Here is a 115,343-nt window from a genome sequence, read left to right on the forward strand (position 1 = left end):
CCAGTTCACTTTCCGTTGGCTTGATGGATTTATTGCTCATATATAACTACCAAAAACTGTTCAATGATTAATTTACGAATATTTTCGTAGACGAATGTACGATAGTTTTCGTAGTAAGCAAATTTATTTTCCGGAATGGGGAGGAGTGGTGGAATTCCCGGGACGAGTGGCTTCCTGTGTCAATTGGTCCCGGAGCTGGCGGGTGGTGAATTTGCTGCCATCGTGGCTCCAGCCGGGAGGGCTGAACAGGTAGCGGAGTTTCTGGCTAAAGGTGGGCGCCCTGCGCACATCGTGCCAGAGGGCGGCCCACTCATGGGTGGCGATGCGCAGCGGGTTGTAGGTATGGATGTTTTGGGTAATGCCATAAGTGGGACGGTACAGCTCTGGCTGAAAGGTGCCAAACACCCGGTCCCAGATAATGAGCACACCGCCATGGTTTTTGTCCAGGTAGTCCACATCGGAGCCGTGGTGCACCCGGTGATGGGAGGGCGTGTTAAACACGTATTCCAATGGCCTGGGCAGCTTGTGAATGGTTTCTGTATGGATCCAGAACTGGTACAGCAGGCTGATGGATTGCATGGTCATTACCAGCAGGGGATGAAAGCCAAGGAGTGGCATCCAGCACCAGAACAGGAAAGCGCCGGAGATGTTGCCCGTCCAAGTTTGGCGAAGGGCGGTGGCCAGGTTGTATTTGCGTGAAGAATGATGCACCACGTGCGATGCCCAGAAATAACGCACTTCGTGGCTGCAGCGGTGAAACCAATAATAACTGAGATCGTCTGCAAAGAAACACACCACCCACACCCACCATTGCGTACTGTCCAGTGTAAAAAGGCGGAAGCGGTACACGAAACTATAAACGGCGAAGATGATGGCTTTGGTGAAAAGGCCGATGATCACATTGCCCAGGCCCATAGAAATGCTGCTTACGGCATCGGGGGTTTCATAAAAATCCTTCTTCTGCACCGCGGTGAAGATCACTTCGGCGGTAATCAGCACCATGAAGCCCGGAATGGCGTAGTGGATCAGGTTGGCCGGCATGTGTAGCGTGGAATTTTTGCCGAATATAACAAAAAAAGAACAGGCATACGCGCGGGGACATTGACCGTCAAGTCCTGTTGCTGTATGCCTGTTCCGGTGCAGTAGCTCCCAGAGTGAGCGCCTGCATGGCGGCTGGTCATATACGTACCTGCCTGCCCTGGTTATATGTATGAAGAGACAGCGGGCATCAGTCCCATCGCCACTTTGGCGGGGGCTGTTGCGGCCGGAGATAAGCCGGACAGTTAGCCCTTTCTGTTTTCAAAAATACCTCCCGGGAGTGTAATGCCATTACAGTCCGGTATTGAATTATTTCTGGATGATAATTGATTTGTAACGCACGCTCGTGGTGCTGAACCAGCCCAGGATCTTATTGCTGCTGGAAGGCACAGTGTTGAGCGCATTGCTTTTCACATTTTCCAGTACCGTGGCAAAAAGGCCTCCGTTGTTGATCTGGTTATAAGCCTGGTTCATGAAATTATAGGTAGGATAACTAAGGGATGAAAATTGTACGATCACTGTATCGCCCAGCTGGTAAGGCTTGTCATCGCGGGTGATGCTTTCACTCAAGGGCATGATGAGCTGGAAGCCATCCGCCACGCCTTCATCAAAAGCACCGTCCACCGCAAAGGCGTCCGTATTGCGGGTTTGGAGGTTGTTGCGGTAAGCGCGCAGCCAGTAGTAATCCGTGGCGCCCTTGATATCGGTGATGAACACCCTTGCAAAGTAGCCTTCCTTGCCTGCGATATTGTCATCTTTCGACTTGTACTTGTACGTGATGGAATCTATCTCGGGAATGCGTTTGATGGTGTCGTATGCTTCGTAAATATCGCCTTTGTACTCGATGTGGAGTTTGTACACGTGACCCAGGATGCCGATGGACTTGCCGGTACCGGGATCGTAGCTATAGTAGCCATCCGCACCAAACCTGAATGGATAGCTGTTATTGCTGGTGAGGTCAAACAACGTCATGGTGGCGTCGCTGAGCACGGGGGCTGCATTGTTGTCCTGGTAAGGCACGGAGCTGGTGAAGCGGATCTTCTGCACACCCGGCTGGTCGGTGATCACGGCATCCAGCACGGGGTAGTTCTTTTTGTTGGGCACATTCAGGTTGATGGTGTCTGTGCAGGCTGTGAAAAACAGGCCCAGTGCCACTAATATGAGTAATGAATATTTCTGCATGTTGATTAGAATTTAAAGTTGTACGTAACACCGGGGATCACACTGCCAATGATGGACAGGCGTACCGCTTCGCGATGTGCAGGATTGTCGGGGTCCTGCTGGAAGAAGATGGAGTAGGCATTGCGGCGCATGTACACGTTGTACAGGGAGAATACCCATTCACCCTGCCAGCGTTTGCGCTGATGGCCTTTCAGGGTGTAGCTCAGGTCCAGGCGGTGATAGGCCGGCAGGCGGTAGTTGCTGCGCTCATCCGTGGTATTGTAGGGGATATCCCACTGCTGGTATTCCAGGCGGGCATCTGCATACGTAGCGGGTGTGCCGGATGCATAGGTGAAGTTTGCCGAGAGGGAGTGGCGCTTATCAAATTCATGGGTGGCCACTATGCTCAGGTTATGGGTACGGTCGTAACGGTTCAGGATCCAGTTGCCACCGCTGATGCCGGCGGTCTGGCGCTCAGAGCGCGACAGGGTGTAGCTGATCCAGCCGGTGTTCTTACCCACTTCTTTCTTCGCATACAGTTCCAGGCCATAGGCGCGGCTGTGGGAGGGTAGCAGATCTCCCTCTACCAGGGCGTTCAGGTACAGTTTGGAGTTGTCAATATAATCCAGCTGGTTCTCCATTTTCTTGTAGAACACTTCCGCAGAGGCTTCAAACACATCGTTCTTTGCATTGTAGAAGTAGCCCATGGATACCTGGTCTGCCACCTGCGGCTTAATGTTGTTGGAGCTGGGTGTCCAGATATCCACCGGGGTAGGGGAAGCGGTATTGGAGATTTGGTGCATGAACTGCGTGGTACGCGTGTAAGAGGCTTTCAGGGCCTGGTCATCGTTCAGGTTGTACCGCACGTTGATGCGGGGCTCCAGGTAGTGATAGTTGGTGATCACTTCATTGGCCTTGTAGTCTGTGGTATGATCCAGCGGTTTGCGGATGCCCGGTGTAGTATCGCGGAAATAATATGCGGTGCCGGCGCCCAGGTACGCAAAGTCGGAGAAGCGGAGGCCGTATTGTACCCCAAATTTCTTCCCAATCTTGTATTCATGATCTATATACACGGCTGCTTCCACGGCGTGCTTGTCCGGCAGGATGGTGGCCATCTGGTCTTGCCCGCTGGAACCTATGCCTGTACCGGGTTTGAAGGTATAGTAAATCGCATTGGCGCCAAAGTGGATGGTGTTGCTGCTATTGAGATAGTAGGTGAATGCCGGTTTAAAACCATAGTTCTTGATATTGGATTTCCAGCTATAACCTTCGCTTTGTTCGTTAGGGTCCTTGCTGGTGCTGTTATTAAAGCTGATGTTGTAATCATAGTTGCTGTAATAAGCGGTGGCATTCAGGAAGATGCGGTCTGTAAACACATGGTTCCAGCGCACACTGGCGGTGGAGTTGCCCCAGTTCAGGTTTGCCTGTTTCTGGAAGCCAAATACGTCGCGCCCCAGGTAGCCGCTTACAAACAGGGTATTGTTCTTATTGAGTTTAAAATTGAGCTTGCCGGTAATGTCGTAGAAGTTCAGTTTCGTGTCTTTCATATCGCCTTTGAGGAAAGGTTTCATGAGCACGTCCACATAAGAGCGGCGGGCTGCCAGGATGAAAGAGGATTCATCTTTTTTGATGGGGCCTTCCACGCTTACACGGCTGAAGATGTCGCCGATACCGCCATTCACCTGCATTTTCTGGTTGTTGCCATCTTTCATGCGGATGTCCAGTACGGAGGAAGTACGGCCGCCAAATTCGGCAGGGAAGCCACCTTTCATGAGGTTGAGGCTTTTTACCGCATCAGGGTTGAACACAGAGAAGAAGCCCAGCATGTGGGAGGAGTTGTATACCGGGGCCTCATCCAGCAGGATCAGGTTTTCATCGGTGGCACCACCGCGCACATTGAAACCGGAGGACCCTTCCCCCACGGTGGTTACGCCCGGGAGCGACTGGATAGCGCGCAGCACATCCACTTCACCCATGAAGGTGGGCATCTTTTTCATCTGGGCCATGCTCAGTTTTTGCAGGCCGGTGCTCATGGTGTTTACCGGCTTGTCATTTTGCTTGCCGGTGATGGTCACCTCGTTCAACTGGCTGCTGGACTGTTCCAGCTTTACATCCAGTGATTGGTTGCCTTTAAGGACTACAGTGGTCTTGTAAGTGGTGTAACCTACATAAGTGAACTGCAGTTCGTGCGTGCCGGTGGGTAGGGTAAGGCTGTAGAAGCCGTACTCATTGGTCACCGTGCCGAGGCCGGAACCCGGTACGCCAATGGAAATGCCGATGAGGCTTTCGCCGTTCTGTTTGTCTTTTACATAGCCCCGGAGGGTGTAGCGTTGCTGTGCCATAGCGGTTTGCGCCAGCAATACTGTGAGCAGCAGCACAAACGCGTTGCGGATTGTTTTCATAGCCGGTGGTCGTTTAGGTAAAACCAGTTTTTAGAATGTCGTGCTAATCAGACACGCCATCAATGGTCTACCCTCATGAGGGTGTTAAAAAAGTTTTAAGTAGTGAGTGACGGGTATCCGGCCGCATAGCCGGTAAAGCGGGGGCTGATATTTTGCCCCGCTACATTAAGAATGTGCAAAAAAAGTGGTTTTAAGGGTAGGGTGGGCGGTTTTTCGACCAATCTTTTTGAAAATTATAGGAACGGGCTTCACTGGATAACAAAAAAACGCAGGCCCCGGGAAAGGACTGCGTTTACGGTATGATCGGGCCTCAATTGTCCTGGTGCCTAGTAAGCCAGCGTAAAGCGGCGTTTAATGTGCTGTGGGTTTTCCAGTTCATCTACAATGGCCACTGCAAAGTCCTTGGTGGAAATGCGGCTGTCGCCTTTTTCATCTGCCACTACCTGGTCTGTGCCCAGGCGGAACTTGCCGGTACGGGGGCCGGGCTCTATGATCATGGCGGGGCTGAGCACGGTCCAGTCCAGGTCATCCTGGGCCTTGATGGTATAGAAAGCCTCGCGGGTAGCGGTGGCACCGGCTTTCCAGACCTCGGGAAATTCCGGGGTGTCCAGCAGTTGCAGGCCCGGCTCTATTTCCAGGCTGCCGGCGCCGCTCACGGCAATGAAGCGCTTAATGCCGGCATCGCGGGTGCCATTGAGAATGCTGCGGATGGCGCGGCCGTAGGTATCTATGATGTCTGATGCATCATGGCCGGCATTGTAGGCGCTGATCACCGCATCGTTGCCTTCCAGGGCGGCGGCCAGGGCATCTTCATCCAGTACGTCTGCCTTGATCACGGTAAGATCAGGAGATTGGATGGTGATCTTGGAAACATCGCGTACGATAGCGGTTACGTGGTGGCCGCGATCCAGGGCTTCTGCGAGGATCTCTTTGCCAATGAACCCAGAGGCGCCAATGAGAGCTACTTTCATGATCTTGTGTTTAAAGTGTATCTATATGAATGATATGCTGTGCTTGCACAAATCGGAAGCCAAGTTTCGGTTGGATTTGTTAATAGTATTGTTGTAAAAAATATTACAGTTTCAGGTAAAAAAGATAGAGGATGTTTTATGCGTTGCTGCGGGGGCTTCTTTGCCTTGCAGCTGCTTGTGGCGCCCTTTGATGGTGATTGTGCCGGGTTTATGCCTGGTGTAACAGGGACAGCATTCTCTGGGGCGGAGGTATTGAATTTATCCCTTGTGTTGTAATGGCTGGGCGGCTTCCTTGCCTTTGCAGCCGCCAAACTGGGTACAGAACTCCTGCAGGCTGATGTCCTGCAGGCAATGGTGCACGGCATTGTCTATGCGGCAGAAGAGGTGATCCAGCGAAATGTTGATGCGCTTGCCTACGGGGCAATCTTCACTGGGCTGGTTGGGGGAGTAGCTGAAAATATGATTCTCTTTGATGGCCGCAAAAACATCGGAGAGCAGGATCTGGTCTACCGGGCGGGTAAGGCGGGAGCCGCCGTTCTTGCCTTCCTTGCTTTCTACCAGGCCGGCCATGCGCAGGGCACCCAGTTCTTTGCGCACCAGGGCGGGGTTTGCATTGAGGGAGCCGGCGAGGTACTCGGAAGAGGTCCATTCCTCTTCGCTGGTAGCGAGGAGGGAGAGGATGTGCACTGATATGGCGAATTTGCTTTTTACCATTCTGTAATAACGAGAATTACAGTACAAAGTTAAGCCGGGAATTGCAGACGGCAAAACTTTTGGGCCTTTTTTGTAAGGGTGGGGCCTCCCTCTTTTAAGGGCTGCGTCCCGGTTCCGGGACCGGTAGTCGCTGGTACGGAAGTCCGCTGAAGAATTTGAACAGCAAACCGGCATCGCACTGTCAATAGGCATACATTGAATGCACCCCGGGTATACGCTGTAAAAGGAAGCGGGCTGCATTCATTGTGCAGGATGCAGCCCGCTTTGTTTTGAATGGCCTTAAGAAGGTAGTATGGATGGATATTACCGGGTCAGCGTTTAGCAAATGCGATGGCATGCGTTTGGGGGGCGGGTTTCATTGCGCTTACCTGTTCCGTATTTACCGGTTTTTTCATGGTCACCACGGTGGTATTACTTGGGAATAGCACTGCCAGCGTGGGCGCAATTACCAGTGACACGATGGACATCAGTTTGATGAGGATGTTCATAGACGGGCCGGAGGTATCTTTGAAGGGATCGCCTACGGTATCACCGGTCACAGAGGCTTTGTGGGGCTCTGATTTTTTGTAATAGGTTTCACCATTGATCACCACTCCTTTTTCAAAGGACTTCTTGGCATTGTCCCAGGCGCCGCCGGCGTTGTTCTGGAAGAGGCCCATCAGCACACCACTCACCGTGGCGCCGGCCAGGAAACCGCCCAGTACTTCCGGGCCAAAGAGGAAACCGATAAGCAGGGGAGAGATCAGCGCAATGGCGCCGGGCAGCAACATTTCACGGATAGAAGCATTGGTGGAAATGGCCACGCATTTTTCATATTCGGGCTTGCCGGTGCCTTCCAGGATGCCGGGGATCTCGCGGAACTGGCGTCTTACTTCTTCCACCATGGCCATGGCTGCGCGCCCTACCGCCGCAATGGCCAGGGAAGAGAAGATGAAGGGGATCATACCACCTACAAAGAGACCGGCCAGTACATCTGCCTGGTAAATATCAATACCGTGGATATGGGATACCCCTACAAAAGCGGCAAACAGTGCCAGGGAGGTGAGCGCAGCAGAGGCAATGGCAAAGCCCTTGCCGGTAGCAGCGGTGGTGTTGCCCACGGCATCGAGGATGTCTGTTTTTTCACGCACATCTGCGGGCAGTTCGCTCATTTCTGCGATGCCGCCTGCGTTATCTGCAATGGGGCCAAATGCGTCAATGGCCAGCTGCATGGCGGTGGTGGCCATCATGCCGGCTGCGGCAATGGCCACCCCGTACAGGCCTGCAAAATGGTGGGAACCGTAAATACCGGCAGCCAGCACCAGCACGGGCAGCATGGTAGATTCCATGCCCACGGAAAGGCCGCCAATGATGTTGGTAGCATGGCCGGTGGCGGACTGGCGGATGATAGACAGCACGGGGCGTTTACCCATAGCCGTATAATATTCTGTGATGATGCTGATAAGGGTACCTACTACCAGGCCCACTACGATGGCGCCAAACACGCCGTCACGGGTAAAGGATTGCCCGCGCAGTACCAGCTGGCCGGTGGGCATGATCCACATGGTAAGGAAGTAGGTGGCAATGGCGGTGAGCACGATGGAGCCCCAGTTGCCCATGTTCAGGGCTTTCTGTACCACGTTGGTATTGAGACCGGCGGCATCGCTCACCCGCACAAAGAAGGTGGCAATGATAGAGAAGATGATGCCAATGCCTGCAATGAGCATGGGCAGCAGGATGGGGGAGAGACCGCCAAAATTGTCGGCAGCAGTGGTTTCTGAGCCCAGTACCATGGTGGCCAGCACGGTGGCTACGTAAGAACCGAAAAGGTCTGCACCCATACCGGCTACGTCACCCACATTGTCACCTACGTTATCCGCAATGGTGGCGGGGTTGCGGGGATCATCCTCGGGAATGCCGGCTTCCACTTTACCTACCAGGTCAGCGCCTACGTCTGCCGCCTTGGTGTAGATGCCACCGCCCACGCGGGCAAAGAGGGCAATGCTTTCCGCACCCAGGGAAAAGCCGGTGAGCACCTCGATGGTCTTGGTCATTTCAAATGTATTGGCGCTGGCGCCGAAATAAGCTTTAAGCACGATAAATAAACCACCCAGGCCCAGTACGGCCAGGCCGGCTACGCCCATGCCCATCACAGAACCGCCGGTAAAGGATACCTGCAGGGCCTTGGCCAGGCTGGTACGCGCTGCCTGCGCGGTGCGCACATTGGCCTTGGTAGCGATCTTCATACCAATGAAGCCTGCGCTGGCGGAAAACACGGCGCCCATAATAAAGGCTACGGCAATGGTCCAATCTGAATTAGGATGGGAAGCGCCCATAAAACCGAGCAGGAGGGCGGCGATGATCACGAAGTAGATCAGTATTCTGTACTCTGCTTTGAGAAAGGCCATGGCTCCATCGGCAATGTGTTTGGCGATTTCTGTCATGCGCTCATTTCCTGCATCCTGGCGGGACACCCATGCACTACGCAGGGCGGTAAATAACAAGGCTATGATTCCAAAAAACGGGACTAGATAAACGATGTTCATACTGATACTATGGTTTTTATAATCGTGGAAATAGGTGACTTCAATCAAATGCCGGTATCGTTCATCTGTCTGTCGCAGGCTATGCTGGCGGAGGCTAAAATATCGTCGGAGTTTTCACGGGCGTTACCGGCAAAACATTCAACAATATAACAATTTAACATTTAACAGGGAAGATTTTTGGAGCGGGCGCGGGGGCTTATTTTGCCCCCGCAATTTCCAGGTAGGCGGGGCCTATGAAGCGCACAATACCGCTGGCAGTAAGGGCTTCCTGGCTCATAGCGGCGGCGCCCAGGTCGCCGGCCAGGCCGTGCAGCCAGACGCCCAGGATCATGGTATGTTCCGGTGAGTACCCCTGGGCCAGTATCCCGGCCAGCAGGCCGGTAAGCACATCCCCGCTGCCGCCGGTGGCCATGCCGGCATTGCCGGTATTATTGAAATACACCTGCCCTTCCGGTGTGGCGATGGCGGTGTAGCGGCCTTTGAGCAGGATGTACAGGCTGTATTGCTGCGCTGCGGCGGACAGTTTTTCCAGCCGCTCCACATCATTGCCCGAAGGGCCAAACATGCGCTCAAATTCCTTGGGATGGGGCGTAAGCAGGGAGTGTTTGGGCACCTGTTCCAGCAGGTACCGTTCCGCACCTAAGATGTTGAGGGCGTCTGCATCTATCACCATGGGGTCGTGGTAGCGCTGCAGCAGCTTTTCAAAGGCTTTGGCAGTGTCGCCACTGGTGCCCAAGCCGGGGCCAATGGCTACGGTCTTGTATTTGCCCTGGCCGTCCGCGGTTACGGCTTCGTGGAATTGTACGCTTTGTTGCCCGCCGTCATCCACCAGGCACATGGCAGGTGGTACGGTGCTTTGTATAATGTTATAGCCGCATTCCGGCACATATACGGTGAGCAGTCCTACTCCTGCGTGCAGGCAGGCCTGTGCACTGAGCACGGCGGCGCCTATTTTTCCATAACTGCCGGCTATGAGCAACGCGTGCCCGTATGTGCCTTTGTGTGAAAAGGGCAGGCGGGGTTTATAAATGCGGTGGATCATTTCCATGTCCACCACCTGGTAGCGTGTAGGCGTTTGCGTTAGATAGTCCCTGTGCAGGCCAATGGGGAGGATGTGCACTTCGCCTACGCGGGCTGCATTTTCCGGTAGTACAAAGGCTAGTTTATATACCTCGAAGCTCAGCGTATGCCGGGCTTCCACGGTGAGCAGGTCTTTACTGCTCTCATCTGCTTTGAGGCCGGAGGGCAGGTCTATGGCAATGATGGGGTACTGGTCCTGCAGGGCGTTAATGTGCTGCACTGTTTGGGCTACCAGGCCTTCCAGGGGCCGGCTTATACCGGTACCAAAAAGCGCGTCTACGATAATGGCATTGGTGGGTAGTTCGGGGAAGGCGTCTTCCGGTTGCAGCATGATCAGGGATGCGGCTTCCCCGCCGCGCAGGGCGGCCTGGTTGGCGCGGTTATCGGCAGAGAACTTATCGGTGTAGTGGAGCAGGTAGGCTTTGGCTTCAAAGCCATGTTGCTGGAGCAGGCGGGTAGTGGCCAGGCCATCGCCCCCGTTATTGCCTGCGCCGCAAAAAATATGAAAGGAGTGCCCGGCGCCGTACCGGCCAATGAGCCACTGCGTGCATTGTGTGGCAGCTTTTTCCATCAACCGCAGGCTGGTGATGGGGGTATGTTCAATGGTATATGCATCGGCGGCGCGTACCTGGTCTGCAGTGAAGATCTTCATACCGTTAAGGTACGGTATAAAAACAGCAAAACCCCGGCCGGAGCCAGGGTTTTGCTTATAATGCTTGCCAGCAAAATTTAGAAAGTGTAGCGGGCAGAAACGCCGCCCATCTGCTCACCGATGTACTTGGTGGGGCCTACGAAGTTTACATAAGGCTTAAGGTCTGCGCTGAGGTTCAGCGGAATGTTCTTGAAGGTGTAAGACACGCCGATGATGCCGTCTATACCGGGAGAAGCGTAAGCGCCGCTGCCGTCCTTGCGATAACGGTCGTAGTCAAAATCCAGGCGGTCATAAATACCCAGGTGCACACCACCACCGAAGAAGAGTGACCATTCTTTGTGCTGGGGCACAATGTTCAGGTTGTACTCATACAAGGCGGTAACGGTGAAATTGCCACGGCGGTTAAAGTCTGTTGCTGCAATGCCTTCAATGGAGTGTGGGCCTCCGTCGAACATGTGTTTAATGGTAAAGCCGATGAGGAAGGGATTCACTCTCACCCCAATGGCGGTGCTGTAACCGTCTTCTACCGGCGTGGGATGGCCGGAGGCGCGGTGCTGGGCCATGGCGCTGAAGGAGACAATACTGCAAAGGCTGAGAAGGAACACAAGTTTTTTCATATGGTTTTTCTTGTTTAGTAATAAGCAATGTTGTGTGTAAACTATATCGCGTTTTATCGGTTTCCGAAAGTGTAGCGCACAGACAACGCAAACTGCGCCAGCTCTGCGGAATTATTAAAATGTACGGCCGGTTTCCAGTCCAGGCCCAGGTTTACCGGAATGGTTTGAAAGTTATAATCCGCTCCGGCTATACCATCCAGCCCGCTGATGAACTTCCAGGTGGAATTTTCTTCGCGGGTGCCGGCGTGCAGGCCACCGCCCAGGTACCATCCAAAGCCATCAATGGTGAGGGCGGAAAGGTCAAAACGATATTCATACAGGGCCGTGAGTGATACCGTACGGTCATAAATACCAAGGATGCCTTCCGCACCGGAATGATCATCGAACCAGTAACGGCCGGTTACGCCCAAAGGTATACCCAGCCTGCCTCCCAGCTGCGCACGACCCGCGGTCTGTGCCTGTACGGCCACTGTGCAACCGATGATGATCAACACGAATAAAATGCGTTTTTTCATTGACAGAGCAAATTAGCAATAACGGTGCCATGGAATATAATTTCCAGGTTTCAATTTTCCAATCCACTGGAAATCATTCTTTTCCAATCGCAAATTTCAATCCCGATGCTGCCACTAAAACGTTGTAACAGGGATACTTAGTATAACCGTTGGCGATAGGGCGGGGCTTCATTTCTTTTTCAGGGCTGCAAAATATAAAAAACCGGTGACACCTGCCAGTAAAGATGCAGCTATAATTCCGATCTTGGCAATGTCTTGTAATAACGCGTCTGAGAAGGCCAGCGTGGCAATGAAAATAGACATGGTAAATCCTATACCTGCCATGAAGCCCATGCCCAGCAACTGTTTCCAGCCGAGGCTTTCCGGCAGCGCCACCAGCCTGGTTTTTACGCCCAGCCAGGAAAACAGCAAAATGCCCAATGGTTTGCCTGCAAATAAACCCAGCATAATGGCCACGCTAAGCGGGTGCACCAGGGCGGGGCCCATGGGCCAGGGCAACTGTATGGCGGTATTGGCCAGGGCAAACAAAGGCATCACGATAAAATTAACCGGGACATGGATCCTGTGTTCCAGTGTATGCGTTACCGTTAGTGGCATACAAAATGCCAGCAACACACCTGCAATGGTGGCATGTATGCCGGAATTGAACATGCAGTACCAAAGCGCTGTGCCGGCGGCCAGGTACCATCCCGTGCGTTTTACACCGCTCATATTCAGCACCACCAGTATAGCCATACAGGCGGCTGCGCCACCCAGGTAAGCCCAGTGAAGGGCATCCGTGTAGAAGATAGCAATGGTGGCAATGGCGCCCAGGTCGTCAATGATGGCCAGCGCCATGAGCAGCACCTTTACAGCCGGGGGCACGCGCCTGCCCAGCAGGGACAGGATGCCCAGGGAAAACGCAATGTCTGTAGCCATGGGAATGGCCCAGCCACTTTGCAGATGGGTGCCTGCATTGACACTGAGATACAGCAACGCAGGGCACAGCATACCACCCAGTGCTGCCAGTGCCGGCATCAGGGCTTTCTGTAGGGAGGAGAGCGCGCCGTTTACCAGCTCCCGCTTTATTTCCATACCGGCCAGCAGGAAAAATGTGGCCATGAGGGCATCATTCACCCAGGCTAAAATATCGTGTGGCAGGTGTAAAAAGGAAGGGGCGGGCGTAGGCATCTCCCAGAAGTGCTTCCAGGCCTGTTGCAGCGGGGAATTGGCCAGGGATAAGGACAGCAGGGTGCAAAGCAGGAGCAGGATCCCGATAGACCTGCTGTCCTTTATAAGATCGTGTAGCCATGTACGTGAGTAGGAGCGTACTGCCATAGTCATGAAGTTGAACGTATAAGCCGTGCCGGTACTCCCAGCCGGTTATTTAGTTACCTAATAATTCGTATTTCGATTTGGGCTGGCGCGCGGGCTCCCAGTGGAAATTACCCAGCAGCATCTTATCCAGCGGGCGCTGGGAGAAGGGATACATGGTGCCTTCTGCATCTTTTATCAGCACTACTTTATACAACTGGTTATCCTGGAAATGGATGTTGATGATAGCTGCCAGCGACTTGTTCACACTCAGGTACGCACTGTCTGAGTCCTGGATGTAATAGATCGCTTCCGCATTCCCATCCACGTGCATCCAGTCCAGTTTATTATCTACAAAATAGCCGGTGATCATGTTACCCTTGATCTGGTTGTACAAGCCGGGATCCGTTTCGTTTACAATGAGGCCGTTATTATTCAGCAGGATCTTATCCGCCTTCTGGTCTTTGGTGAAAAGGTAAATGGTATCGCCACTTAGCTGGGTTTTGATGTTGGCCCAGAGCAGCGGGTTTTTAAACATGCGGAAGGTGGAGTCGATAGTAGAGTAGTAGGCACTGTCTGCCACGCCCTGCAGGGAATCTGACCAGATGCGCACGTTATGGTAAGCAAGTACATAACGCTGTTCCGTGGTGTCTTCCGCGTTGAAAGCCGTATCCGGCGGGGGAGGCAGCTGGGCTACCTTTGGCAACGTGTCCTGCTGCGTGGAGTCATTTAATGCGCCCGGTTTGCGATGGCCGGGCAGCAGACCGCGGTTAATAATGGTATCACCGCCATTGCGGACCAGCAAGGAATCGTGCTGGCGGCCAAAGTTGACCTCCAGACTATCGGTAGGCACATTGGCGTCTGCCATGCGCTGGAAGGCATTCCTGGCGGCCGTATCGCCGGGCAGGGGCACGCGGGCCGGGAATAATTTTTTAACACTGTCTGTGGAAACGCCCGGTGGCAGCTGCTTCCGGAGGGAGTCCATCCCCTGGCGACGCAGGCGTGCTATGCTGTCTGTGCTGATATGGGCCACACTGTCCGCTGCCGGGGGCAGGGGGGGCAGCTTGGGTGTTTCCTCTTCTTCTTCGTCCGTATTGTATTTGGCCGTAAGGCTATCTGCGGCTACCAGGTGGCGTGGGGCATCCATCCTGGCTTTTTTGGTAACGCGGTTTTGCTTGCGGATGGAATCCTGTCTTTTGGCCTCCCGCTCCAGGCTGTCCCTGCGGCGGTTCATGGCCCTGATCTCCTGGCGGGTGATCACGCCGGAAAACAAGGTATCAGCGGCCATCATGAGGGTATCCTGGTCTTTTTCCATGATCATTACCGGCTTCTGGGTGGCCAGTACCGTTTTCTTCACCTGGTCCACTTCTGCGTGGTTGGAAAGGAGGGACATTTTATTGATGGTGTCGTGGTACACCACGTTGCCGTCTGCAAAAGCTTTACCATTCAGCTTGTCCACGCGGATGGTTTCTGCCTGCACGGTGCCGGTACTGTCTTCGATGATAGGGCGGTTGCCGAAATTGCCGGTACCATCCACGGTGTTGTAATAGCCGCTGGTGGTGTACATCACGGTTTTGCCGTCATTGATGGTGGTGGGCGCCATGAAGGTGGCTATCTTGGTTTCCGTGTTGTACAGCAGGGTATCTGTGCTCATGGTGTATTGCGGATCTACCAGCAGTACATCATTTTTAAAATAAGCGTCTTTGGTATCTGCATAGTAGTAGCCTTGTTTGGAAGTGAGCACGCTCTGGCCGTTCACCAGCTTGCCTCCTTTCTCGTAGGTGCCTATGCGGGCGTTCATGTCATAGTGCAGTTCGGGGCCGGTAATGGTCACCTTACCGTCTGTGAGGCGGGCGTTATCGCGCAGGGTGGCCTGTTTGGTAAAGCCTTCGTAGTGCAGGTAATCGCCGTAGATATGGATGCTGTCTGCCTGGTTAATGTGCACATGGCCATAGGCATCCATCACGTTGGCTTTGCGGTCCAGGTAGGCGCTGTCGCAGGAGAGGATGGCATTGTCCTGGCGGAAAGCCACGTCTCCTATGAATTTGGTAAGCTGCACAGTGTCCTTGGTGGTGCTGTACAGTACACCGGCTTTGAGGATGTTGATCACTGTACCGGCGGAGGTGTCTTTTTTAGGCACAGGCAGGGCGGGCTGCACCACCGGCTGGATCTTTACCGGCGCGGGCGGTGCTTTCACAGGCACGGGGTGTCCGCCTTTTACCGGCACAGGTTTTACGATGGGTGCGGGCGGAACTTTCTTCACCTGGGCAAAAACCGCGGGCATGGCCAGGGTAGCGGCGAAGAGCAGCAGGCCGTATCTGAATGATTTCATGTTGTGCTGGATCATTTGGCCGAATCAGCAGGGATGGGCCTCATTTTTTCTTTTTTACCGAACAGGGAGAAGTGTACGTACCGTTTAGGATTGTACCGGAGGTCTTCCAGCAGTTTATTGAGGTTGCTGGTGGAGGCCTGCAGGTTGTTATACACGTTCTTATCGTTGAGCATCAGCCCTATGGTGCCGTTGCTGTTATCAATATTATTCAGGATAGACTTCAGGTGGTTGACGCTGCCCTGCAACTGGTGCAGGGTGCTGTCCAGCTGCCCGTTTGCCAGTGCATCGGTGGTTTGCTGTGCATTGCCCAGGATAGCGGTGATCTTGTCGTTATTATTCTTAAGGTTTTCGCTGATGGCGGCAAAGTTGTTGAAGGTCTTATTCACGCTGCCTTTGTCCGGGTCCAGCATTACATTGATGGATGCGGAGGCATCGGAGAAGTGGTGCATGGTATGATTGAGGTGGCCCATGGTCTCTTTGAGATTCTGCTGGGTGGTGGCATCAAAGATGGTATTCACCGTTTGCAGTACGGAGTCTACTTCGGTGAGGGTGCCCTGTACTTTGTTTACCAGCGGGTCCAGCTGGGCTTTGAGTGCGTCCGTGATGGAGCCGTCCAGGGAGGAATTAATGGTGTCCTTATCCTGCAGGTTTTCCGGGGAGTTACCAAAACTGAGGGTCACGGTTTTGGTGCCCAGCAGGTCACTGCTGATGCGGGCCACGGTATTTTTCGGGATGTCAATTTTCTTGTTGATGCGCAGGGCCACGAGGATCTGGCCCCCGCTGCGGTCCAGCAGCTCCAGGCTTTTCACGCTGCCTACATTCAGCCCGTTCACCTGCACAAAGTTGGCAGGTTGCAGGCCGTTCACCTGGTTGTATTTTGCGTAGATCGTAAAGGAATGGGAAAAGAGACTATTTCCTTTCAAGAGGTTAAACCCGATCACCAGCATAACGATGGCTACGGTGGCGATGATCCCAACCTTTGTTTCATTAGAGACTTTGAGCATTGCAATACGGATACGTTCGTTGCAAAAATATGTAAAAAGAGTAAGCGGGGCGTGGGAGTGGGGGAATTATTCGGGGAAGTACAGGAGATGGGCTAAAAAGGGAAATGGGGACTAGCGCCGTGCCTCAAGGCGGCTACCGTTGCGGTCTATAATGAAGGCGTCTTTAAATCCGAGTTTCTTTGCGTTGCGCAGGGCGGTGTTTGCCTGGGCGAAGGTTTTGTAGTTAACGCAGTAATACTTGTATACTTTTTTGCGGCCGGAGGAGATGGTTTCTTTGACGATAGTGGCTTTCAGTTTTGCGAACACTTGGGCGTGGGGGGTGTAGGATTCAGGACTGGTCATCACCTGGATGCGATAGCTACCGGTAGCTGCCACGGCATTGGCAATGTTTTCGTGGGTACGTTCCCGTAATTTATCCCTGGAAGCCGCTGCCGGCGGGGCTTTCTTCCCCGATCGGCTGCTGGCCAGCACTTCCTTGCCCTGCTTGCCGCGTACGGTGGCGGCCACGGAAGTGCGGGAGGTGGTGCGGCTTGCGGCCCCGCCGGGTTTAGCCGGTTTCCGGGTGGAAGCCATATCGGACTGCTTGCTGTGTGCAGCGGTTTCCATTTTATTACGCAGGCTGGACTGGGGTGCCGGTGTACGCTTTGCAGGCGTGGCGGAGGCCAGCATGGTCTTATCTTTTACCGGGGCGTGTTTCTTGCTGCGGGTGGTGGGCGTGGGCAGGTCGTTGGAAGTGGGGGCGCCAAAACGTTCCAGTTCTTCCTTGTAGCGCTGGATGGCCTTGTAGATGGAGGTGGCGGTGGCCATCTGTCCTTCCTGGGAGTTGAGGAAGTCTTCTTCTTCCGGGTTGCTGATAAAGCCTACTTCCACCAGTACGCTGGGCATGGCCGTGCCGGACAGCACCCAGATACCTTTTTCATTACGCTGGCGGGCACCGCGGCTCAGGCGGCCGGTTTTGGTAAATTCATCCTCGATCAGGCCGGACAGGCGCAGGCTCTGGTCAAAGTAGGCATTGCGCAGCGTATTGAGCATAATAAACGTAGTAGGATCGGTAGGGTCCATGTTAGCGCGGGTGGAGTCATCATCCAGCACGATCACGGAGCTGCTGTGCTGCTTGAGTGATTCCAGTTTGGCGTTGTTCTTACTGGTGGCCCAGATGTAGGTTTCCGTGCCTTTTGCCTCGCTGGGGAAATAGGCATACACCGGCTCGCGCACGGTCACTTTCCTCTTTCCTTTTTTCCTTACCACGGTGCGGTAATTGACCACCTTACGGATCTTGGCGGTGGAATTACAGTGGATGGAGACAAACAGGTCGCCGTGTGCATCGTTGGCTATTTCGGCTTTGCGGTGTACATCGTCAAAACGGTCTGTGGTACGGGTGTAGACTACTTTCACATCGGGCATGTTGTCTTCAATCAGTTTGCCCAGTTTCAGGGCCACGGCCAGGGTCACCTGTTTTTCCGTGGAATAACTGCCCCTGGCGCCCGGATCTTCGCCACCGTGGCCAGCGTCAATGACGATAGTGTGGATTGGTGTGTCGTGCCTCCAGGGCTTTTTGCCGCCCGTGGTGGCGTAAATAAACAGGGAGCTTACCAGGACTGTTCCCAGGCTAAAGATCCAAAATCGTTTACGGCGCATGCTTCTCATCTCGTTTTTTAATGGGTATCTTTTGTCGTCAGGTAAAAATAAATGAGTTATTTTTCAGTTAGTATAGAAAATATCGCATATGTATGATGCTGTCACATTTAATGTGCCAGTTAGTCGTATTTTAACAAGGCCTTGTTATTAATTTGTATAAAAACATGTAGGTTTGTGCCCGCTCTGACACATGCACGCTCGATACAAAAATAACTATAAAAAGTTTTTCCGGTCGCTATACCTGCTGCTTGCGGGTATAATTCTGGTATTTCCGTTCATCCTGGATACAATGGGGCACCCGGTGTTCCATGCCCTTCACCCCAGCGCCGTGTATGCGTCGCCAGACACAGTGCCTGCCAGAAAGCCCGTGAAAGCCGCTGCCAAGGCCATTGCCCTTAATAACGACACAACGCACAAACCTGGTACAGACAGCAGTAAAAAAGCTGCAGACAGTGCCCATGCCGCACCACAGGACTCTATTCCTGCGGGGTTTGTGACCGAAGAAAGCCAGCGCAACGTGGACACGGTGCATGTGAAATTGTCCAAGGACAGCCTGGATGCGCCTGTAAATTATAAGGCCCGCGACTCCATCGTGCTGGTGGTGCCGGAGAAAAAATTCTACCTGTACGGTAATGCCAATACGAAATACAAGGACGTAGACCTTACGGCCGATAAGATGGACTATGCCCAGGGCACCGGCGTGATGCATGCCATGCCATCCAAGGACACCGCCGGCAAGCTGGTAGGCCGCCCGGTGATGGTGAACGGGGGACAGACCTTTGATTCTGATACCCTGCTGTATAATATCGGATCGCAAAAGGCATTGATCTATAACACCCGCTCCCAGTATGGAGAAGGCTTCATAGCCAGCCAGGTGACCAAAAAGGCGCCGGACAATACCATTTTCGGTTTCAAGAACGGCTACACCACCTGTAACCTGGATACGCCCCACTTTGCCTTCCGTGCCCGCAAGATCAAGGTGATCCCCAACAAACTGGTGATCTCCGGCCCGGCAAACCTGGAGATCATGGGCATTCCCACACCACTTTATATTCCTTTCGCTATTTTCCCGCTGTCCACCGGCCAGCGTTCCGGCCTGCTGCCCCCGCAGTACACCACGAACGTGCAGAAGGGCCTGGGCCTGGAGAATGGTGGTTATTATATAGGCCTGGGGGATAATTTTGACATGACCCTGCGCGGCAGCGTGTTCTCCTACGGTAGCTGGGCACTCACGGCCGCCCCCACCTACCGCGTACGGTACCGGTACAGTGGCGGCATGACGCTGAGTTTTTCCAATACCCGCTTTGGCGACCCGGCGGTGAAGCAGGACTTCAGTACCTCGCGCGACTTCCACGTGACCTGGAACCACACCATGGACAGTAAAGCCCGCCCTGGTACTACGTTTGGGGCCAGTGTGAACTTTGGTACCTCTTCTTATAACAAGTACAACGTAACGGATTACAACACGCGTGTAAACAATAACATTGGCTCGTCCATCACATTTTCCAAGAGCTGGCAGGGCAAGCCTTACAACCTGTCACTGGGCCTTACGCACTCCCAGAACCTGCAGACCCGTGACATGACCGTGTCTTTCCCGAACGCCGCTTTTACGGTGAACACCATTTATCCTTTCCAGCCGAAAGAGGTGGTAGGCACGCCAAAGTGGTATTATAAAATAGGGGTGGGCTACACCGGTAACCTGCAGAACAGTGTGTCTATCAAGGACTCCCTGTTTGGCAAGCAGCAGATGTGGGATGCTATGCAGACCGGCTTCCAGCACAATGTGCCCATCAGCCTCTCGCTGCCGGTGATGAAGGGCTTTACCCTGAGCCCTGGTATCAGTTTCTCTGACCGCTGGTACACCAAAGAGATCATCCGCACCTGGAACCCTGGTGAATACAATCCCGCGCGTGACACCCTGGGTAAGATAGATACCACCTACCGCCAGGGCTTCTTCCAGTCGCCGGACGTGAGTGCCAGTATCTCACTTACCACGGCACTGTACGGGATGTACCAGTTCCATCATTCTAAAGTGCATGCCATCCGCCACGTGCTGCGCCCCACCCTCGGGATGTCTTACCGGCCAGACCTCAATAAGAAATACTTCTATGACCTGCGCTATGGCAACCGGCCGGAGGAGGTGCAAAGGGTCTCTTATTTTGACGGGTCCAATGTGGGAGCGCCTTCTTCGGGCGCCTCAGGGGCTATTAACTTTGGGATAGATAATAACCTGGAGATGAAGGTGTATTCGAAAAAGGACACCTCGGCCCTGCATGAAAAGAAAGTGAAACTGCTGGATGGTTTTGGGATCAATGGATCTTATAACCTGCTGGCGGATTCGCAGAAGCTGTCGAACTTCAGCCTGTATGCGCGTACCAACCTGTTTGATAAGCTCAATATCACCGCGGCGGGTACACTGGACCCATATGTGTATGATGCGCATGGATTGCGTACCAACCGTTACGTATGGCAGGATGGTGCCCTGAGCCTGGGCCACCTGACCAGTGCGTCTATTGCGCTCAGCACTTCTCTTACTTCCCAATCCAAGAAGGCGAAGGAAAAAGAGAAGCAACTGCAGGACCTGGCGGAGCAGCAGAACACCGATGCGGCCGCGCTGGCGCAAAAACAGCAAGCGACGGCCATGCGTACCAACCCGGCTGATTATGTGGATTTTGACATTCCCTGGAAAGTGGATATTTCGTATAGCTTGTCGTACAACAAATCATTTTCCCTGGCCACCGGGCAGGGCGTGACCACCTTTACGCAGGCGGTGACGCTCAACGGTGATTTCAGCCTTACGCCCAAGTGGAAACTGGGAGCGCAAAGCTCCATTAACCTGAACAACTTCCAGCCTCAATATTCCAACCTGTATGTATCGCGCGACCTGCACTGCTGGCAGATGTCTATCAACGTGGTGCCATACGGTTTCTTACGCTCCTTCAGCATTACCATCCAGCCCAAGGCCGGCATCCTGCGCGATCTGCGTGTGAACAGGGCTAAGAGCTTTTATGACCAGTGATGAATTAATTGACCACAAAAATATGCCTGCATAAAAAAGGACAGATCGCGCAGATCTGTCCTTTTTGTTTATTGTGCCCTGCTTTTATTGAGGGCCTTTTACGTAGTGATCGCGCATGATGTTGAAGACTTTTTCCTTGAGAGCCGGTATATCGTCGCGGGTCATGCCTTTGGTATCGATGGGAGGCAGGAAGTCGAAGGTGACCTTGTGCGGTTCGGCATAAAAACCACCTGCGGGAATGATCTTGCGGGTGTTAAAAAGGATGGCAGGCACGATGGGTACCTGGCTATCGATAGCCAGGGAGAAAGCCCCGTCGTAGAACGGTTTCAGCGGCTCCGTGGTCCGGTTGCGTGTGCCCTCGGGGTAGAGAAGCATGTGGATGCCGAGGTCCAGGGTGGTCTTCATTTTAATATAGCTTTGCCGGCGGCTTTCTTCATCCTGGCGGTCTACCAAGATGGCGCCCAGGCGGTAAATGGGGCCAAATATGGGAATGCTGCCCATGGACTTTTTTGCAAGGGTTTTGTTGATGCCCGGTGTCATGGAGGTGGCCACCAGGATGTCTGCAAAAGAGTTGTGGTTACAGGCGATCACGTAGGTTTGTCCCGGCTGGAAATGCTCCGTGCCGCGACGGCGGATGGGGCAGCCTACCAGGGGCATGAAAAGGAACATCCAGATGCGGCCCAGGGTGATGAAGCCGCGTGTGCGGGTGGGTTCCCTGAAAAGCCAGCAGCAGTAAAGCGGGATAAGCAGGATGAGCATCAGCACTACAAAATACAGCAGGAAATAAAAAGCGTAGAGCCGGCCCAGTATTTTTCTTACTCCATTCATGGCGAAGCGTGGTTATAATTTCCAGTTTACGGGTTCACGGTTGTTACGTACAAGATACTCATTGGCTTTTGAAAAATGCCTGCAGCCAAAGAAGCCTTTGTCTGCGCTGAAAGGGGAGGGGTGCGCGGCTTTGAGCACCAGGTGTTTGGTTTCATCAATGAGCACCTGTTTGTCCTGGGCAAACTTGCCCCAGAGCATGAACACCACGTTCTCTTTCTGCTGGGACACTTTGCGGATCACGGCATCGGTAAAGTTTTCCCAGCCAATTTTACTGTGCGAAGCAGGTTCATTAGCGCGCACGGTGAGGAAAGCATTGAGCAGCAGCACGCCGTTCTCCGCCCAGGGCGTAAGATTGCCGGTATCAGGGATGGGTATGCCGAGGTCTTTATTTAATTCTTTGTAGATATTTACGAGGGAGGGGGGCGGTTTTACGCCATCCTGTACAGAAAAGCAGAGGCCGTGGGCCTGCCCGGGGCCATGGTAAGGATCCTGCCCGAGGATGACTACGCGCACGTCGTTAAAAGGTGTTTTATCAAATGCATTGAAGATGAGGGGACCAGGTGGGTAGATGGTCTTTCCCGTAAGGCGTTCTGCCTTGAGGAACATTACGATTTCATCAAAATAGGCTTTCTGAAATTCTTCCCGGAGCGGCTGTTTCCAGCTTTCGGCAATTTTAACGTCTTTAACATCCATGACGGTGAGTCTTGAGCAGCTAATATAAACAGAAAAAACGTTTTCGTAGTTTCCGGGCAGCGTGCGCGCATTATTAGATATATTGGGGCATGCAATTTCACGTTTCCGCTCTCCTGGCCGGCCTCCTGGGCCTGTCACTTTACAGCGCGCCGGTGCAGGCGCAGCGTACCGTTCGCAGCATTAACACAGACTGGCAGTTTCACCACGGTGAGCTGCATTCCCTGGCCGACACGGCAGGCTGGGAGCGGGTTTCCCTGCCCCACACCTGGAACGTCGCGGATGTAACGGATGATATGCCAGGCTATTACCGCGGGCCGGGGTGGTATAAGAAAATCCTGTATGTACCTGCATCCTGGAAGGGGCGTCATGTGCAGCTGCGCTTTGAAGGCGTAGGGCAAACGGCTGCCGTGTATGTGAATGGAAAACCCGCGGGTAGTCACGTGGGCGGCTATACGGCATTTGTGGTGCCGCTGGATGACCTGCTGCTGCAGGGAGATAGCCTTACGGCCAATGAGATCCTGGTGAGGGCGGATAACAGCTATAATGATGATATACCGCCGCTTTCCGCGGATTTTACTTTTTATGGGGGTATTTACCGTGATGTATTTTTAGAGACGGCAGGCGCCACACATTTTGCGTTGAATGACTATGCCGGCCCGGGGATTTATATACATATCCCGCAGGTTTCTGCCACGGAGGCCCAGGTAGCAGTGAGCGGCAGCATAGCCGGTGCCGGCGCGGGTTTGCGTGTGCGCATGCAGGTTACAGATGCCGATGGCAATATTGTAGCACAGCAGGAAACAAAATTGAAAAAAGGAGACACCAGTTTTCGTATAGCCATCCCTGTTATAAAGACACCACATTTATGGAGCCCGGAAGATCCTTACCTGTACCAGGTTACCGCCAGCCTGCTGCCGGAAAAGGGCCGTGAGGTGCTGGATGCCGTAAGCCAGCCATTGGGCCTGCGCTGGTTTTCTTTTGATGCGGAGAAGGGCTTTTTCCTGAATGGCAAAGCCGTGAAACTGGTGGGCGCCAGCCGGCACCAGGACTATCCCGGCCTGGGCAATGCACTGCCGGACGCACAGGGCGTCAGGGATATGGAGCTGCTGAAAGCTATGGGGGCCAATTTTGTGCGCATTGCCCATTATCCACAAGACCCAGCCGTGCTGGCCGCCTGCGACCGTTTAGGACTGCTGGCCAGCGTGGAAACGCCGGAAGTGAACCGGGTTACGGAATCCGCTGCATTTGCACAGAACAGCCAGCATATGCAGGTGGAAATGATCCGGCAAAACTTTAATCATCCCAGCATCATCATCTGGGGGTATATGAACGAGGTGATGCTGGTACCACGCTATGATAATGGCAGTGCGGCGCGTAAGGCTTATAACGCCACGGTGTATGCACAGGCCAGGGCATTAGATTCCATCACCCGGAAAGAGGATCCCTCGCGCTACACCCTGTTACCCTGTCATGGAGATTTTGACAGATACCATTCCATTGGTCTTACCAAAATACCGCAGCTATTGGGCTGGAACCTGTACCAGGGCTGGTATGGGGGCGATTTCTCCGGCCTGGATGCCTTCCTGGACCGGCATCATAAAGACCTGCCGGGCGTGCCCTTGTTGCTCACGGAATACGGAGCGGATGCGGATGAGCGCCTGCGCTCCTTTGCCCCGGTAAGATTTGATAAAACGGTGGATTATGCAGTTGCATATCACAAACACTACCTGAAAGCCGTGATGGACCGGCCTTTTGTAGCTGCCGCCATGATCTGGACGCTGGTGGACTTTAATTCCGAAGGCCGCACAGAATCTACCCCGCATATTAACAGCAAGGGCCTTGCAGATACGGAACGCAAACCGAAGGATGTGTATTATTATTACCAGTCGCACCTGTTGCAAACGCCTTTTGTAAAGATCGCCTCACGCGGATGGGATGTGCGTGCAGGCGTGGCTTTGGGTGATACGGCGTTGTATTGCAAACAGCCGGTGGAGATCTATAGCAACCAGCCGGAGGTTACCGTGCTATTGAACGGCCGCATGTTGCAGACGGTGGCGCCGGTAAATGGAGTGGCTAAAGTAGAGGTGCCTTTTGTGAATGGCCTCAATGAGCTGGAAGCAAGCAGTGGTGCGGCTTGCCGGGATGTGGTGAATATACAGTTCCACCTGGTGCCGGCTGACTTGCGGAGTGTTGTATTGCCTTTTACGTCACTGCACGTGAACCTGGGGGATGCACGTTACTTTACTGCCAATGGCGTGGCGTGGCTGCCGGAGCAGCCTTACCACCCGGGGAGCTGGGGATATGTGGGCGGCAAGGTGTATAAGATGGAACGCAGCCAGGTCCCGTACGGGAGTGGTAAAGATATTTTGGGGACGGACCTGGACCCGCTGTATCAGACCCAGCGTGTGGGGCTGGATACCTTCCGCCTGGATGTGCCGGATGGGATGTACGCGGTGACCCTGCATTTTTGTGAGTTGCTTTCTGACCGGGAGCGGCAGCAGCTGGTCTATAACCTGAATGGAGGCGCGGAGGAAACGGCCGGGAAGGCCCACCGGCGGGCGTTTGATGTACTGGTGAATGGTAGTGTGGTGCTGGAGGGGATTGGGAATGGCAATGAGCTGGTGCCGGAAAGGGCGTTTTCCACAAAAGTGATGGTGGCGGTGCACGGGGGCCAGGGAATTGTTGTAACTTTTCGTGCGTTAGCGGGAGAGGATGTGCTGAATGCCCTGGAGGTGGAGAAAATTTAGTTTTTTTGGTATGGTAAAATGGTTTAATTTTGCCGCTCCCTGCTGGAAAATGTCTCGGTAGCTCAGCTGGATAGAGCAACTGCCTTCTAAGCAGTAGGTCATTGGTTCGAATCCAATCCGGGACACTTTATTTTATCACAAAAGCCGCTACAGTAGCGGCTTTTGTCGTTTGGCGGCGCTTCTATCAGTTTTTACAATACACCTATCTTTACGCAGATACACTACGTTTACACCGCTTATTTTTACAACCATCAGCCAATTTTTTTTACAACCATTTAAAACCAATAAGAATATGGCAATTGTAAAAGTCATTGTAAAAAAACACCGGAAAAAGAATGATGGTAGTTTTCCTATAGCTATTTACGTATATGAAAAAAAGGTACAGTATGTGTACACTGGATATAGTATTCAGGAGCATCAATTCAAGGATGGAAGGGTAGTAAAACACACAGATGCTGCTATCATGAACGCTGCAATTGAGGAAAAAAGGAGAGAGGTACTGGAATGCATTGTGCCTGGAGTAGGATACGTAGAAGGCGGTTCCGCAAAAACGTCAAACAACCTCACTCAGTATATCCGACATAGGGCCGAACAGTTTAAAAAGCAACAACAAGTAGAAACATTTTTCCGGTATCGGAATGTCGCTAATCAGATGACAGAATATTTCAAGCGAGATGTTTATTTCCATGAAATATCCCTAGATTGGATAAATGACTTTGTGTTGTACTGTAAATCACAAGGCAATTCACACAACACCGCAATGCACAAAATAAAATCACTTCGCACGCTATATAACCAGGCGGCTAAAGAAGGATTATGTTCTCTACCAAATCCATTTAATCTCATAGTGCTAAAGATGAAAAAGCCAGAGATTAACCGGTTAACACCGGAGCAAATAGCTGGCATTGAGCGGTTACCGTTGGAACGGGGGAGTTACATTGACCTTGTGCGGGATGCTTTTCTGTTTTCGTTTTATGCTCAAGGGATGAGATTTGAAAATGTGTGCACTTTAACCTGGCCACAAATTAAAGACGATGACTTCAAGTACCAAATGAATAAAGGAGGGGCTTGGAGGTACATCAATATTCATCCTAAAATGAGGGCAATATTTTATAAGTTGCCAAGGAATGGCCCGTATGTGTTCCCGTTTATTAAAGAAGTAATTACAGGGCCTGCCGATCTTCGGTCAAAGAAAGGGAGTGTAAACACCTCAGTAAACTCATTCCTTAAAATAATTGGTGACATGGTCAAAATTCCATTCCCTCTGAAATTTCACATGGCACGTCATAGCTTCGCGTTCCAGGCGAAAAAAAAGAACGTCTCCACCGACGTTCTTAAAGATGCCTTAGGGCATTCAAATGTAATCATCACAGAAAGATACCTAGACCGACTTGCGGATGACGATATAAATTCATCCGTATCTGTAGTTTGGGACTAACCCTTTGCCTTAATAGTTCTTTTCTGAATATAGGCGTCTAGCGCAACTTGAGTGATGCGCCAGGCGCCTTCAAATTTTGTTGCAGTGAGCCTGCGTTCCTTTATCGCCTTCACTACCGTGTTGTAGTGCACTCCCCACATATCAGCCACCTCTTGCGGCGAAAAAGCTATTTGCATTTTTATTTCTTATTATTTTTTTAATATGCGCCCGGTGTTATCCAGGCGCCTGGGTGATTGTTTAGGATTCGCTTTCCTCTTTCGGCGGGTAGTACTTGGCTGCTGCTTTACGTTGGGAGGATGCGGTGACCAGCTTCAGGTGGTTCTGTGCCGCTATCTCTTCGATGTCAGCCTGCCGGAGTGGCCCACCGAACATGAATGCGCTCAGAAGTTGGTTGATGGCTGTCTGAAGTGCCTTTTTTTCGGCTTCCAGATCTTCGCATTTGATCATGTACTGATCACGTTCAGCGACTACGGCGTTGAATTTTTCGAGCCATTGAGCATCCAGTGCTTTGAGCTCTTCGTTTGTTTGTTTCATGGTGATTGTTTTATTGTACTGTAAAGGTCGAAAACCGCCACCACATTACCTTACGGGTTCCAGTAAAGTGCGAAAAAAGTTTGAAATATTTTTGCAATCACGTTGCAAATGATACTTACTTACGATTCGCTTTTGCTGGTACGAGGCCGCGTGATTGTAAATGATAATTGACCAAATAATTAAATTCATCAGAACATATATTATCGGGCGCCCTGCAACCAGCTCCCTGTATATATTCTTCCGCCATGTGCTTCAGGGCGATGCGGGCGGCTGGAATACAATCTGCAATCAATTCTTTACGGATGTTTTCATTGATCCCCTCCCATCCTTGAATATAGATTCGCTTTACGGCAGTTCTTACAAAAACATCACGCGCCATTTCCTCGGCGATCTTCAAAACGTTGGCCTCGTACAGGGCCTGTTGCTGTTCAGGTGTCATTGTTCAGATGCTATTTTAAATGTGCTATTGACATCAAGCCCATATAATAAACAGAGCTTATAAAGTACTTCTGCTGATGGGCTATTATTTTTTCCGTTTTCAAGCTGTGATATATAAGTATTTGATATTCCTGTTGTCTCTTGGACCTGCCTTAGCCGCAACCCTTTTTCTTTACGGGCACTCTTTAATACTTCTGATAGCTTCATTCTTTCACATTTGCGGCATCGGCTGCCAGTGAGTGAACTGATGATGATTAACCCAAATTTCATCTGGGAAACTACCTGCGGGCATCAATGGATTTAGCTCTCCTTTGATTCTAATCTCACCCAAATCACTTACATCAACTACTTTGTATAATGTTTCTGTAAGACAGTACTCGACTGCCCAATCAAATCTACATGTACCGGGAGGTTCTTTCTTCAAATCAGTACCAACATATTGCACTGTGTCTCCAATATTGAAAACTGGTTCCGCCTCCCTGGCTTTCTGCTGTACTATGTTCATGGCTTAAATTTTAATATCAACACCTTTTTTGCCGGACACCTCATTAAACTTCTGTCGTATAGCTTCCGGTAAGTCAATTCCCATACGGGCAGCCAGTAGGTCTATGTAAATGATCACATCCGCCATTTCCTTGCCTATTTCCTCACGCAGATCAACTTCGTCCCTCCGCTGTTTTTTAACGAAGTTGATCTGCTCTCCCGCCTCTCCGGCGATCGCACAGCACCATTCCATTTCCGACCAGTCGGCAAGGGGGAAGCCAAAGGCTTCAATGCTCCTTTTTTCATTCACTTCGTGAAGTGATTCTAAAATTCCAGTTTTCATATCCTCAATGCCGGCTGCCGGCCGGCGCGGTTTAAGTAGTTTTAATTAATCTCAGTTCATACCTGTTATTATTCTGCCGGTTCCGCCGTTGCTCCAACTTGAAAGAAAAATTATCAGCAGCCACTTGGAGGCCTTTTTTAAAGCGCTTTATAGAATAGTCTTTCTTGTCAAGATCATTACTACCGAGGAAATCGTTATACTTTGCCGAAAATTCGTTCCAGTTGGCGCAACCGTTGCTGCTATAGTCATCGAACCACTCCATAAACTCCTCACCGAACTGTCCTTTGATCTTTTTGCGCCGATACTTACCCCCCTGATCCAGGTCTATTATACCTTTCATCAGGTATAAGCGAACGCAATAAAACATGAAGTTGTAAAACCTGTTCCATTCGTCGCTATCCCAGTCGTTGAAAAGTAGGTGCCCGTATTCATCCTGCGGAGAGTGCCCGGGGTGGAAGTATCCGGAGAACTCCATGATCTTTAGACGACGCTTCGCATGGTTCCCCTCATCGTTTATCGTGTAGTTGGTTGTGATGGAGAGCTTAGGGCTATCCTCATACGGGATGTAGAGCTCGTCTTTATTTTTCTTCTCAATAGTTATACCCTCAGTGATGATGGAGTAGAATTTTTTAAAATCGAAATTCTTCTCTATGTCCTGTATTACTATCAGTTTTGTGTCCAGCCCCACGCGCTGGAAGGCAAATGATTTGTCGATCTTGAAATTCTTTCCGTCAATGATCTCCGCGCTCATCATCTCCGTCAGCGCACGCACAAGTATACCCTTGCCAGTACCACCGCCTTTTGACTCATCCTCTGTCTCCTCTCCGAATACCACAGCATGCGGAAAAGCAGGGTGCTTGTACTTATGAAGCATATATCCCAGGATGGAGCAGGCATTCAGTATTCTATCTTGGTCATTCCCGCACACCTTACCAATAAAATCAGAGAACTCACATTCAAAATCATCAGACAGATCAATATCAATGTGATGGTTAATTATGTCGCTCTTCCAGATCACCTTATTCATCTCCCCGTAGCTACGCAACTTAAATTCTCCCTGTGTAATCTCCACGATGCCATTGCGGAAAGGGAAGTAGCAGGTGTCTTTTGTATCTCGCAGGAAGTCCAGTGTTACCGGTTGCAGGAACTCAAATAGCTTTTCGCCAAACAACTTTTCTGATTTGTAAATAATTTCCAGAAGTTGCTCCTGGGTGTACTCCAGTCCGTCAAAATCATATCCCTCCAGGTAGTGTTGGATGAACTTCTTTATCTTTTCACTTGTGGCCTCTTCCAGGCGGTTGGCGTCGTTGTGGATAATCTTGAAGATGGGGGAGGACTTATCGTAGAAGTACAATCCAAAACCCTGTTGCTGCAAGAATTTAACGAAGCGGATGTAGATGATGGAGAGTTTTTCATCTATGCTGTTCCAGTGCCAAAATTCGCCAGCGGCGGCCTGCTCTTCTGCCTCGTAAGCCAGGATGTCTTCTCCCGCATCCTGAAATGAAATGTTGAATGTTTTACTTAGGCCAACTTGAAGATCCTCATTTGTGATTCCTAGCTGCTTGTTTTTTTTTATGAATTTTTTCACGGCCTTGGCAACCGGCTTGTACGGCTCCCCGTAACCCATCGCAAGCAGCTTCTTTGCAGCTTCTTTGTAATCGCCATTACACTCCAACATTGCGTACACAGCGCAGGGCCGGTATCCCTTCATGGGCTCGAAAATGGATGAGGTGGTAAACACGGCAAAAAAACCCTTGTCGTGATCGTAGTCCCCGCTGGTCTTGCTAGTGGAGTTGCCTGGGCGTTTAAAAATGGTCTGCCTTTCGGTAGTCCGTACTACCTGCCATCCGTGCGCCTGCAGCAGCCCTACCACATCACCACGCTCATTATAATCACGGAATGGACTTTTGCTGTATGTTTTTTGCTCTACAAATTTATGTTGGTGGCTCACCGGCTCCATGAGCTGGTTAAAACTACGTGCTATTTCAAAGATTGTCTCACGTTGCTCCGAAGTAATCTCTGGTAGATCCCTTATGGTATTTTGTGAATAAGCATATCCATCTGTAGGCGCCGCAATCACGTAGCCGCCCTCTCCGCGCGTCTCGATCAGCACGCGAACCTTATCATGCGGCTCCTGGATTAGCTCTTCATCGGTGGCGCCACGTCGCGCTAGCTTTAAGTTGCCCTGGAGCGCGGAGCAACGGTACATAATGTGATAACCGCCCGACTTAGTGGTGGCGATCACCAGACGATGCGCTAAGTCGGGAAGGGCGTCGACGATAGCTTGCATAAATTCCTCAAATAGCCGCCCTGAGAGGTCGTATTTACAATCCACGTCTACCACCTCCAGATTTCCGCTGATGGCTCCGCATATGATGGCAATGCCCGCTGTTTTATGGCTGGCGAACATTGTCGCCAGTGCATCCTGAGTTATTTTCTCTTTCTGGTAGTGCGTCCACTTGAATATGCTGCGCTTGTTGGCATCTGTCGCAATAACTGAGAAACCAAGGGTAATATATTTTTTCGCTGCGGCAAGTAAATTACTCATATGTCCAAAATGTATTTAAGCACATCAATACTATCTACTACGTAAGCCTCCATGCCGGCCGCCGTCAACTCTTCCATCCGTAATTCCTGTAAAGGGTCGGCCTTTTTACCGGGCGCCTTTACCTCGATCCAAACCGTGCGGCCATCGCGGAACGCAAACAGGTCAGGAATGCCGTTTTTATTGGATTGAATGATCTTGAGCACGAACCACCCTGCTTTTTCCAACTTCTCCCTTATCCTGGTTTGTACTTTTGACTCCCTCATACTTAAAGTCTTTTTTGAAATAGGATAACGTGTAATCTTTTTTATCCATCACCGACTGGTAAATCTTCTCCTCGATGCCCCCGCGAGAGAATAACCAGTATACAACGGATTCACGCGCACGGTCCTTTGCCTGCATCCTGGCCCTGGCCTGCCAGTAGCTTACGGCGCTGTAATCAATGTTGAACATGATGAGCGCATCGGCTGTGCTCAGGTTCACACCCTCACGCCCGCTTTGGACCTGGGAAATAAACACTAGGTTGTCGCTAGCATTGAAAAGTTCCGGATTGTCAGTCCACTGTCCGGCGTAGGCGTATTTCAGCATGCCTCCCTCGGCATCGAACTTGTAAAATATCGCAATCTTTTTCCCGTGAAACTGTTGCTGGATAATGGTTACCTTAGAATGGTCAAATGCTATTGCATTACCGTCATCAGTGATCACCGTGCCGCTAAAAATCTGGTGGCATTTATTCATCACCTTTACCGCAGTGTCGGCAATAACGGTCTCTCCATTCCTACCTTTGTATACCCGGTCCTTCATAATACGCTGCGCTAGGGTATAAGTTGCCGGCTTCATGTCAACCACCAAAATTTCCTCCCGCACAAACTGCTCAAATCCTGCTTCTGACTGGGTGTACGACAGGAAAATGTGATCTGTATCCTGCTTTATGCGGTCCTTGTCGGCATTGCTGTAGTCAACAAATTCCCGGTTGTATACATAGCGCTTCTTCTTCTCAACGTACCCAGCTTTTACCCAGGAATAAAATGTTGTATGATCACTCCACGGGGATCTACTGCTGATGGCCAGTTGATGATAAAGCTGCGAGTAACTCTCCGGCGTTGGGGTTCCAGACAAAAAAATTACTGGCTTACCTTTTGCAATTTCCTGCAACTGCTTTGTTCGTTCTGGCTTGGATGGAAACGCGCCACAGGTGTGTGCTTCGTCAATGATCACCAAATCATAATTGCAAACTACCTGATGTAGCGCCTCGAAATTGATCACATTGATTTTATAGTCCGGCGCCAGCGCATCATAGTCGTTGATGACGCTGCCAATAGCTTTTTTCTTCGTGGCGAAAAGCACGCTGCGTACCCCCGGAACAAGTTGTGCTGTAGCCAGGGCTGCCAGGCTTTTTCCGGTGCGCACCTCCCATGCGAAGTAACACAGGCCATGCTGCTCCAGTATTGCTGCTGCCTTCACACTTCCTTCTACCTGGTAATCTCTTAGCTGCACTGGGTTGAAAATTATGGGGCGCCGTGGCGCCCCGGTTGTTAAAATGGTTCTTCGTCTGCCGCAGGGGGATTATCCTGGTCACCTACCTGTGTCCGGACAATATCCGGTACATCCGCCGGTTGGGATTCGGTAGGCTTGTTGGCTTCATCATATTGCGTCCAAAGATTCCAGTCGCTGTCTGTCATTTTCTCTTCGATGCGCTTTCCGGTATCTTTACGTATGAGCGTTTTATAGCCCTGCTTAGGAGTGTGGTACTGAACATCCAGGGTTACTTCCCGGATCTCATAGCCATTGGCTACTTTGTCCGAAAGCTGGCCGATGCTGGATTTAATAGAGGCAATGCGGGATGTAAATTGGCCGGTGGCCTCCTTTTTCTCATTCTCCACATTCACTATCTCCAAATTTTTAGCGGCCAATTCCTGGCTCTTTTCATGTAACTCCACGGCAGTGAAATCGTAGCGCAGGTAACGCTTCTCTACCTTTGGTAGGATGGATTCAACTGAACTCATTGCTTATTTTTTGAGGTGAAAAAATCAATTAAAATGGCAGGTCTTCTCCGCCCTGGTCATCAGCGTCTCCTTCGTCATCAGGACCAGATACGGATACTGCTGCACCAAGCTTAGGCAGGATGTTGTCTTTAATGTAGTTTTCCATCCACTCCAAGCGCGCGGAATCATCCCAAGTCTCTTTCCCCTTTACCTTGATCTTTACCATGTCGGGTAGGCCGTTCGGATTGTCCCTGGTAAAATACCATGCAACAGACTCTTTACCGCCTTGGTTAACGTAAAGGGCTTGCTTTACCTTATCGCCATCCTGCTTGCGCCAAGGGTTAAGTCTCACATCTTTGGTCAAATCAATGTTCGGCAATGCGTAGCAGAAGGAGTAAAAGTACCGGCTGCTGGATTTCAACTGCAGGACGAACTCGTCATCGATGATCACGTTCAGAAAATTTCCAAACTCCTTGTGTTCATAGAAGTTCATGCCCGTGATCCTGCCTTCTATGTAATCATATTCCATCTGGTGGATCACTTTGCCGCTTTCCAGCGTGCGCGATACAGCTCCAGGTGTATTCTCGGTCACGCGTTGAGCAATCTTCCCATTGCCATTAATTGACACATACGTTTTGTGCTCGTTTTTTTTAAGACCCATTTTTATTTTTTTTATTTATCAATAATTATTTACGTTTTACCCTGTCCGGCATCGTTATGTTATCTGGCCTGTAATCTGGGTTACACCGGTCCCAAACAGCCCTCAGATGAAGAAATAATTCCCAGTTCTCAGAAATTGACCTGTCCGGCTCAACCACTTGCCAGCCTTTACCTTGCATCTTTTTCCCTGTTTTATCAGCTCCTCGTGTTTTTGCCTTCAAATGCACGATGCCGGTACGCTGTATCTGTAAATCCGGGTGGCTTTCATTCCACATGGTAGAGTAGGCGGCGGTCTGTATTTCCTGGCTCTCATACACGCTGTTTGACGTTTTGTAATCCAGCAACCATACCTCTCCGTTAATCATACAAACTAGATCAGTGGTGCCACCGATGCGATGCAGGTCAGAAATCATTGTAAGCTCTGTCGCAATAATCTCCGGCTGTACTGTTTCAAAAAAATCTACAAAACGCAGTATGCTGATCCACTCTGACATGTTGTAACAGACCCCTATTGTTTCATCCATCCACCTGATTTCCGCACCATGCAAATATGAATCAATGGCATCATGAACATTTGACCCCTCTTTTGCCGCACGCTCCAGCACTAAGTCCGCGTTGTGGCCCAAGTCTTTTTTCCACTGCTCCAGCGCAAATCCTTTTGGCAAAGCATCCAGCACTGTGGTGACTGACGGGTAGTAAGTGACATTGTCCTTTGTGTAGTAACGCTTATCAAGAAAGTTGATTTGCTGGGCTTCCTGGTTGTGAAAAACAGCTTTCATAATCTGGCTTTATACATGCAGTAGATGATGAGTGCACCAGCAGCAATTGATATAGCTAAACCGATGATCATTATGATATTATCCTGCCGCTTAGTTGTCGTGGAGAATCGTGATTTCATAGTTTTTGTTTTCCAGTTGGTATGAGCGGCACCAGTCCCGTATCAATTCTTTCCTTGATCTAGCGCTAAGAAACCGGCGCTTGCAAACTAACTTCCCATCTATGAATAATTGAAGGGTTCCGCTCCATTCCTTTACTGGGGTCATTTTTCAACAGTTGTTTCAATAAGCTCATTTTTACCATTGAGCATGTACCACTTTCCTGATTCAATGCCTCCTTCGCCGGCATAACCTACTATATGACGGAGGCGTTTACCGTCCCAGTAGGTAAGTATTACCGCGCCATTTTCTCCACACTGAGCTTTTCCATATTGTCCCAGGACTACAGCGTGCCCGTAGTTACCGGTGGCGGATGCATGCCCGTAGTTACCGGTGGCGGATGCGTGCCCGGAGTAACCGGTGGCGGATGCGTGCCCGTAGTTACCGGTGGCGGATGCATGCCCGGATTCACCGGTGGCGGATGCATGCCCGGATTCACCGGTGGCGGATGCGTGCCCGGAGTAACCGGTGGCGGATGCGTGCCCGGAGTAACCGGTGGCGGATGCGTGCCCGTAGTAACCGGTGGCGGATGCGTGCGATTTGTCTTTCGTTGTAACCACACTAACGCCATCTTCAGATGAAGTAGTTGCAGCTCCATCCACTAACTCCATTGCTTTCAATTCAGCAGCATGACGGATCCAGAACCATTTCATGACTAAGTCATATGCTGTTTTATACCCTCCGCTGTAGATGACTGTTCCGTTTTTGAATTTCACTTTTCCTTTCAGCTCTCGAACCTGATTCGCCTCCACTTCAACCACAAGCCACTTGGCTCCAACTTCCTTATATTTCAAATCATAATCTCCAGAACCAAAAAGCCAACCATGCAACCCATGTCCACACTTCGTATCATCATTCCAGTCTGGGGCTTCTACAAAGCCGGATTCTGGCCAGATAAATCCGTTATAAGATGACATGTCATTTTTGCAAGTACGCAATATGAGTACCTTATCCGCAGGTAATTGATAATTTTTCATGTTTAAATTGTGGCAAGTGAGTGAATAGAGACATAATCATCTGATACAAGTTGCTTCATAGCAATTCCGTAACGTGTCATACAATAGACTGCTGTTTTTTGATATCGTCTTGTGCGTTGCGAAAAGAACTCAGCGCAAGACGCGAACTCAGTAGAACGAGCCTGATCAGCATTATAAGCGGCCATACTTGTAGCAAGTGATGATAACTCCAACCAGCGCGCGCAGCGCAGGTGCAGTGTAGCTTTATTTGACATTGGAGGTGATTTTTGAGGTAAGAAGATTGATACAAAGCTGGTCACTCATTTCATCTGTCATGAACCGGCTGAAGTCGCACCACATCTTACGTTTCGTACCAAACCATTCTGCCTCTACTGCCACGTCAAATGCATTGTAGTCGCAAATGTACCCTTCAGTATATAATAGCTCCTTCAACTCCTCTTGGTGGATCAAAACATCTTCAGCCTGCACCCCGTCTATATCATATGCTATGAGGAGACTCCATGTGTCATGGTCGAAATTGCGCCACACTATGTCTATTACGTGATTCTCCATTACCGAGTTATTTAATGTGAAGAGCCTTGCGGACAGCAGCATCCGCCTTTTTTAAAGCAGGCGACGTAATTACGCCAGCCTCTATCTCACTCATGCATGACATGAGCGCCTCCAGCAAATCCGGTGCAGCAGCGATCAGGTAAGCGTTTTCTTTTTCCTGCTTAGGATCTCCTGATAGGTATGATGTCTTACAAACTGATCTGGCCTCCGGAGACAGGATAACGTAAGGCCGGTATGATCCGGAGGCCGTCGAAAGCTCCTCTGCAGTCCAGGATCCGGGCGTCCCCTGGAATTTTGCTTCTATCATTTCCAGTCGCCTTTAGAGGTGAAGAAATCAATTACCAAGCGAGGAAAGTTTACCTTCCACATCAATACAATAACCGCAACTGCAGTCATGACGATCTCGTAACCGGTAGCACCGGCTGTTACAATGTGTTCCATATGTTGTTTGATTTTTGAGGGTTATACTTTCTTTAAGACGCGATTTTGTTTTGATACTTCTTTGCGAACCTCTGCCATCACCATGGCAAGCAACTCAACATTTCTGCTTTTGCCAGATAACACCTCATATACAGAAGCCCTTCTCACTCCTAGTCGATCACAGATCTTAGTGAGATTTACCCTGCCAATAAGATCCTCCAGCTCCAGCCTTTTCTCCTCAGTTATCATTTTCACATTTCCCGTATTAATACGTATTGCAGATTTTCGTTAATTCTGTACATTTGATGTACGATTACAGTACAAATATAACGAAACTTCGTTACTAACCAAATAAAATTACGAGAAATCGTTTATTTATTTTAAAATACTATTTAAGTGGCTACAAATGAATTAATTAAAAAGTTTTTTTCTGATAAACAACTTAATATAACTGCTGTTGCGGAAGCTACAGGGTTGGCTTATTCTACGGTGTCTTCAATATTCAATAATGCAGATGGGAGCCCATCTATGAAGACGTTGCAAAAGTTACAACACGCTTTTCCAGATTTGACTATAAATAACGAAACTTCGTTAGATCAACAAAAGCGTGTAACTCTCGTAAATAGGGAGCGGGCAATGGTTAGGGTTTTATGGCGTCGGTGGGCGAAGTTTGAGGCAGAGCACACTGGTGTGCCCCTTGAAGAAGTTCTGAATTCAATGGACGCCGATACCATTCTAGCATGGCGGGAATTGGGATAACTTTGACTGGCTGTTTCTTCTTCTTTCTTTTCATTGTTTGGTATTTGGGGCTTTTGATAAATTCAAAATAAATTTTCCACTACGCATTCAATTTGCGCTTATAAACATTTTTTTATTTACCCACAACGCAGATACACTGCGTTTTATAACCCTATGTATGAAATCATTATTGGCCCTTTTATTTTTTACCATCCCTGGCGGCGCGCTCTTTGGACAAACATTTCCTGCTTACAAAAATCTTAAATTAGAAAATGGGCAGGTTTTTTTTGAAAAAGTATATAACAGGGATAGCATGAGTGCCGCACAGGTGGAATTTTTACTTGAGCAAACTGTCCCAAAAGTGAAAAACCTGACTGATTTTAAAAAGGAAGGCAGCGTCATTACTGGACGCTTAAAAGGGGCATTAGTTGACTATAAAAGTTTTGGACATAAATGGGGCTCTACACCAACCGTTTTAAACTGGCCATTTGAAGCCGATATTTCCATCTTTTGGAAGGATTTTAAGTATAAAGTTACTATCACAAATATTGTTTTTAAAGATGTATTCGGCCTTACAGATTTATCTGATGGCATTACTAAAAAACATCGAACTCAATACCGCGATGGAGAGGGAGCGGTCGCATGGGGGACTTATACGGATGAATATCTTGAAAGATTATTTGACCTAAAGGAAGGGAATTGGTAATTTTTATTGATTACAGGGTACGAGATGTACACAATTTTATTTTTCTGTACTCGATTTATTTTTTTCGATTTTTTTCGCCTGAAACGCAATACCATGCTGTGTTTCAGGCTTTTTTGTTGCCTACCTTTTTACCAATTGGACGCCAATTCCCTATTCTTTATACCTTTTATTTTTATATATATAATTTACTTTTTCATTTTCAATTTAAAAATAATCACGTACATCACGTCCAAGAGCCCCCCTGGCCAATCTAACAAGTACATAATCACGTACTAAAAAAATACATTGAGTACAGGAGCTTAAATGGCCACCTTTCTGCTAAATTCGTGGTCAAACCAGGTGACGTGAAGGACAGTGATAAAGTGGGAGGGTGCTGGTTGAAACAATGCGGCGACCCGGCAAGCCCCGAGGGGCACATTAACTTTTCTATCAATTTCCAGGCTTTCACAGAGGAATTGACCCGCCTCCACGGATTGCTAGGCAACGCTGAATGGATAGATCTGAGGATCGTCAAGAACCGGCAACCGGAAGGCAGACGCGGGTACACCCACCGTTTGAAGGTCCGTAAAATCGGATAGGAGGGATTATGGCAGCACCAATAGGAAATGAGTTTTATAAACTTCGTTCAAGACACGGGCGACACAAGTTATTTGCGTCGCCAAAGCTGCTTTGGGAAGCAGCTTGCGAATACTTTCAGTGGGTTGACGAACACCCAGAATACAAGCTGGAGGTATCGAAATTTCCCATAAAAAAGGTTGTTGACCGAAAGCGCGTCACCGAGTATACTATTGCACTCCCGGTAAAACAGCCATACTCATTGGAGGGCCTTTGCCTTTATTGGGGTGTCAACAAGGGATATCTCCGCGACTTCAAGGCCGCTCTGCCCCCGGAAGATAAAGAGAAGGACGAAGGCTTTTCCGCAATCATTACGCGCGTGGAGGAAATTATTTTCACCCAACAGTATAACGGCGCTTCTTCTGGATTTTTCAAAGAGAATATTGTTTCCCGTAAGCTGGGCTTGAAAGACCAGTCTGATATTACTACTGACGGGCAAAAGATTACGACGGACCTCTCCGGCCTGTCAACTGAGGATAAACTGCTATTGCTTGAAATCCAACGCAGGCGCAGTGAGCGAAATAACAAGTCTTCTTAGCATCCCCCAATACGAAATAATATCCTCCCTTTTTAAGGAGGGGTGCTTTGATCCCATCGTTATACAGGATGGGCGTAAGCATGAGCGCCAGGAGATGGCGCTCCATATCCTTACTGACGATATTACAGAGGAATTTGCATTTGGCGGCGGCGCCGGAGGAGCAAAAAGCTGGACCGGTTGTAGCTGGCTGGCAATGATGTGCATTGCCTATCCTGGCACCCGTTGGTTTATCGGCCGTGAGGAATTAAAGCGCCTACGGGAATCAACATACCAGACCTTTCTAAAGGTCGCGAAGGAATACGGCATAAAGCAGGGTGAAGTCTGGAAATACAACGGTCAGGATCATTACATCCAGTTTGCAAATGGTAGCCGTATTGACCTGCTAGACCTTAAATACCTTCCAAGTGATCCTTTTTACGAGCGGTATGGATCTATAGAGTATACCGGGGGATGGATAGAGGAAGCTGGGGAAATCAACCATGGAGCATACGACACCCTTAAATCTCGCGTAGGGCGCCATCTTAATGACAAGTACGGGATATTAGGGAAGATATTCACTACCCTCAATCCAAAAAAGAACTGGTGTCATACTGAGTTCTGGAAGCCATACAAGGCCGGTACATTGCCGGCCAATCGGCGTTTCCTTCCCTCCCTGGTCACTGACAATCCCTTCGTAGATAAGGGATATATATCCAAGCTCCAAAGCCTTACCGATAAGATAAAGAAAGAACGTTTGCTGTACGGAAATTTCGACTATGACGATGACGATAATGCCCTAATCGCGCGGTCAGCCATTGATGACCTATTCACCAACACATTTGTCGATAAAGGGAAGAGCTACATCACAGCTGATGTGGCCCGGTTCGGCAAAGACAACACGGTTATTATGCTTTGGTCCGGCTGGCGTGTTGAAAGCATTCATACCCTACAAAAGCGCAGCACGGCGGAGGTAGCCCAATTCATAAAGCATTTGTCTACAAAGCACGGCGTTCCACGATCCAATATCATTATAGACGAAGACGGAGTAGGCGGCGGCGTAGTGGACCTGCTGCCAGGATGCCAGGGATTCGTCAACAATAGTTCTCCGCTACCCAACCCTGACAGCGATAAGGACGAGAATTATAAGAATCTAAAGACGCAGTGCTACTACATGCTTGCTGCCGCTATTAACGCGGGCCGTATGTTTGTTAATGCTGATGGCAATCTGGAAGTCCAGGAAACCTTGTCCGGTGAGCTGGAGCAGGTCAAGCGGCTGAATGCAGATGCCGACGGTAAACTGGAAATAGTCCCTAAGGAAAAGGTAAAAGAGCTATTGGGCAGGTCACCAGATTACAGCGACACACTTATGATGCGCATGTTTTTTGAACTTAAAAAACCACAAGAATGGTTACATTTTTAAATTCCCTTTTCAATTTCAAGCGCCGTACTCAAACTACACAGGAGCAGGTAAACCAGGCTGTGGCTAATGCACTTGCGTATATAGGGCCAAAGGTACCCACATACCCAGATATTGACCAGCGAAAGGCTATTACAGACGGTTTCCTGGGAAATACTGACATATACACCATCATTTCCAGAAAGGCCGCCATGTGCGCCGCTATACCGTTTTACGAATATCGTATCAAAGGGGAGGAAGGAAAGAAATACCTGCAGGAGTATAAGCAGCTTATGAGTAGCCCAGTCAGTCCAAGTAAGGCAGAGGAAACGATGTTTAAAGCACAACGGCTGAAGCTGAAAGCCCTGGAGCAGATAGATACCGGTTCAGACCTCAACAGGCTGCTTACTACTCCCAACAGCGAACAAAGCCAAATGGAGTTGATGGAAATGGCATACGCCTACCTGTGCCTGACCGGCAATGCTTACCTGGGAAAACTGCGCCTGAATGCCGGCGCCAACCAGGGAAAGGTGCAGGAACTGTTTTCTTTGCCATCCCAATACATGAAGATTATACCGGATGGACGTTTTCCGCTGGGAATATCCTCTTACGAGTATTACCTCTATTCCCCTTTGCCGATAGAAAAGAATGATGTTGTACATCTGAAGTATTTCAATCCCGATGTGCAGTCGAACGGCAGCCACCTTTACGGATTATCTCCCATCCGTGCAAATAAAAAGTTGCTCACCAGATCAAACAGTGAAATGGATAGCACCGTTTCGCAGTACGAAAATGGTGGCCCTCCTGTGATTGTGTATAACGAAGAACTGAAAGGGCCGGAAGGCCTGGCTATGGGTAAGGCGGTAAAAAAAGGGTATCATGACGAGATGGCTGGAAACAAGAACCGAGGCAAAATATTCTTTGCCGCTGGTAAATTGGGGATCTTACAGACTGGCATTTCACCGGCGGACCTTAAAATACTGGAATCTTCCACTATTACCTTTCGTAAGCTCGCTGCCGTGTGGGGTATGCCGTCTGCCCTATTCAATGACAATGAGCATACCACGCTGGCCAATATGAATGAGTTCCAAAAACTGGCATACACGCACGGCTGCATACCTGACGTCATCCGCATGCGCGACGCTCTGAACCGGTGTATGCTGCCTGATTTTAACCTGGTTGGAACCAGCTACATTGATGCCGACTTTACCAACATCTCAGCGCTGCAGCCGGATATGAAAACGCTCTCTGAATGGCTGGACATGTCACCAGAGATCACCTACAACGAGCGGAGGGAAATGAAGAAGTTGGACCGGTTGAATGATCCCAATATGGACAAGATATATGTTCCCAACAATCTGGTGCCACTTGAGGACCTGAATATGCCGGCACCTGACAATATACAAACCACCGTGGACCAGTTAAATAAATCTGGACTGAACCCATACAAAGACTAACAATGGAAGACCGTAACGCCACCATCGATGCGCTGATTCTGAAATACATACCAACTCTGGAAAAGGACTGCCGTTTAATACGGGCAAAGAAAGATGCTCTCCGAATCGATATGAAAAGAGAGTTGCTTATTTTTATCTCAAAACACTTCACACCAAAAACCAATGAACCGGGACGAAGCTAAAGAGTATTACGCCAGGTGGTCACTGTTCCAGCAAAAGCAAGAGCTGGCGTTCAAACCCAAAGTGCGTGCTGCTCTTCAATCCAATATTCAGGCGTTTGTAGATTATGAACATGTGAATGGGTTGAAGTCCGCCCTGGACAACATCGACACGATTGTTTCTGCCCAGCCAATCAGTGATGTTCTTACGAAGCTGTACCTGACGGTGGGCGGCCGGCAATACCGGTTCATAGAGCAGCAGATAAAACGGGATAGCGCAAAGAAGATCGGTCCAACAATGGGTTACAATACCCAGATGACCACCGATATTCTTAACTACCTCAAAAAGCATATTCTCAGTAAGGCTGTTTTCAGGGTTACAAAAACACAAAAGGACGCGATACGGGAGGCCATTTCCAAAGGCGTAGAACGCGGCCTGGGTACTGATGAGATTGTGCGAAGCATAGAAAATTCACCGTATGTGGATTGGCATGCGCAATTGGTGGTGCGCACAGAAACCGTCCGGGCGGCGAATGCTGCTGGGCAGATGGCAGCAGATCGGACGCCGTTCATTTTGGATAAACAATGGATTAGCGCCCACGACAGCCGTACACGTCGGCCACCAGGTAGCGCATTTGATCACTACGACTTACATCTGCAGATAGTGCCGTATGACCGCCCTTTCTTCAGCGGTGGGGAAGAGTTGGAGTATCCAGGTGATCCCGCGGGAAGTGCTGGCAACGTCATAAACTGCCGCTGCACGGTGGCTTACCTGCCACGACGTGATGAAAACGGTTTTGTGATGCGTAAGCCAGGAAGTTAAATTTTTTTTTGGATATTTTATTTTTTTGTACTTTGCATCCATAACCGGACGAGGCGTTATTTTTAGATTCCCCCTTCTCAATTCTGTTAAACTGATTTTGCTCGTCCATCCCAATCTCCAGTGGATGCAGTTTTACAGAGAAAATTCCTGAACCAAAAAGCTCTTGACGTAGACACTACCGGAAAGCGTGTTAAAATCGCTATTGCCGAGATGGAGAGTGTAGATTCCGACGGAGACATGTTTGCCCCCACTGCTTTCGATAAGACCATCGCAGAGCGTGGTCCAAAAGGATCCAACTCGATCTGGCACATGACAGATCATGGCTGGCAGTTACGTAGCTCCCTCTCAAAATTTTCTGAACTATACGTCGAAGGTAAATACCTGGTCGGCGTTTCCCCATATCGTGATACTGCTCTCTGGCGTGATACCGTATGGCCACTATACGAGGCAGGCGACATCACAGAGCATTCTGTAGGTTTCATGACCATCAAGGATGATAGATCCAACCCAAATTATCGTCTCATTTCTGAAGTTTTTCTCCTGGAGGGCAGTGCAGTGTGCTGGGGTGCGAATAGCAACACTCCCACTATGGCGGTCTTGAAGTCATGGGGAAGCACACAGCGCAAAGAGTATATAGATGGGTTCACAAAGCGCATTGAGCGCCTTATTAAGGGCATTGATGCTGGCAAGTTTACTGATGACACTAGCCTACTTAAAATACACCTTAAAGAAATCCAAGCTGCATTTATTGCGCTCAACGAAGACGCCACTGAGCCGCCTGTTTTGATAGGCACTCAGCCGGATCATGATGCTCAATTATTGCTGGACATAAAATCTCATTTTAAAGAACTCTTAAAAAATTAATACGTGGAAATCAATGAAGTAAAAACAGCGATCACTGAAGTCCTTAAACCCGTCATGGAGGACACAAAGGCTGCAAAGACCGCAGCAGAAGCTGCTAAGACTGCCGCTGATGGCGCCACCACGGAGATTAAAACCGTGAAAGACGAGGTTAAAGGTCTTTCTGACTGGAAGGTAGAGAAGGACGAAGCCGACAAGAAAAACCAGGAAGTGCTGGATAAACTCATTCTGGATTCCCAGAAGAAAGGCGGTGCTGGCCCGGCCACACCTGGCAAGAAGACATTCCAGGAGGCGCTGACCATTGCCGTGGAAGAGAAGACCGACGACATTGCCAAATTCGCGCGTAAAGAAAAGGGCGTGGACCGTGTGATTTTGGAGCTGAAAGATGTAGGTCTGTTTACTACAGGAAACATCGCTGGTACCACCGTTTGGGGGGCACAGATGCGGCCGGGTATTATCGAAAATCCCACCCAAATTATGCACATGCGTGAAATCCTGGCCGGCGGCAATATTGGCCCCGGTACTGACTTCTATTTCATGCGCCAGGAAGCAACCCAGGGAGCGCCTGCACCTCATGAAGAAGGCACACAGAAAGCCGCATTCAACCTCAATTTGAAAGAGGATTCTGTGAAAATTGAAACCATAGCAGGTTTCACTAAGATCACTCGCCGCGTTATGAACAACGTGCCAGGTTTCATTGCCTTCCTGAACAGCCAATTGCCGGAGGAACTGCTGCTGGTCGAAGATGAACAGCTTCTCTATGGTAGTGGCGACTCTCCCGAGCTCAAAGGCATTTTGACGGATGGCAATTTTGTGGCATCCACTTCCGCAGCAACGATCCTCGTAGAAAAGATCAACGATGATCTCGGTGTCTTCCAGGACACATACAAGCGCGTTGCAAACCGCATTGTTCTGCGTCCCATCGATGTTCAGAACCTCTTCAAACTGAAAGCTGCAGGTAGCGGTGAGTACGACCTTCCAAAAAACGTTGTGTTTGTCGGTAATCAGCTTTACATCAGCGGTGTGCCTGTAGCTGCATCTACCGCAGTGCATTCAGGGGACTATTTCCTGGGTGATTTTGTGCGTGGTTCGCAGTTCTTGATCCAGGAAGGGATGCGCATTGAAATCTTCGAGCAGGACGACAAGAACGTTCAGCAAAACTTGCTCACCGCCAGGATTGAAGAAACAGGCTGCTTGCCCGTATACGGCAACAATTACTTCATGAAAGGGTCCGTCCCGGAAGTAGCATAGTGCGATCAGATCCAAATTATCTAACCTGGGAGGCGGCCTAACCGCCGCCTATTTTCAAAAATAGTACATGAAAAAAATTCTCGTTTTGCTGGCCGCCATTGGGGTTACTGCATTTTCTGTGCATGCACAAACGCCATTGGTATCTTCAATTGGCAACCCGGCTGACACTGTTACCAATGCCGCTACCAAGTATCTCACGCTGAAAACCGGCTGGGGGACTTACTACAAGACTGTGGAGGTAGCCACTACCCTCACCAAGATCAGCGGAACAGTGGCCGCAACAGTCACCCTGGAATACAGCGTTGATGGAACAAACTTCTACGGCTTCAAAAAGGACAGCACTTTCACCGCCACTGATGTTTCCGCGCAAACTCTCGGCTGGTCCCTCAAGGACTGGGGCGCTAAATTCCTGCGTGTTAAGATCGTGGGTAGCGGCACCCAGGCTGTTCAGGTAAAGGCGCTTGCATATCCCAGAAAGGAAAATATTTAGGTCATGCAGGTAACAGTGATAAATCAGTTCACCTGCAGGATCACCGGGGAGAATTTCACTCCCGGCCGGGTGGTGGACCTCAGTCCATTCCGTGCAGGTGAACTGTATGCAAAAGGTAAGATCCAGGTTTCACCGGAAGTGGTAGCCCTGGCATCTGCATTGTCAGGGGCTGCGCCATCGTACGTTGACGGCGGAATTGTTTGTGGCGAGAAGCAATTGGCAGAACAGTCACAGGAACAAAACACCGCCCTTGATGAGGGTGAGAAAAAGGATCCTGCGCCCGCAAAGGAAAAGGCCGAAGTGAACAAAGCACCCGGCAAAAAGGAAAAGTAATGAGCTGCTACAACGCGATACTTGATAAGCGTGTTTTGCCGGCAACGCCATCTGTCCCGCCGTCAACGACCTGGCAGGCAGTGAGTTTGCAGGACATGAAGGATTATCTGCGTGTTGACTTCGACGACGATTCGCAGCTCATATCCAGCCTGATTGATGCAGCTACGCGCCTGTTGGAAGCCACATTTAACGTGGGTATCACGCAGAAACAGCTACAGGTGGCACTAAATAACTCTTGCGGCGGTATCATGCTGCCAGGGGCACCGGTTGCGGATGATGTGGTGGTAAAAGACCGTCATGGAAACGAACTCGATACCTCCAAGTATTGCCTTACTGGACTGGATGTAAAGTACCTGGAATGGCCTCAATGCCAGTACCTGGTATTGACCTACACCAGCGGATATGCTCCTGAAATGGTACCGGAGGCGTTTAAGACTGCTATTAAGCAGCAGGTTACCTGGATGTACGAACACCGTGGGGACGAAGATGCCACCAGCAAAATTTGCCCGCAGGCATCAGCCACCATGGCACCGTTCAGTAACGTCAATCCTTTCTTCTTATGAGCAAGATTCGCCCCCTGTCAGATTTTAACCGGAAGGTGTCCGCTCAGAAACTCACTGTTACTCAGGATGATGCTGGCGGAGAGGTGCCTACCTGGACCACGGTATATGACACATGGGCTGCAGTTCGCGGAGTGCGTTCCAAAAGAACACAGGAAGAAGCGCAAACTGAAAACAACAGATCCTACGAGCTACAACTGCGTTATGCCCAAGGACGGGAAGTGAGCAAAAATATCCGCTTCCTGTATGATGGCCAGATCCTTACAGTAAACGAGTACCAACAATACCAAGAAGGAAATAAACGCTTCTGGGTCATAATCGCAGTGACAAACGAATAGCCATGGCAGACTTTACCCAGTTTCGATTTGACGGCCTCAATGAGATGTTGGATAAACTGTCAAAAGCAGGAGACGAGATAGTGCAAGGCACGTCGGATGAACTGGAAGGAGCCGCCATGGAGATGGTTGCCAAAGCAAAGCAGTTGGCGCCAGATGACACTGGCCTTCTTCGCAACTCCATCAGCTACCAAAAGAACTCAAATCTTGACTTTGAACTGGTCGCCCAGGAGCATTACTCCCCTTATGTAGAATTTGGAACAGGGGGCTTGGTAGATGTACCGTTAGGGCTGGAATCATATGCAATGCAGTTCAAAGGCGACGGGATTCGACAGGTAAATCTTCCAGCGCGGCCTTACTTCTTTCCTGCATATGAAGAGGGCAGAAAGCGCCTCATAGACACTTTGAAAAGAAAATACGGCCTGAAATGATCGATGTGAATTACCTGGTACGCAGGGCTTACTTCCAGAAACTGAATGGCGCGCTTTTGTACAATGGCGCCCCGGTTCCGATCTATGACAGGTTTGCAATAAACAGCGCTGTTGCTCCCTACGTGATATTGTCCAGCCAGACGGACACGGAGGAGGGAACAAAGAACAACCAAGGCCATGACGCTACTATCCTGGTGGATATTGTCAACCGGGGAGAGGCCATCAGCAGCATGGTGGTAGATTCAATAGCAGGGCAGGTGCTGGCGCTGATCAATCCATTGCACGGATGGCAGGCGCTCGACCTCGGCCCGGACCTGCAGCTACTTCGTACTACAAAGATTTCCGATCAGCCGCTGGAAGCTCAATCCAACACGGAAAAGGTGATCCGCCGGCTGATGAGATTCAGACATATCATTCACGAAAAAACCATTTAACAATGGCAATAGTAGAAAGAAAGGCACCTGTCGGACAATACTTGCTTGCCATCAAAGTTGGCGCAACGTTCATCCCGATAGTTTGCCAAACAGACACCAATCTCTCACAATCATTGGACGTGGTGGATGGTGACTCCAAATGCGGAGAGGACAAGCAGCCGGGCCAGTACGCTACGCGCGAACTTACCGGTACTGGACAGATTTTGCTGGGGTATGATGCTGATGAAAAAACATCAGAACAGGATCTTCAGACTTTGTTCGACAACAAAACGCCATTCGACTGGCAGTTAGGCCCTGCCACAGGCACGGCCGAACCAGGCGACGTTACCCGTACCGGTAAAGGATTCCTTTCAAAGCTGGATATCAAATACCCGCTGAAAGACATCCCCACTTTTGATTTCACAGTTTCTGTGCAGGGTACCCCTGTTATTGCTGTAACTCCTGACCCCGCACCATAATCACATCATGAACGGAATTTTTGAGATTGAACTGGGTGGCCAGCTCCGGCAGCTACGATTCAACAACTATGCCCGTGCAGAGCTGGGCAACGTTTTCGGCTTGGATCCGTTGGAGGCCGGGCAGAAAGCCGCTGAGATGTTTGCGAGTAATTACATGCTGGCTATTGCCTACGTAGTTTTCGCCGGTTTGACTGGGGCAGTGTACGCGACATTTGGCACACGTGATTTTACCCGTGAACAGGTAGCGGAATGGGTTGGAGAAGCCAATGTGAGCGACCTGGTAACTGCTTTCAATATGTGGCGCCAATCCAATGAGCCTCGGGAGTTGATAGAAAGCAACTCCGATGACGCTAATGCCACCCAATCCACAGTTACCGCAAAAAAAAAGTAGTGTGGGAAGAAGTGTTGGATTTCGCACTGGGCGAACTGGGGTTGGATCCACATGCCTTTTACTGCATGACCTGGGCTGATTACCTCCGCAGATCACAAGGATATTGGTTGCGAAATTCCAGATACTTGGAAGGATGCAGAATGGTGGCCCATGCGGTACTGGTAGCTGCAGGCGGCAGAAAAGTGCCCGCCGCTTATAAAATATGGCCACTGATCACTGATCCTAAAATAGTGATCAAACAGCCAACGAAAGAAGAATCAAAGGAAATTTTTAATCGCTACAAAAAGGCATGGCAGACAACAACGACGGCTTAAGATTCTCACTCCGGGCGGAAGTAGACGACTTCCTGAAGGACATGCAATCCGCAAAGCAGGGCATCATTGATGTGGCCAGCGTTGTAGGCAACGCGGTTAAGGACTTTCTTTCTTTGAGTAAAGCCGCAGACACTCTCAGTAGCTCCGAAACACAGGTTGCTTCGTCCACGGCAGGTGCTTCCAGGGTGTTCCAGGACCAGGCAGAGTACGTTAAACTGACCGGTGTTGAGATAGCCCGCATGGGAAAGTATTATACGCAGCTCAGTTATGAGCTACGTTCTTTCGTTGGTGATGCAAAAAGGAACGCTGATTCATGGCAGATTCTGGAAGCTGGAACCTTGGATGGTGCTACTGCTCTGCAAAAGGAGACTATTGCGATTGCAAATAATATACGGGCCCTCAAAGAGGAAGAAGCAGCATCCAAAAGAACAGCTGAAGGGCAAAATGAATTTGCGAATGCTCTTAAAGAAAGCAACTATTCTGGTCTTGCTGGTGTGCGAACACTGCATGACCTGGGGAGAGCTTTAACTTCTGGCGGTATAGGTTCTGCCGGGTTTACCCGCTCTTTAGTGGGCGCTGCTGACCAGATAGGATATTTAGCTCAGTCAACTGGATCTATTCAAGGGGCGTTTAAGGCGATTGGATCGACATTGTTGGGTCCAAGCGGGATTATATTGGGGCTTACCGCAGTAATAGAAATTGTTCAACAACTCACTCAGGAATACGGTAGCCTAGGCAATGCGGTCAGGGAGTTAATTAGTCCAATGAGTGATCAATTAAAGATCCAGGAAGAATTGAGGCAAACTCTTTTGAAGGGTCGTGATGATGCAGCTAAGGAACAAGTAGCGTTGGATACGTTGTACAATGCTGCTCGCAACCTTAATATTCCTTTGTCCGAAAGAAACAAAATTGTTGACGAATTACAGAAGAAGTACCCAGAGTACTTTAAAAATTTCGATGCTGAACAAATCGCCGCAGGAAAGGCGCAGGGAGCCTACGAAAAATTAAGGGATGCCATTTTGCAAGTTGCGCAGGCCCGTGCGCTGGAAGATAGTCTCGTTGACGTACAAAAGAAACTCAACGACGCCAAACTAGCGGCAAAGGGATTTCAAGATGCATTAACAGCAGCCAAAAAGGCAAATGATTCTGTATCAAAAGGGAATAATGGGCCTAACTATGGTTCATACGGGATAGTTGTAGGTGCTGGATTAAATGTGAGTGATGCGCAATCGCAAGTAGACAAGAACAATAAGATAATAGAATCTTTAGAGCAAAGGAAAAAGGCTTTGCTTGATCTCCAAAAGATTGACCAGGATACCGAAAAGACGGCAGCTTCGGCCGGAGTTGGTGATAAAGATACGGCAACACGTGTCGCTAAAACCGGTGAATCACTGAAAACAGTTTCCAGTATTCTGGAGATATTGAAAGCAAACATCCAGGCTGTAAAGAATGAGTTTGCAGTAACGGGCGGCGATGGAGATAAGTTTATCCAAAAGATAATTGACCAGTACAAAAACGCGGTTGGAGAACTCACTAAAATAGGAGTAGCACCCAATTCAGCCGTTTTTTCAAATATCAAGTCATCCGTTGACAGCCTGCAGCAACAACTTGGAGCTAGTGCGGGTTTAAAGCCGGTTATAACAATTCCTATAGAAGCAAAAGTGGATCCTACCGAGTTGACTAGGGTTATGATGGCAAATAACGCGGTCTACATCGGCGCAATACTGAAAGGATTTATCCCTGCCATTGACAAGGCAAAGAAAGCAATAAATGAAACTGTTAAAGAAGCGGCCGCAAGTGGAATAGTTTCGGTAGGCGAAGCGTTTGGGGCCGCCCTGGTTTCGGGTGACTGGCAGTCAGTTCTTGGGTCTTTCGAGATTACAATAGCCAACTTTCTGGCGCAACTCGGTAAGTTATTAATTATTCAAGGGTTAGGCATCGATGCGTTTAAGAGCTCTCTTGCGACCTTGCAAGGTGAGACAGCAATTTTTGCCGGTGTAGCTATGGTAGCGGCAGCAGGAGCTTTTAGAGCATTTGCATCCAAAGGACCTGAGAAGTTCGCCACCGGTGGTACCGTGTTCGGCCCCACGCTGGCCCTGATCGGGGACAATCCGTCCGGCGTGGAGCATATCATTCCGCAGGAAGTGCTGGATAAAATGGGAGGTGGTAGCGGATTTAAACCAGGAGATATTATTGCGCAAATTAAAGGTAATGACTTGGTTTTGGTAATGGGCAGAGCCCAGAAACAACAACGGAACAATGGCTAATTATCAAATACAGTACATATCACAGTTCCAGGATACCGGAATGCCGGCCAAAAACTGGCGAGTGGAGCTATTGTTGAAGAATGGTCAGTTCAATGATGCGCCATATCAGCTTGTTGCCGGGGCAACACCCTTGAAGATTTCATCAAAGAACGACCAGGAGGACAAGTTCTCGCCCATTGCTTCCAGCACGGCCACGTTTGTGTACAAATACATTGACGACGGCCGCTGCCCGGCTCCGGAGATCTTTACGGACGTAGAAAACGACACATGGTTAATGAACGTGTATGTGGATGGGGTTATTTTCTGGCAGGGCATGGTAAAGCCAGACAATAACAACTGGCCATGGAATGCACCATCTGCGTACGATGTGAATATTGGCGCTACTGACTATATCTCCCAGATGAAAACTACCATGATTGATCTGAACAAGGATGGTAAGTTTTTTTACGGCCAGATCAGTAATGCCGAGTTCATTGCCAGGACCATTTTCCACGTCATCCCGTATGGCACCGTTAAAGTAAGGGTGCAGACAACGGCCATTCCTGGTGCAATAGGGGCCGGAAATTTCCTCAGTGACGTTTACCACCATGATGACGCTTGGTATGATTTCACTGAGGGTCCGCTATTCGTGTACGACTGCCTGACAACCTGGTTAAAGGACAACAGAATGCGGTTGCTTTATTCTGACGGTGCTTTTTGGATACAGAGCATTCCGGATTTGTACAATCCTCCTGCAACATGCCTGGATATAAGTAGTGATACATTGGCTGTCTATGTGGTTCCATACGATCACATGTTACCAGTATTGCCCGGTGAGATATTGTACTGCGAGAACTCTGCAGATATGTCGCTGAATGCGCCTATAAAGCAGCAGAATAGTGTTTACAAATACAAAGCAATCAACCAGCTTGTAAACTTCAACTGGGCTGATTTTGATGGCACTGTATACCCAGGGTGGACTGAGGCTGGGCCTCTCGGATCGCTTGTCCTGTCCAAGGTAGGTGACGGTACCGCAGAAAGTCCGTACAGAAACCACATGGAGCAGAACGGGTCGCCATCACCGGGGGGCGGAGAGATCCGGCAGAACCTACCAGCAGGGCCTATAACCAGCGGCGGCGGTATTTATTCCGCAGGCTGGCGCCTTCAGTTTACATTGAAAGCATATGCCTACTACACGAAGGGAGTAGTCATTTCAGTGGGCATAGGCAGCGATGATAGCGGAAGTGCCAGGTATCTGCAGTCGGATGGCACATGGTTGCAGCTGGGAGACATCCCTCCCGGACAAGAATCTATGATCCAGATGACATTTACGCCATCATCTCAACCTGGTTTTGTAACCGCAGACATTACCAGTTTGCCGCTTCCTCCGTCCAATAGCAAGTACTGGGTAGCCGTTCATATTTCTGGTCCACTCCCCGCAGATGCTGATCCGCTGAATCCAATACCGCCGGGTACTGCTTATTTCAACGAGATCTATCCAATTTCAATATCTGTGCTGCGTACCATGAATATCCAGACCGATGTAAAGGCGGTAAACAGGGCGAATTATACAAACAAGCCGGATGACCTGGACTTGTTCTTCCTGGATCTTCAGGACGGGTATCTGAGCAACACTGTCTTTTACAAAGACGCAGGCAGCTTCTTACCTCTTCCCAAAGACAACTGGACTGACAGCCGGGCCGGATCTGCGTTTTCTCTGCAGAGAGGACTGCACAATTCATTGATCGGTGAATATGCGAAGCCCACATACAAAGTTGATGGCACATTCCTATCCTCTACGCTGCGATTTCATCAGGTAGTCATCCTGGCTGATAAAGGCAACAGACCTGCCGCGATTTTGCATGATGACTATGACGTCAAGCAGCGAAAGCATTCCGTTACCCTGTCTGAGTTGATCGGGACATACCCGGAAATAGATTATACCGAAGTGGCCAAGCCAAAAGACAGTAATAGCTGATGGGACAGAAGATCAAAGGAAAAGATATGGTATTCAGGGCTACGCCCCCCGGGGGAACGGAGGAAGTATTCTGCAGTTGTACCAATAATGTACTGGACATTGTGCGCGACACGGTAGAAACCACTCCACCTACCACCAACTGGAAAGATTTCGAGCCGGCAGCCATCTCCTTTACAGTTACCGGCGATGCCATTGGGGCCTTTGACAGTAAAGGGAACATGTATTCTCTGGGCGGATGGCTTGTTAATGGGCTCAAAGTTGATTTCCGCCTGGCCGCTGGCGGTTTGATGTATAGCGGTAAAATACTGATCACAAACGTAAACATCACCGCTGCGCATAAAGATCTGGTAAAATACACTTTTACAGCTATTGGCTGCGGCCAGCTAGCAACTAATACCGCATCTCAATCATACAGTGTATATCTGGCCAACCCAGTGGGCAAACGCCTGGCAGGCTGCCCCAATCCGTACCCGGTAGGACTGCTCTGGTATGATAATACTTTCATTGGACTGGCCAATGATGCAGAAGATGTTATTGAGCAATTCAACGCCTATATAGAAAACAATGGGCAATACATTCTGACCGGCACTTCCGGCGGATGCGATTTCACAATGCAAATTCCTTGGGACAGTGATGACCGTCCCCAGTTTATACCGGCGGTACCAGGAAATGCATTTGGTATTGGCACTGCAGTACCTGGCCAGGTAATAGGAATTGATAATTCTGGAAACGTAATAATCGGACCGTAATGCAAGAGAACGTCGATTTAGTAAACATAATAAAGATCAATGAGCTACCCCCATCTCCTGGGACGCAGCTCAATTGGTTGGGCGTTGTGGCCAGGCCGGACACCGGGCAGGCTTATCGCGACACATGGGAACAGCTGGCTAGCGTAATAGCCAACGAGATCGGCTCAGTTACTACACCGATTGAGCGCTTTTACCTGGTTGGAGGCACAGGAGAGTTCGACCCGGCAGACGGTGATACGTTTGTTTCGGACCCGAATCTTGATGGGCTGGACTACGACCTGATGAAATGGGGGGTAGGGGACATCCGCAAAGGGACAGACTGGCAAAATGATGTTGAAGGCGGAGGATTTACCATTTTGGGATCACCAATGAGCTTTGGAGAGATGTACGTGGCCAGGCCCCGGCCGAAAGTCAGTAACATCTTGTCTTCCACTGATGCGGTGGCCCGGTTTACTGCCGGGATAAAGACAGTTCAGGCTTCCGGCACCATGCTGACGGCAGACTTCCGCAAACTAATAATCCTCGCCAGCACTACCACCACGATGACGTACACCATTAAGGCGGCCAGTGTTTACCCGGCAAACGTTCTGCTACGCATCATGACTGGTACCGGTGCACAGAAGCAATCCACCATTCTTATCGAGGGCGGTGCTTCTTTCAATTGGGGAGGCGATAGCATAACAGCTTTGTACCTCGGACAGAAACATACACTGGACCTGATCAGCGATGGTACCCAGTGGTACGTAATGGATAAAACGCCAGAGCGCGCCTTTGGAACCCCCAGATTGGGCCCAATGGCTGACATTAACGAGCTACCCGCAGACGGCGGCCAGTATCTGCGGATAGATTATCCCGACGCCTGGGCTAAAATTCAAGCATTGGCGGCCGCCAGCCCTGGAGCTGTAAAAAGCAACAGTGAATGGGATGCCAACCCTACCTATTTCGGTTCTGGGAACGGCACTACTACATTTCGCATGCCCAGGTGGTACGCGATGCAATTCCGTGCACTTGATCCCTCAGGAAGCATTGATACAGACCGCGCAACAGCAGTTCCCAGCCAATCTAATATGCCGGGCAGCTACCAGGCAGATTTGGTCGGCCCTCTTACCATCAAATATAACATGGCGGAGAAACGTAACGATACCGACGGGAATGGCGCCGAAGAAAATAAAGGCGGTAAGGGTCCGGGTTGGACGCTTGCTGCGTCTGTGCTGCAGAATAATGGCACGGCTGCAATTACCGCCGGATCTGGTGTAGAAACCAGACCAAAGAATGTTGGATTATTTGTATATGTAACACTTATATAAAAATGGAAGTTACCTACGGTAAGGGGGATATTTTAAAAGTGAATGGACAGTTGATGCTGCCATTGTTGGACGATGTTGTAACGGCACCATCTGACGATAACGCCGTTGGCGTATATGAGGGATTGCTTTATCTATGGGATGCCGACACCAGCACGTGGAAGCCAGCTGGCGATAAAACACCAGATTATGTGAACGCAATCACACGGGCCGAGATCAATGCATGGAACAGCAAACTTTCTCCATACAGCAGTCCTGCATACTATTTCCAGACTTACCTATATACACTGAGTAGCGAACAGCCGGCAGCCGTTACCAAAGATATGACAGTTACCATCTATGGTGATGAGGGCAGCACATCCATAGCTGTATCTGGGGCGAATGTTGCAAGTTTTGCCGGTGGTCCTTATCCGGTTGTTATTTATGACGGCACTACATACCAGACATATTACTTATTGGCGCTGAATACCACGGGGGATGCGATCTTGTCTACCCCGCTTAGAACTACTGTGGTCAATGGCGCCATGAAATCAATGTTTGACGGTGTGAATAGCCAGCACTTGACCGATTACGGTTATCGCGCACTGGCAGATGCGCTATTTTCAATGAAGGCATTTAGTGCCTTGAAAAATAATTCCGCCCTGGTGCGGCCTGAAATTAACCCGGCAACTATTCCATTTACATTGACTGCGGGCACGCAAACTGCCGGTTTCGTGCCGGGAACACCTGATCTTGCCGCTCAGGCTACCATAATTGCCAACACGCAGAATGCTGCGCAGTTGGGATCTCATGCGTTTGGAATTATACAAGGTGGTGTTGGCAGGGGTATTACCTGGACAGTTCCTTTAGGCGCCAAATCCGGATACTTCGAGACGTATGTTGGCATGATAAAGAAGGCGTATAACGCTGGCGCCTCATTTACCACAGGAGATGCCGTTATCCAGGTTACCGTAGATGGTGTGCTGGTGTATAACGAGACCTTATCAGGTATTATTGAGGCGGCTCCCAGCTCTTCTTTATCGGATCAGGCAAATTATCCAGGAAAGATGATCAGGGTCCCTTTTGCGAATGCCAACTCTCTCACCTTCTCTTATACCACAGGAACAAATAATCCTACCGCGTTGGCTGTAAACCGCACTGGCATTTATATCACGGCGACAGATCCTGAGCAGCCAGTATTTTCAAATACTGATGTTATTGCCTTTTTCGGAAATTCCTGGACGCAATATCAGGACGGACACCAAGATTGGTCCACCCGTTTTAAAACTCTTTTTGGAAATGCCGGTGGGGATACCAGTAAAGTATTCAATTGGGGCCGCTCTGGAATGACTAGCGTGTGGGGTAAATACTGGTTGGATTCCCTGGTAACCGCCGCGTTGATTAAACCTACTGTCATTGTCCTGGAGTTCTTTACCAACGATAACAACTCCATACCATACGTAGGCGATCCGAGCCACACCGAATGGAATTTCAGCAGTACTGATCCTTATGCCACTGGTACTGATGTAGATGGCAAAACCTCAGCTGCGGGGTGGCTATCCAACATCATATGGATGGTCAACTACTGCTTACAGCGTGGTATTCAACCAGTAATTGCCATGCCGGCACATACGGCTAGCCTTGCGCAGACCCAAACCTGTTTTGATAATCTCCTATCACTGATCGCTACCGACCATTACTACGACGTAAAAGCCTTTTCCGGTGATACCGCCCAGGTGGATACATTCACGGCACGTGTTATCACAGGTACGGAAAGCGTGACCACGCCGCAGGTAAATGTATCCGGCAAGATTGTAGGGGGCACTCCTACCGTGGGAGGCTCTGCCATCATTGAGACCCAGGAAACAAATAGCGGTACCGCAAAAGGTGTGATATTTCGTCCGGATAGTTTCCGACAGTTTACAGGATCAGCAGGGCACATATTAACCGCACAGAATGGCACTGGCACTGCCTACACTGATGTGTGGTGGGTTGATAATGCCGCAAATACCCATATGCGCGGTCTTTGGTTGACTGAGGGCATTCGTGGCGGCATCAAGTCAAAAAATGCAGCTTTTACGTTTGACGAAACGTATTTCGCGGTTTACTGCAACATCGGAACCAATACCAGTCTTCCACTTGGTAAAGCATCTGACTACCCAGGCAAGATGTATTATATCAAAAATGTTGGCACAGGTAACTTCTCATTGTTTATTACACCAAATGGGAGTGATACAATAAACGGAAAGCCAACTATCTGCATTCCCAGCTATGGGGATTGTGTTGCCATCATGAGTGATGGAGTAAGCAACTGGATTGTACTCTCTATTACTACTCGGCCGTACGAAATGGTGATACCTGCGGGCGAAGATGGGACGCAAACGCACGCCAGCGACGCCCTGCAGGGAACATTCTGGTTAGAGCGGCGAGGTGCGGGGTCGTTGCGTAGCTCTGAATGGGCACAGTCTGCTGGTGGCGGATTTACTTTAACCACTTCCGGCGATGTACTGCATGCCGGTGAAGTGTTCTTTGCTCACTTTTACTAAACCAACTGTAATGAGGAAATTAATATTTTTCGCTTCTTTTCTTTTCTGCTTTGTATCTGCGCATGCGCAGTTTACCTACCATGTTTATGTACCTCAATGGTACGATAAGGTACGGGTTGATTCACTTTTTTGGCTCAACTCCCGGGATACTTTGAAATATCCGGCCGCTACATATCCTGGTTCGCTCGTATTCAGGCAACAGACTGCAGACACTGCATTTTATTTTTCCAACGGCAGATTATTTCAAAAGATCCCTGCTATTAGTCAGGTGATACAGAACAGCCAGTTCAAAGCGTCCGGCTTCCCTGTATTCAATGTTGACAAAGGGGCTATCAACCAGGTAGATTCAGGTACTAGTGCTACACAGTTCGCCATTAGCATGACGCAGCCATTTAAAGTACAAGGTGGCAAGGGGTTATCTACTACTTACAATGCTGGGACAAGCGCGCAAGCTGGATCGGCCGGTACTATTCAGATATATGGCGGCGCGGGTGGTGATCAATTTGGGACAGCAATTACATCTGGTGGTGGTGGTGTAGGCGGAAATTTAGATTTTACTGCCGGTGCTGGCGGCCTTTCAATGGGGAATGGTACGTATGCTGGAACAGGGGGCAATGTAACGCTCCAGGGAGGGAATGCTGGCGCTACAACCACAAGTTCAAATCCTGGCACACCTGGCTACGTTAAGGTAGCTGGCGGCAGCCAACCTGCCGGCTCAAAAGGTGATGGGGGTGACATTTTCATAATCCCTGGTGCCAAAGGTACTGGCAGGGATGGAGATGTAATGCTAGGCACTTCGCCATCTGGTCCGCTGGTCCGCGGCCGCACATTAGTGAGTTATCCACAAGGCACAGTAATTTCTCGCACACAACGTTTCCAAGTTAACGGCTCGTCTTACTTCGCTGATTCGGTGATCACCAGCACCTCCTTGGTAGGCGCAACCCTAACCGTTACTACCGGCGGAGCAAGTGGTAAGGTGTTGACTTCTGATGGCGTGGGTAACGCAAGCTGGCAATCCCCGTCGTCAACGCCCGGAGCACTGAAAGATTTCTATACTACTATAGGGAATACTTCCGCTACGGCAAACACTTTCTCTGCTCTTTATCAGTACACCATTCCAGCTAACACACTCGTCACTGATGGGGATAAAATCAGAGCCACATATGGTGGTATTTATGCATCAAATGCCAATAACAAAACCCTTGAAATAGTAGTGAACGGCAATGCCGCTGTTGTCGGAAGTACGCCAGCCAATGGCGGCGCCTGGGATGGACAGGTGCTCTTTATTCGTACCAGCTCAACAACCGGTCGGTTAATCTTCACAGTCAACGGTTACTCATCCACCGGCTCCCAGTTGGACATTACCGGCCTGAATTACACTACTACCATCACTTTCGACCTATGGGGCGCTGGTGGCGGAGCTACAAACGATGTTGTTGCTAAGCTGGGAACTATCACTAAGATTAGCGCAGCGCCGTGATACAGATTAAATGTTAAATACCTATCTAAACTAACAACAATGGACGATCACTTTTTACCAACGTACAAGATAATTACCTGGACAACGGCTGCTGTTTTACTCTACATCTTTTGCATTACGTTCATTCCTATTCCAAAGGATAACGTCCGTTTTGCTGATACCGCTGAAGGTTTTTTGCTGGGCTCTGTTGTAGGGGCTGGATTTGCCTGGCTTGTGGGTGGTACACCCGGGGCAAAGAAAGGATCTCCCGCAGGGTCTACGGCAACCGATTTGAACGCAACACAAACAGAAAAGGAAGATGGGAACAGTCAAGTGGGATAGCCTGCAATTCTCAGCGGCTGACGTGATCAAAATTGTTGTCAATGTTGTATTGGGTGCGGTTTTCATTATGATGATGAAGTCAGATGTCCGCAGCGTGGCAGAATCTATCGCCAACCTACAGATGGAAAACAAGGAGGATCGCGAAAAAAACAGAGCCTGGCAGGTAAAGATGGAAGCGGAATACGGTGAAATGAAAGTGAGAGTTGCACTCTTGGAGCAAAAAGTAACCGATTTGGAAGTAACCAGGGACCACACCGCAAAAAATTAACATGTATGGAACCCATCGTATTCAAACAGGGCGACAAAATAGTAAAGCACATTCAGGGCGTGGATGCTGCCGGCCAGCCATTGAACTGGAGTGAAATGCAGTCCGTTACGGTTTCATTTGTAAACTATGCCGGGGTGCAGGTGGCTTTCTTTTCCGTAGAATCTGGGCTGACAATTAATCCTGATGATAATTCTGACTTGCAACTTACGGTTGATGGTTCAGCCGGATTGCTACCAGGCTTTTACCGGTATGATGTTAAAATGATATTCTCTAACGGCATCGTTAAACACTCTCCTACAGGCGATGTGCAGGTGCAACAATCCGCTACGATATGAGCGACGAATTAACGTTTACTGTTTCTGACGTGATACAGACAACTGGCGATGGCGCAGACGGCAATACCGTGCTGTATGGCGCTGGTGCACCTGATGTGGGCCTGGGAGTAGATGGTAACTTCTACATCGACACTTCTGCCCATTTCATTTATGGACCCAAGATCGCCGGCGCCTGGCCCGCTGGCACCAGCCTGATAGGGCCCCCAGGCGACCAGGGCGAACCAGGCACACCTGGTAATGATGGTAATGACGGCGCCCCCGGCCGGTCCATACAGGTATTTGAGCAGGCAGATGAACCAACCGGGGGCACTTATTACGCCGGCGACCTGTGGATTCAACCAGCATGATATGAGCAATCTAAAGATATATATAGGCAGCGCCTGGGTGGATATTATTGATCGTTCCGGGAAGGTATTCAACGGGTCTGCGTGGGTTCCAGTGAAACCAGGTGATCACGTGCGCGGGTCCACCAGTTGGGTACCAATCACCTCCGGGATTTCACTTCCACAGCGCTTCTTTGGCACGGGCGGCCCGAACGACAATATGTACGATGTGGCCAGCGGGCAACGACAGTATACCCTACTTCCAGGCGGTGACGATGGCACAGAGTTGCTGCCCCTTTGGATATTTCTCCACGGGGTTGACCAGGGAGGTACGGATATCAATAAGGTACTGGAAGATGGGTTGCCATTGGTCATTTCATCGACTGGGCAGTTAATGAAATGCCGCGGTGCTGCTCCGCAGCTTCCCTCTGGCTCGTGGTCAGAACGGCTGGATCTCATTGATAGTTGCATATCCTACATGGTAGCCAACTACAATGTAGACCAGAACCGAATATATCTGTGCGGGCTTTCTGACGGCGCCGCAGGAGTGATTGCAAAGATCATTCAGCAGCCCACCCGGTTTGCCGCCTATGCAATCAGTTCTCCGCCGGCTAACGGCATGGCCGCTAACGCTTCACTGATCAAGGATATACCTGGCATTATCATTCAGGGGTTGCAGGACCAACGTGTTGGTGTGGGGAACGTTGCTGCTGCTGTGGATGCCCTGGCCGCCGCAAATGGCCGCATCGCGCCGTTAACGCAGTTTCATTATGACGGAGATCACAGCTACCTGGAATGGAATCAGCACCTATTCAATTTCACCACTGCGGCCAACTTTCTGGGACTAAACGTAGAGGACTGGATGCTGCTGCATAGCTTGGGCCGTGTGCAGGAAGCTGGTAACTACGTTACCCACGCTGAGAACACTCAGGACTATCTGCATTACCTGGCGGCGGACCGGCTCACCGGCATGCTAGCGGCCAGCAGCGACAAAACAGCGCTGGAAGCGAGGCTTGCCACCTTAAAGTCGGCCCAGCAATATGGGAATCAACGTATTATACTGGCGTTTGGCACAAGCGCCAACCCAGCCACTGGAAATTACACCAGGATCAGTGCCACTGATACCGGCACTACTTTCACCAACCTGGTGGATTCAGATGGTAATGCCACTGCTATTTCTTTCGTATGCCAGTATACGCAATGGGCAGCAGATCTCCCCGGCGCAGGGCCTGGCAGTTACCATGGCCTACCTGGTGGCGTGTTCTTGCAATCCCGCAGGGTATATGCTTCCAATACCTGGAATTTCACCGGCCTGCCGGCGGGAGCCACCTGCAGGGTGGATATTTTCCCCTACTACAAAACAGAGAGCGGCACAGCCCATTACGGCGTTACCGGCACCATTGGTGGCGTAACGAAGAACTCAGTGGATGACGTGTACAACGTCCTGAATTATCTCACCTGGGATGGCGTGGCCGCTGATGGATCTGGCGTTCTCTCCATGGCTCTCAACGCGCAGTACCCGGCCAGCAGCAACGATGGCGGCCTGTGTGCAATTATGCTTACAATCAACTCTTAAATATGAAGACACTCAAAGTATTACTGCTGCTTACTCTTATGGCCGGCGCAGCATCGGCACAAATGGTTACCTCTCAGGCCCCATCCACTCAATGGCCCCTGCCGGCATTCCCGGATAATACCGTGGTGTTCACACCTAAGGAGTACAAGGACAGCGTGAAGAAGTACTACCCGGTAATTATCTACTTCCATGGCACCGGGGAAGCCGGCACGGACGTGAACCGCCTGACCAGCAATTACCTCCTGGGCAGGATCAAAGCCGGCTGGGAGCCGCAAGCTACGAACCCGGTCACCGGCAAGCTGGAGAAATTCATCGTGATTGCTGTGCAGGATGCCGCCAACTGGTCGCCCTATCCGGCAGCCATGCGCTATGCCTGGAACTACATTATGAGCACGCAGAAGCTGCGTATTGACACTAACAGGATCTATACCACGGGTCTTTCATCCGGCGGCCAGACCTCGCTGATGTACGCCTGCTGGGACGAATCATTTGCCGGCAAGATAGCTGCCGTGGTGAGCCTATCTCCGGCAGCCATTGAAGCGCAGGCCGGCCAAAACCTGGGCCTCTTCGCGAAGTACAACACACCGGTATGGTTTATCTCTGGTGACCAGGATGGTTTCACGGATAACGCCAAGAAGTACACCACAGCCATCAACAATGCCGGCGGCCAGGCGCTCACCACCGTGTACAGCGGCGGCCACGGCGGCTGGGATGCGATGTATAACGGTACCACCACACGCCAGGTGAATGGCAAGGCGCTGAATGTCTACGAATGGATGCTGTTGAACAGCCGCGGGCCGGCGCCGGTTGCTCCGGTCGATACTACTACTACGCCGCCGACTGTCACGAAGAAGCTCCTCCTCACAATCAAAGTGTACTCCGATGGGACAACTGAGAATATTCCTGCTGCTCAGTAGCCTGGCCATGGCCAGCTGCTCTACGCTGAATAAGCACAAAAGCATCACCAGGACCAGCAGCGACAGCACGGGCCATTCCAAGACCTCCGCAGACCTGCAGGTGCACAGCGTGACCAGCGTCAAGGCCAGCCGGCCGGTGATCCTGGCGCCGGACAGCCTGCACGCATACGGTGTATTCCTGCCGGTAGATAGCGGTATTGTTCATCTCATTCATATCAGCAATGGCAACATTACGATGGACGTTACGGCGCAGCGCCAGCCGGGCGGCGGCATTAAGGTGGACGCCGCCGCTACCACGCCGCAGAAAACGGTTTTGGCGCCGGTGGATAGCACTTACACTGTGGACAGCGTATCGCATAGCACTCAGCATTCGGCGGCTACTGTACACCAGGAAACAATGACCAAGGATAAGCAGGTGCAGCGAAAGAATAGCGTGCCCTGGTGGCTGTGGACCATTGGCGGCATTTCCCTGGTAGCCGGCCTGCTATGGGCAGCGGGGTGGATCTACAAACGAATTAAAAGCAAGTTACCATTATGAAAATAATTGACGTGTCCTCTAACCAGGGAGTGATCGACTGGCCTGCAGTGGCCCAGGATGGTGTTACGGATGTGATTATTCGCCTTTCGCTGGGTTACGCTGATGTAGACAAGGCTGCCTCCAAAAATTCCCAGGAAGCGGCTAAAGCGGGGATCCGGGTGAGTTACTATCACTTTGCCTATCCCGACCGGCGTACCGGTACCGCAGAAGGTGATGCCAAACAGGAGGCACAGTACTTCGCAGGCATGGCGCACGGCGGGGCATATCCCCCCCCTCGGTGGCTGGCCGTTGACCTGGAGCCTTGGGGCAACCAGAAGGACACGCCGCTGAACCGGCAGGAGTTCCTTTTCTGGGTGAAAACATTCATCCAGGAGGTGACAGCGCTCACCGGCGTGGTGCCTTTCATTTACTCTTACGCGCCCTACCTGAATGCAAAGTTGCCAGCGGATCACGGTCTGGGTCTGGTCCCTCTATGGGTAGCCAATTACGGCAAGGTTGCCACGCCGCCTCTACCGCTTGGGTGGGACAGGTATTTCATGTGGCAGTACTCCAGCGATGGGGCTGTGGAGGGCATCAGTACTGCTGTTGACCTTAATAAGTTGGCGAGAGAATAATATTGATTTTGGTTGATGTATGCACGGCCAGGGATTCCTCCCTGGCTTTTTCGTGTCTGGGAAAAATATTTTTAAAAAGGCAGAAATAAATTTGGATAGTACGTTATAACGTACTATCTTTACACTGTCATTGAAACAATCACTAATCAAAAAAAACTTAACAAAATGAACAAAGCAATCACCTTCAACGTAACCTACACCACGGCCAAAGGAACTCAGGGATCTATCATCGTTAAGGCAAGAAATGAAAACGAGGCTATCAGTAATGCAAAAAATGCTTGCGCTACAGGAAGGGACTTCAGAGATGCTGTACAGAGCAAGGAACCATATTTAACACCAAGAAAGCAAGGGTTTGCTGGTAGAAACTAACAAAAATAGCCCCAGGTAATCACTCCTGGGGCTTGTCATTGAAAGCAGATCACAGATCAACTTAACTGAGCAAAGATATGGAATCACCATCACACCTGCGCCACATAGGCGCCATGGTTAAGCAAGCGAGGGAATATCGTGGATTATCCCAGGAGAAATTGGCAGAGAACGCCGCGCTCCGTAGGGCCACCATCGTAGATATTGAATTGGGCAAAACGAATTTTGAAATCAATACTCTGGTCAGAATTGCGTCAGCGCTTAACTTTTATCTGGACGTTAATTTAACGCCAGCCGATTAACAATATTTGCCCTACCTTCGGGTGGGTTAACAAACAATAGATTGAACCGGCCGCCTTGTCAAGGGCGGCTTTTTTATACAACTTTTGTACTATTTCTCAGAAATGAATATAGTAAATTGATTTTCAATTAATTGTAATTAGATATGTGTACCAATCCGGGACACGAATATGTTGCAGAAAAGCCGCTACCACAGCGGCTTTTGTTGTTTTGGTCACCCATTTTTTTGGGGTTTGCAATAGTACCCCTCTATCCAAACCGGTTTTACCCGGGATATTACCATTGTTGTATAAGCCTCCCGGTTTTGTAGCTGCTGCAAACAATGCCGTTAGTCGCTAATGCCCTTTGCATCTCCAGTTAATGGTTTCGGGACCACCAATAAAAAATATAGCAGCACAATAGCTGCGATCGTTGCTGTAACTGAAAATGCAATACCTGCTCCGAGCCTAAACCATATCCATCCTGTAACAAAGCTTGCCAGCATGGTACAGATACTCTGAAACCCTGTATAGGTGCCGATGGCTGTAGCGGTATCGGTTTTGTCTGTAATATTGCTTATCCAGGCCTTGGAAATCCCCTCCGTTGCCGCAGCATAAAGCCCGTAAAGAAAGAACAGGAAGCCGTACCAATACAGCCCCGCCGTGATGGTCATTCCTGCATAAACCAGGGCGAAGAGCAATAGCCCTAATGCAAATATTTTCTTAAGCCCTAACCGGTCAGCCAATATGCCCAATGGAAAGGCGCTTAACGCATACACCAGGTTGTAAAAAATATACACCCCAATTGTAGCAGTATCATTCAACCCTGCCTGTTTTACTCTAAGCAGCAGGAATACATCAGAGCTGTTACACAACGTGAATAATAGCAGACCTGCTACCAGCTTCCGGTAAATGACCGGGCTGTCTTTCCAGTAATGCAGGAATGAGAAGAAAGCAACCGGCGCTTTTTTTTCTTTGGGCCCCGTTTTCCTGTCCCTGAGGTAAAAAGATATGCCAATAGCCAGCAGCCCCGGTACAAACGCCACCAGGAACAATGCCCGGTACTGGCCCGGGTGAAAATAAAGATACAATAGCGCGAGGGCAGGCCCGGTCACAGCGCCTAATGTATCCATTGAACGATGAAATCCGAACACCCTGCCTTTGGTGGCCGGGGTAGCTTCATCGGAAAGCAGCGCATCCCTGGCCCCGGTGCGGATGCCCTTTCCTAACCGGTCAATGGTGCGGGCCAGAAAGATCCAGGCGGGGTAAACAAAGGCTGCCATTATAGGTTTAGAAAAGGCGCTTAATGCGTAGCCTAATTGTACAAATGGCACACGCTTACCGGAATAGTCGGACAATTTTCCAAAATATCCTTTGCTTAAACCCGCTGTAGCTTCCGCCACGCCTTCCAATATGCCAATCAGCAGCACAGAAAACCCAATGCTTTTTAAATAAATGGGCATGATCGGATAGAGCATTTCGCTGGCAACATCGGTCAGCAGGCTGATAAATGATAATATCCAGACCGTACGCGTTAAATATTTCATGATACCACCTAGAGGTAAATTGCATATCCTGTATTAAAGATAATGAAAACAGGAGGCATCCTGCGTTGCATTGATAAGTGTCATTCAACATTTCTCCTGTTGCCAGATCAATGGTGAGTTTTACATTAAAAAAACGGACGTGAAAAGTGTAGTCTTTTGCCTAACTTCAGCGTATGCTACCCGCACATTTCAGTCAGCATAACCAACTTCCCATACGGATCGTTTCCCCGGATTTCGGGCATTTGTCCCCGGAAGCCACCACCGGGAAAGGAACTGCACACCGGTTGCCGTACTACTTTTTCCTTTTTGTAATTGAGGGGAAAAGCCGGCACAGCGTTGACCTGGAGACTTTCGATCTGGGGGCAAATGAATTGCTTTTCTGTTTACCCCACCAGATCCTGCGCTACCCGGTGGCGGCACATGGTAATGATTACTATAAACTGGGTTTTGACGAAGAATGCCTTTCGCGTTTGCCAATATCTTATCCCTTTCTTCTTAATCCCCTGAACCAACAGCGGATCATCTTTACGCCTGCCACTGCCCTGCGTGTGCAAACAATCTTTAAACTGCTAAAGCACTTATTAAGCAGCGCGGATGCCGCGCCCGAACTGATCCTGGCTCATTTAAACAGCCTGCTTACCGAAATCAACACTGCCTATTTTGCAGCGGAAGAAAAGCCGGCAGATGAGCGACTCACCAAGTTTATTGGTTTCAAAATATTTGTAGAAAATAACCTTACTGATCACCCCAGCATTAAAGATATTGCAGAGGCGCTTGCAGTAAGTACAGACAGCTTATACCAGATTGTAAAGCATTATTCAGGGCTTTCTCCAAAAGTATTTATGACGAACCGGCTGATACTGGAAGCCAGGCGCAGGTTGTATCATGGAGAACGGCTGTCTGTAAAGGAGCTTGCATTTGACCTTGGCTTTAGCGACCCCGATTATTTCTCCCGCCTGTTTAAAAAGGTGACTGGTAAAACGGTCGCGGCCTTCTTTACGGATTTGTCCTGAACTTACCGTTTTTTGTCGGGCTCAGTTTATTGTATCCTGTTGAATTTTGTTCAAAAAATTAAAAGTAATGAACAAACAAACGGGTAGAATATTGGTGACCGGCGTAACGGGCCTCGTAGGGGCACGATTGCTGCCACGCCTGGTGGAAGCGGGCTTTGATTGCCTGGCGCTAGTACGCGGCAATAAAGAAGTGCCGGAGGGGGTAACAGCTGTACAGGGCGACCTGCTTGATCCCTCATCGCTTACTGGTGTGATGGACAAAGTAGTGGCTATCATTCACCTGGCGGCCGTATTCCGTACCCAGGATACAGACCTTATCTGGAAAAGTAACCTGGACGGTACACGCAATTTGATCGCAGCCGTAAAGGAGCAGGCACCTGGTGCCCGTTTTATTATGGCAAGCACTGCACATGTTTACAATGGCAACAATCCGCATCCCGGGCGTGAGGATGATCTGGTTTCCCCTGAACATGCTTACCCGGCCAGTAAAGTGGCTGCAGAACAGGCGCTGCGCGGCAGCGGGCTTAATTGGTCCATATTGCGGTTCCCATTTGTTTATGGGGATGGGGACGGCCACCTGCAAATGCTTCCAAAGCATACCGCGGGATGGCATCCTGCTATGAAGATCAGTACCATCCATCATAAGGATATTGCTGTTGCCGTGCGGATAGCTATTGCTGGCGCAATGGACGGCCGCATTGTAAATATTACAGATGAGGCGCCAATGTCGGTTTACGAATTAATGCAAATTACAGGTGAAAGAATGGCCTCATCTGCTGAACCACTTGTAAATCCCTGGCACCTGCATGTTGATGGTTCGCTGGCACGGCGCCTGGGTTTCAGGGTCGCAGTCAGGACTGTTTACCAGGCCGCACAAGAAGGTTTGTTATAAGACGGGGATTGTAGTACGGCTGATCCGCTTTCATATTTGACCGGGCCAAGGCACGGGGAGGAAATGCCGGGGGGAACTCCGGCTTTTCTGTTTTAGGATCGCCAGGAATGATTTACTCCCTACTGACATAGGGCTGTCACCATCGCCCTCTAATTTTACCCCATACCCATCCAAAAAATCTAACTTTACCACCATGGAAGCGGAGATCAAAACCATCTACCAATCACCAATCTGCACAGTACAAAACTTCCTGTGCCAGTGTAAAGAATGTACCACCTCCGGGGTGGAACAAACAGGACACTTCTCCATGGCCTACATTCGCAAGGGCAGCTTCGGCTTTAAAGTCTACAGAAACGAACTGGAGGCCTACAGCGGTCTCTTTCTTATTTGTAAACCGGGATTCGACCACCGCGTACGGCATATCCATGACGTCCCCGATCAATGCACCATCTTCTCATTTGCAGCAAACAGCGTGGCCACATTAACACAACACGGGTCTACGCTGGATTGGTTCTTCCGGGACCCCGACATACACGCTATCCTCGTCAAAGCCACGCCGGAAATGGAGCTCATGCACCAGTTGATTTTTAACGAACTGCACAAGCCGCGCCAGCAGCACCTGTGGCTGGAACAAATGATGACAGAATTATTCTTAAAGATTATCTCCGCAGAAGATGAACGGCGGCTCTTCCCCAGCTTAAGTAACAAACAGAAAATTCATTACCTGCCAGCTATTGAAACCATCAAAACATTTATGTACGACAATTACGCTACAAACGTAAAGTTGTCAGAACTGGCTGCTATGGCGCATATGAGCCCTTTTCATTTCAGCCGCTTATTTAAGAAAATGACCACGGCGGCTCCTTATGAATATTTAACCCATATCCGTTTAAAACAAGCGCAGTTACAATTGATGTACTCCCGAAACACGGTCACAGACATTGCTTTTTCTACCGGCTTTAATAGTCTTGAACACTTTTCTGCATCTTACAAAAAGCACTATGGAAAGTCACCCCTGGCAACACGCTCCTGAAATGAGCAAGATATCTTAAACATCCCCTTTTCATGCTGGCTACCTTTGGATCATCAAATTGTTCATCATGAAAAATGCACTATTGCCTACCCTGGAAAATGCCAGGAAGTATACGCTGGAAGTGGCCGAGGCCATGCCTGCGGAACAGTATCACTTTAAGCCTGCCAATGGCATCTGGTCCTTTGCGGAGTTACTGCACCACATTGGTTACGGCATCTTTTGGTGGGAGGAAAATTTTATGCGACAACAGGAAGGGGAGTGGGCCCCGCCCGCGGCCACTACTACCAAAAAGGCCACCATCGCTTACCTGAAACAAGCTTTTGATCACCTGGAAAACAGCCCGGGTGAAAATGAGCAAGGCTTTCATGCCACTATAGACCACATCACGCATCACCGCGGCCAGGCTACTATCTACCTGCGTTGCCAGGGTATTGAACCACCTACTTATATTTATTGATCATGCCTGTCTATTATGTAAACAGCTACGATATTACAGATCCCGCTGAATACGCCCATTATGGGCCGCCGGTATTGGCTTTGCTGCAAAAGTACGGCGCGGAGGTACTCGCATCAGACCTGGATGCGATAGGGGTGGAGGGCACACCCATGAAGATGCATGCGATCATCCGCTTTCCGTCGGAAGCCGCTGCACTACAGTGTTATAATGATCCGGAATACCAGCCGCTAAAGGAGATCCGCTGGCGTTCCACGGCAAATGGTAAGATGATATTGGTACATGGAAAATGAGATAACCCGCCGCCGCCATGGCGGGGTATTAAAATGATAAAGGGCCGCCCGGATGGGTGGCCCTTTGTCATGGTGAAGTGCCTGTGGATCATTCTTCATCCCCGCCATTCTTTACTTTCATCAGCAGGGAATAGGCGCCTTTGGCAACGATATTTTTTCCCGCAAGGGTGGCAGCATCATCGGCCTGTATTTCAAGAAAGCCGTTTTCACGGCCGCCTGTTTTTACCGGCACCATTTCAAAGGTGTGCTTGTCATGTGCTACAAACACATATTGCTGGCCACCGTTGGCTACCACCGCCGCTTCGGGGAGTGCCTGTACTTGTTTGTTCTTTGTTTCAATGTCCGCATTCATGAAGGTGCCTGGCAGCAGCGATTTATCATACTGCTCAAAGTGGCAATGTACCTCCACGCTGCGGTTGTTGCCAACATCCTGGCCAATGAGGATAATGGCGCATTCATATTTTTTGGAAGGATCAGTATTTGTGTAAGCGATGACTTTCTGCCCCTTGGATAAGCTTGGGATGTCCTTTTCAAAAACGGTAAGCCCCAGGTGAATGTCGGAAGGATCAACGATCTCAAAAAGTACATCCGTGGGGTTTACATACTTGCCAATGTTGACATTCACGGCAGTTACAAATCCATTGATGGGAGAGTAGATATTGACGGTACGGCTGATGGTGGAAGGATCCAGTTTCTCTGCATTCACGCCAATCAGTTTCAGCTTTTGGGCCAATGCGCTTACCTGGATCTGCTGGCTTTTGTAATCGGCTTCCGCCTGCTCAAACACCTTGTCACTGGCGGCTTTGCTGCTGTTCAGGTCTTTCTGGCGGATGTAGTCTTTTGCCAGCAGGTCCAGCTTTGTCCTGGCCGTGAGGTAGTCCTGTTGTAGCTGGATGTATTGCGGATCTTCCATGGTGGCAATCGCCTCGCCTTTTGTAACCTGCATACCGGATAACAGGCGGGTGTCTTTCAGGAACCCACCCAGCGGGAAACTAATGCTCACCATGTTTTGCGGCGGCACATCGATCTTGCCACTTACATGCAGTGTGTAGGCGATGTTCTTGGGTGCCAGCTGTGTTAACTCAACTGCAGCTGATTGCAGCTGTGCATCCGTCAACTGGACCAGGTTTTCAGTGGTGGTGTTTTCCCTGGCAGCAGCTGGTTCCTGTTTTTTTGATTTGCAGGCCATAAAGGCAAGGGTAACGGGAAGAATAAAATATATGAGCTTGTTCATGTGATTACAGTTTACCGGTTAGCGCGTTGATGTCGATGATAGCCTGGCGATAGTTATTGGATGCGTCGATGTATTCACTCTGTACGGCAATGGCCTGGTTGACCAGCAGCACCCACTCCAGGTAGTTGATCTCGCCGTGTTCATATTGGTTGGTGGCGGTGGTGAATAACACCGTTGCATTGGGTAACCCGCTGTCCCGGTAGTATTGCAGCGCGCCGGCCGCTTTATGGAATTGCTGCAGTGCCGCGCTGTAGGACGCCTGCAACGACTGTTTGGCTGCATCATAATTATTGGCGGAGATCTGCTGCTTTACCCTGGAAGCATTGACACGGCCCCGCTGCGCACTGGCAAAGATGGGGATGCCAACGCCTGCCTGCACGGATTGAAAGCGTTTACTGCCATCATAATTTTTATCATCAGCGCCTGTGCCGCGGATGGTCATGTTACTATAACCGATCAGCAGGTCTGGCAGCAGGCGTGATTTTTCCAGGCGGTATTCTGCGGTGGATGATTGTTGTTGCTGGTCCAGTAAACGGAGGTAGGGATTGGAGCTGGTAACGCCACTATCCAGGTCTGGCTGTAATAGCGCCACGGAGTTGGAATCCGGGGTAATGGGCTCACTGCTGTTGAGCAACCATTGCAGCCGTATTTGCAAGGCCGCACTGTCGCTGGTGAGCTGGGCCAGTTGTTGCTGCACCTGGCCCTTTTGCGTAGCTGCAGCGGTTTTTTCTACAATATTGCTTTCGCCTTTATCAAAACGTAGTTGTGCCTTGGACAGGAAATTACCATACAGGCTATCCACCCCCAGGAGCAGGGTGCGCTTCTGCTCTAACAACAGCAGTTGCAGGTACAGGCCTGCTACCTGTTTGCGCAGTTCTGTAGCCTTAACCGCTGCTGTATAACTACTTTCTTTCCAGAGTGAGTTCTGCAGCGACTTTTGACGGCTGTACACCGTGGGGAATTTCAGGGTTTGAGACAGGCCAAACCGGTTGTCGTTGTAGATGCTGTTGATCTGCCCGTAGTCGCCCAGGATCATGGTTTGCGGAATATCTGCAGCGTGCTTGCGCAGGGCATCCTGGTAAGCAATCGTGAGCTTTTCACTGCGCAGGGAAAGATTATTTTTCACCGCGCTATCCATGGCCGCCTGCAGGGGCACTACCTGTTGGCTGGATGCCGGGAGGCCTGCCAGCAGGAGCAGTGGCAGTAAAACAAGGGCCGGTTTCATACCCCGTGATTTTTGATGTTTACGTTTTTCAAACAGGTAAAACAAAGAAGGTAGTACAAACAAGGTGAGGAAGGTTGCTACTACCAGGCCGCCAATCACTACGGTGGCCAGTGGGCGCTGTACTTCCGCGCCGGCTGATTCACTCAGCGCCATTGGCAAGAAGCCCAATGATGCCACGGATGCCGTCATCAACACGGGACGTAGCCTCACTTTGGTGCCTTCCAGGATGATGGTCAATACATCGGTTGTACCTTCTTTTGCACGGCGGTTAAATTCCGCGATGAGCACAATGCCATTGAGCACGGCCACTCCAAAGAGCGCAATAAAACCAATGCCGGCAGAAATGCTGAAGGGCATGCCCCGGAGCGCTAGGGCAAAGATGCCGCCAATGGCGGATAAGGGAATGGCTGAAAAAATAAGTGCCGCTTCCCGCAGGGAATGGAACGCAAAATAAAGCATGATAAAGATGAGTAGCAGTGCCAGCGGCACGGCAATGGACAGGCGCTTCTTGGCCGCCTGCAGGTTCTCAAACGCACCACCGTAAGTGATGTAGTAGCCAGCCGGCATTTTGAGGTGGGCGCTTACCTGCCGCTGCAGGTCCCCAATTACAGATTGCACATCCCTGCCACGTACGTTGAAGCCTACGATGATCCTGCGCTGCGCATCTTCGCGTTGTATCTGGTTGGGACCATCCTGGATGCGTACATCGGCCACCTGTGAAAGCGGCACCTGTGTGCCGGCAGGAGTGGGGATGAGCAGTTGCTGCACATCACTGAGGTCGTGCCGTTGTTCCTGGTTCAGGCGCACCACCATATCAAAACGTTTTTCGCCTTCAAATACCAGCCCGCTGGTTTGCCCTGCAAAAGCGGCATTGATCACGTGGTTCACATCATTGATGGTCAGCCCGTACTGGGCAATGATATCCCGGTTGTACCTGATCACGATCTGTGGCATGCCGGTAATGGCTTCCACGTACAGATCACGGGCGCCCTGCACTTTCCCGGCCAGGCTGCCCAGCCGGTGGGATAGGGCGGCCAGTGTATCCAGGTCTTCCCCGTATATCTTGCACACCACATCCTGGCGGGCGCCGGTCATCAACTCGTTAAAGCGCATCTGCACCGGGTATTGGAACCCGAAAGTGACGCCTGGTATGACTTCCAGCTCCTTGCCCATTTTTTCCGTGAGCTCATTGAAGCTCGATGCAGAGGTCCACTCTTTTTTATCTTTTAAAATGACCATCATGTCGCTGGCGTCCAGGGGCATGGGGTCTGTGGGTATTTCACTGCTGCCGGTTTTGCCCACCACCTGTTTTACTTCGGGGAACTTTGCCAGCAGGATCTTTGATGCCTGGGACACCGCATTGCGCGAGGTGGTGAGGTTGCTCCCGGTAAGTACCCGTGTTTCCACTGCAAAATCACCTTCTTCCAGCTGCGGGATAAATTCGCCACCCAGTTGCGACAGGATCACGATTGCTATTGCCAGCAAACTCACCGCCGTACCGACGATGAGCACCGGCCGGTGCAGCACCTTTTCCAGCATGCCGCGGTACAGGCGCTCCGCCGTTTCCATGAACCTATCGGAAAAGGATTTGCGGGTGGGAACCTTTTTGCTGAGGAATAAGGCGCTCATCATGGGCACATAGGTGAGTGCCAGTACAAAGGCGCCAAACAGGGCAAATGCCACGGTTTGGGCCATGGGTTTGAACATCTTGCCTTCCACACCTGCGAGCACGAAAATGGGCAGGTAAACGATGAGGATGATCAGTTCTCCGAAGACCGCGCTGCTACGCATGCGGGTGGAGGTTTCATGTACCAGGTCATCCATCTCCGCCTGCGTGAGCCGTTGCTGGAGGCTGTGATGCAGCCGGTACATACAGGCTTCCACGATAATAAGCGTGCCATCCACGATAAGGCCAAAGTCGAGCGCACCCAGGCTCATGAGATTACCGCTCACCCCGAAGAGGTTCATCAGGATCACGGCTACCAGCATAGCCAGCGGGATCACGGAAGCTACCAAAATACCCGCCCGGAAATTGCCAAGGAAAAGCACCAGCACAAATACTACGATCAGTGCGCCTTCCAGCAGGTTTTTCTCTACGGTGTCAATGGCGTTGTTCACCATCTTGGTACGGTCCAGGAAGGCATCGATCACCACGCCTTCCGGCAGTGTCTTTTGAATTTGTGCCACGCGGTCTTTGATGGCTTTGACCACGGCGCTGCTATTGGCGCCTTTGAGCATCATCACCACTGCGCCGGCCACTTCTTCTTCCCCGTTATATGTCATGGCGCCATAGCGGGTAGCATAGCCAATGTGTACATCGGCCACGTCGCGGATCAGGAGCGGCGCGCCATTGGGCAGGTTCTTCACCACGATCTTTTCAATGTCTGCAATGCTGCCCACCAGGCCCTCGCTGCGGATAAAAAGCACCGTGGGCCCTTTTTCTATGTAAGCGCCACCGGTGTTCTGGTTGTTGTTATCCACGGCATTGAAAACATCATTGATGGAAAGCCCATACGATTTGAGCTTTTCCGGTGAAACGGCGATCTCATATTGTTTGAGGTACCCCCCGAAGCTGGCCACGTCAGCCACGCCCTTTACGCCCAGCAACTGGCGGCGCACGATCCAGTCCTGTATGGTGCGGAGCTCCATGGGGCCGTACTTATTTTCGTATCCTTTTTTAGGCCGGACGCTGTACTGGTAGATCTCGCCCAGGCCCGTAGTGACCGGGCCCAGCGTGGGCGATCCAAAAGCAGTAGGGATCTGGGCCCTGGCTTCTGCCAGCCGTTCTGTTACCTGCTGGCGGGCCCAGTATATGTCCACGTCATCATCAAAAACAATGGTGACCACGGAGAGCCCAAAGCGGGAGAAGCTGCGGATCTTGTGCAAGCCGGGAATATTGCTGTTGGCTTGTTCTATGGGAAAGGAGATCAGCCTTTCCACGTCAGGTGCACCCAGCGCAGGGGCTACTGTGATCACCTGCACCTGGTTATCGGTAATATCGGGAACGGCATCAATGGGCAGGCGTGTAACCTCGTACACACCATAGCCGATGAGGCCCAGCATGAGCAGGCCTATGATGAGTTTATTCCTCACGGAAAACTCAATAATTCTATCCAGCATGAGATTTTGTTTGCGAAGCTGATATAAATGTATGCCTTTGCCGGAAAATGGGCGTACGGCATAGCAGCCGGCACGGAGGGCCGGTATACTAAAACATTCGGAAATCAGCAGGCAGGAGGGCCGCGATAGGAGAGGGACCGGCTAAAATCATTCGATCGTAGCGGGGTATGGCAGGCGGTTGCGCGGGGTTGTTCAGCAACGGCTTCCAACTGCGCCTGCAGGTGAAGTACCTGCGGCAACAGGAATACCATGGCGGCAGCCAGGTGATGATCCAGGTCCGACTGGTTTACAAAATAGTCGTCGATGTTATGGGTGCCGAAATGGTCACTTTTGTCGTGGTCATGGTCGTTAGACTGGTTTTCGGCGGTTGCGATGTTTTGCCAATTTACCGGAAAATTTTCTTCGTGATGGCGGTGGGGCGTAATGCTGTGAGCGACCACGATAGCGGTCACCAGTCCGAAGATAAACTTATGCAGGACATTACGCATGGATGCAAAGGTAATAATATTTTGGAGTTTCCGCCTAATGTTCGCTCACCGCTTCCCGGTTGTATTTGTTTTTGTATGCTAATGGCGACAGGCCGGTGATCTTCCGGAACACTTCACGGAAGGCCTTTACGTCTGAGTAACCTACATCGTACATCACTTCATTAATGGTTTTCCGGGTGCTTTCCAGCGCTTTTTTTGCGGACTCCATTTTCACCCTTTGGGCATATTCCAGGGGCGTGTTGCCAGTGGCCTTAATGAACCGCCGGTCGAAGTTCCTCCGGCCCACGGCAAACCGGGAGGAGAGGTCTTCTACAGAAATTTTTTCATCAATATTCTTCTCAATGTAGGCCTGCGCCTGTTGTACCATGGCATCGCCATGCTGTTTCTGACCGGTGAAGATAACAAAGGCCGACTGGCTGTCGCGGTCCAGTTCTATCTGGAACACTTTGGAACAGAAGATAGCCGTTTGCCGGTCGTAATATTTTTCAATGATGTAGAGCACCAGGTTTAAAAAGGAATAGGCGCCGCCATTGGTATAGATACCATTTTCATCGGTGATCAGTTTGTCAGAGTAGAGGTGCACCGCGGGGTACATGGACCTGAATTTATCTGCGTTGGACCAGTGGGTGGAACAGTTCCTGCCATCCATGATGCCGGTAGCCGCCAGGATAAAGGCGCCGGAGCACATGGTGGCTATTTCCGCACCGGCCTTGTGCTGCCGGCGTATCCAGTCAAACATTTCCTGGCGGGCCGCTGTTTTTTCCCCGGGCATGGCAGAGGGTATAATAATCAGGTCGGTTTTGGGAATGTCTTTGATATACGTATCCGGGTTTAAAGCTACCAGCTTATGAATGAATTGTTCTTTGGGAGTGGTACCTGCTACTACCAGGCGGAATTGCTGTTTGTTGCCGGCGCGCATCCAGTAATTGTTAGCCGTTGCAAATATTTCTACAGTGCCAACTATACAAGCAATAGTACTGAGGTTGCAGAGGCCTTCAGGATACAGCAGTGTAATATGTTTCATGCGGAAAATGCTTTTACCAAAGGTAAGCATCTGTGTTGTCCAAATCAACCCTCCATAATGTCCATTTCCCCACCCACCGGTCTGTTATACAGCCACTAATTTTACGGTACCAGGCCAATGTAACCACAGCCCCATTCATTCACTTTAAAGCACCTAACAAATGAACCAATACGAAGAATTTTACCAGCTCCATCACCAGCAGGCCCCCTTCCTGCTTGCCAATGCATGGAATGCAAAGAGCGCACAACTGATAACAACAGCCGGCTTTGAAGCGATCGGTACCTCCAGCGGGGCCATTGCCCATTCATTGGGTTATGAAGATGGAGAAAAGATCCCTTTTGCAGCACTGCTTTACATCGTGCAAAGGATAAAAGCATCCACCAGCGTCCCGGTATCGGTGGATATGGAACGCGGATACAGTGATGACCTGCAGGCACTGACGGACAACATTCAAAAGCTGCTGGATTGCGGTATAGCGGGTATCAACCTTGAAGATGCACAGGGAGAGGAGATGTACTTACGAAAGCTGGAATGCATTAAAAATTACCTGGTCAAAACGAACCAGTCACTTTTTATCAATGCACGGATAGACGCGTTTGCACAGCAACTGCCGTCTCCCCTGGAAACTACGATCAAAAGAGCGGAGCAGTATCAGCAGGCTGGCGCGGATGGCCTGTTTATCATCGCCATTCCGGATGCGGAGGTGGCCAGGGAGATCGTTGCGTCTACCCCGCTCCCGGTGAATATGGTCGCCACACCAAAATTGCCAGTGGAAACACTGGTGAGTATCGGGGTGAAGCGGATCAGCATGGCGGTGTTACTGTACAAAGCAACTTACCATCACCTGGAAAAGATCAGTAAGGAGATCATCGCTGAAAAGTCGCTGGCATCCCTATTTTAAGACATTATGCCATTACACGCTAAAATCAATAATAACATGAACGCGCAAGATTTCACAAACACCATCTGGGTGGAACAAACACCGTCAGCAGCCTATAACACCATTTTGAACGTACGGGAATGGTGGTCCGGCTTACATGGCGAATCATTTGAAGGAACCTCGGAAAGGCCGGGTGATGAATTCAGCTTCCATGCCGGAGGCGGGGTACATTATACCAAACAAAAACTGGTAGAAGCCGTGCCGGACCAGAAAGTGGTATGGCTGGTAACAGAAGCCAATCTTACCTTTGTAGACAAAACGGACGAGTGGAAAGGCACCCGGATCAGTTTTGAAATTTCAAGGGAAGCGGGTAAGACAAAGATCGTATTCACGCATATTGGCCTGGTCCCTGCATTTGAGTGCTATAACGCCTGCGCACCTACGTGGGAACAGTATGTGCAGGAACGTCTTACAGCTGCCATAGCAAAAGCGAACTAATGTTTGCCATGATGCCTGAACGGGTTATATCCAGGGCAGGTAGAAGGCCCTGATCACCACCGGGAAGGGAAAGCCTAATACGAAGGAAAATAGGCTGGCATTGATTGAGCAGTGGAAGCTGCCGGTAAAGTGAGATGAAAAATGTTACGAACAACCGTAAGGCCAGGGATCGGTCCCTGGCCTTACGGCATTTTAGCGGGTTATCATGCGCCTTTCAATTGCGCCAGCACATCCGAAAAGGTATTGATGCCCCAGTGCTCAACGTACTTCCCGTCTTTTACCCGTACAATATCTATCACATCAATCTGCACTGTCTTGCCTGTGGCCGGGATGCCCAGTAACGCGCCGGTGTGCGTGCCGCTAATGGTTTTGCGGGTGGTCACCAGGTCGTCTTCTGCTACCTGCTGGTGAATAGTGACGGTAAGGTTTGAAAATGCCGGGCGCAGGAGCTGGTTAAAAAAATACAGCATGCCCTGGGGTCCATTATCCATGCCGGCAGGCGCCGAGCGGTTTATAAACTGCTCATCCATGAGGGCGTGGAAGCTTGTTTCGTTGAATTGTTCTATCACTTCTTTGTTAAACCGGGTTACAACCGCTTTGTTGTTTGCTGTTTGTGTTGCCATAATTGTATTGAATTTTTGATGCAGCAAAGGTCGGTACCAGGGCGTACAGGCCGTTAGGGCCAGGCGTTCAAGTGTTATGGCCAGCCGGTCATATGTGCTGGCTGCGGTAGTCGCTGGGGGTAAGGCCAAAGTGCTGGCGGAAGGCTTCTGAAAAGCTGGAATGATTTTGATAGCCCACTTTGTGGTAAACGTCGGAAGGCGCTTCAGCAGGGGATTTGAGAAGGGTTGCGGCCAGTTGCAGTTTCTCCTTCAGCAGCCATTTTTGCGGGGAGGTGCCGTAAAGGCGCTCAAATTTTCTTTTGAAAGTGGAGGCGCTCATGTTGCACAGGAAGGCCAGTTCGTCCACCGTTACCGGCTGTCCGATGTGGGTCTCCACCGTTTTTTTGAGCTGCATGTCTGCCTGGTCATTGGAAATGATCTTCAGGGATTGTAAGCGGCCTGCATCCAGGCGCAGCAGGTAGAGTAACAGCTCTTCCAGCTTGAGTTGCTTTACCTCCGGCGGCAGGGGCGTACCGGCCCCTAGGAGGAACAGCAGCGATTGTGCGTAGTGGGCTATAAAGTTATCTTGCTGGTAGACCAGGAAAGGCTGTGCATCCTTTGCGGGGGAGGGGGCATCCAGCAGGTGATTGTATTTAATGAAGAACCGGTTTAGTACCTCGTTGCTGAAATAGAGCAGGATGCTGTTGAAGCTTTGGGTGTTGGAGATCACTTCAGATGTAAGGATGTTCCCGGTGGAAAGCAGTACCAGCTCGCCCTGGTGAACGATGGCGGTTTGTGCCGGGTACACCACGGTCTTGCTACCGCTCATCACCAGGTTGATCATATTCCGGTTCAGGATGATCTTGTTCTTGATGGAACTGTGGCTGGAGTGGTATTGCCGGATGATCACCTCGTCTGGTTGAAGGGGTGTGCTGTCCAGCAGGTCGTCCGGTAAAAGAAAAGGCTTCAAGAAAAAAGGCACTGCTGTTTTTAAATAGTGATGTGCATGCAGCAGTCAGGCAAAGGTATCGATAATTCCCGGGGAAGGGAAGCCATGTGTGCCAGTACCTAAAGGAGGTACGCCGGCACAGGATTTGTATACATCTGTAATCCAGGTATTAAAACCATAAGGCCCCAGGAACAACATCCAGCCGCGGCCTGTACAATAACACAAGTCATGAAGAACTGTGTTCAAGGAAACACACAGGTAAGAGAATGTATTAAGATTGTGAATATTTTTCGCTCAAGTTTTAGGAGTTACTATGGCATTAACACCACGTACCATATCTAAAGCCAGCCTCATCCTGCAACAGTTAGTTCCGGGAATAAGCGGCAACATCGAATCCTTCAATGAAGCACAGCCCGTAAGACCCGGCATGATCGTAGCCTGCAATGCCTGCGACTGCAAGGGGTACAATAGTATTTTTACGGATATCGTACACCTTTCCCCTTCGCAGGAAACTATTTTCCGCGTATTGGAGGGTGGTGTGGGCCTTCCCAGTTTTAAATTAGAGGTAGGAGGGGGGATCACCCGCATTGGCTGGCATGAGGAGCAGGCTATTCCTACCAGTGATGGTGTGTACAGCGCAGGCGCCTGTGTGCGCCTGGGAGAAGGTAATGTGTACACCGTATTGAACCGCACGCCCATGATCTTCAAGGAAAGGCATTGAATGCCGCAGGCTTCAGACCGCCTGTCATTGGCATAAAAACAACAAAACCCGTGATTAAACGGGCTTTGTTGTTTTTATGAAGGAGTATATTTTTCCGGCGTTCAATTAAACGACCGCCTGAACTCCAGCGGGGAAATATTTGTCTTGGATTTAAACAGCTTGCTGAATGATTGGGGATGTTCAAAGCCCAGCTCATAAGCCACTTCGCTCACGGATAAGCTGGTGGTAGAAAGCTTTTCCTTTGCTTTTTCAATCAGTTTGCTGTGGATGTATTGCTGCACGTTCTGCCCGATGAGGGCGCGCACCATATCACTCAGGTAGCTGGGAGAAAGATTGAACTGTGCCGCCAGGTATTGTACAGTGGGCAGCCCTTGTTTCAGGGATACGTCTTTATCAAAGTAATCATTCAACAGCTCTTCCAGCTTTTGCAGTACGTTACTGTTTACGACCTTGCGGGTAATGAACTGGCGCTTGTAAAAGCGGTTGATATAATTCAGCAGCAGTTCTATCTGTGCTACCACTACATCCTGGCTGAAATCGTCTATGCGCCCGCTCAGTTCATCACCTATCATTTTAAACAACGCGATAACGGTGGTTTCCTCCTGCGGGGAGAGGTGGAGGGCTTCGTTGGCCGTGTAGGAAAAAAAGCCGTATTGACGGATCTTCTTTGCCAGCGGGTAGTTCCACAGGAAATCGGGATGTATGAGCAAGGTGTAAAGCGGTGCGTCTTCCATTACTCCATGTGCTTCGCCCGTGCTGGCCACCAATTGATTGGGGGAAGCGCAGAACAATCCGCCTTCGTCAAAATCGTAATAGCCCTGGCCATATTTCATGCACCCATTTGCCTTCCTGCGGTAGGATATTTTATAAAAAGACAGCACATGCGATTGTTGGGATTGATGCATTTGCATTTCTCCCTGCTCGTTGTTGATCATGCTTACCAGCGGATGCAAAGGGCCGGGCAGGCCAAAATAGCGGTGCGCATCTGCAATGGAGCTGAATTTATAATGTTGATTTTCCTCTTTCTTCATGTCGTTACAGTTATAAAACCATGATAACCGGCCCTATAAAGATCGGTTATCATGGCGCCATAAACAAATTCCGGTTTAGTTGCCTTGCGCAGCACTGGACACGGCATCCCAGGCTTCCCAGGTGGCCAGCCGCTCTGCATAAGCGGCGCGTACGGCCGGCAGGTTGTGGCGGCCCAGGTGGAAGCGCAGGGGCGGTTGGGCAGCATCCACTACCTGGAAGAGGGCATCTGGCGTGGCATGGGGATCGCCTCTTTCCAGGTTCCGCAGGCCGGCAATAAACTGATCTTTGAACGGGGCGTAGATCTCCATGGGCTGTGCAAATTTCAGGGATTCCTGGCTGCCAAATTCAGTGGCATAGGCGCCGGGCTCAATGATGGTCACGTTAATGTTGAACTGTTTCACTTCTGCCGCCAGGGCTTCGTGGATGGACTCGAAGGCCCATTTGGAGGAGCAGTAGTAGCCGATCACCGGCAGGGTAACGTGCCCCAGGTTGCTGGAGGTGCCCAGGATGTGCCCACCACCTTGCTGGCGCAGCAGGGGCAGGGCGGCCTGGATAACGGTGAGGGGGCCAAAGACATTAGTTTCATACATAGCCTTCACATCGGCCTGGGAGGCTTCTTCAATGGTGCCTATCAGGGAGTAGCCGGCGTTATTCAGTACAATATCCAGCCGTCCAAAATGAGCGTGGGCCTGCTCCACGGCGGTTTTTACCTGGTCCGGGTTGGTGACGTCCATTTCCAGGGTAAGCACGTTATCGCCGTATTTTTCGGGGAAGTCGGCTATGCTGGAAAGTTTGCGGGCGGTGGCGGCTACTTTGTCGCCGCGCTGCAGGGCGGCTTCCGTCCAGATGCGGCCAAAGCCACGGGAGGCGCCGGTGATAAACCATATTTTACCGGTCTTTGCAGTATCCTGTTGATGTGCCATAGTGTTGCGTTTTTGTGTTTTTGTTTCACAAATGTCAGCACAAGTGGCGGAGTGTTTGTAGCCTGTTTGCGGGGTGTTGTAGCCAAAACGGGGATATATGCTCATTCCTCCTTTGGTTGCTTTGCCACCGGCTCCTGGTACAGCCCCAGGATATTACCCGTTTTATCCTTTATCCTCGCGGTGATCTCCGGCAGGTCTGCGCCCACGGGCTGCACTATTTCCCCGCCATTTTCAATCACCAGCCGGAGGGTGGCCTCCATGTCAAACACCATCACATATACCAGCAGGCCCACTTCCTGCACGGCTTTACGCCGGGTGGTAAACGCCCCGCTCACCTCGCCTACGGCATCATCAAAGGCGATGGCCCCATCACCCCGGGTGCGCATTTCCCAGCCAAATACGTTGTGATAGAAAGCTGCGGACTCGCGTACATCGCGGGTAGGCAGTTCCAGGTAGCAGATCTTGCCGTTGCCTAATGTGGGTACCATAAAAATGTTTTGCTAAAAGTTACGGAAAAAAAGAAGGCCGCCCTGAACAAGGCGGCCCTGTTTTACACACGTCCTGTTGTTCTGTCGCAACAGGTAATCTTGGAATGCGATGCTACTGGAGGAAGATCTCGCGTATAGCGTGGTTGTTCACTTCCAGCACATAGATATTGCCATTCTTATCAATAGCCATAGGCCCGGTTTGGGAGAAGTTGAACAGGGCATCGCCCAGGCCCCCGTCTGCATAGCCATACTTGTATTGCTGGTAGCTAAGCTTACCACCGGTAAGGCTGCCTGTGTTGTTGGTGGGCAGCGTAATGGAGCGTACCGCAAAGTTGCCGCCATCCAGGAAATAAATGGTATTGCTGGCAGGGTTATACACGGAGGAGCCGGGGTTGCCGAGGCGGCTGGTACCTGGCAAGCCATCCACCCAGCCGCCGTCATAGTTGTTGCCGGCCAGGGTAGTACGCGAGCGTATGCTCATATCAAAAGCATAGTATTGTGCAGCATCCGTGCCGCCATAATAAGCGATGTTATTGATGACCACAAAAGGATACGTAACGCCTGTAAAGCTCAGTTGTGTAACTGCCAGGGTCTTTGCGTCTATCTTGTATGTGCCGCTATAGTCCGTACCAAAGCATACATTGTTCCTGTCATCCATACTGAGTGATTTTGCCGTATTGCTCATGTTGTTCAGGTAAGGGACTACCGTGCCATCCGGCGTGATCTTGCGGATCGCGTTATTATTGTCTGCTACATAGATATTGTCCTGTGCATCTGCAGTGATGCCAAAGATGTAGGAGAATCTTGCCGTGGTGCCGTTGCCATTGGTATTGCCCTGTTCCGTTTCGGAGCCGGCAAATATGGTCTTACCACTGCCATCCGGCGGTACTTTATAGATCACGAAATTGCTGGCGTAGTATACATTACCCTTGGAATCTATTGCCAGGCCCGTATAGCCGGTTATGGTAGGGTCCGCAAAGAAGGTCTTCACACCCGCGTGGCGGAACAGCGGGCTTTGGGCATGCAGGCTGCCGGTGGAGAGCTGCATATTGCCGGTAGCCGTACCGTTGGGCATCGTTACGGTCAGCGTGCTGTCTGTAGCGGCGCTGATGGGCACGGGGATGCCATTCAGCGTCAGCTGGTTGTTAGCAGGATTAGGATCAAAGCCGGTCCCTTTTACGGTCACCACGGCGCCTGCCAGGCCATTGTCCGGCAGCAGGGAGATAATGCCCAGGGACTGTACGGTAAATACGGGGCCGGTCACGCTTTGGCCGTTCACCACCACTTTCACGGCACCGCTGGTAGTGCCGGCAGGAACGGTCACCTGCAGTTGCTGGCCGCTTGCGCTGAGCAGGGTAGCAGGCACGCCGTTCACCGTAATGGCATCTTCATCGGTAAGGGCGCTGAAGTTATTACCAGTGATGGTCAGTTTACTGCCCACCGGGCCGCTCATAGGCGCTATTTGCGATACCACGGGCACTGGTACTTTGGTGAATACCGGCCCGCTGGTCTTCTGTCCGTTAATGGTCACGCTTACCGGGCCGGTCTGCACATCGCTGCCCGCGGTGATCACCAGGGAGGTAGCTGTGGCGCTTACCACTTTGCTGGTTATGCCGTTAATGGCCACCACGTTATCGCCGGCATGGGTGCTGAAGCCCTCACCGGTGAGGGTGATGGTGGTACCGGGACCACCGGTTACAGGTTTTATTTTGGAGATCAGTTGGGAGGTGAATTGCGGCCCGCTGGCATGCTGGCCGTTCACATCCACGGTAAGGGCACCGCTGCCGGCACCGGCAGGTACGGTGATCACCAGCGTTGTATCATTCGCGTTAGTGACGATGGCTTTCTGGCCGTTCACGGTCACCACCGCGGGACCGGCTGTGCCGGTAAAGCCTGCACCGGTAATGGTTACCGTGGTGCCGGCAGGACCGTTGGAAGGGCTGATGGCATGCACGCTCAGGGCCTGGTAGGTGTAGGTTTCACCGGTCACCGTTTTACCCGCCACGGTCACCGCTATGGGCCCGGTGCTGCCGCTGTCTGGTGCCGCCACGATCAGCGTGGTGTCTGTGGCGTCCATGATACGGGCGCCTTTGCCGTTAAAGGTTACATTATTGTCGGGGAAGTTCCCGCGGAAGCCTGTACCATGGATGGTCACCACGGTGCCGGGGTTACCACTGCCGGGCAGGAAGCTGTTCACGCGCAGCGTGGCATCCACCTTGTTCTTGTCATCTCTTCTGCAGGCGCCCAGGAGCAGCACTGCCACCAAGAGGTATAATGCATGTTTCATGTGCATGTTTTAAAATGAATAACGCATGCCCAGCTGCAGCTGGTAGCGGGAGTTAAAGAAGTCGGTGGCGTAAGGGGTACCCGGGTTGGCAAAGTTGTACACGGGATAGCCTTCCTTGGTCTGGCGACCGGGGTATACCGGTGTCAATCCTACACTGGCCGTGGAGTTGAAGGTATTGGGCGAGAAGTACACGCGGCCCCAGTCCTTGTTCAGCAGGTTAGTGAGGTTGATCACGTCCAGTGACAGGGTCAGGTAGCTGCTGCGCGGGTTAGTGGTGAAATGGTACTCCTGTGCAAAGTGAAAATCTGCCTGCTCATTCCAGGGCGTGCGGCCCATATTGCGCGCGGTGAAATCGCCGCGGCGGCCGTGCAGGTATTTGTTGCCATCAATGAATGCATTGAAAGCGGCTGCCTGCTGGGCGGCGGTGATCACGTTGCCTTGCGCATCGTTATAGTCCTGGAAGAAATGAATGGCCTGGTCCGCATACGGGATGTAGGCCAGGCTTACCTGTTGGGGCAGTCCCTGCACGCTGTTGTTCACAATGCCGTAGGTAAAGGGGGAGCCGGATTGGGCGCTGAAGAACACGGAGAAATTACTGATCCATTGCTTGCTCCATGCTTTGCGGTAATCTGCATGCGCTACAATGCGGTGGCGGATGTCAAAGTTGGAATAAGCCAGGCCCGGGTTGTTCGGGTTCAATGCCTGGTTCAGCTGCCAGTTACTTTCCATGGAGTTACGGATCCCGTTGCTTACGTCTTTGGATTCACCGTAGGTGTAAGACACGCCGGCATTAAAACCACCTGTGAAATTGCGGCTGATGCTGGCGGAGAGGTTATAACGGTAGCCCTGGTTCGTGTTGCTCAGTTCATACGCGTTTGAGAAATGAGGATCTATGTTGCCGCTGAAAACAGGCTGCTTCAACTCCGTATCATACGCGTAGTAAGTAGGATTGTCCCTGATGTTTACCTGGCGGAACATGACATCCCTGATGCTCCTGGTGTAAATGCCTTCCACGGTGATCTTGTAAGCATTGGGCGTGGTGTAATCCAGTGCCAGGCTTATTCTTGCTACTTTGGGCATTACAAAGTGGTTGTCCACCACATCCACCTGTGTTTTGCCGGAGTTCCTGTTGTTCAATACTGTACCGTTCTGGCCAATGAAATCTGCAATGCCATTCTTGCCTGTCTTTAGCGGGTCTGTACCTGGCACAAAGGCCTGCTGGTCCGCTTTCTGGTCAAAAGAGCCGTAGCTGTCACCATTGTTGTAGTAGGCATAAGCCAGCCATGCAAAGGGAATGCGGCCGGTAAAGAGGCCGGCGCCACCACGCAGTACCAGGCTTTGATCGCCCAGCCAGTCATAACGGAAGCCCAGGCGGGGAGAGAGCTGCACCTTGCCAAAGAAGTCTTCATGGATCTGGTTCAGCGGCGTATAGCTATAGGTGTTACCCAGGTTGCCATCAGTGATGGCATTGCGGGTTTTGTCGCTCAGCACGGGTTTTACAGGCAGCAGGGTATAGTCTGCACGTACGCCCGGTGTGATCTTCAGCTTGTCGGTGAGCTGAATTTCATCCTGGAAATAAGCGCTCAGCATGTCAATATTGAACGACTGTGGATGTGCCATGATATAATCACGGCTGTTGTCCGTGTAGTTGTAGCTGCCACGCACGCGCCAGGGATTGTTGTTCAGGTAATCATCAATGCTCAGGTAGTCCACGCGGCCGTTCCAGCTGTTCACAAAACCGTAGTTGATGTGGTACAGCTCATTGTGGGTACCAAACAGGAAAGTGTGTTTCCCCTTGTACCAGGTAAGATTGTCCGTGATCTCCCAGGTGCGCTGCTGCATGTTGAAGATGGCGCCTTCACGGTCGGTGCCCAGGTAGATGGTGGTACCGGGTGTACGGCCCATGATCTGTACCTGCGGCAGGTTAGGATCGCTTTCCGGGTCGCGCTTGTCATTCACCACGGTGTAGCCCACCAGCAGGCTGTTTGCCAGGGTAGGAGTGAAGCGGGATTTCAGTTCCGCCACCGTGGAAGTCTGGTTATTCGTCTGCCTGTAAGCCATGCTGGTAAAGCGGAAATCAGACTGGTCGCGGTCCATGATCACGGCATGGGAAAGGATGGTGTTATTGCGCAGCGTGAGCTGGTGTTTTTCATTGATGTTCCAGTCCAGGCGGTTGAAGAATTTGGCAGACTGGCTGCTGGCGTTATAAGCCCCGGCAGTACCGGGTTTGAAGGCGTCGCCATAGCGGGAGGTGGTGGCGTTGATGATGTCCTGCTCATCCTTTACGCTGAGGATCTGGGCGGTCTCTTTTTCGCCCACATTCAGCTGGGAAGGATCGCGGCGACCCGTCATTTCCTCGTTGGTGAAGAAGAACAGTTTGTTCTTAATGATAGGGAACCCCAGGCGTATGCCGGACTGGTAATCATAGAATGCGCTGTTTTCCTTGCCCAGGGAGCCTATCTTGTCTTTTCCCACCAGGGCTGCATTCCGGCCAAAGCCATATACAGAGCCGGTGAGCTCATTGGTACCGCTGCGGGTCACCGCATTGATGCTGCCACCGGTGAAGTTACCGATCTTCACATCGAAGGGGGCCAGGTACACCTGCATATCTTCAATAGCATCCAGGGAAATGGGATTGCTATGCGTGCTGCTGCCGGGCATACCGGAAGTACCGGTAATGCCACCCAGGGAAGGGCTGAAGCCGATGGCATCATTGTTAATGGCGCCATCCAGTGTCACGTTGTTGTAGCGGAAGTTGGTCCCGCCAAAAGAGTTGTCCTTCGAGGCCTGGGGCACCAGGCGGGTCATGTCCTGGATGCTGCGGTTGGCCGTAGGCATGTTACGCAATTGCGACTGGCTGATGTTCTGGCCGGCGCCGTAGGTATTTGCCTTGGCACCTTTGCTGCCTTTCACCACTACTTCACCCAGCTGCTTATTGCTATCCTGCAGCACAAAAGCCAGCTGCAACGGTTCACCCAAGCGTACGGTGATGTTTTCCTGTTTCTGCTCACCCATGCCTACCATGGAAGCCTGCACGGTGTAAGGCCCGCCAATGCGCAGTCCTGTAAGATGATAGCGGCCATCATTGCCGGCCACGGTGCCATAGCGGGTGCCGGTGGGCACGTGGATGGCCTGGATGGTCACCCCGGGTATGGGCTGGCCCTTGCCATCCGTGACACGCCCATCCAGGCGGCCACTGGTTTCCTGCGCCTGCACCGTGCCGCAAAGCAGCAACAGCAGCAGTATGCAAAGACTATAAAGCTTGTTCATGTGTTACGTTGTTAAAAGTTTTCTTTCAATACCTGGTCAATGATGTGCAGGATACCGTTGTTGGTCAGCACGTTCTGCTTCATGATGTTGCAGGGTTGTGGGTTGCCGCTGCCTTGTATCCTGATGGAGGTGAAACCTACACCTGTCTGCGGATTGGGCACCAGGGTCACCGTGGTGGTGTTGCTGTTGGCCATGGTCTGCTGGCTGGTGTTGCTGTCATCCGCGGTAAGGATGTAGTCGTACACGAAGTGACGGCCTGCGGTCAGCTGGTACAGCAGCAGGGCTTTCAGCACCGCAGGATCGGTGGTAGCAATGCTGTCCATGCTGGGATAGCCGGCGGCGCGGAAGGCGTTGTTGCTCGGGGCAAACAGCGTATAGGCGTCGTTGCCGGCCAGCAGGTTCTTCATGCCGGTCACCTGTAGGGCAGTGTTCAGGAAAGTAAGGCTGGTATCTGCTGCCACCGCATCGCTCAGGGTGTTTTGCAGCAGGGGCGGCATCACTGCGCTGATCACCTGTATGAGGCCATTGCTGGCAGGCATATTCACCGCCGATACGGGCGTACCATTGATGGTGATCACCGTGTCAGCTCCTTTTATCCAGTGGGTGATGTAGAGCTGTGTGCCGGCAAAGCTGGTCACCGGCTGGTTAAAGCGGAAAGGCAGCTTATTCAGGTCCCAGCTGCCATCCAGCAGGTGGTAGCGCACCATGTTCAGCAGCACGGCACCGTCTTCCTGGGCCACCGCGGTCTCATCACTGTAGCCGGCCGCCTGGAAGGCTGTATTGTCCGGTATGAGCACAGTATAAGGGCCGGCCCCGCGCAGCTGTTTATCCAGGCCGGTGGTGGTCAGCGCGGTATTGAAGTCGGAGAAATTGAACTTGTTGTCTGTGATCACATTCACCAGTTGGTTAGCGTCACCACCGCTGGTAGCGGGTTTGCTGTCGTCCTTTTTGCAGGCAAAGAGGAGCAGGCAAAACCCGGCCAGCCAGATATTTTTTTGCATCGTATTTCAGTTTTTGGGTGTAGATCAATGTGCCAGCAGGTTATCGTCTATCACGTGTATCACGCCATTGCGGCACACAATGTCGGTGGTGGTCAGCGGCACCGGTGCAAATACAGGTGAGAGCTGGTTCACCAGCAGTTTGCCACCGGTTTGCTGGAAGCGCAGGCGCATATACACGGGCGGTGGGCGGTAAAGGTCTCCGGGCATCAGCAGTGCATTGGCCAGGCTGCCGTTGTCAGAGAAGTCGTTGGAGAAATACACCAGCGGGTACGATGGCCTGTTGAAATAGCTGAGATCCTCATGCGTAGAAAAGAGCATAGAGTCCAGGGGATTGAACACCGCCGCGTAGTAAGTTTTGCCACCAATGTCCCGGTAGTTGGGATAGTCCATCGGGGAACGGCCGGCCAGGGCACGGAAGTCGTCCGGTGTTTTGAGCCCTGCCTGCGCAAACGCATGGTTGGTGGGTACTATCAGCGTAAAAGGTGCGCATTGGGAAGAGCTGGTCAGCAGGGGCAGGAAGTCCTGTATATTGTACCCTATGTAGTCATCATTGGTGCTATCGCTGATGTGGTAGGCCTCCAGGAACTGGCTGAATTCTGCATGGCTGCCCAGGTAGTCTATCATGTCAAACGCCGGCTTTTTCAGTACCTCGTCCAAGATGTAAATGGTGCCGTCCAGGCCGTCCAGGGCGCGCAGCGGGTGGGCATGCCCGTTCACCATCAGCTTCCCCTGGTGGATGCCCAGGTACAGGAAGTAGCGGTAGGGTGACCATGGGCTGTAGTCTGCAAAGTCAGACGCCGTCAGCATGGAATACTGTGCTATGTTACCAAGTGATTGCTGCAGGTTGCTGCTGTTGACAGGATTGGCGATGGCATGGTACAGCACCAGGGAGTCCAGGTCGTTGATGTTCATGCCGGCAATGCCTGCCTTCGTATAGCCGGCCGCGTTAAAGGCGGAGTCTGAAGGCACCAGCAGTGTATAGGCCGCCACTTGCTGCGCCGCCAGGATGGAATCCAGGTTCACGCGCTGGCAGATGGCTTTGTAGATGGTAAGGTTGGAGCTGTCCAGCAGGGCCTTTACCGTAGCCGGTGCCGGCGCTCCGGGTATGGGCTTGCCTACGGGCGTCACCTGGGCATCTTCCTGCCGGCAGGCCATGCAGCAGGAGATGACTAACAGTAATGTATATACTATTTTTTTCATGGTCATTTAAGTGAAAGGTTATTGCTGCGGAAGCAGGTAAGGATAGTTCATCAGGTCTTTGATGTGGTATACCACCCCGTTGTCCGTAAGATTATCCTTAGACAGGCGCCCGTCACCATAGTACACGCTGCTGGGGCCATAGGCGCCGGTCTTACCATCTGCCGGCCGGATGAAAAGGGAGGCGTCCGGCATGATGGTCCACCCGTACACAGATACCGTAGCATTAGGGACAGATACCATGGATTTATCCGTAGAGAAAACATGGTGCACGGCCATACCCAGGGTATAGATGCGGTAAGCGATGGGCTGGTAGCGGCTTACATCGATGTGCGCAATACTGTCTGCCGTGAGCCCGTAACGCAGCATCACATCATTGGTAGGCGCATACACCGTGTAAGGGCCTTTGAGCGCCAGGCTGTCCCACTGCCTGCTTTGTTTGAGCAATTGCACAAACAGCGTAGCGGCGGTGTCTTTTGCCAGGAAGCCCTGGATGGTGCCGGGGAAGTATTTGGGAATGGCCTGGAGCAGGTGCATAGCACCGTTGGTCAGGGCAATGTTGCGCTTGGGTGCATCCTCCACCGGGCAGCCGTTGATCACCACACGGTAGTTGTCCGCCCCGTTGCCATAGGAAGTCACAGACACATACAGCGGCCCGCCGGAAAGCGACGTGTAGATATTATCCAGCTGCGTGGGCAGGTCAGCGATGTACACGCGGCCGGGGATGACCAGGTATTTAAGGGCCTGGCGCAGGCTGTCCGTGTTCATGTTATCAAAATCACTGGCGCGGGTAATACCCATTGCATTGAAAGCACTGTTCTCCGGTGCAAACAGGGTATAGGTGCCGGTGTTAAGGCTGTCCAGGAAGCCGATCTTTTGCAGGCCGGCGGCCAGCAGGCTGAGATTATAGTTATTCCGTATGAAGTCGCCCATGGCGCGTATGCTGGAGGATGGCTGGTCCACGGTGAGGGCGTTCTTCTTACAGCCCGCCATGATGGAGGTGCCCAGCGCCAGCGCGCAGAAAAGGCGTTTTATGTTTGCTTTCATGATTGCGGTGGTTTAGTAAATGGGCGGATCATATTTGCGCTGCAGCACGGTGAGGTACACATTGCCGTTCACATACTCGATCGTATTGATGGTGGCGAATGAACGGGGATTGTAAATGCCGGAGCGGATAGAGATGATCAGGCCTGTGTTCTGGTCGGCCATGATGTTGTACACAGCGGTGCCGGCCACAGGGCCTATGCTTACCGTGGCGGCGTTACCATAGTTCTCCACGTTAGCACCATTGTCCAGGTGGTCAGATGGGTTGCTGGGCGCGGAGAAGGTGAACTTCTGGCTTTGTTGCCCGGCATAGATGCGGTTCCATGAAGGAATGGGAAACAGCGGGAAATGATAGTAAGGATGCGCCACGGGTTCCTGTGAGCGCAGCATGGTGGTCATGAACACGTTCTGGTAGCCGGGCAACTGGCCGGGCTGGTTAGCGCCGGGAGAGGTGCCAAACAGCGTGTAATACACATTCATGGTGTCTTTCAGGTTGCGGTTCAGGTTACCCCCGGCCTCGTCATACACGAAGGTCTGGTTGTAGCCTTCCGCGCTGAGGTTATAGAAGTTCACATACACGGCCGAATCAGAGAAGGACTGCCTGGTGAACTGCTCCTGGCGCACGTAGGCTATGGTCTTTGCTGTGTACACGGATTGCTCCAGGATATTCATGGTATATACTTCCCCCTGTTGCAGATCCAATACGGTGTCTACCAGGAAATGCTTCCGGTTTTCTGCGCTAAGGCTGAAGAAAGGCGCGTTGCTAAGCGGGCGGGTGGCAAAGACGAAGCGGTGTTTTCCACTGGGCACCTGGCCGTAGCTGGAAAGGTCGTAGCCGTTCAGAATGGGGCCCACGGCCACTTTCATGGTGCCGGGAAATTCCGTTTGCCAAAGAGAGGTGTTCCCCGCATCGGGGTAAGGCCTCGCCAGTTCACCGCGGGTGTTCAGGTAATCGCAGGTTATGGCAGCGCTTACCGGTGCGCTGCTGTCGCCCATCACCGGGTCTATCATCATGATGAGATATGGTGGCGGGGCATCCTTGTTGTCGAGTGTAACGTTATAAGTAAGGTCATTGAATACGCGCAGGTAAGCCGGGCTTTGCACCGTTGGGTAGTCTGTTTTGCGGCAGGCACCCAGTTGCAAAGCGCCTGCAAGGGCCAGCAGGCACCAGGACATACCTTGCCTGTTGAAGAGCTTTATCATTGGTTATGCTTTATGATGATCATTTTTGCAGACTGGTCTTTCAGGCTGCCTACTAACGCTACCGTATACACGCCGGTCTCAAACTGCGGCTGCTGGCCGGGGTAGAGTGCCGGGCGGGCAATGAAGTCCGTGCCTTTCAGCGCGGGCACTGCCTGCAGCCAGTTGCCGGGTGTTACATTGGGCCGGGAAGCATAGGCCAGGATCTGGCTGGCGCCATAGCTGGGCGACAACATCACGTAGGGGTCGATGTTCACTACCGCTCCTTGTGCAAGGTGCTGGCTGGCCGGCAAGGTGGATACACGGTTGGTTACGCCCAGGAAGGGTTGGCCATTGGCCTGGGTGAAGGTCACCTCCGGTACATCAGTGCTCAGGTTCAGGAAGCGGATCCAGAAGGGCATGGCGGTGGTGTACTGGTCATAGGTGCCATCATCGCCGGCGTTGTTCTCATTGTAATAGAATTTACCGCTCAGGTTATTGGCCACCATTTTCACTACGGCTTTACCACCTGCCCCGGGAAATACCCAGATGCTATAGTTATCACTGCCGGTCAGCTGGAAACTGGTGTCCACCATGGTGTTGCTTTTTACATCCTGCACTTTTAGTGTATGCTTTCCCGTTATAAGTGTCTGGTAAGCGGAGGCCTTGGTGTATTCCAGGCTGCTGTTGCTAATGACAGCACCGTCAATGCTCACGTTCAGCTGGGAGTTGGGCAGGGCATTTACCGCCTGTACATGGCCGTAGGTCACATTCAGCGGCTCTGTAATGTCTGTGATAATGCGGAAGGCATTGAACACCGTTGGGGAAGAAACATTGCTGCCGCTGGGGTAGTAATTGAAGCTGCCATTTACCGATACCAGGATGGTGTATACGCCGCCTGGCTGGAAAGTGTGCAAGGGCGCGCAGGTAAAGCCCGGTTCAATGGGCACCGCGCTGGCGGCGGTGGTTATTGACATGTTGCCGTTGTTCACGTTAATGGTCTTTGATTCATCAAAACCAGTGGGTACGGCAGGCACTATATGGCCGGCTGCGTCCTGCACTTTGAACTGGTAGGCGCCATAAGGTACTTCTACGTATTCCGAGGCTTTGCCGGGCGCTATGTTGCTGGTGGTACTGCTTACGGTGGTACCGTCTGCAAACACCAGGCTCATATTCCCTTGTACATTGCCCTTGGCAGGAGAGGAGCTGAGATTGAGCAGGCGTACCTTGAAATGCTGCGGGTTATTGGGCGGGGAGATGGAGCGCTGCAGGGTGAACAGGCTGTCGGTGCTCATGATGTCCACCGTTGCGTCCCCGAATAACACGTTGTAGTAATCGGTAGGATGGCTCACGTCTTCCTTAATAGTAAAGGATTTGGTATAGAGCAAGGGCTCTGGCTGTGCGTTACCCAGGCTGCCGATGGTCAGCCGGGCGGTGCCATCTGCACCAATGAAGCGCTGGGGAATGGTGTAGGAGCTACCCAAGCGGCCATTGGTAAAATAGGCGGTAGGCCGGGTATTATCCGCCAGGTAAAGGCCTTCCAGGCTGGGTGGTATCATGCTGGTAAGCGTGTCGCCATTGATGACCAGTTCTGTGCCGGCGCGGCCCAGGTTCTGGAGGCGCACGGTAGACCCGGTAAGCACCTGTGGCTGATCCGGCTCTACGTAGCGGTAGTCTGCTTTCTGCTTCTTGCAGGCCCCCAGGCCGGCCAGCAGCAGGATGCCGGTGATATATCTGTTTACTTGCATAGTCGTTCGTTTAAAAAATATTGTAGGTGAGGCCCAGCATCAGTTCTGATCCGCGGCGGTAACTGCGGCGGATATACGATTTGCCGTAATACTTACCGCCGGTACCGGGGTTGGCGTACACTTCCTGGTAGGGCTGGTCCAGGATGTTCTTGGCATAGCCTTTCAGTTGCAAACGCCTGGTCAGGTACTGGCTGAACACCAGGTCCAGCACGGGCATGGGACGGCTGTAGAGGTCCGGCTCCCCGCTCAGGTTGATCTGGATGAGGCGCTCACCCACTTCGTTGAAACTAACGTTGATGTCTGTACGTGTTTTAGGGTTGTTATAGTTCAGGAACGCATTGAGGGAATAGGGCGCCTGTTCAAACAGCGGGCTGTTAGAAGGCGAGCGGCGGTCAATGGCGCGGGAGGCGGCCAGCCTTTCCGCCGATTTCTTGATGTCGCTCTGCGCCAGCAGCAGGTTAGCACCCAGGAAGAAGTGGCGGAACGGGTCGTACAGCTTGCCCAGGTCTTTCACGGCTTCCAGCTCCAGGCCATATACGTGGCCCTGGTTGGGATCATTTTCAAACTTCACCGCCGGGAACTCCGGGTAGCGGGCATCCACGCCCTGTGAGTTTTCAGAATACACCTTGGTCAGCTGGTGATCGATCTGTTTGTAAAAGGCGGAAACGGAGATCACTTCTCCCGTACCGGGGAACCATTCCCAACGGAAATCATAGTTCGTTGTAGACTGGTTCACCAGCTTGGGATTGCCCACTACCAGGGCAAACTGGAAGGGGTCAAATTCAAACACGTTGGTCAGCTCGCGCAGTTCCGGTCTTGCCACCGTGGTGCTGTAGCCCAGGCGGAAGTTCATGTCCTGTTTGAGGGTGTAGGTCAGGTTTAGGGAATAGTAGGGCTTATACTTTGTTTTGTAAACGGAATTGGGCTCGGTGAAGACCAGCTTCACCGCGTTGCCATCCTTGCTGGGCGCCGTGAGGGAAGGATCGAGGAACACGCCGGAAGTATCCACGGCAGCTTCAATATCATTCATCTCAAAACGGGCACCACCGGTAAGGCGCAGGTTCTCGCGCAGCTTCAGGTCCAGCATGCCGTAGAAGGCACGGGTCTCATAAAAACCTTTGTAATTGTTCGGCGATTTCTGTGCATTATAGAGGAAACCACCCACGGCGGGTTGTCCTTCGCCTGTGGCACTGGCAGGCATTTTTACGCCTATCTGGTCATAACCTACCAGGTGGTCCAGGTCACCATGCACGGCGTACAGGGCCAGGTTGCCGGTGGAGGAGAAGTTGGAGCCGGGGAGCGACAGCACGTTTTCTGTGAAGGTGCGGTCGCGGTGCAGGTAGTTGCCGCCCAGTTTAAATTCCTGGTGGTTGCCCAGCATGCGGAAAGGCAGGGCCAGGTCAGCCTTGTAGTTATAGTTCGTCTCGTGCAGGCGGCGATAGCGGCGGCCATTGGGATCGGCCTGGATAATGCCGTACGGGCCGTAACCATTCACATAACCGGATACCAGGGAGTAATACACCGGGGTGCCGATGGGGTCTCCGGCGCTGCCGGGTGAAGTGTTGGGACCCGTAATGGAGCCGCTACCGATGGGGTGGTACACTGCCAGGTTTACAAAACGGTAGTCCGGGTCATCCTGGCTGGAGGTGGAAGTAGCGCCGTTGTAACTCAGGCGGGGTGCGTATTCCCCTTTCCAGAACTTGTGCTCGCCCTGGAGGTTGAATGTATTCAGTGTGCGGTAGCTGCGTTTCAGGGAGTACACGATGTTCTCCACCGTACCAGGCAGGCCGGTATATTCGTAATAACCATACAGGTTGCTTGCCTGCACATCTGCACCGCGGCTGCCCAGGTACTGGAGACTGATCTCGTTCAGCGCATTGAAGCGGTAAGTGAGGCCGCCCAGGAAGCCATAGTTGAGCGTTTGCGTGCCGGTGTTCTCCTTGTAGGAAATATATTTACCCAGGTTCAGGTTATTGGGTGTAATGTAGTTAGGAATAATGCGCGTACTGTTCACTTGTCCATTACCGGTAAGTACACCCTGGTAAATGCTCCATTGCGTAAGGTCGCCGCCGTGAATGTCTGTTTCCCGCTCGTAATAGTTCACACCAGCGATCACGCCCAGCTTGTGTTTATGGAACAATGTAAAGCTGTTGCCATAAGTAGCGGAGTAGATCTGGTTCAGTTTACCCGGTGCGTAACGGGTAGTGAGCACGGGATCAAAACTGTGCATGATATTATTTACACGGGTGGCTTCGGCTTTCAGGGCGGGGTCGCCAGGACTGGCTGCCAGCGCGGCTTGCAGGTTGCCATAACCATTGGGGTATTGTTTGCCCAGGTTTACAAAGTCCTGTGAAAGGCCGGCGTTCTTTACTTTCTGGCCGAAGAAACCGGGGTCGGAGTTGTAAAAACTATTTACGCTGCCACCGGGGCCGATGTTGGTATTGTAACCGCTTTGTATGGTGATGCTTAATGCTGCGGAATCCGGCACAGACCTGGTTTTCAGCTCCACGATGCCGGCGGCGGCGTCGGCCGGTTTATCCGGTGTATAAGTTTTGTAAATGGTGATATTATCCAGCAGGGATGCGGGCACCAGGTCCAGTGGAATGGCGCTGCGGTCGGGGTCAGAAGAAGCGAGGCGTACCCCGTTCAGCTGGCCTATCACAGAGCGGTCGCCGAGACCACGGATGGCCACGTATTTATCATCCGTAATGGTTACACCGCTCACGCGCTGCAATGCCTGGGTGGTGGTAATGCTGGCCGTTTTTTCAATGCTGGCAGCGGAGATGGCGTCCTGCACCACGGCAGAGGCCTTCCGTTCCAGCAGCACTGCGGCATCCGTGTTGGTGCGTTTGCGGGCCTGTACCTGTACTTCATTGAGCTGGGTGCGGCTTTCCTTCAGCACGATCTGCAGGTGCTGGCCGGGCATTACTTTGATCTCCTGGCTTACAAAACCAATGTAGGAGATCACCAGGGTGGCGCCTTCCTCGGAAATGTTAAGTGTGAAGTTACCATTGGCGTCTGTGATAGTACCCTGGGCGCTGCCTTTAATGTGGATGCCCACCCCCGGCAGGGCGGCCTTGTGGGCGTCCTTTACACTGCCGCTCACGGGCTGTGGCACCGCACTGACAATAATGCGGTTGTTCTCAAACACCTGGGCCATCATGCCCTGCGGTTGCAGTACATGGTCCAGGACGTCCATCAGTGGCTCGTTCCGGGCGGTCACGCTTACGTCATCGTGTTTGTCTACCAGCTGGTCATTGAAGTAGATCTTTACTTCAGACTGCGTGGCGATCCGGGTGAGCACGTTGCGCAAAGGCTGGTGCTGCATACTCACGGACAAGCGGATGTCCCGGATACTTTGCCCCTTGCTGGGCTCACTCGCCATCAGGTTTGTGGCCAGCATGCTGAGGGCGGCCACATAGCAGGAAATGCGCATAACCTTTTTTAAATAAGCATAGGGTTCCCCCTGGAAAAAATTCATACTTTTACCATGTTTATTAGTTAATCATTCCGGTTAATTAATAACCCGCCTGCACTGCACGCATTGGTTTCTCAGGCCCCGGCGTGTGACAGGCATTTCAGGCCGGATTACACGTTTTGCGTGGTCCGGTTTTTTTGTGTAGCAGTGTGGTCAGGTAATGATCCCTGGCATAGGCAGTATGTTTTTAGAAGGTTAGTGAATCGCGATATCGCCGTTTGCAGTAGGTGTGAAATGAAGATGGTATACGCGGGCCAGGATCTTCATTACATTCTCCAGTTTATCCTGTTTGTCAAATGCACCGCTCACCGGCAGGGCTGCCAGTTGGCCATCAGAGATAATAAAGTGTTGCCCATAACGGTTTTCCAGGGCCTGCACCACTTCGTCCAGTCTTTCCTTGTCAAAGCGCAATGCACCGGTCTTCCATGCGGTATAGCTGCCCGCTTCAATGTGCCGCACATTGGGTTGCAGGGCGTCCTGCTCACTGTTCAGTTGTTCATTGGCCGTCAGCAAGATCATCTGCGTACTGTCTGCCGGGTTGTACACGCCTACCTTACCGCTGCTTACCGTCACCCGGAAACTGTGGGAGACCGCATAGCTGCGGATGCTGAAGGCCGTGCCCAATACCCTGGTACAAAAGGCGCCACTACGGATGAGGAAGGGATGTTGCGGGTCGGGGTGTACATCAAAATAAGCTTCGCCTTCCAGTTCTACCTGGCGCATATCGCCGAAGGTGGCGGGGAAATGCAGGCGGCTGTTGGCATTCAGCCATACCACCGTACTATCAGGCAGTACCAGTTCACTGAGCTGGCCGGTGTGGGTGCTTACCGTGCGCATGGCCACCGTGGCCGGGGGCGCGGGGCGCTGCCAGTACCAGTTTGCCACGATCAGTAGCGCAATGCTGGCAGCCGCACCCAACGCCCACCAACGCAGTGGGTGGAGCTTGCGCCCCGGTTGTTGTTGTTGTTGTGCTAGTATGGTATGCTGGATGTTATCGTATATGCGTTCCTGTAGTTTGTGCTGGCCGGCTGTGGTTTGCGGGCCCAGTTCCAGGTGGGCGGCGTTGCCCATTTCCAGGAACCATTGTTCCAGCCATTCTTTTTCTTCGGTGGTAGCTTGTCCCTTTAAATACTTCGATATTACGGCGGTGGCCCGTTCGTGTGTTTGCATTGCGTTTTATGACGTGTGTACGATAATAATTACCGTATGCAGGTGCAAACACCTACCGTGCAATATGAACTTAATGTTAAGAGATCATTTGCGCTCCCACATGAGCCATACCAGCAGGGGCATGTAGTCTTTTAAGTGCAGGCGCATGAGGCGGAGCGCCTTTACCAGGTGGTTGTTCACCGTTTTGGGGGAAATGTGCAGTTCATCGGCAATCTGCTGCACGGTGTAGCCTTTGATGCGACTGAGCACAAACACTTCGCGGCATTTGTCCGGCAGGGCGTCTACCTGCTGCAGGAGGGCGCGGTAAAGATCGGCGGAGATCACCGTTTCCAGGGTGTTGTCTGTGACCAGGTTATCCGGTTGCTGGCTGAGTGCGTGGAGGTATTTTTCGCGGGAGTTGTTTTTACGCCAGGCATTGAGCACCTGGTTCTTCATGGCGCCAAATAAGTAATAGGCAATGGGTTGCGTGGGGTCCAGCTGGTGGCGGCGCTGCCAAAGGCTGGTAAATACTTCCTGGGTAAGTTCTTCCGCTGTTTCGCGGCTGCCCAGTTTATACAGGGCCAGGCGGTACTGGTCGTGCCAGTAAAAATCATAGATGGCCCGGAAAGCAGCGTCATCGCCCTCCCGGAGGCGGGCTACAAGTTTTGCTTCATCAGGCAGCTGATTTCTTTCCATCTCCTTGGCCAATTCAGCACCAAAAGTAGGCGGTGCGCGCAAAACCTGTACATGAAATTTGTGTTAACGGTAGGTGTTCCTGCTTTTCGGGTTGTTGCCATAGAAAAGGCGCCGTGAACACGGCGCCCCATTTACCTTCTTTTTACAGCTGTCACAAATCCGTCGTCGTATTCGGACGTAATTTGACTGGCATCCGGGGAAAAAGTGAGGACCACTTTGTCGTAGTCTGCCATTTTAAAAGTACTGTCAGATAAGGGGATGAGTTGCTGCAACTGCCCGCCCAGGGCGGTAATGAACAGGGTGTCATGCTCCAGTGTTACCGTGCGTTCTCCGTATGTGCCCGTGTATTTTTGCAGGGTGCTGGCCGGTACCGGTATGGGGTGCAGGCTGGCATTGAGAAAGTCCCTGGCCCAGGTCAGTTTGCGGCGTTTGTTGTCATCGGTGGTCTTTGCCAAAGCCGTTTCATAAATATGCAGTTGCGCCGTTTCCAGGGCATCCTTTGCTGCGCAGGCAATGTCCGGATGGATGCCGGTGCCTTCCCAGTCTGTATGCGTAATAGGGTTGATGGGCCGTCCAAACGGTATGTTGCCGGAGAAGCCATTGCCCAGTGAAATGCCCCGCACCGGGTGGGCGCCGCCACCGGTGTTTTCGCCTATAATCGTTACCCGGTGCTGGGTTTGCAGGTCATAGCTCATTTCCTCCGCACCGGAAAACGTGCGGCGGCTGGTGAGCAGCACCACCGGCTTGTTTTCCCAGGCACGGCTGCTGTCTGCCAGCATTGTATAAAAACTATCCGTACGCCCGGTCTTGCGGGTATACATATCATTGATGTGCGTACCCGGCGGCAATAAAAAGCTGCAGAAGAAGGCTACCATTGGCGGAAAGCCACCGCCATTATAACGCAGGTCAATGATCATGGCATCACTGTTTGCCAGGGTCTTAAAAGCTGCAGTCACCGTGGCCATGGCTTCCTGCGTGGGCTCCCAGAAGCGGTCTGCCCGCAGATAACCGATGTTGCCATTCAGGATCTCTGTTTTCTTAATACCGTAATTATCTTCCCTGGCTTCGGGGTTGGGGCCACGGTGGGCGGGAGGCGGTGCGTGTTGCTGGGGCGTACCGGGGTTGTTATCCCGCGGATCGTAACTCACCGAAAGGTGCCCGTCGTGGTATACATGGCGCAGGTCTGTGGTAAGCACCTGGGCAAATTCCAGGGGAGAGGTAATGGCATCATAAGCACCCTGTTGCAGGCGCCCCCCTATATAATCGCTCATGCGCCGGGCCGTGTCCAGGTGTACATAGCCATCGATCAGCGATTGTTGCAACTGGGTGACCACGGCGGCACGGGTTTGGGCGGAGAGGGCCATGGGCGTGGATTGGGGCCGGGCATGCAGCGTGCAGAGCATGCAGCAAAGTGCCAGCATTATCTTTTTCATACCATATGATTTAGATACAAAAGCTAATCTACGAATATTTTCGTATTTACTACGAATTTTTTCGTAGTAAAACAAAGGCAGTAAGTTGAATGCGGGGAGAAGGGTAATTTTTCAGTATTTTAGGTACCTTATTCATCACCTCATTCCACAACCTCATGCGCATTACAACAATTTCTACGCTGCCTGCCCTGGCCTTACTGGCGCTGGCAACGGCCTGCAACAGCGGTGGCCCCAAAAAAGGAGGGGAGCCTGCTGCCGATTCCACCGCCAACCCATTCTTCCAGGCCAGTACCCTGCCTTTGCAGGCGCCTGATTTCACGAAGATCAGGACGGCTGATTACAAGCCTGCGCTGGAAGCAGGGATGAAACAGCAACAGGCAGAAGTGGCCAAAATTGCCGATAACACGGACGCACCCACATTTGAGAATACGCTGGTGGCATTGGAGAAGACCGGCGCTTTGCTCAACCGTACTTACATGGTCTTTGCCGGTGTGCTGGGAGCTAATTCCAATGATACGCTGCAACAGATACAGGAAGCGATTGCCCCGGAAATGGCGGCCAACCATGATGCCATTTTCCTCAATACCAAATTGTACCAGCGCGTAAAAACATTGTATGATAAAAAAGATTCCCTGAAGCTGGAAGGGGAAGACAAAGCCCTGCTGGAATACTATCACCTGCAGTTTGAACTGGCCGGCGCCGCGCTCAGTGACTCCGCCCGCGAGGCCCTGAAAAAGCTGAACCAGGAAGAAGCCGGGCTGATGGCCAAATTCACGACGAAGATCCAGCATGCCAACAAGGCCGGCGCCCTGGTAGTAAGTGATACGGCCTTACTCAACGGCCTTTCCACGGGAGAAATAAAAGCAGCCGCGGAAAATGCAAAGAATGCCAAGCAGGATGGCAAGTGGCTAATACCCCTGCAGAACACCACGCAGCAGCCTTTCCTGGCATCACTGACCAATCGCAACACCCGCCAGCAGTTGTTTGAAAACGCCTACAACCGTGCGGAGAAAGGCGACAGCAATGATACCCGCGCGCTCATTTCCCGCCTGGCAGAGATCCGCGTAGCCCAGTCACAGATCATGGGTTATAAGAACTATGCGGCCTGGAAACTGCGCGACCAGATGGCCCGCACCCCGGAAGCCGTAACCAGCTTCCTGGCCAAACTGATACCGCCTGCCGTGGCCAGGGCCAATGCGGAAGCTAAGGAAATACAAGCTGTGATAGACCAGCAGAAAGGGGGCTTCCAACTAACGCCGTGGGACTGGAACTTCTATTCCGCACAGGTGCGCAAAGCAAAATATGATCTCGATGAAAATGCCATCAAGCCTTACTTTGAGTTGAACAAAGTACTTACTGATGGGGTGTTCTACGCCGCCAATCAACTTTATGGCCTCACCTTCAAAGAGCGCAAGGACCTGCCCGTGTACAACCCCGATGTGCGTGTGTTTGACGTGTTCGATAAGGATGGCAAACAACTGGCCTTGTTCTATTGTGATTATTACAAACGCGATAATAAAGATGGGGGTGCATGGATGAATGAATTTGTGACCCAGTCCAAATTACTGGGCCAGCAACCCGTGGTGTATAACGTGTGCAACTTCCCCAAACCCGCTGCCGGCGAGCCAGCCCTCATCAGCTGGGATGCGGTGACCACTATGTTCCATGAATTTGGCCACGCCCTGCATGGCTTCTTTGCGGATCAAAAATATCCTTCCCTGGCCAGCCCTAATACTGCGCGCGACTTCGTGGAATTTCCCTCCCAGTTCAATGAGCACTGGGCTTCTGATCCGAAGGTATTTGCGCATTACGCCGTGCATTACCAGACCGGCGCGCCCATGCCGCAGGAGCTGGTAGACAAGATCAAAAAGGCCGCTACTTTCAACGAAGGTTATGCCTTCACCGAAATACTGGCTGCTGATGTAATAGACATGAAATGGCACACGCTCACAGCTAAAGAGGGTAAGCAGGACGTGGATAAGCTGGAAGCCCTGGCCCTGCAGGAAAACAAGATCAACCTGCCTGCGGTGCCGCCCCGCTACCGCTCCAGCTACTTCCTGCATATCTGGCAAAACGGCTATGCCGCCGGTTATTATGCCTACGCCTGGACGGAAATGCTGGACGACGACGCTTTCTCCTGGTTCCAGGAACATGGCGGCCTTACCCGTGAGAATGGACAGCGCTTCCGCGATATGATCCTCTCCCGCGGCAATACCATTCCTTACGATGAAATGTTCAAAGCTTTCCGCGGCCATGAGCCGGACATAAAGCCGATGCTGAAGCACAGGGGATTGAATTAAAGGTTGCTAACGGCTAAAGGTTGTTGGGTTAAAACTTAAATGGTTAAAAGTCAGGGGCAGGCCCCTGACTTTTAACCATTTTTTTATCTGTTATCAACGATCAGCTGCTTACCCGATGAAGCGTTTTACCAGCATCAGGAGGTCTTCGCTGAGGAAGGGCTTTTCCAGGATGGCAGCCACCTCACAGTGTTCAGGGAGGCGTGCTTCGTCGCCAATGTTATAGGCCAGGATCACCGGCACATGGCGCAGGCTGTCCCGCAATTGCAGGTGGTGGCAGATCTCTGCAGATGTCATGTTAAACAGGCGGCTGTTGATGATGATAATATCGGGTTGTTCAAATTCATACTTCAGCAGCTTGATGGCAGACGACAATATCAGCACAGCATATCCTTCATCTACCAGCAACTGCTGGCTGATCTGGATGCTCCCGGTATTGCGTTCAATGATCAGGATCTTTTTCATGGTATCTAAAACGGTTTGCTGCCCGGCGCATTGGTGGTAGCGCGGCAGACAGATGGCAGTACAGCAGGGCGGTATGCCCTGAGAAAAGGGATGGCGGCCCATTACAAGAGCCGCTTTAAAGCAGGACGGGAATGCAGGGTTTGGATCACCTGCGCAGGCAGCACAGTTTCAGGAATACTTTTCCAGGCAAAGGGGGCGGGACACTCCGGAGCGGCCATACAAACAGGCGCGCTACGTTTGCAAAAGTGTTTTGAAATAAGAGGGTGAGGGCGGGCAATAAAAAACCATCCGCGGTTTCTTTTCCCGCGCAAGGAGCCACTATGGCGGCGGAAGCAGCAGTAGGCGGAGGCGGTACACTCCGCTTGCGCGTTTTAAACACGTAGTGCGACCAGTTATTTTCTTTATGGAACAACTGTCCTACCGCCCCATGCGTTCTGGCGTAGTCACACAGCAGGCCATGTACCAGTATGCGATATGCAAATACTGATAACAGCAGCACGATATACCAACGCCATTGTTTCATAAGGCGCTAAATTCTAAAAAAAATCCCAGAAACTTGCCGGCTATGGTTGTTCTGTTCTGATAATTTAACAATTGTAGAAACCCTTCTACAATAAATGCAGGCACATTCAACGTGCCACTTTTAATTTTTCAACGCATTTAAAAAACAAAATCCAACAATGGCTACAAGCCCTGTTGGATCTTTGTTTGTTCTCAGATTGCTTTGATGATAGTATCGTTGTGTTGTCTTTTTACGTTGATGCTATTGCCGTTGATAACAACCGCTACGCCGTAGTAAATGCTGCCAGTCTTGCGGCATCTACGATCCTGATATCCCTTCCCGCATGTTGGATGATGCCTTCGCCGGATAGTTCTGTGAGCAGGCGGAATACCGTTTCATAAGTGGTGCCTGCATACGCTGCCAGGTCCTGGCGGCTCAGGGAAAGGCCGATGTAGCCCTCCGGTGTGACGCCGAATTTTTCCTGGAGCTGCAGCAACGCGTTGGCCACGCGGCCCTTCACAGGCATGTGGGCCAGGTTGCGCATTTGTTTTTCAGATGTTTGCAGCTCCGCGGCGTAGAACAGCATCAGGTCGTAGAGCAGTTGGTGGTTCACCTTCAGGGAAGTTTTCAGGAACTCCAGTGGCAGGAAGCATACGGTTACTGCGTCCAATGCAGTGGCCGTGATGGGATAATACTGCTCACTGCCAATGCCCCGGTGGCCCATGATATCACCCGCAGTGGCAAAGCGCACGATCAGCTCTTTTTCCTCGCCCCATTGCTTGTGCACTTTCACCGTGCCGCTGTACACGAAATAAATGCCATGCACCGGGTCTCCTTCCTGGAAAAGTACGGCGCCTTTTTTAAAGGCAAGATGCTCCCGGTTAGCCTCCACCGCCGGCAGCCATTCCGGCAGGCAGCGTTTGCATAAAAAACATGTGCTCAGATCACATCCCTGCTTCAATTTCTTCATCTCCAACTAAATATTATATAATTATTTATTTGAATATATTGTTCAGTGCGGTAATTTAGCGATTTATATAGGAAAAGGATGAATAAACTATATTTTTTAAGAAAATAATATTATTGAAATGATTATTAAATGATTCGTCATAACTTATTTTAAAAAATTTAATGTGAATTGGGCGTTGGCCGAGTCATAGCAAAGCCCAGGCAGCGTGGCCGGTCCAATTCTTTTCAGCCCGTTGCGGATGCGGGTATTGGCCAGCATAGCCACCCAGGCCAGGCGGGTGTGCGCCAGTGCGGCCCCCCGGGTGTCAGCGATGCAACAGGTTAATAACAGGCAAATGCTGCGCAACATTTTCCGGAGCCTATTCATGACGTGGATTTTATAGAACAAAATAAGGGCCTGGCTTTAAAAAGCGGGAAACTACGTGCTTTACGGCAGGATGGTATAAAATTAAGATGCCATGCTGAAGCGGCATTCATGCCGGTTAAAATATTACAAACGGTAATAGGTAAACGCGGGGTTTTGATGCAAATTTCACGTGGCCCCGCGACTGGCAAATGCCCGGTTCTGGTGTATCCTGGCGGATTGACTACCAGTCTCTTGCATATCCAGAAATTAGGTGGTATCTTTTCGGCAACCCATCCATTCATGCCACATCATTACGCAGCAGTAACCGTAGTTGCGTCCTATTTTGTGATGAAGGAATATGAACAGGTAAGCATAGGACGTTTGGTTTTTTCAGGGACACATAAACCCGGCGCATTCGGTAACGACGATGCGGATTTTATTAAGCGAAAGATCGCCCGGGTACTCACAGATGGAGCTTTGCATGCGCTGATCGTAGATTTCAGCGACATGGAGTTCCAGCATGGCCTGGCCATCCAGGAAGCTATGAGCAAACTGCACAAAGCCCGTATACCCGTGTCCGTTATTTACAGTGATAAGTGCGAAAAGCTGGCAGAGCCGGATATTGACCTGTACGTGCGCAGCCAGGCCGCCGCGCTGGCAAGGCTGGGCAGTCTTGTAAACCTGCAATAGTTTTTTGCGACGGTGGTATGTGCACTGATAAAAAGGGCGATGAATGCCCGCGCTCCCGGGATCATAACTCCCGCTTCTGCCTTACACGTTGGCTGCTGTTATGTTGCCATGAAAGCTTTTAATATTGTAATCGTGATCGATTTATGTCCAATGAATGAGGCAACCCACTTACCATGCAAACTATGAGTTAATTCCACTCCATAATATTTACAGTTCATTTTCTCCTAAGCCATATGTACCGCAGTCCCGCCGCGGCGAGGGTTTGATGGTTTGCAACGCATGGCGGAAACCACTTTGTTGAATCATACCTGTATCCCTGGGCGAGGGCCCTGGCCAACTCTCTATGAGAGACGGTCCTCCCGGTACAGGATCTATGACGCGGTGCTCCGCATGCCCGGTGAAGCGCATGCAGGAAATGCATGTGGGGCAGCCCGCGTTTCATCATTTGCGCTAATCTGCCGGTTAGCACTGCTTACACCCATTACTGGCATCCATTGTGTCATTAACCCATTAACCTCAGGGAGCCCGGTCATAGCCACCGGGCTCCTTTATTATTGGGAACCGCCCGCTGTATAAGGCCTCCAGGGCGTTTCTATTAATGCATTTACCCGCACATCGCACGCATCCGCGATGCTGGCAAACTGCAACATGTTGTCTTTAACAGTGGCCTTGTATACGGCAGGTGCATTGTCGCAGGGACTTTGACCATCCAGTTTTACCAGGGTCAGCGTGTCATTGGCAGCGGTGAAGCGCATGCTTTCCACCGGTTCGGTGGGCATGTCTTTAGAGAACAGTTTCATGGTGTCATGATCAAACTGCAGGAAACATTCCGTAGGGCTGGGAATGCTGATGGTAGCTTCCCAGCGCTGCGTGGTAAGCTGGGCTTTTGCAGCAAAGGAAGTGGCGCCTAAAGCGGCGAGGAAGAAGTACTTTTTCATATGGTGTTTGCAAGGGGTGAATGATCTTAAAAATACGGAAAAATGGCCGATAGTAGCGGGGCGCCCGGATACGGTGCAGGACCGTTATCGCTATTATTCCACTTACTCCCATGAACAGCCTGATTTTACCAAGGCAGGTACACCTGGAAACAGGCACCTTTTTCTTCTGATGCCTCCGCGCTGATAGCGCCCCTGTGGCGCAGTACTATTTTCTTGCAAATAGCCAGTCCTATGCCCGTGCCCTGGTAAGTGCGCCGGTCGTGCAGGCGCTGGAAAATAGTGAAGATCTGCTCCGCATACACCTGGTCGAACCCAATACCATTGTCTGCAAACTGCAGGCGCAGGTAACGCTGGTGCTTGTCCAGTGAGGGTTGTGCCGCCACCTGCTCCGGTGTGGCCTCCGCAGCGCGGATGCGGATGCGGGGTGCTTTCTCCGCAAATTTGAGCGCGTTGCCAATGAGGTTGGAAAAGAGTTGTTGCATTTGCACGGGGATGGCATGGATAACCGGCAGCGGATCGGCGGAGATCACCGCGCCCTTTTCCCGGATGGCCATTTCATAGTCAATGCGTACATTGCCCAGTACCTGTTCAAGATCAGTAGCCATGAAAGGTTCCTCCACGCGCGACAGCCTGGAAAAGCTGAGCAGGTCTGTGATGAGGGCAGACATGCGGGCAGCCGCCTGGTGCATTTTTTCAAAATACCTGGCAGGTATAAAGCCAGGCTTTCCGGCGCTGTGCATCACCAGGTCAGAGAAGGTCTGGATCTTGCGCAGCGGCTCCTGCAGGTCGTGACTGGATACATAGGCAAACTGTTCCAGTTCTTCGTTGGTTTGTTGCAGTGCCTCGTTGCTGGCTTTCAGCTCACGCGTGCGCTGCGCTACCATTTTTTCCAGTTGCTGTGCATTGCTTTGCGCCAGCTGGCGGGCTTGCACCAGTTCTGTTACATCATTGGCCACCGCCAGCAGGCCGGTGATGTTGCCATCTTCATCGCGGAAGGGCTCATATACAAAGCTGTGGTATCTTTCTGTGAGTACACCGTTGTGCATCAACTGCAGTGCGCGTTCTTTAGCTTGTACGCGTTTTCCGCTGAAAGCCTCGTCCAGCATGGGCCCTATACCCTGGTCCTTCAGTTCCGGCAGTGCTTCCAGGAGTGGCCGGCCTACCAGTTGTTCGTGGGTGCGGCCAGTGATCTCCAGCATGGTGTCATTGGCTATTTCCACGCGGTGCTCCGGCCCCAGGAAAAGGCTGATGGCCACGGGGGCCTGGGCAAAGATGTGGCGGAGTTGCTGTGCCGCGTACTGGCGGCTTTTATGAAGCCGGAGTTGGGAGCGCACGCGGGCCAGCAGTTCTTTTGCGGAGAATGGTTTTATCAGGTAGTCATCCGCGCCCAGTTCGTAGCCCTCAATGCGGGATTCTTCACCTGCGCGGGCGGAAAGCATGATCACGGGAATATCGGCCGTATCTGTGTGTGCTTTGAGTGTGTGCAGCATGGTAATGCCATCCATCACGGGCATCATGACGTCGCTGATCACCAGGTCCGGGCGACGTTCCCTGATGAGATCCAACGCCTGGCGCCCGTTTGCCGCTACACGCAATTGTACATAGGGTTGCAGCAGGCGCTGGATATAGGCGCGCATGTCTGCATTGTCATCTACCACCAGCACCTGCGTGCTGGCTGTAAATCCATGTGTGGCGGGTATTTCACCAGCATCCATGCGTTCCGGCGACAGCGGGTGTTCCATGCTCAGTACTTCGCGCAGGAACATTTCCGGCAGGCGGGAATGATACACGCGCGGGCCGCCAGTGATCTGGGATGCAGGCAGGTGGCCGGTACCTGTGGGGATGGTCACCGTAAATACGCTGCCTTTGCCCAGTACACTGCTTACGTGGATGGTGCCGCCGTGCAGGGTTACCAGCTCCTGCACCAGCGAGAGGCCAATGCCGGTACCCTCGTGGGTGCGGCCGGCGCTGTGCTCTACGCGGTGAAAGCGCTCAAACATGTGCGGGATCTCCGTTTCCGGGATGCCCACTCCGGTATCTACCACCCGTAGTACGGCCTGGTCCTGCTCATAGTTCAGCGTTACGAGGATCTTGCCTTGCAGTGTATATTTAAAAGCATTGGATAAAAGGTTCAGGACAATCTTTTCCCACATTTCCATATCTACGTAAACCGGCTCTGGTTGCGGCTCACAATACACGTCGTATAGCAGGCCTGCCTGTTCTATCACCGCCCGGAAATTGCTGGCCAGGTCGGTGGTGAAGGCGCCCAGGTCTACCGGGGAGTATTGCGCAGCCGTGCGCCCCGCTTCCATACGGCTGAAGTCCAGGAGCGTGTTAACCAGCCGGAGGAGGCGCAGGGCATTGCGATGGGTGGCCTCAATGTTGTCCATGTGTTCACCCAGGGAGCTGGTGGGCGGCTGCTGCAACAGGCTTTCCAGGGGGGCCAGCATGAGCGTGAGCGGCGTACGGAACTCATGGCTTACGTTGCTGAAAAAGGCTGTCTTAGCCTGGTCTATGGCTGCCAGGGCTTCCGCGCGTTTGCGCTCCGCTTCATACGCATAAATGCTGGAAAGGCCGGCGGCCAGTTGATCCGTAACCAGCTGGAAAAAGCCCTGGTACTGCTCATTCAGGGGCCGGAAGGGATTGAGCCCTATGATCAGCACAGCCTCGGGGGCGGGCTGCCCGCTGCGTAGTACCGGCAGGATCAACGCCTGTTCCGGCGCGGCTTCCCAGGGGCCTTCCCCCAGGCCGGCAGGCAGGTTTTGCAGCTGGCGGGCAATGGCTGGTTTGCCGGACCGGGCCACCTGGGCCAGCAACCAGGGGGCCGCTTCATCCGTGATGTTGACCATGCCGGGAAACAGTTCACCTGGCTGGCCAGGCTGGGTACAGTCTACCAGCAGTGCGTGCTGCCCGTCCGGCTGTATTCCATACAGGCAGGCAAAAGGAAAGTCGGCGGGATTTTTACGCAACACATTGATGGTGGCGGCAAAGAGGGAAGGAGCGTCCTTGATGTCCAGTACGATCTTGCCCAGGTCGCGCAGGGTGTGTAGCTGGCGCTCGTTTACAATGCGTTGGGTATCGTCCGTATTGGCGCAGATAATGCCGGCGGCCTGTCCGTCATCGCCCGGCACGGGACTATAGGAAAAGGTATAATAGGTTTCTTCCGGGAAGCCGTTGCGGTGCATGATCAGGCGCAAGGCTTCGTCATAGGTGCCTTCTGCATCCTCCAGGCATTTCTTTACGCGGGGGGCGATGGCGGTGTCCCAGATCTCGCTCCATACCTCCGCAGCCGGGATGCCCAGTACGCGGGGATGTTTGCCGCCCAGGATATCACAATACGCATCGTTATAAAGATTCACCAGGTCTTTGCCCCACCATACAAACATGGGCTGGCGGGAGGTGAGGATAATCCGCACACAGGTTTTGAGACTTTGCGGCCATTCTTCCACATCACCCAGGCTGGTTTGGCTCCAGTCCTTGGCGGCCATCATGTCGCCCAGTTTACCACCATTGGTAAATAAGGGGTGCCTGGTCATTACATTGGTCTTCATGCAGAGGGTTGCGTGTTAGATTGTTGATTGAAAAAATCATCCAGGGCCTGCGACAGTAACCTGAGTGTCGGAGGTTTGGTGATGAAAGCGGCTGCGCCCAGGGCGCGGGTTTTATCGAGGTATAGTTCTTCCATGGAGGTGGAATAGATCACCACCGGGATATGCGACAGGTTGGGCATTTCCCGGAGTTGTTCCAGCGCCTGGATACCGTTCATGCGGGGCATGTTCAGGTCCAGGAAAATGTATTGCGGTCGTAGGTCGCCTGCGGTTAGTTCTGCCAGGGCATCGATGGCGTTATTGATGAATATGCAGGGATAATCCCTTCCACATTCGCGCAGCGCCATTGAAAAGATCTCCTGGTCATCCACATCATCATCCACGATCAGGCAAGTGGGTGCAGTAGTCACGGTTCTATACTTGAAAATGATTGATGTTAAGTTGATAACAAATCGCGTACCGTGGGATTTTTGGGGCCAGGGCCTGATGCCTGGAAAAGGACGCGGGGTAAAATGCAGGTAAGTGGGATGAATAGTACAGGAAAAGTTGCAGGGTGGGAAAGCATCCCCGGGGAATGGGATAGTAAGGTGGTACAGGATAAACAGGCCTGGCAAAAAGGTTTCCTGGCAACGGGTGAAATGCAGCAGGAATGCTGGAATGATGGTATAGGGATAAATGGCGCCGGGAAAAAGGAGCCCTGGCGATGGGGAGCATCGTTGGGGCTGGTGGTTCCATAAAATGAGCAATCCAGGGCGTATCAGGAATAGTACCGGTGGATCACTTTTTCAATGCAGTCCGTCAGCGCACTGGGCTGGCCGCATACGTGCGCGCCTTCCTCGGGCACCAGTTCAAATTCTATTTGCAGATCGTCTACCTCGGCCAGTACACGGGGCTGATGGGGTAGCTTCTGAAAAATAACCTCTTTTGAAACGCCATTAACGGTAAAGAAACATCTCACGCGGTCCATAGGTTTGTGTTGTTAGGATTTAGGGTATGGTTGTGAATGGTTGAACCTCAACAGAATGTGCCTGACGAATATATGTTAAAAAAATGATATTTTCATTAGGTTGCCTTACAATGTATAAAAAAGGCTGAGATTGGTGTTTAAACCGTGACTTGGGGAGGGAAAGAAGTGGTTTTGGGATAAAAAAGTATCGGTGAAGAGGCTGGTTGCCGGTAACTCATCCAGGAAAAATTGATAGCATCATCATGGACCAGGAAAAAATAAGGTTAATGGTAAGGCCGTTCCGCGGGGATCTCCGCTGTGCGACTCACCATTAACCTTTAAGGGTTGCCGTTTAGGTTATTACTGCTTCAGGTGATCCTTGAACACCTTCTTGAATTTCTCCAGCTTGGGACGTATCACGAACATGCAATAAGGCTGGGAGCCGTTATTGGCATAGTAATCCTGGTGATAGTCTTCTGCTTTGTAGAAGGCCTTGAAGGGCGAGATCTCCGTTACCACGGGCTTGTCGTACGCGCCGGATTCCTGCAGTTTTTGTTTGTAAAATTCTGCCTCCTTGCGTTGTTCCTCGTTGTGGTAGAAGATCACAGAGCGGTACTGGGTGCCTACGTCGTTGCCCTGCCGATTCAGCTCGGTGGGGTCATGACTGGTCCAGAAGGCCTGTAGCAACTCTGCGTAGGTGATCTTTGTGGGGTCGTAAGTTACCTGTACCACTTCCGCATGGCCGGTTTCGCCGGTGCATACTTCCTTGTAGGTGGGATTGGGCACCGTGCCGCCGGAGAAGCCCGACTCCACTTTGAGTACGCCCTGGAGCTGCTGTAACTGGGCTTCTGTACACCAAAAGCAGCCGCCGCCGAATGTGGCCACTTCCGTTTTCATGTTCCTGGGGATCCTGTTCATATCTTTCGGCATTTTATCATCGCCTTGCTGTGCGCAGGCGGAAAGGCTCAAACCGAGCAAACCCGCTAAAATCCATTGCTTAACCATACTGCTTCATTTTTAAAAATAATGCCAGAAACATTTTGTCAGGTGTATAAATTTACGAGTACTGCACACGCATTAGTTGCACAACTTCGTAACTTTAACTTTTCATTGCGCAAGCCCGCCACGATGGCATTTGGGCGCTGGCAGGAATAAAAATTGATGTATATGTATGTCGCCGGACCGGCACTTTCCTGACAGGCGCCCCGGCATTTTACCTGAAAAACAAGCTTTTAATTGAAATACTTTCCTGAATCGGCCTTGCTGCAACTGGAATTCGACAAAGTACAGGCCTTACTTAAAGAACATTGTAAAACCGAACTGGGCAAGGAACAGGCCGCAGACCTGCGCCTCCATACGCACATAGACTATGTGCAGACTGCCCTGCAACAGGCCCATGAATATAAACAACTGTCATTATTGCAGGAATATTTTCCCAATGATTATATCCTGAACCTGAAGCAGGAACTCCGCCTGCTGCAGATCCAGGGGGCGGTGCTGGCAGAGGACCAGTTCATGCAGCTGCGCAAGCTCAATGAAAGTATGCACGCTATTGTGCGTTTTTTCTCCCCCGAACGGCGCGTGCAGTACCAGGCCCTGTACAAGGTGATTGAGCATACCCACTATGAAAAACGCATTACCCAGCTGATAGACGAGATCCTGGATGAAGAAGGCCAGGTGCGCGATAATGCCACGCCGGAGCTGGAACGCATCCGCATGGCTTTGTTCCGTAAACGTACGGAGCAGCGCCGCACCTTTGACCGCATTATGCAAAAGCTGCAGAAGGCCGGCTACCTGGCCGATACCGGCGAAGCCTTCCTGAACGGGCGCCGCGTAGTGGCCGTGATGGCCGAGTTTAAGCGCATGATCAAAGGTATCCTGCACGGGGAATCTGATACCCGGAAGACCGCCTTCATTGAGCCGGAAGAAACCATTGAACTGAATAACGACATCTTCTCCCTGGAACGCGATGAATCCAAGGAGGTATACCGCATTCTGCGCCAGCTGACAGCAGACCTGAGCAAACACCATGACCTGCTCAACAGCGCCCATGAGATCCTGGGTATCTATGACTTCATCCGCGGCAAAGCCAAGCTGGCCCTGGACATGGATGCCAACTATCCCATGCTGGTAAAAGAGCCGGAAGTGCACCTGGTAGAAGCCCGCCACCCCTTGCTGCTGCTGTATAACCGTAAGGCCGGTAAGCCCACCATCCCCATGAGCGTAACGCTGAACAAGGACCATCACATCCTGGTGATCAGCGGCCCTAACGCCGGTGGAAAAACGGTGACACTGAAAACCGTAGGCCTCATACAATTGATGCTACAGGCAGGTTTGCTGGTGCCGGTGCATCCTACCTCGCAACTGGGCATCTTTAAACAGCTGATGATCCATATTGGCGATACACAGTCCATCGAGTTTGAACTGAGCACCTACAGCTCCCACCTGAAGAACATGCGCTACTTCATGGAGAACGCCAACGGCAAAACGCTGTTCTTCATTGACGAACTGGGTAGCGGCTCCGATCCTAACCTGGGCGGGGCCTTTGCAGAAGTGATCATGGAGGAACTGGCCAAGAAACATTCCTTTGGCATTGTAACCACGCACTACCTGAACCTGAAGGTGATGGCCAATAAAGTAAAGGGCATCATGAACGCAGCAATGGGCTTTGACGAAGAGAACCTGCTGCCCATGTATAAACTGATCGTAGGCAAGCCCGGTAGCTCTTACACGTTCTCCATCGCGCAACGCATAGGCCTGGAACCCCGGCTGATCCAGCGTGCACGTAACCTGGTGGACGAAGGCCACTTCCGCCTGGACAAGCTGCTGAACAAGGCAGAGCAGGACCTGCAGAAGGTGGAAGCGGAAAAGAAGGAACTGCAAAAACTGCTCAAAGAAAACGAGCGGCTGAAACGCGAATACGAAGTTTTATCGGATAAAGAACGCAAGCAACAACAATACACCACGCTGAAATTGCAGAACCAGATCAAGGAAGAAGAACTGGCCTACCTGAAGGATATGGAGCGCAAGATGAAGCAGATCGTGATAGAATGGAAGCGCACGGACGACAAGCAGAAAGTACTGCAACAGGCCGAGGCGCTGCTGTTCCGCAAGAAGGA

At 51.3% G+C, this 115,343-nt stretch carries 111 protein-coding genes, 1 tRNA gene and 1 pseudogene (2 of these 113 cut by a window edge); 50 read left to right on the plus strand and 63 right to left on the minus strand.

Going from position 1 to position 115,343, the window contains the following annotated elements:
- The 14 genes from DCC81_RS24515 to DCC81_RS24580 form a co-directional block, all read right to left on the minus strand.
- On the minus strand, positions 1–40 hold the 5' end (the start) of the coding sequence (locus tag DCC81_RS24515; protein ID WP_108689405.1) for a BlaI/MecI/CopY family transcriptional regulator. It extends 353 nt beyond the left edge of the window; the window shows 40 of its 393 coding nt (coding positions 1–40); its start codon is at positions 38–40; its stop codon lies beyond the left edge, outside the window.
- A gap of 83 nt (positions 41–123) precedes the next feature.
- Positions 124–1,041, minus strand: a complete 918-nt coding sequence (locus DCC81_RS24520; protein ID WP_108689406.1) for a sterol desaturase family protein — start codon at positions 1,039–1,041, stop codon at positions 124–126.
- Positions 1,042–1,347: 306 nt separating this feature from the next.
- Positions 1,348–2,220, minus strand: a complete 873-nt coding sequence (locus DCC81_RS24525) for a DUF4249 domain-containing protein (RefSeq protein ID WP_108689407.1) — start codon at positions 2,218–2,220, stop codon at positions 1,348–1,350.
- A 5-nt stretch (positions 2,221–2,225) separates the two neighbouring features.
- On the minus strand, positions 2,226–4,601 hold the full coding sequence (locus DCC81_RS24530; protein WP_108689408.1) for a TonB-dependent receptor: 2,376 nt from the start codon (positions 4,599–4,601) through the stop codon (positions 2,226–2,228).
- 326 nt (positions 4,602–4,927) lie between these two features.
- Positions 4,928–5,572 (minus strand): NAD(P)-dependent oxidoreductase, encoded by a 645-nt coding sequence (locus DCC81_RS24535; RefSeq protein WP_108689409.1) that lies wholly within the window; start codon positions 5,570–5,572, stop codon positions 4,928–4,930.
- A gap of 258 nt (positions 5,573–5,830) precedes the next feature.
- Complete coding sequence (locus DCC81_RS24540) at positions 5,831–6,526, minus strand: Rrf2 family transcriptional regulator (protein ID WP_317047848.1); 696 nt, start codon at positions 6,524–6,526, stop codon at positions 5,831–5,833.
- Positions 6,527–6,597: 71 nt separating this feature from the next.
- On the minus strand, positions 6,598–8,811 hold the full coding sequence (locus DCC81_RS24545) for a sodium-translocating pyrophosphatase (protein WP_108689411.1): 2,214 nt from the start codon (positions 8,809–8,811) through the stop codon (positions 6,598–6,600).
- A gap of 196 nt (positions 8,812–9,007) precedes the next feature.
- Positions 9,008–10,543: an NAD(P)H-hydrate dehydratase gene (locus DCC81_RS24550; protein WP_108689412.1), complete on the minus strand. Its 1,536-nt coding sequence runs from the start codon at positions 10,541–10,543 to the stop codon at positions 9,008–9,010.
- A 77-nt stretch (positions 10,544–10,620) separates the two neighbouring features.
- Positions 10,621–11,160 (minus strand): hypothetical protein, encoded by a 540-nt coding sequence (locus tag DCC81_RS24555; protein ID WP_133177790.1) that lies wholly within the window; start codon positions 11,158–11,160, stop codon positions 10,621–10,623.
- Positions 11,161–11,213: 53 nt separating this feature from the next.
- Positions 11,214–11,675, minus strand: coding sequence for a hypothetical protein (locus DCC81_RS24560; protein ID WP_108689414.1), 462 nt, complete (start codon positions 11,673–11,675; stop codon positions 11,214–11,216).
- Positions 11,676–11,843: 168 nt separating this feature from the next.
- The gene (nhaA, locus tag DCC81_RS24565; protein ID WP_108689415.1) at positions 11,844–12,992 is read right to left on the minus strand and encodes a Na+/H+ antiporter NhaA; all 1,149 of its coding nucleotides are present in this window, start codon (positions 12,990–12,992) and stop codon (positions 11,844–11,846) included.
- Positions 12,993–13,041: 49 nt separating this feature from the next.
- Positions 13,042–15,300: an OstA-like protein gene (locus tag DCC81_RS24570; protein WP_165806727.1), complete on the minus strand. Its 2,259-nt coding sequence runs from the start codon at positions 15,298–15,300 to the stop codon at positions 13,042–13,044.
- An 11-nt stretch (positions 15,301–15,311) separates the two neighbouring features.
- Complete coding sequence (locus tag DCC81_RS24575) at positions 15,312–16,304, minus strand: MlaD family protein (protein WP_108689417.1); 993 nt, start codon at positions 16,302–16,304, stop codon at positions 15,312–15,314.
- Positions 16,305–16,415: 111 nt separating this feature from the next.
- The gene (locus tag DCC81_RS24580) at positions 16,416–17,942 is read right to left on the minus strand and encodes an N-acetylmuramoyl-L-alanine amidase family protein (protein WP_165806728.1); all 1,527 of its coding nucleotides are present in this window, start codon (positions 17,940–17,942) and stop codon (positions 16,416–16,418) included.
- 289 nt (positions 17,943–18,231) lie between these two features.
- Here DCC81_RS24580 and DCC81_RS24585 point away from each other — a divergent pair, with 289 nt between their 5' ends.
- Positions 18,232–20,961, plus strand: coding sequence for a putative LPS assembly protein LptD (locus DCC81_RS24585; RefSeq protein WP_165806729.1), 2,730 nt, complete (start codon positions 18,232–18,234; stop codon positions 20,959–20,961).
- Positions 20,962–21,045: 84 nt separating this feature from the next.
- Here DCC81_RS24585 and DCC81_RS24590 read toward each other — a convergent pair whose 3' ends face one another.
- Together DCC81_RS24590 and ung are read right to left on the minus strand one after the other, a co-directional pair.
- A complete protein-coding gene (locus DCC81_RS24590; protein ID WP_108689420.1) occupies positions 21,046–21,789 on the minus strand; it encodes a lysophospholipid acyltransferase family protein in 744 nt (247 codons plus the stop codon).
- 12 nt (positions 21,790–21,801) lie between these two features.
- On the minus strand, positions 21,802–22,482 hold the full coding sequence (gene ung, locus DCC81_RS24595) for a uracil-DNA glycosylase (protein WP_108689421.1): 681 nt from the start codon (positions 22,480–22,482) through the stop codon (positions 21,802–21,804).
- Between the two features lie 89 nt (positions 22,483–22,571).
- Between ung and DCC81_RS24600 the strand changes: the two genes are divergently transcribed.
- The 3 genes from DCC81_RS24600 (at position 22,572) to DCC81_RS24610 (ending at position 26,667) form a co-directional block, all read left to right on the plus strand.
- Positions 22,572–25,229 (plus strand): glycoside hydrolase family 2 TIM barrel-domain containing protein, encoded by a 2,658-nt coding sequence (locus DCC81_RS24600; RefSeq protein WP_108689422.1) that lies wholly within the window; start codon positions 22,572–22,574, stop codon positions 25,227–25,229.
- A gap of 51 nt (positions 25,230–25,280) precedes the next feature.
- Positions 25,281–25,354, plus strand: a tRNA-Arg gene (locus tag DCC81_RS24605).
- A gap of 167 nt (positions 25,355–25,521) precedes the next feature.
- On the plus strand, positions 25,522–26,667 hold the full coding sequence (locus DCC81_RS24610) for a tyrosine-type recombinase/integrase (RefSeq protein WP_108689423.1): 1,146 nt from the start codon (positions 25,522–25,524) through the stop codon (positions 26,665–26,667).
- Here the strand turns inward: DCC81_RS24610 and DCC81_RS24615 are convergent.
- The 17 genes and pseudogenes from DCC81_RS24615 to DCC81_RS25645 all read right to left on the minus strand — a co-directional run bounded on the left by DCC81_RS24615 (position 26,664) and on the right by DCC81_RS25645 (position 36,560).
- Complete coding sequence (locus DCC81_RS24615) at positions 26,664–26,843, minus strand: helix-turn-helix domain-containing protein (protein WP_108689424.1); 180 nt, start codon at positions 26,841–26,843, stop codon at positions 26,664–26,666. The two genes, DCC81_RS24610 and DCC81_RS24615, sit on opposite strands and share 4 nt — an antisense overlap.
- A 61-nt stretch (positions 26,844–26,904) precedes the next feature.
- Positions 26,905–27,201, minus strand: coding sequence for a hypothetical protein (locus DCC81_RS24620; protein WP_108689425.1), 297 nt, complete (start codon positions 27,199–27,201; stop codon positions 26,905–26,907).
- 115 nt (positions 27,202–27,316) lie between these two features.
- Positions 27,317–27,640 (minus strand): hypothetical protein, encoded by a 324-nt coding sequence (locus tag DCC81_RS24625; protein ID WP_108689426.1) that lies wholly within the window; start codon positions 27,638–27,640, stop codon positions 27,317–27,319.
- The gene (locus DCC81_RS24630) at positions 27,637–27,846 is read right to left on the minus strand and encodes a helix-turn-helix domain-containing protein (RefSeq protein ID WP_165806730.1); all 210 of its coding nucleotides are present in this window, start codon (positions 27,844–27,846) and stop codon (positions 27,637–27,639) included. Before DCC81_RS24630 ends, DCC81_RS24625 begins: the two co-directional genes overlap by 4 nt.
- A 4-nt stretch (positions 27,847–27,850) precedes the next feature.
- A complete protein-coding gene (locus DCC81_RS25435; protein WP_133177792.1) occupies positions 27,851–28,144 on the minus strand; it encodes a hypothetical protein in 294 nt (97 codons plus the stop codon).
- A gap of 3 nt (positions 28,145–28,147) precedes the next feature.
- Positions 28,148–28,465 carry a MazG-like family protein gene (locus DCC81_RS24635; RefSeq protein WP_108689428.1) on the minus strand — a complete coding sequence of 106 codons (318 nt, stop codon included), beginning with the start codon at positions 28,463–28,465 and terminating at the stop codon, positions 28,148–28,150.
- Positions 28,466–28,496: 31 nt separating this feature from the next.
- Positions 28,497–31,013, minus strand: a complete 2,517-nt coding sequence (locus DCC81_RS24640; RefSeq protein ID WP_108689429.1) for a bifunctional DNA primase/polymerase — start codon at positions 31,011–31,013, stop codon at positions 28,497–28,499.
- Complete coding sequence (locus DCC81_RS24645) at positions 31,010–31,276, minus strand: VRR-NUC domain-containing protein (protein ID WP_108689430.1); 267 nt, start codon at positions 31,274–31,276, stop codon at positions 31,010–31,012. Before DCC81_RS24645 ends, DCC81_RS24640 begins: the two co-directional genes overlap by 4 nt.
- Complete coding sequence (locus DCC81_RS24650; RefSeq protein ID WP_165806731.1) at positions 31,191–32,507, minus strand: SNF2-related protein; 1,317 nt, start codon at positions 32,505–32,507, stop codon at positions 31,191–31,193. The genes DCC81_RS24645 and DCC81_RS24650 overlap by 86 nt, the downstream gene beginning before the upstream one ends.
- A gap of 38 nt (positions 32,508–32,545) precedes the next feature.
- Positions 32,546–33,016, minus strand: coding sequence for a hypothetical protein (locus tag DCC81_RS24655; RefSeq protein WP_108689432.1), 471 nt, complete (start codon positions 33,014–33,016; stop codon positions 32,546–32,548).
- Positions 33,017–33,044: 28 nt separating this feature from the next.
- Entirely contained in the window at positions 33,045–33,656 is a 612-nt protein-coding gene (locus DCC81_RS24660; RefSeq protein ID WP_108689433.1) for a hypothetical protein, read from the minus strand.
- A gap of 25 nt (positions 33,657–33,681) precedes the next feature.
- Positions 33,682–34,434 carry a PD-(D/E)XK nuclease family protein gene (locus DCC81_RS24665; RefSeq protein ID WP_108689434.1) on the minus strand — a complete coding sequence of 251 codons (753 nt, stop codon included), beginning with the start codon at positions 34,432–34,434 and terminating at the stop codon, positions 33,682–33,684.
- A 260-nt stretch (positions 34,435–34,694) separates the two neighbouring features.
- Complete coding sequence (locus DCC81_RS25440; protein ID WP_133177793.1) at positions 34,695–35,243, minus strand: hypothetical protein; 549 nt, start codon at positions 35,241–35,243, stop codon at positions 34,695–34,697.
- 33 nt (positions 35,244–35,276) lie between these two features.
- Positions 35,277–35,567: pseudogene (locus tag DCC81_RS26145) on the minus strand (DUF7666 domain-containing protein); the annotation flags it as partial.
- A 243-nt stretch (positions 35,568–35,810) separates the two neighbouring features.
- Positions 35,811–36,119 (minus strand): hypothetical protein, encoded by a 309-nt coding sequence (locus tag DCC81_RS24675; protein ID WP_108689436.1) that lies wholly within the window; start codon positions 36,117–36,119, stop codon positions 35,811–35,813.
- Positions 36,120–36,126: 7 nt separating this feature from the next.
- Entirely contained in the window at positions 36,127–36,426 is a 300-nt protein-coding gene (locus DCC81_RS24680) for a hypothetical protein (RefSeq protein WP_108689437.1), read from the minus strand.
- Entirely contained in the window at positions 36,423–36,560 is a 138-nt protein-coding gene (locus tag DCC81_RS25645; protein WP_165806732.1) for a hypothetical protein, read from the minus strand. Before DCC81_RS25645 ends, DCC81_RS24680 begins: the two co-directional genes overlap by 4 nt.
- A gap of 375 nt (positions 36,561–36,935) precedes the next feature.
- On the opposite strand from DCC81_RS25645, the gene DCC81_RS24690 reads away from it, so the two are divergent.
- From DCC81_RS24690 to DCC81_RS24855, 34 genes are all read left to right on the plus strand, one after another.
- Positions 36,936–37,298 carry a helix-turn-helix domain-containing protein gene (locus DCC81_RS24690; protein WP_108689439.1) on the plus strand — a complete coding sequence of 121 codons (363 nt, stop codon included), beginning with the start codon at positions 36,936–36,938 and terminating at the stop codon, positions 37,296–37,298.
- Positions 37,299–37,455: 157 nt separating this feature from the next.
- Positions 37,456–37,983, plus strand: coding sequence for a hypothetical protein (locus DCC81_RS24695; RefSeq protein ID WP_133177795.1), 528 nt, complete (start codon positions 37,456–37,458; stop codon positions 37,981–37,983).
- A gap of 586 nt (positions 37,984–38,569) precedes the next feature.
- Positions 38,570–39,136: a terminase small subunit gene (locus DCC81_RS24710; protein ID WP_108689443.1), complete on the plus strand. Its 567-nt coding sequence runs from the start codon at positions 38,570–38,572 to the stop codon at positions 39,134–39,136.
- Positions 39,090–40,535, plus strand: coding sequence for a phage terminase large subunit (locus DCC81_RS24715; RefSeq protein WP_240613071.1), 1,446 nt, complete (start codon positions 39,090–39,092; stop codon positions 40,533–40,535). The genes DCC81_RS24710 and DCC81_RS24715 overlap by 47 nt, the downstream gene beginning before the upstream one ends.
- A complete protein-coding gene (locus DCC81_RS24720; RefSeq protein ID WP_108689444.1) occupies positions 40,520–41,968 on the plus strand; it encodes a phage portal protein in 1,449 nt (482 codons plus the stop codon). Before DCC81_RS24715 ends, DCC81_RS24720 begins: the two co-directional genes overlap by 16 nt.
- 2 nt (positions 41,969–41,970) lie before the next feature.
- Positions 41,971–42,150: a hypothetical protein gene (locus tag DCC81_RS24725; RefSeq protein WP_108689445.1), complete on the plus strand. Its 180-nt coding sequence runs from the start codon at positions 41,971–41,973 to the stop codon at positions 42,148–42,150.
- A complete protein-coding gene (locus tag DCC81_RS24730) occupies positions 42,131–42,949 on the plus strand; it encodes a phage minor head protein (RefSeq protein WP_108689446.1) in 819 nt (272 codons plus the stop codon). The genes DCC81_RS24725 and DCC81_RS24730 overlap by 20 nt, the downstream gene beginning before the upstream one ends.
- 120 nt (positions 42,950–43,069) lie before the next feature.
- Positions 43,070–43,813, plus strand: a complete 744-nt coding sequence (locus DCC81_RS24735; protein WP_108689447.1) for an HK97 family phage prohead protease — start codon at positions 43,070–43,072, stop codon at positions 43,811–43,813.
- 3 nt (positions 43,814–43,816) lie between these two features.
- A complete protein-coding gene (locus DCC81_RS24740; protein WP_108689448.1) occupies positions 43,817–45,061 on the plus strand; it encodes a phage major capsid family protein in 1,245 nt (414 codons plus the stop codon).
- Between the two features lie 67 nt (positions 45,062–45,128).
- Complete coding sequence (locus DCC81_RS24745; RefSeq protein ID WP_133177796.1) at positions 45,129–45,551, plus strand: hypothetical protein; 423 nt, start codon at positions 45,129–45,131, stop codon at positions 45,549–45,551.
- 3 nt (positions 45,552–45,554) lie between these two features.
- Positions 45,555–45,884, plus strand: coding sequence for a hypothetical protein (locus DCC81_RS24750; RefSeq protein ID WP_108689450.1), 330 nt, complete (start codon positions 45,555–45,557; stop codon positions 45,882–45,884).
- Complete coding sequence (locus tag DCC81_RS24755) at positions 45,884–46,447, plus strand: head-tail connector protein (protein ID WP_108689451.1); 564 nt, start codon at positions 45,884–45,886, stop codon at positions 46,445–46,447. The genes DCC81_RS24750 and DCC81_RS24755 overlap by 1 nt, the downstream gene beginning before the upstream one ends.
- Entirely contained in the window at positions 46,444–46,782 is a 339-nt protein-coding gene (locus tag DCC81_RS24760) for a phage head closure protein (protein ID WP_108689452.1), read from the plus strand. The genes DCC81_RS24755 and DCC81_RS24760 overlap by 4 nt, the downstream gene beginning before the upstream one ends.
- 2 nt (positions 46,783–46,784) lie before the next feature.
- Positions 46,785–47,210 (plus strand): HK97-gp10 family putative phage morphogenesis protein, encoded by a 426-nt coding sequence (locus DCC81_RS24765; protein ID WP_108689453.1) that lies wholly within the window; start codon positions 46,785–46,787, stop codon positions 47,208–47,210.
- Positions 47,207–47,644 carry a DUF3168 domain-containing protein gene (locus DCC81_RS24770; protein WP_108689454.1) on the plus strand — a complete coding sequence of 146 codons (438 nt, stop codon included), beginning with the start codon at positions 47,207–47,209 and terminating at the stop codon, positions 47,642–47,644. Before DCC81_RS24765 ends, DCC81_RS24770 begins: the two co-directional genes overlap by 4 nt.
- A gap of 2 nt (positions 47,645–47,646) precedes the next feature.
- The gene (locus DCC81_RS24775; protein WP_108689455.1) at positions 47,647–48,102 is read left to right on the plus strand and encodes a hypothetical protein; all 456 of its coding nucleotides are present in this window, start codon (positions 47,647–47,649) and stop codon (positions 48,100–48,102) included.
- Positions 48,103–48,109: 7 nt separating this feature from the next.
- A complete protein-coding gene (locus DCC81_RS24780) occupies positions 48,110–48,493 on the plus strand; it encodes a hypothetical protein (protein WP_108689456.1) in 384 nt (127 codons plus the stop codon).
- Positions 48,493–48,807, plus strand: a complete 315-nt coding sequence (locus DCC81_RS25445; RefSeq protein ID WP_133177797.1) for a hypothetical protein — start codon at positions 48,493–48,495, stop codon at positions 48,805–48,807. Before DCC81_RS24780 ends, DCC81_RS25445 begins: the two co-directional genes overlap by 1 nt.
- Positions 48,783–51,074 (plus strand): hypothetical protein, encoded by a 2,292-nt coding sequence (locus DCC81_RS24785; RefSeq protein ID WP_108689457.1) that lies wholly within the window; start codon positions 48,783–48,785, stop codon positions 51,072–51,074. The genes DCC81_RS25445 and DCC81_RS24785 overlap by 25 nt, the downstream gene beginning before the upstream one ends.
- Positions 51,067–53,031: a hypothetical protein gene (locus tag DCC81_RS24790; RefSeq protein ID WP_108689458.1), complete on the plus strand. Its 1,965-nt coding sequence runs from the start codon at positions 51,067–51,069 to the stop codon at positions 53,029–53,031. Before DCC81_RS24785 ends, DCC81_RS24790 begins: the two co-directional genes overlap by 8 nt.
- Before the next feature lie 101 nt (positions 53,032–53,132).
- Complete coding sequence (locus DCC81_RS24795) at positions 53,133–53,780, plus strand: hypothetical protein (protein ID WP_133177798.1); 648 nt, start codon at positions 53,133–53,135, stop codon at positions 53,778–53,780.
- Positions 53,780–55,087 carry a hypothetical protein gene (locus tag DCC81_RS24800; protein WP_108689460.1) on the plus strand — a complete coding sequence of 436 codons (1,308 nt, stop codon included), beginning with the start codon at positions 53,780–53,782 and terminating at the stop codon, positions 55,085–55,087. Before DCC81_RS24795 ends, DCC81_RS24800 begins: the two co-directional genes overlap by 1 nt.
- 2 nt (positions 55,088–55,089) lie before the next feature.
- The gene (locus DCC81_RS24805; RefSeq protein ID WP_108689461.1) at positions 55,090–57,609 is read left to right on the plus strand and encodes an SGNH/GDSL hydrolase family protein; all 2,520 of its coding nucleotides are present in this window, start codon (positions 55,090–55,092) and stop codon (positions 57,607–57,609) included.
- 10 nt (positions 57,610–57,619) lie between these two features.
- Positions 57,620–59,089, plus strand: coding sequence for a hypothetical protein (locus DCC81_RS24810; RefSeq protein WP_108689462.1), 1,470 nt, complete (start codon positions 57,620–57,622; stop codon positions 59,087–59,089).
- Positions 59,090–59,128: 39 nt separating this feature from the next.
- Positions 59,129–59,410 (plus strand): hypothetical protein, encoded by a 282-nt coding sequence (locus DCC81_RS24815; RefSeq protein WP_108689463.1) that lies wholly within the window; start codon positions 59,129–59,131, stop codon positions 59,408–59,410.
- Entirely contained in the window at positions 59,388–59,678 is a 291-nt protein-coding gene (locus tag DCC81_RS24820; protein WP_108689464.1) for a hypothetical protein, read from the plus strand. The genes DCC81_RS24815 and DCC81_RS24820 overlap by 23 nt, the downstream gene beginning before the upstream one ends.
- 5 nt (positions 59,679–59,683) lie before the next feature.
- Positions 59,684–60,013: a hypothetical protein gene (locus tag DCC81_RS24825; protein ID WP_108689465.1), complete on the plus strand. Its 330-nt coding sequence runs from the start codon at positions 59,684–59,686 to the stop codon at positions 60,011–60,013.
- A complete protein-coding gene (locus DCC81_RS25450) occupies positions 60,010–60,360 on the plus strand; it encodes a hypothetical protein (protein ID WP_133177799.1) in 351 nt (116 codons plus the stop codon). Before DCC81_RS24825 ends, DCC81_RS25450 begins: the two co-directional genes overlap by 4 nt.
- Before the next feature lies 1 nt (position 60,361).
- Complete coding sequence (locus tag DCC81_RS24830; RefSeq protein ID WP_165806733.1) at positions 60,362–61,912, plus strand: carboxylesterase family protein; 1,551 nt, start codon at positions 60,362–60,364, stop codon at positions 61,910–61,912.
- A gap of 2 nt (positions 61,913–61,914) precedes the next feature.
- The gene (locus tag DCC81_RS24835; protein ID WP_108689467.1) at positions 61,915–62,829 is read left to right on the plus strand and encodes a carboxylesterase family protein; all 915 of its coding nucleotides are present in this window, start codon (positions 61,915–61,917) and stop codon (positions 62,827–62,829) included.
- Entirely contained in the window at positions 62,795–63,367 is a 573-nt protein-coding gene (locus tag DCC81_RS24840) for a hypothetical protein (RefSeq protein ID WP_133177800.1), read from the plus strand. The genes DCC81_RS24835 and DCC81_RS24840 overlap by 35 nt, the downstream gene beginning before the upstream one ends.
- Positions 63,364–63,981, plus strand: a complete 618-nt coding sequence (locus tag DCC81_RS24845) for a glycoside hydrolase family 25 protein (RefSeq protein WP_108689469.1) — start codon at positions 63,364–63,366, stop codon at positions 63,979–63,981. Before DCC81_RS24840 ends, DCC81_RS24845 begins: the two co-directional genes overlap by 4 nt.
- 165 nt (positions 63,982–64,146) lie before the next feature.
- The gene (locus tag DCC81_RS24850; protein ID WP_108689470.1) at positions 64,147–64,350 is read left to right on the plus strand and encodes a hypothetical protein; all 204 of its coding nucleotides are present in this window, start codon (positions 64,147–64,149) and stop codon (positions 64,348–64,350) included.
- 77 nt (positions 64,351–64,427) lie between these two features.
- Positions 64,428–64,649, plus strand: coding sequence for a helix-turn-helix transcriptional regulator (locus DCC81_RS24855; protein WP_108689471.1), 222 nt, complete (start codon positions 64,428–64,430; stop codon positions 64,647–64,649).
- A gap of 326 nt (positions 64,650–64,975) precedes the next feature.
- Here DCC81_RS24855 and DCC81_RS24860 read toward each other — a convergent pair whose 3' ends face one another.
- Complete coding sequence (locus DCC81_RS24860; protein ID WP_108689472.1) at positions 64,976–66,172, minus strand: MFS transporter; 1,197 nt, start codon at positions 66,170–66,172, stop codon at positions 64,976–64,978.
- A 173-nt stretch (positions 66,173–66,345) separates the two neighbouring features.
- Here DCC81_RS24860 and DCC81_RS24865 point away from each other — a divergent pair, with 173 nt between their 5' ends.
- From DCC81_RS24865 to DCC81_RS24885, 5 genes are all read left to right on the plus strand, one after another.
- Positions 66,346–67,185 (plus strand): AraC family transcriptional regulator, encoded by an 840-nt coding sequence (locus DCC81_RS24865; RefSeq protein WP_108689473.1) that lies wholly within the window; start codon positions 66,346–66,348, stop codon positions 67,183–67,185.
- 91 nt (positions 67,186–67,276) lie between these two features.
- Positions 67,277–68,077 (plus strand): NAD-dependent epimerase/dehydratase family protein, encoded by an 801-nt coding sequence (locus tag DCC81_RS24870; protein WP_449384883.1) that lies wholly within the window; start codon positions 67,277–67,279, stop codon positions 68,075–68,077.
- 193 nt (positions 68,078–68,270) lie between these two features.
- Positions 68,271–69,110 (plus strand): helix-turn-helix transcriptional regulator, encoded by an 840-nt coding sequence (locus DCC81_RS24875; protein ID WP_108689474.1) that lies wholly within the window; start codon positions 68,271–68,273, stop codon positions 69,108–69,110.
- A gap of 67 nt (positions 69,111–69,177) precedes the next feature.
- Positions 69,178–69,567, plus strand: coding sequence for a DinB family protein (locus tag DCC81_RS24880; RefSeq protein WP_133177801.1), 390 nt, complete (start codon positions 69,178–69,180; stop codon positions 69,565–69,567).
- Positions 69,568–69,569: 2 nt separating this feature from the next.
- Complete coding sequence (locus DCC81_RS24885) at positions 69,570–69,857, plus strand: DUF1330 domain-containing protein (protein ID WP_108689476.1); 288 nt, start codon at positions 69,570–69,572, stop codon at positions 69,855–69,857.
- Between the two features lie 88 nt (positions 69,858–69,945).
- Here the strand turns inward: DCC81_RS24885 and DCC81_RS24890 are convergent, their stop codons facing one another.
- From DCC81_RS24890 to DCC81_RS24905, 4 genes are all read right to left on the minus strand, one after another.
- Entirely contained in the window at positions 69,946–71,091 is a 1,146-nt protein-coding gene (locus DCC81_RS24890) for an efflux RND transporter periplasmic adaptor subunit (RefSeq protein WP_108689477.1), read from the minus strand.
- 4 nt (positions 71,092–71,095) lie between these two features.
- Complete coding sequence (locus DCC81_RS24895) at positions 71,096–75,436, minus strand: CusA/CzcA family heavy metal efflux RND transporter (RefSeq protein WP_108689478.1); 4,341 nt, start codon at positions 75,434–75,436, stop codon at positions 71,096–71,098.
- A gap of 104 nt (positions 75,437–75,540) precedes the next feature.
- A complete protein-coding gene (locus DCC81_RS24900; RefSeq protein ID WP_108689479.1) occupies positions 75,541–75,924 on the minus strand; it encodes a hypothetical protein in 384 nt (127 codons plus the stop codon).
- A gap of 34 nt (positions 75,925–75,958) precedes the next feature.
- Positions 75,959–76,948: a GlxA family transcriptional regulator gene (locus tag DCC81_RS24905; protein WP_108689525.1), complete on the minus strand. Its 990-nt coding sequence runs from the start codon at positions 76,946–76,948 to the stop codon at positions 75,959–75,961.
- A 160-nt stretch (positions 76,949–77,108) separates the two neighbouring features.
- Between DCC81_RS24905 and DCC81_RS24910 the strand changes: the two genes are divergently transcribed.
- Together DCC81_RS24910 and DCC81_RS24915 are read left to right on the plus strand one after the other, a co-directional pair.
- Positions 77,109–77,849: an isocitrate lyase/PEP mutase family protein gene (locus DCC81_RS24910; protein WP_108689480.1), complete on the plus strand. Its 741-nt coding sequence runs from the start codon at positions 77,109–77,111 to the stop codon at positions 77,847–77,849.
- Between the two features lie 36 nt (positions 77,850–77,885).
- Positions 77,886–78,326, plus strand: coding sequence for an SRPBCC domain-containing protein (locus DCC81_RS24915; protein WP_108689481.1), 441 nt, complete (start codon positions 77,886–77,888; stop codon positions 78,324–78,326).
- 203 nt (positions 78,327–78,529) lie between these two features.
- On the opposite strand, the gene DCC81_RS24920 is transcribed toward DCC81_RS24915, so the two are convergent.
- Both DCC81_RS24920 and DCC81_RS24925 read right to left on the minus strand, forming a co-directional pair.
- Positions 78,530–78,949 (minus strand): ester cyclase, encoded by a 420-nt coding sequence (locus DCC81_RS24920; RefSeq protein ID WP_108689482.1) that lies wholly within the window; start codon positions 78,947–78,949, stop codon positions 78,530–78,532.
- An 88-nt stretch (positions 78,950–79,037) separates the two neighbouring features.
- A complete protein-coding gene (locus DCC81_RS24925) occupies positions 79,038–79,898 on the minus strand; it encodes a helix-turn-helix transcriptional regulator (protein ID WP_108689483.1) in 861 nt (286 codons plus the stop codon).
- Between the two features lie 292 nt (positions 79,899–80,190).
- On the opposite strand from DCC81_RS24925, the gene DCC81_RS24930 reads away from it, so the two are divergent.
- Positions 80,191–80,598: a hypothetical protein gene (locus tag DCC81_RS24930; RefSeq protein ID WP_108689484.1), complete on the plus strand. Its 408-nt coding sequence runs from the start codon at positions 80,191–80,193 to the stop codon at positions 80,596–80,598.
- Between the two features lie 101 nt (positions 80,599–80,699).
- On the opposite strand, the gene DCC81_RS24935 is transcribed toward DCC81_RS24930, so the two are convergent.
- The 14 genes from DCC81_RS24935 to DCC81_RS25000 form a co-directional block, all read right to left on the minus strand.
- A complete protein-coding gene (locus DCC81_RS24935) occupies positions 80,700–81,629 on the minus strand; it encodes a helix-turn-helix domain-containing protein (protein ID WP_108689485.1) in 930 nt (309 codons plus the stop codon).
- Between the two features lie 75 nt (positions 81,630–81,704).
- Positions 81,705–82,553 carry an SDR family NAD(P)-dependent oxidoreductase gene (locus DCC81_RS24940; RefSeq protein ID WP_108689486.1) on the minus strand — a complete coding sequence of 283 codons (849 nt, stop codon included), beginning with the start codon at positions 82,551–82,553 and terminating at the stop codon, positions 81,705–81,707.
- A 101-nt stretch (positions 82,554–82,654) separates the two neighbouring features.
- Positions 82,655–83,041, minus strand: a complete 387-nt coding sequence (locus tag DCC81_RS24945; RefSeq protein ID WP_108689487.1) for a VOC family protein — start codon at positions 83,039–83,041, stop codon at positions 82,655–82,657.
- Between the two features lie 112 nt (positions 83,042–83,153).
- Positions 83,154–85,328, minus strand: coding sequence for an IPT/TIG domain-containing protein (locus DCC81_RS24950; RefSeq protein ID WP_165806734.1), 2,175 nt, complete (start codon positions 85,326–85,328; stop codon positions 83,154–83,156).
- A gap of 9 nt (positions 85,329–85,337) precedes the next feature.
- The gene (locus DCC81_RS24955; protein ID WP_108689489.1) at positions 85,338–88,598 is read right to left on the minus strand and encodes a TonB-dependent receptor; all 3,261 of its coding nucleotides are present in this window, start codon (positions 88,596–88,598) and stop codon (positions 85,338–85,340) included.
- 11 nt (positions 88,599–88,609) lie between these two features.
- Positions 88,610–89,599: a fasciclin domain-containing protein gene (locus DCC81_RS24960; RefSeq protein ID WP_108689490.1), complete on the minus strand. Its 990-nt coding sequence runs from the start codon at positions 89,597–89,599 to the stop codon at positions 88,610–88,612.
- 24 nt (positions 89,600–89,623) lie between these two features.
- On the minus strand, positions 89,624–90,799 hold the full coding sequence (locus tag DCC81_RS24965) for a fasciclin domain-containing protein (RefSeq protein WP_165806735.1): 1,176 nt from the start codon (positions 90,797–90,799) through the stop codon (positions 89,624–89,626).
- 18 nt (positions 90,800–90,817) lie between these two features.
- Positions 90,818–91,843: a fasciclin domain-containing protein gene (locus DCC81_RS24970; RefSeq protein ID WP_108689492.1), complete on the minus strand. Its 1,026-nt coding sequence runs from the start codon at positions 91,841–91,843 to the stop codon at positions 90,818–90,820.
- Between the two features lie 12 nt (positions 91,844–91,855).
- Positions 91,856–93,043 carry a hypothetical protein gene (locus DCC81_RS24975; RefSeq protein ID WP_108689493.1) on the minus strand — a complete coding sequence of 396 codons (1,188 nt, stop codon included), beginning with the start codon at positions 93,041–93,043 and terminating at the stop codon, positions 91,856–91,858.
- The gene (locus DCC81_RS24980) at positions 93,040–94,767 is read right to left on the minus strand and encodes a DUF4397 domain-containing protein (protein ID WP_108689494.1); all 1,728 of its coding nucleotides are present in this window, start codon (positions 94,765–94,767) and stop codon (positions 93,040–93,042) included. The genes DCC81_RS24975 and DCC81_RS24980 overlap by 4 nt, the downstream gene beginning before the upstream one ends.
- A gap of 10 nt (positions 94,768–94,777) precedes the next feature.
- On the minus strand, positions 94,778–98,203 hold the full coding sequence (locus DCC81_RS24985) for a TonB-dependent receptor (protein ID WP_108689526.1): 3,426 nt from the start codon (positions 98,201–98,203) through the stop codon (positions 94,778–94,780).
- Between the two features lie 237 nt (positions 98,204–98,440).
- Entirely contained in the window at positions 98,441–99,415 is a 975-nt protein-coding gene (locus DCC81_RS24990; protein WP_108689495.1) for a FecR family protein, read from the minus strand.
- 84 nt (positions 99,416–99,499) lie between these two features.
- Positions 99,500–100,090: an RNA polymerase sigma-70 factor gene (locus DCC81_RS24995; protein ID WP_133177802.1), complete on the minus strand. Its 591-nt coding sequence runs from the start codon at positions 100,088–100,090 to the stop codon at positions 99,500–99,502.
- Positions 100,091–100,221: 131 nt separating this feature from the next.
- On the minus strand, positions 100,222–101,523 hold the full coding sequence (locus DCC81_RS25000; RefSeq protein WP_108689497.1) for a S41 family peptidase: 1,302 nt from the start codon (positions 101,521–101,523) through the stop codon (positions 100,222–100,224).
- Between the two features lie 155 nt (positions 101,524–101,678).
- Here DCC81_RS25000 and dcp point away from each other — a divergent pair, with 155 nt between their 5' ends.
- On the plus strand, positions 101,679–103,823 hold the full coding sequence (dcp, locus tag DCC81_RS25005) for a peptidyl-dipeptidase Dcp (protein ID WP_108689498.1): 2,145 nt from the start codon (positions 101,679–101,681) through the stop codon (positions 103,821–103,823).
- Between the two features lie 108 nt (positions 103,824–103,931).
- On the opposite strand, the gene DCC81_RS25010 is transcribed toward dcp, so the two are convergent.
- The 4 genes from DCC81_RS25010 to DCC81_RS25025 form a co-directional block, all read right to left on the minus strand.
- On the minus strand, positions 103,932–104,285 hold the full coding sequence (locus DCC81_RS25010; protein WP_165806736.1) for a response regulator: 354 nt from the start codon (positions 104,283–104,285) through the stop codon (positions 103,932–103,934).
- A 145-nt stretch (positions 104,286–104,430) separates the two neighbouring features.
- Complete coding sequence (locus tag DCC81_RS25015; RefSeq protein ID WP_108689500.1) at positions 104,431–104,808, minus strand: hypothetical protein; 378 nt, start codon at positions 104,806–104,808, stop codon at positions 104,431–104,433.
- 262 nt (positions 104,809–105,070) lie between these two features.
- Positions 105,071–105,757, minus strand: coding sequence for a Crp/Fnr family transcriptional regulator (locus DCC81_RS25020; protein WP_108689501.1), 687 nt, complete (start codon positions 105,755–105,757; stop codon positions 105,071–105,073).
- A 144-nt stretch (positions 105,758–105,901) separates the two neighbouring features.
- Positions 105,902–106,123, minus strand: a complete 222-nt coding sequence (locus DCC81_RS25025) for a hypothetical protein (RefSeq protein ID WP_108689502.1) — start codon at positions 106,121–106,123, stop codon at positions 105,902–105,904.
- A gap of 279 nt (positions 106,124–106,402) precedes the next feature.
- On the opposite strand from DCC81_RS25025, the gene DCC81_RS25030 reads away from it, so the two are divergent.
- Positions 106,403–106,792, plus strand: a complete 390-nt coding sequence (locus DCC81_RS25030; RefSeq protein ID WP_108689503.1) for a hypothetical protein — start codon at positions 106,403–106,405, stop codon at positions 106,790–106,792.
- A gap of 551 nt (positions 106,793–107,343) precedes the next feature.
- Here the strand turns inward: DCC81_RS25030 and DCC81_RS25035 are convergent.
- The 3 genes from DCC81_RS25035 to DCC81_RS25045 form a co-directional block, all read right to left on the minus strand.
- Positions 107,344–107,730 carry a hypothetical protein gene (locus tag DCC81_RS25035; RefSeq protein ID WP_108689504.1) on the minus strand — a complete coding sequence of 129 codons (387 nt, stop codon included), beginning with the start codon at positions 107,728–107,730 and terminating at the stop codon, positions 107,344–107,346.
- Between the two features lie 125 nt (positions 107,731–107,855).
- On the minus strand, positions 107,856–111,281 hold the full coding sequence (locus DCC81_RS25040) for an ATP-binding protein (RefSeq protein WP_108689505.1): 3,426 nt from the start codon (positions 111,279–111,281) through the stop codon (positions 107,856–107,858).
- Entirely contained in the window at positions 111,278–111,688 is a 411-nt protein-coding gene (locus tag DCC81_RS25045; protein WP_108689506.1) for a response regulator, read from the minus strand. Before DCC81_RS25045 ends, DCC81_RS25040 begins: the two co-directional genes overlap by 4 nt.
- A gap of 117 nt (positions 111,689–111,805) precedes the next feature.
- On the opposite strand from DCC81_RS25045, the gene DCC81_RS25050 reads away from it, so the two are divergent.
- Positions 111,806–112,015 carry a hypothetical protein gene (locus tag DCC81_RS25050; RefSeq protein WP_133177803.1) on the plus strand — a complete coding sequence of 70 codons (210 nt, stop codon included), beginning with the start codon at positions 111,806–111,808 and terminating at the stop codon, positions 112,013–112,015.
- A gap of 20 nt (positions 112,016–112,035) precedes the next feature.
- On the opposite strand, the gene DCC81_RS25055 is transcribed toward DCC81_RS25050, so the two are convergent.
- Positions 112,036–112,245: a hypothetical protein gene (locus DCC81_RS25055; protein WP_108689508.1), complete on the minus strand. Its 210-nt coding sequence runs from the start codon at positions 112,243–112,245 to the stop codon at positions 112,036–112,038.
- Between the two features lie 339 nt (positions 112,246–112,584).
- The gene (gene msrA / locus DCC81_RS25060) at positions 112,585–113,229 is read right to left on the minus strand and encodes a peptide-methionine (S)-S-oxide reductase MsrA (RefSeq protein ID WP_108689509.1); all 645 of its coding nucleotides are present in this window, start codon (positions 113,227–113,229) and stop codon (positions 112,585–112,587) included.
- Positions 113,230–113,460: 231 nt separating this feature from the next.
- On the opposite strand from msrA, the gene DCC81_RS25065 reads away from it, so the two are divergent.
- On the plus strand, positions 113,461–115,343 hold the 5' portion of the coding sequence (locus DCC81_RS25065; RefSeq protein WP_108689510.1) for an endonuclease MutS2. It continues 235 nt past the right edge of the window; 1,883 of the gene's 2,118 nt are visible here — the first part of the coding sequence; it begins with the start codon at positions 113,461–113,463; its stop codon lies off the right edge, out of view.

This window comes from Chitinophaga parva (assembly GCF_003071345.1).
Taxonomy (GTDB): domain Bacteria; phylum Bacteroidota; class Bacteroidia; order Chitinophagales; family Chitinophagaceae; genus Chitinophaga; species Chitinophaga parva.

Coding starts and splice junctions, on each gene's coding strand:
- DCC81_RS24520 (WP_108689406.1), bottom strand. CDS start 1,041: ATGCCGGCCAACCTGATCCACTACGCCATTCCGGGCTTCATGGTGCTG.
- DCC81_RS24525 (WP_108689407.1), bottom strand. CDS start 2,220: ATGCAGAAATATTCATTACTCATATTAGTGGCACTGGGCCTGTTTTTC.
- DCC81_RS24530 (WP_108689408.1), bottom strand. CDS start 4,601: ATGAAAACAATCCGCAACGCGTTTGTGCTGCTGCTCACAGTATTGCTG.
- DCC81_RS24535 (WP_108689409.1), bottom strand. CDS start 5,572: ATGAAAGTAGCTCTCATTGGCGCCTCTGGGTTCATTGGCAAAGAGATC.
- DCC81_RS24540 (WP_317047848.1), bottom strand. CDS start 6,526: ATGCAGCCCGCTTCCTTTTACAGCGTATACCCGGGGTGCATTCAATGT.
- DCC81_RS24545 (WP_108689411.1), bottom strand. CDS start 8,811: ATGAACATCGTTTATCTAGTCCCGTTTTTTGGAATCATAGCCTTGTTA.
- DCC81_RS24550 (WP_108689412.1), bottom strand. CDS start 10,543: ATGAAGATCTTCACTGCAGACCAGGTACGCGCCGCCGATGCATATACC.
- DCC81_RS24555 (WP_133177790.1), bottom strand. CDS start 11,160: ATGAAAAAACTTGTGTTCCTTCTCAGCCTTTGCAGTATTGTCTCCTTC.
- DCC81_RS24560 (WP_108689414.1), bottom strand. CDS start 11,675: ATGAAAAAACGCATTTTATTCGTGTTGATCATCATCGGTTGCACAGTG.
- nhaA (WP_108689415.1), bottom strand. CDS start 12,992: ATGGCAGTACGCTCCTACTCACGTACATGGCTACACGATCTTATAAAG.
- DCC81_RS24570 (WP_165806727.1), bottom strand. CDS start 15,300: ATGAAATCATTCAGATACGGCCTGCTGCTCTTCGCCGCTACCCTGGCC.
- DCC81_RS24575 (WP_108689417.1), bottom strand. CDS start 16,304: ATGCTCAAAGTCTCTAATGAAACAAAGGTTGGGATCATCGCCACCGTA.
- DCC81_RS24580 (WP_165806728.1), bottom strand. CDS start 17,942: ATGCGCCGTAAACGATTTTGGATCTTTAGCCTGGGAACAGTCCTGGTA.
- DCC81_RS24585 (WP_165806729.1), top strand. CDS start 18,232: ATGGGGCACCCGGTGTTCCATGCCCTTCACCCCAGCGCCGTGTATGCG.
- DCC81_RS24590 (WP_108689420.1), bottom strand. CDS start 21,789: ATGAATGGAGTAAGAAAAATACTGGGCCGGCTCTACGCTTTTTATTTC.
- ung (WP_108689421.1), bottom strand. CDS start 22,482: ATGGATGTTAAAGACGTTAAAATTGCCGAAAGCTGGAAACAGCCGCTC.
- DCC81_RS24600 (WP_108689422.1), top strand. CDS start 22,572: ATGCAATTTCACGTTTCCGCTCTCCTGGCCGGCCTCCTGGGCCTGTCA.
- DCC81_RS24610 (WP_108689423.1), top strand. CDS start 25,522: ATGGCAATTGTAAAAGTCATTGTAAAAAAACACCGGAAAAAGAATGAT.
- DCC81_RS24615 (WP_108689424.1), bottom strand. CDS start 26,843: ATGCAAATAGCTTTTTCGCCGCAAGAGGTGGCTGATATGTGGGGAGTG.
- DCC81_RS24620 (WP_108689425.1), bottom strand. CDS start 27,201: ATGAAACAAACAAACGAAGAGCTCAAAGCACTGGATGCTCAATGGCTC.
- DCC81_RS24625 (WP_108689426.1), bottom strand. CDS start 27,640: ATGACACCTGAACAGCAACAGGCCCTGTACGAGGCCAACGTTTTGAAG.
- DCC81_RS24630 (WP_165806730.1), bottom strand. CDS start 27,846: ATGAAGCTATCAGAAGTATTAAAGAGTGCCCGTAAAGAAAAAGGGTTG.
- DCC81_RS25435 (WP_133177792.1), bottom strand. CDS start 28,144: ATGAACATAGTACAGCAGAAAGCCAGGGAGGCGGAACCAGTTTTCAAT.
- DCC81_RS24635 (WP_108689428.1), bottom strand. CDS start 28,465: ATGAAAACTGGAATTTTAGAATCACTTCACGAAGTGAATGAAAAAAGG.
- DCC81_RS24640 (WP_108689429.1), bottom strand. CDS start 31,013: ATGAGTAATTTACTTGCCGCAGCGAAAAAATATATTACCCTTGGTTTC.
- DCC81_RS24645 (WP_108689430.1), bottom strand. CDS start 31,276: ATGAGGGAGTCAAAAGTACAAACCAGGATAAGGGAGAAGTTGGAAAAA.
- DCC81_RS24655 (WP_108689432.1), bottom strand. CDS start 33,016: ATGAGTTCAGTTGAATCCATCCTACCAAAGGTAGAGAAGCGTTACCTG.
- DCC81_RS24660 (WP_108689433.1), bottom strand. CDS start 33,656: ATGGGTCTTAAAAAAAACGAGCACAAAACGTATGTGTCAATTAATGGC.
- DCC81_RS24665 (WP_108689434.1), bottom strand. CDS start 34,434: ATGAAAGCTGTTTTTCACAACCAGGAAGCCCAGCAAATCAACTTTCTT.
- DCC81_RS25440 (WP_133177793.1), bottom strand. CDS start 35,243: ATGAAATGGTTCTGGATCCGTCATGCTGCTGAATTGAAAGCAATGGAG.
- DCC81_RS24675 (WP_108689436.1), bottom strand. CDS start 36,119: ATGGAGAATCACGTAATAGACATAGTGTGGCGCAATTTCGACCATGAC.
- DCC81_RS24680 (WP_108689437.1), bottom strand. CDS start 36,426: ATGATAGAAGCAAAATTCCAGGGGACGCCCGGATCCTGGACTGCAGAG.
- DCC81_RS25645 (WP_165806732.1), bottom strand. CDS start 36,560: ATGGAACACATTGTAACAGCCGGTGCTACCGGTTACGAGATCGTCATG.
- DCC81_RS24695 (WP_133177795.1), top strand. CDS start 37,456: ATGAAATCATTATTGGCCCTTTTATTTTTTACCATCCCTGGCGGCGCG.
- DCC81_RS24710 (WP_108689443.1), top strand. CDS start 38,570: ATGGCAGCACCAATAGGAAATGAGTTTTATAAACTTCGTTCAAGACAC.
- DCC81_RS24720 (WP_108689444.1), top strand. CDS start 40,520: ATGGTTACATTTTTAAATTCCCTTTTCAATTTCAAGCGCCGTACTCAA.
- DCC81_RS24725 (WP_108689445.1), top strand. CDS start 41,971: ATGGAAGACCGTAACGCCACCATCGATGCGCTGATTCTGAAATACATA.
- DCC81_RS24730 (WP_108689446.1), top strand. CDS start 42,131: ATGAACCGGGACGAAGCTAAAGAGTATTACGCCAGGTGGTCACTGTTC.
- DCC81_RS24745 (WP_133177796.1), top strand. CDS start 45,129: ATGAAAAAAATTCTCGTTTTGCTGGCCGCCATTGGGGTTACTGCATTT.
- DCC81_RS24750 (WP_108689450.1), top strand. CDS start 45,555: ATGCAGGTAACAGTGATAAATCAGTTCACCTGCAGGATCACCGGGGAG.
- DCC81_RS24755 (WP_108689451.1), top strand. CDS start 45,884: ATGAGCTGCTACAACGCGATACTTGATAAGCGTGTTTTGCCGGCAACG.
- DCC81_RS24760 (WP_108689452.1), top strand. CDS start 46,444: ATGAGCAAGATTCGCCCCCTGTCAGATTTTAACCGGAAGGTGTCCGCT.
- DCC81_RS24765 (WP_108689453.1), top strand. CDS start 46,785: ATGGCAGACTTTACCCAGTTTCGATTTGACGGCCTCAATGAGATGTTG.
- DCC81_RS24770 (WP_108689454.1), top strand. CDS start 47,207: ATGATCGATGTGAATTACCTGGTACGCAGGGCTTACTTCCAGAAACTG.
- DCC81_RS24775 (WP_108689455.1), top strand. CDS start 47,647: ATGGCAATAGTAGAAAGAAAGGCACCTGTCGGACAATACTTGCTTGCC.
- DCC81_RS24780 (WP_108689456.1), top strand. CDS start 48,110: ATGAACGGAATTTTTGAGATTGAACTGGGTGGCCAGCTCCGGCAGCTA.
- DCC81_RS24785 (WP_108689457.1), top strand. CDS start 48,783: ATGGCAGACAACAACGACGGCTTAAGATTCTCACTCCGGGCGGAAGTA.
- DCC81_RS24790 (WP_108689458.1), top strand. CDS start 51,067: ATGGCTAATTATCAAATACAGTACATATCACAGTTCCAGGATACCGGA.
- DCC81_RS24800 (WP_108689460.1), top strand. CDS start 53,780: ATGCAAGAGAACGTCGATTTAGTAAACATAATAAAGATCAATGAGCTA.
- DCC81_RS24805 (WP_108689461.1), top strand. CDS start 55,090: ATGGAAGTTACCTACGGTAAGGGGGATATTTTAAAAGTGAATGGACAG.
- DCC81_RS24810 (WP_108689462.1), top strand. CDS start 57,620: ATGAGGAAATTAATATTTTTCGCTTCTTTTCTTTTCTGCTTTGTATCT.
- DCC81_RS24815 (WP_108689463.1), top strand. CDS start 59,129: ATGGACGATCACTTTTTACCAACGTACAAGATAATTACCTGGACAACG.
- DCC81_RS24820 (WP_108689464.1), top strand. CDS start 59,388: ATGGGAACAGTCAAGTGGGATAGCCTGCAATTCTCAGCGGCTGACGTG.
- DCC81_RS24825 (WP_108689465.1), top strand. CDS start 59,684: ATGGAACCCATCGTATTCAAACAGGGCGACAAAATAGTAAAGCACATT.
- DCC81_RS25450 (WP_133177799.1), top strand. CDS start 60,010: ATGAGCGACGAATTAACGTTTACTGTTTCTGACGTGATACAGACAACT.
- DCC81_RS24830 (WP_165806733.1), top strand. CDS start 60,362: ATGAGCAATCTAAAGATATATATAGGCAGCGCCTGGGTGGATATTATT.
- DCC81_RS24835 (WP_108689467.1), top strand. CDS start 61,915: ATGAAGACACTCAAAGTATTACTGCTGCTTACTCTTATGGCCGGCGCA.
- DCC81_RS24840 (WP_133177800.1), top strand. CDS start 62,795: ATGGGACAACTGAGAATATTCCTGCTGCTCAGTAGCCTGGCCATGGCC.
- DCC81_RS24845 (WP_108689469.1), top strand. CDS start 63,364: ATGAAAATAATTGACGTGTCCTCTAACCAGGGAGTGATCGACTGGCCT.
- DCC81_RS24850 (WP_108689470.1), top strand. CDS start 64,147: ATGAACAAAGCAATCACCTTCAACGTAACCTACACCACGGCCAAAGGA.
- DCC81_RS24855 (WP_108689471.1), top strand. CDS start 64,428: ATGGAATCACCATCACACCTGCGCCACATAGGCGCCATGGTTAAGCAA.
- DCC81_RS24860 (WP_108689472.1), bottom strand. CDS start 66,172: ATGAAATATTTAACGCGTACGGTCTGGATATTATCATTTATCAGCCTG.
- DCC81_RS24865 (WP_108689473.1), top strand. CDS start 66,346: ATGCTACCCGCACATTTCAGTCAGCATAACCAACTTCCCATACGGATC.
- DCC81_RS24875 (WP_108689474.1), top strand. CDS start 68,271: ATGGAAGCGGAGATCAAAACCATCTACCAATCACCAATCTGCACAGTA.
- DCC81_RS24880 (WP_133177801.1), top strand. CDS start 69,178: ATGAAAAATGCACTATTGCCTACCCTGGAAAATGCCAGGAAGTATACG.
- DCC81_RS24885 (WP_108689476.1), top strand. CDS start 69,570: ATGCCTGTCTATTATGTAAACAGCTACGATATTACAGATCCCGCTGAA.
- DCC81_RS24890 (WP_108689477.1), bottom strand. CDS start 71,091: ATGAACAAGCTCATATATTTTATTCTTCCCGTTACCCTTGCCTTTATG.
- DCC81_RS24895 (WP_108689478.1), bottom strand. CDS start 75,436: ATGCTGGATAGAATTATTGAGTTTTCCGTGAGGAATAAACTCATCATA.
- DCC81_RS24900 (WP_108689479.1), bottom strand. CDS start 75,924: ATGCGTAATGTCCTGCATAAGTTTATCTTCGGACTGGTGACCGCTATC.
- DCC81_RS24905 (WP_108689525.1), bottom strand. CDS start 76,948: ATGAAACATATTACACTGCTGTATCCTGAAGGCCTCTGCAACCTCAGT.
- DCC81_RS24910 (WP_108689480.1), top strand. CDS start 77,109: ATGAACCAATACGAAGAATTTTACCAGCTCCATCACCAGCAGGCCCCC.
- DCC81_RS24915 (WP_108689481.1), top strand. CDS start 77,886: ATGAACGCGCAAGATTTCACAAACACCATCTGGGTGGAACAAACACCG.
- DCC81_RS24920 (WP_108689482.1), bottom strand. CDS start 78,949: ATGGCAACACAAACAGCAAACAACAAAGCGGTTGTAACCCGGTTTAAC.
- DCC81_RS24930 (WP_108689484.1), top strand. CDS start 80,191: ATGGCATTAACACCACGTACCATATCTAAAGCCAGCCTCATCCTGCAA.
- DCC81_RS24935 (WP_108689485.1), bottom strand. CDS start 81,629: ATGAAGAAAGAGGAAAATCAACATTATAAATTCAGCTCCATTGCAGAT.
- DCC81_RS24940 (WP_108689486.1), bottom strand. CDS start 82,553: ATGGCACATCAACAGGATACTGCAAAGACCGGTAAAATATGGTTTATC.
- DCC81_RS24945 (WP_108689487.1), bottom strand. CDS start 83,041: ATGGTACCCACATTAGGCAACGGCAAGATCTGCTACCTGGAACTGCCT.
- DCC81_RS24950 (WP_165806734.1), bottom strand. CDS start 85,328: ATGAAACATGCATTATACCTCTTGGTGGCAGTGCTGCTCCTGGGCGCC.
- DCC81_RS24955 (WP_108689489.1), bottom strand. CDS start 88,598: ATGAACAAGCTTTATAGTCTTTGCATACTGCTGCTGTTGCTGCTTTGC.
- DCC81_RS24960 (WP_108689490.1), bottom strand. CDS start 89,599: ATGCAAAAAAATATCTGGCTGGCCGGGTTTTGCCTGCTCCTCTTTGCC.
- DCC81_RS24965 (WP_165806735.1), bottom strand. CDS start 90,799: ATGAAAAAAATAGTATATACATTACTGTTAGTCATCTCCTGCTGCATG.
- DCC81_RS24970 (WP_108689492.1), bottom strand. CDS start 91,843: ATGAAAGCAAACATAAAACGCCTTTTCTGCGCGCTGGCGCTGGGCACC.
- DCC81_RS24975 (WP_108689493.1), bottom strand. CDS start 93,043: ATGATAAAGCTCTTCAACAGGCAAGGTATGTCCTGGTGCCTGCTGGCC.
- DCC81_RS24980 (WP_108689494.1), bottom strand. CDS start 94,767: ATGCAAGTAAACAGATATATCACCGGCATCCTGCTGCTGGCCGGCCTG.
- DCC81_RS24985 (WP_108689526.1), bottom strand. CDS start 98,203: ATGCGCATTTCCTGCTATGTGGCCGCCCTCAGCATGCTGGCCACAAAC.
- DCC81_RS24990 (WP_108689495.1), bottom strand. CDS start 99,415: ATGCAAACACACGAACGGGCCACCGCCGTAATATCGAAGTATTTAAAG.
- DCC81_RS24995 (WP_133177802.1), bottom strand. CDS start 100,090: ATGGAAAGAAATCAGCTGCCTGATGAAGCAAAACTTGTAGCCCGCCTC.
- DCC81_RS25000 (WP_108689497.1), bottom strand. CDS start 101,523: ATGAAAAAGATAATGCTGGCACTTTGCTGCATGCTCTGCACGCTGCAT.
- dcp (WP_108689498.1), top strand. CDS start 101,679: ATGCGCATTACAACAATTTCTACGCTGCCTGCCCTGGCCTTACTGGCG.
- DCC81_RS25010 (WP_165806736.1), bottom strand. CDS start 104,285: ATGAAAAAGATCCTGATCATTGAACGCAATACCGGGAGCATCCAGATC.
- DCC81_RS25015 (WP_108689500.1), bottom strand. CDS start 104,808: ATGAAACAATGGCGTTGGTATATCGTGCTGCTGTTATCAGTATTTGCA.
- DCC81_RS25020 (WP_108689501.1), bottom strand. CDS start 105,757: ATGAAGAAATTGAAGCAGGGATGTGATCTGAGCACATGTTTTTTATGC.
- DCC81_RS25025 (WP_108689502.1), bottom strand. CDS start 106,123: ATGAATAGGCTCCGGAAAATGTTGCGCAGCATTTGCCTGTTATTAACC.
- DCC81_RS25030 (WP_108689503.1), top strand. CDS start 106,403: ATGCCACATCATTACGCAGCAGTAACCGTAGTTGCGTCCTATTTTGTG.
- DCC81_RS25035 (WP_108689504.1), bottom strand. CDS start 107,730: ATGAAAAAGTACTTCTTCCTCGCCGCTTTAGGCGCCACTTCCTTTGCT.
- DCC81_RS25040 (WP_108689505.1), bottom strand. CDS start 111,281: ATGAAGACCAATGTAATGACCAGGCACCCCTTATTTACCAATGGTGGT.
- DCC81_RS25050 (WP_133177803.1), top strand. CDS start 111,806: ATGAATAGTACAGGAAAAGTTGCAGGGTGGGAAAGCATCCCCGGGGAA.
- DCC81_RS25055 (WP_108689508.1), bottom strand. CDS start 112,245: ATGGACCGCGTGAGATGTTTCTTTACCGTTAATGGCGTTTCAAAAGAG.
- msrA (WP_108689509.1), bottom strand. CDS start 113,229: ATGGTTAAGCAATGGATTTTAGCGGGTTTGCTCGGTTTGAGCCTTTCC.